General features: G+C 47.9%; 98 protein-coding genes (2 of these 98 cut by a window edge). 77 read left to right on the top strand and 21 right to left on the bottom strand.

From position 1 onward, the window contains the following. The 22 genes from EST55_RS04520 to EST55_RS04415 all read left to right on the top strand — a co-directional run. Nucleotides 1-145, top strand: partial view of an NAD-dependent epimerase/dehydratase family protein gene (locus EST55_RS04520; RefSeq protein ID WP_129496648.1) — the 3' end only. Its footprint begins 794 nt before the window's first position; only the last 145 of its 939 coding nucleotides appear in the window; its start codon lies beyond the left edge, outside the window; its stop codon occupies nucleotides 143-145. Between the two features lie 14 nt (nucleotides 146-159). After that, nucleotides 160-708: a sugar transferase gene (locus EST55_RS04515; RefSeq protein ID WP_129496647.1), complete on the top strand. Its 549-nt coding sequence runs from the start codon at nucleotides 160-162 to the stop codon at nucleotides 706-708. Next, a complete protein-coding gene (locus EST55_RS04510; protein WP_129496646.1) occupies nucleotides 705-1757 on the top strand; it encodes an NAD-dependent epimerase in 1053 nt (350 codons plus the stop codon). The genes EST55_RS04515 and EST55_RS04510 overlap by 4 nt, the downstream gene beginning before the upstream one ends. 34 nt (nucleotides 1758-1791) lie before the next feature. Continuing rightward, on the top strand, nucleotides 1792-2958 hold the full coding sequence (locus EST55_RS04505) for a nucleotide sugar dehydrogenase (protein WP_129496645.1): 1167 nt from the start codon (nucleotides 1792-1794) through the stop codon (nucleotides 2956-2958). A gap of 51 nt (nucleotides 2959-3009) precedes the next feature. Next, nucleotides 3010-3747, top strand: a complete 738-nt coding sequence (locus EST55_RS04500; protein WP_129496644.1) for a hypothetical protein — start codon at nucleotides 3010-3012, stop codon at nucleotides 3745-3747. Between the two features lie 126 nt (nucleotides 3748-3873). Then, on the top strand, nucleotides 3874-4401 hold the full coding sequence (locus EST55_RS04495; RefSeq protein WP_129496643.1) for a hypothetical protein: 528 nt from the start codon (nucleotides 3874-3876) through the stop codon (nucleotides 4399-4401). Nucleotides 4402-4494: 93 nt separating this feature from the next. After that, entirely contained in the window at nucleotides 4495-7236 is a 2742-nt protein-coding gene (locus tag EST55_RS04490) for an SLBB domain-containing protein (RefSeq protein WP_240665245.1), read from the top strand. A gap of 135 nt (nucleotides 7237-7371) precedes the next feature. Next, the gene (locus tag EST55_RS04485; protein ID WP_129496642.1) at nucleotides 7372-7665 is read left to right on the top strand and encodes a hypothetical protein; all 294 of its coding nucleotides are present in this window, start codon (nucleotides 7372-7374) and stop codon (nucleotides 7663-7665) included. A 118-nt stretch (nucleotides 7666-7783) separates the two neighbouring features. After that, nucleotides 7784-8467 carry a YjbF family lipoprotein gene (locus tag EST55_RS04480; protein ID WP_129496641.1) on the top strand — a complete coding sequence of 228 codons (684 nt, stop codon included), beginning with the start codon at nucleotides 7784-7786 and terminating at the stop codon, nucleotides 8465-8467. 8 nt (nucleotides 8468-8475) lie between these two features. Next, complete coding sequence (locus EST55_RS04475; RefSeq protein ID WP_129496640.1) at nucleotides 8476-11343, top strand: YjbH domain-containing protein; 2868 nt, start codon at nucleotides 8476-8478, stop codon at nucleotides 11341-11343. 51 nt (nucleotides 11344-11394) lie between these two features. Continuing rightward, on the top strand, nucleotides 11395-13305 hold the full coding sequence (locus EST55_RS04470; RefSeq protein WP_129496997.1) for a nucleoside-diphosphate sugar epimerase/dehydratase: 1911 nt from the start codon (nucleotides 11395-11397) through the stop codon (nucleotides 13303-13305). Nucleotides 13306-13454: 149 nt separating this feature from the next. Then, on the top strand, nucleotides 13455-14924 hold the full coding sequence (gene pgi, locus EST55_RS04465) for a glucose-6-phosphate isomerase (protein ID WP_129496639.1): 1470 nt from the start codon (nucleotides 13455-13457) through the stop codon (nucleotides 14922-14924). 189 nt (nucleotides 14925-15113) lie between these two features. After that, on the top strand, nucleotides 15114-15863 hold the full coding sequence (cysQ, locus tag EST55_RS04460; protein ID WP_129496638.1) for a 3'(2'),5'-bisphosphate nucleotidase CysQ: 750 nt from the start codon (nucleotides 15114-15116) through the stop codon (nucleotides 15861-15863). Nucleotides 15864-16159: 296 nt separating this feature from the next. Continuing rightward, entirely contained in the window at nucleotides 16160-18574 is a 2415-nt protein-coding gene (locus tag EST55_RS04455; RefSeq protein ID WP_129496637.1) for an Ig-like domain-containing protein, read from the top strand. Between the two features lie 243 nt (nucleotides 18575-18817). Then, nucleotides 18818-21016 (top strand): S8 family serine peptidase, encoded by a 2199-nt coding sequence (locus EST55_RS04450; protein ID WP_129496636.1) that lies wholly within the window; start codon nucleotides 18818-18820, stop codon nucleotides 21014-21016. Between the two features lie 15 nt (nucleotides 21017-21031). After that, nucleotides 21032-21517: a hypothetical protein gene (locus tag EST55_RS04445; RefSeq protein WP_129496635.1), complete on the top strand. Its 486-nt coding sequence runs from the start codon at nucleotides 21032-21034 to the stop codon at nucleotides 21515-21517. Nucleotides 21518-21685: 168 nt separating this feature from the next. After that, on the top strand, nucleotides 21686-24046 hold the full coding sequence (locus EST55_RS04440; protein WP_129496634.1) for a TonB-dependent receptor: 2361 nt from the start codon (nucleotides 21686-21688) through the stop codon (nucleotides 24044-24046). Nucleotides 24047-24104: 58 nt separating this feature from the next. After that, nucleotides 24105-25166 (top strand): alkaline phosphatase D family protein, encoded by a 1062-nt coding sequence (locus tag EST55_RS04435; RefSeq protein WP_129496633.1) that lies wholly within the window; start codon nucleotides 24105-24107, stop codon nucleotides 25164-25166. Nucleotides 25167-25173: 7 nt separating this feature from the next. Then, nucleotides 25174-25776: a transcriptional regulator BetI gene (betI, locus tag EST55_RS04430; RefSeq protein ID WP_129496632.1), complete on the top strand. Its 603-nt coding sequence runs from the start codon at nucleotides 25174-25176 to the stop codon at nucleotides 25774-25776. 20 nt (nucleotides 25777-25796) lie between these two features. After that, nucleotides 25797-27260, top strand: a complete 1464-nt coding sequence (gene betB, locus EST55_RS04425) for a betaine-aldehyde dehydrogenase (protein WP_129496631.1) — start codon at nucleotides 25797-25799, stop codon at nucleotides 27258-27260. Continuing rightward, nucleotides 27260-28951, top strand: coding sequence for a choline dehydrogenase (gene betA / locus EST55_RS04420; protein WP_129496630.1), 1692 nt, complete (start codon nucleotides 27260-27262; stop codon nucleotides 28949-28951). The genes betB and betA overlap by 1 nt, the downstream gene beginning before the upstream one ends. Next, nucleotides 28952-30133, top strand: a complete 1182-nt coding sequence (locus tag EST55_RS04415; RefSeq protein WP_129496629.1) for a BCCT family transporter — start codon at nucleotides 28952-28954, stop codon at nucleotides 30131-30133. A gap of 139 nt (nucleotides 30134-30272) precedes the next feature. Here the strand turns inward: EST55_RS04415 and EST55_RS04410 are convergent, their stop codons facing one another. Further along, nucleotides 30273-32030 (bottom strand): DUF5666 domain-containing protein, encoded by a 1758-nt coding sequence (locus tag EST55_RS04410; protein ID WP_129496628.1) that lies wholly within the window; start codon nucleotides 32028-32030, stop codon nucleotides 30273-30275. Nucleotides 32031-32221: 191 nt separating this feature from the next. Between EST55_RS04410 and EST55_RS04405 the strand changes: the two genes are divergently transcribed. The 7 genes from EST55_RS04405 to EST55_RS04375 all read left to right on the top strand — a co-directional run bounded on the left by EST55_RS04405 (nucleotide 32222) and on the right by EST55_RS04375 (nucleotide 39563). Next, entirely contained in the window at nucleotides 32222-33439 is a 1218-nt protein-coding gene (locus EST55_RS04405) for a hypothetical protein (RefSeq protein ID WP_129496627.1), read from the top strand. A 67-nt stretch (nucleotides 33440-33506) separates the two neighbouring features. Beyond that, a complete protein-coding gene (locus tag EST55_RS04400) occupies nucleotides 33507-33872 on the top strand; it encodes a hypothetical protein (RefSeq protein ID WP_129496626.1) in 366 nt (121 codons plus the stop codon). A 231-nt stretch (nucleotides 33873-34103) separates the two neighbouring features. After that, nucleotides 34104-35573, top strand: coding sequence for an IMP dehydrogenase (gene guaB, locus EST55_RS04395; protein ID WP_129496625.1), 1470 nt, complete (start codon nucleotides 34104-34106; stop codon nucleotides 35571-35573). Nucleotides 35574-35584: 11 nt separating this feature from the next. Beyond that, on the top strand, nucleotides 35585-37162 hold the full coding sequence (gene guaA, locus EST55_RS04390; RefSeq protein ID WP_088768771.1) for a glutamine-hydrolyzing GMP synthase: 1578 nt from the start codon (nucleotides 35585-35587) through the stop codon (nucleotides 37160-37162). Between the two features lie 318 nt (nucleotides 37163-37480). Further along, complete coding sequence (locus EST55_RS04385; protein WP_164976524.1) at nucleotides 37481-37732, top strand: helix-turn-helix transcriptional regulator; 252 nt, start codon at nucleotides 37481-37483, stop codon at nucleotides 37730-37732. Nucleotides 37733-37737: 5 nt separating this feature from the next. Then, nucleotides 37738-38949 (top strand): type II toxin-antitoxin system HipA family toxin, encoded by a 1212-nt coding sequence (locus EST55_RS04380; RefSeq protein WP_129496623.1) that lies wholly within the window; start codon nucleotides 37738-37740, stop codon nucleotides 38947-38949. A gap of 89 nt (nucleotides 38950-39038) precedes the next feature. Further along, the gene (locus EST55_RS04375; RefSeq protein WP_126752935.1) at nucleotides 39039-39563 is read left to right on the top strand and encodes a hypothetical protein; all 525 of its coding nucleotides are present in this window, start codon (nucleotides 39039-39041) and stop codon (nucleotides 39561-39563) included. A 137-nt stretch (nucleotides 39564-39700) separates the two neighbouring features. Here the strand turns inward: EST55_RS04375 and EST55_RS04370 are convergent, their stop codons facing one another. Then, nucleotides 39701-40450, bottom strand: coding sequence for a 3',5'-cyclic-nucleotide phosphodiesterase (locus tag EST55_RS04370; protein ID WP_129496622.1), 750 nt, complete (start codon nucleotides 40448-40450; stop codon nucleotides 39701-39703). A gap of 69 nt (nucleotides 40451-40519) precedes the next feature. On the opposite strand from EST55_RS04370, the gene EST55_RS04365 reads away from it, so the two are divergent. The 4 genes from EST55_RS04365 (at nucleotide 40520) to EST55_RS04350 (ending at nucleotide 46316) form a co-directional block, all read left to right on the top strand. Continuing rightward, entirely contained in the window at nucleotides 40520-41179 is a 660-nt protein-coding gene (locus EST55_RS04365) for a DUF998 domain-containing protein (RefSeq protein ID WP_129496621.1), read from the top strand. Continuing rightward, nucleotides 41172-43433 carry a heavy metal translocating P-type ATPase gene (locus tag EST55_RS04360; protein ID WP_129496620.1) on the top strand — a complete coding sequence of 754 codons (2262 nt, stop codon included), beginning with the start codon at nucleotides 41172-41174 and terminating at the stop codon, nucleotides 43431-43433. The genes EST55_RS04365 and EST55_RS04360 overlap by 8 nt, the downstream gene beginning before the upstream one ends. A 6-nt stretch (nucleotides 43434-43439) precedes the next feature. Then, a complete protein-coding gene (murI, locus tag EST55_RS04355; protein WP_129496619.1) occupies nucleotides 43440-44186 on the top strand; it encodes a glutamate racemase in 747 nt (248 codons plus the stop codon). Nucleotides 44187-44627: 441 nt separating this feature from the next. Further along, nucleotides 44628-46316 (top strand): NAD-dependent malic enzyme, encoded by a 1689-nt coding sequence (locus EST55_RS04350; protein WP_129496618.1) that lies wholly within the window; start codon nucleotides 44628-44630, stop codon nucleotides 46314-46316. Here the strand turns inward: EST55_RS04350 and EST55_RS04345 are convergent. Beyond that, complete coding sequence (locus EST55_RS04345; RefSeq protein ID WP_129496617.1) at nucleotides 46313-47464, bottom strand: aminotransferase class I/II-fold pyridoxal phosphate-dependent enzyme; 1152 nt, start codon at nucleotides 47462-47464, stop codon at nucleotides 46313-46315. The two genes, EST55_RS04350 and EST55_RS04345, sit on opposite strands and share 4 nt — an antisense overlap. 123 nt (nucleotides 47465-47587) lie before the next feature. Between EST55_RS04345 and azu the strand changes: the two genes are divergently transcribed. The 3 genes from azu to EST55_RS04330 all read left to right on the top strand — a co-directional run bounded on the left by azu (nucleotide 47588) and on the right by EST55_RS04330 (nucleotide 52272). Further along, nucleotides 47588-48034, top strand: coding sequence for an azurin (gene azu / locus EST55_RS04340; RefSeq protein ID WP_129496616.1), 447 nt, complete (start codon nucleotides 47588-47590; stop codon nucleotides 48032-48034). An 84-nt stretch (nucleotides 48035-48118) separates the two neighbouring features. After that, nucleotides 48119-49177, top strand: a complete 1059-nt coding sequence (locus EST55_RS04335; protein WP_129496615.1) for an efflux RND transporter periplasmic adaptor subunit — start codon at nucleotides 48119-48121, stop codon at nucleotides 49175-49177. Continuing rightward, a complete protein-coding gene (locus EST55_RS04330) occupies nucleotides 49177-52272 on the top strand; it encodes an efflux RND transporter permease subunit (protein ID WP_129496614.1) in 3096 nt (1031 codons plus the stop codon). Before EST55_RS04335 ends, EST55_RS04330 begins: the two co-directional genes overlap by 1 nt. A gap of 74 nt (nucleotides 52273-52346) precedes the next feature. On the opposite strand, the gene EST55_RS04325 is transcribed toward EST55_RS04330, so the two are convergent. Genes EST55_RS04325 through EST55_RS04315 form a run of 3 tightly spaced genes read right to left on the bottom strand, consistent with a single transcriptional unit; the run spans nucleotide 52347 to nucleotide 54907 of the window. Continuing rightward, nucleotides 52347-53075 carry a transporter substrate-binding domain-containing protein gene (locus EST55_RS04325; protein WP_129496613.1) on the bottom strand — a complete coding sequence of 243 codons (729 nt, stop codon included), beginning with the start codon at nucleotides 53073-53075 and terminating at the stop codon, nucleotides 52347-52349. Continuing rightward, complete coding sequence (locus EST55_RS04320) at nucleotides 53076-53531, bottom strand: TerB family tellurite resistance protein (protein WP_129496612.1); 456 nt, start codon at nucleotides 53529-53531, stop codon at nucleotides 53076-53078. It abuts the gene before it with no gap. 8 nt (nucleotides 53532-53539) lie between these two features. Continuing rightward, nucleotides 53540-54907 carry a GAF domain-containing sensor histidine kinase gene (locus tag EST55_RS04315; RefSeq protein ID WP_129496611.1) on the bottom strand — a complete coding sequence of 456 codons (1368 nt, stop codon included), beginning with the start codon at nucleotides 54905-54907 and terminating at the stop codon, nucleotides 53540-53542. A 149-nt stretch (nucleotides 54908-55056) separates the two neighbouring features. Here EST55_RS04315 and EST55_RS04310 point away from each other — a divergent pair, with 149 nt between their 5' ends. Further along, nucleotides 55057-58236, top strand: coding sequence for an amidohydrolase family protein (locus EST55_RS04310; RefSeq protein ID WP_129496610.1), 3180 nt, complete (start codon nucleotides 55057-55059; stop codon nucleotides 58234-58236). 13 nt (nucleotides 58237-58249) lie between these two features. Here EST55_RS04310 and EST55_RS04305 read toward each other — a convergent pair whose 3' ends face one another. Then, the gene (locus EST55_RS04305; protein ID WP_088768756.1) at nucleotides 58250-59185 is read right to left on the bottom strand and encodes a LysR family transcriptional regulator; all 936 of its coding nucleotides are present in this window, start codon (nucleotides 59183-59185) and stop codon (nucleotides 58250-58252) included. A 116-nt stretch (nucleotides 59186-59301) separates the two neighbouring features. On the opposite strand from EST55_RS04305, the gene aceK reads away from it, so the two are divergent. Next, nucleotides 59302-60996, top strand: a complete 1695-nt coding sequence (aceK, locus tag EST55_RS04300; protein WP_129496609.1) for a bifunctional isocitrate dehydrogenase kinase/phosphatase — start codon at nucleotides 59302-59304, stop codon at nucleotides 60994-60996. On the opposite strand, the gene aceA is transcribed toward aceK, so the two are convergent. Further along, nucleotides 60980-62317: an isocitrate lyase gene (aceA, locus tag EST55_RS04295; RefSeq protein WP_129496608.1), complete on the bottom strand. Its 1338-nt coding sequence runs from the start codon at nucleotides 62315-62317 to the stop codon at nucleotides 60980-60982. The two genes, aceK and aceA, sit on opposite strands and share 17 nt — an antisense overlap. A 43-nt stretch (nucleotides 62318-62360) precedes the next feature. Then, complete coding sequence (gene aceB / locus EST55_RS04290; RefSeq protein WP_129496607.1) at nucleotides 62361-63944, bottom strand: malate synthase A; 1584 nt, start codon at nucleotides 63942-63944, stop codon at nucleotides 62361-62363. Between the two features lie 324 nt (nucleotides 63945-64268). Here aceB and EST55_RS04285 point away from each other — a divergent pair, with 324 nt between their 5' ends. Both EST55_RS04285 and EST55_RS04280 read left to right on the top strand, forming a co-directional pair. Next, entirely contained in the window at nucleotides 64269-64541 is a 273-nt protein-coding gene (locus EST55_RS04285) for a helix-turn-helix domain-containing protein (RefSeq protein ID WP_129496606.1), read from the top strand. Next, entirely contained in the window at nucleotides 64528-65922 is a 1395-nt protein-coding gene (locus tag EST55_RS04280) for a HipA domain-containing protein (protein ID WP_240665244.1), read from the top strand. The genes EST55_RS04285 and EST55_RS04280 overlap by 14 nt, the downstream gene beginning before the upstream one ends. 37 nt (nucleotides 65923-65959) lie before the next feature. Here the strand turns inward: EST55_RS04280 and EST55_RS04275 are convergent, their stop codons facing one another. Next, complete coding sequence (locus EST55_RS04275) at nucleotides 65960-67585, bottom strand: methyl-accepting chemotaxis protein (RefSeq protein ID WP_129496604.1); 1626 nt, start codon at nucleotides 67583-67585, stop codon at nucleotides 65960-65962. Nucleotides 67586-67661: 76 nt separating this feature from the next. Continuing rightward, nucleotides 67662-68822, bottom strand: a complete 1161-nt coding sequence (argE, locus tag EST55_RS04270; protein ID WP_129496603.1) for an acetylornithine deacetylase — start codon at nucleotides 68820-68822, stop codon at nucleotides 67662-67664. 95 nt (nucleotides 68823-68917) lie between these two features. On the opposite strand from argE, the gene argC reads away from it, so the two are divergent. The 5 genes from argC to argH are packed head-to-tail and all read left to right on the top strand — an operon-like array spanning nucleotide 68918 to nucleotide 74710. After that, entirely contained in the window at nucleotides 68918-69943 is a 1026-nt protein-coding gene (argC, locus tag EST55_RS04265) for an N-acetyl-gamma-glutamyl-phosphate reductase (protein ID WP_100690663.1), read from the top strand. Beyond that, nucleotides 69940-70683: an acetylglutamate kinase gene (argB, locus tag EST55_RS04260; RefSeq protein ID WP_100690662.1), complete on the top strand. Its 744-nt coding sequence runs from the start codon at nucleotides 69940-69942 to the stop codon at nucleotides 70681-70683. The genes argC and argB overlap by 4 nt, the downstream gene beginning before the upstream one ends. Nucleotides 70684-70685: 2 nt before the next feature. Beyond that, nucleotides 70686-71636, top strand: coding sequence for an ornithine carbamoyltransferase (locus EST55_RS04255; protein ID WP_100690661.1), 951 nt, complete (start codon nucleotides 70686-70688; stop codon nucleotides 71634-71636). After that, the gene (locus EST55_RS04250) at nucleotides 71633-72844 is read left to right on the top strand and encodes an argininosuccinate synthase (protein ID WP_100690660.1); all 1212 of its coding nucleotides are present in this window, start codon (nucleotides 71633-71635) and stop codon (nucleotides 72842-72844) included. The genes EST55_RS04255 and EST55_RS04250 overlap by 4 nt, the downstream gene beginning before the upstream one ends. A gap of 3 nt (nucleotides 72845-72847) precedes the next feature. Further along, nucleotides 72848-74710 (top strand): argininosuccinate lyase, encoded by a 1863-nt coding sequence (gene argH, locus EST55_RS04245; RefSeq protein WP_129496602.1) that lies wholly within the window; start codon nucleotides 72848-72850, stop codon nucleotides 74708-74710. A 22-nt stretch (nucleotides 74711-74732) separates the two neighbouring features. Here argH and EST55_RS04240 read toward each other — a convergent pair whose 3' ends face one another. Then, entirely contained in the window at nucleotides 74733-75575 is an 843-nt protein-coding gene (locus EST55_RS04240) for an MBL fold metallo-hydrolase (protein WP_129496601.1), read from the bottom strand. A 196-nt stretch (nucleotides 75576-75771) separates the two neighbouring features. Here EST55_RS04240 and EST55_RS04235 point away from each other — a divergent pair, with 196 nt between their 5' ends. Next, a complete protein-coding gene (locus EST55_RS04235; protein WP_088768744.1) occupies nucleotides 75772-77352 on the top strand; it encodes a hypothetical protein in 1581 nt (526 codons plus the stop codon). 72 nt (nucleotides 77353-77424) lie between these two features. Continuing rightward, nucleotides 77425-80130, top strand: coding sequence for a TonB-dependent receptor (locus EST55_RS04230; RefSeq protein ID WP_129496600.1), 2706 nt, complete (start codon nucleotides 77425-77427; stop codon nucleotides 80128-80130). A gap of 73 nt (nucleotides 80131-80203) precedes the next feature. Here EST55_RS04230 and EST55_RS04225 read toward each other — a convergent pair whose 3' ends face one another. Beyond that, the gene (locus EST55_RS04225; protein ID WP_232709827.1) at nucleotides 80204-81097 is read right to left on the bottom strand and encodes a mechanosensitive ion channel domain-containing protein; all 894 of its coding nucleotides are present in this window, start codon (nucleotides 81095-81097) and stop codon (nucleotides 80204-80206) included. A 103-nt stretch (nucleotides 81098-81200) separates the two neighbouring features. Here EST55_RS04225 and EST55_RS04220 point away from each other — a divergent pair, with 103 nt between their 5' ends. After that, nucleotides 81201-82793 (top strand): ABC-F family ATPase, encoded by a 1593-nt coding sequence (locus EST55_RS04220; RefSeq protein ID WP_129496599.1) that lies wholly within the window; start codon nucleotides 81201-81203, stop codon nucleotides 82791-82793. Here the strand turns inward: EST55_RS04220 and EST55_RS04215 are convergent. Next, complete coding sequence (locus EST55_RS04215) at nucleotides 82790-83449, bottom strand: DUF1707 domain-containing protein (protein WP_100690653.1); 660 nt, start codon at nucleotides 83447-83449, stop codon at nucleotides 82790-82792. The two genes, EST55_RS04220 and EST55_RS04215, sit on opposite strands and share 4 nt — an antisense overlap. A 194-nt stretch (nucleotides 83450-83643) precedes the next feature. Between EST55_RS04215 and EST55_RS04210 the strand changes: the two genes are divergently transcribed. From EST55_RS04210 to EST55_RS04200, 3 genes are all read left to right on the top strand, one after another. Then, on the top strand, nucleotides 83644-84855 hold the full coding sequence (locus EST55_RS04210) for a Xaa-Pro peptidase family protein (protein WP_129496598.1): 1212 nt from the start codon (nucleotides 83644-83646) through the stop codon (nucleotides 84853-84855). A 287-nt stretch (nucleotides 84856-85142) separates the two neighbouring features. Further along, nucleotides 85143-85466 (top strand): GreA/GreB family elongation factor, encoded by a 324-nt coding sequence (locus EST55_RS04205; RefSeq protein ID WP_232709826.1) that lies wholly within the window; start codon nucleotides 85143-85145, stop codon nucleotides 85464-85466. A 227-nt stretch (nucleotides 85467-85693) separates the two neighbouring features. Continuing rightward, the gene (locus tag EST55_RS04200) at nucleotides 85694-86068 is read left to right on the top strand and encodes a GreA/GreB family elongation factor (RefSeq protein WP_129496597.1); all 375 of its coding nucleotides are present in this window, start codon (nucleotides 85694-85696) and stop codon (nucleotides 86066-86068) included. A gap of 499 nt (nucleotides 86069-86567) precedes the next feature. Here EST55_RS04200 and EST55_RS04195 read toward each other — a convergent pair whose 3' ends face one another. Further along, a complete protein-coding gene (locus EST55_RS04195; protein WP_006956255.1) occupies nucleotides 86568-86768 on the bottom strand; it encodes a hypothetical protein in 201 nt (66 codons plus the stop codon). A 75-nt stretch (nucleotides 86769-86843) separates the two neighbouring features. Here EST55_RS04195 and EST55_RS04190 point away from each other — a divergent pair, with 75 nt between their 5' ends. From EST55_RS04190 to EST55_RS04150, 9 genes are all read left to right on the top strand, one after another. Next, nucleotides 86844-87188, top strand: coding sequence for a hypothetical protein (locus tag EST55_RS04190; RefSeq protein ID WP_011234488.1), 345 nt, complete (start codon nucleotides 86844-86846; stop codon nucleotides 87186-87188). 66 nt (nucleotides 87189-87254) lie between these two features. After that, a complete protein-coding gene (locus tag EST55_RS04185) occupies nucleotides 87255-87746 on the top strand; it encodes a DUF411 domain-containing protein (protein ID WP_100690648.1) in 492 nt (163 codons plus the stop codon). Between the two features lie 2 nt (nucleotides 87747-87748). Continuing rightward, complete coding sequence (tatA, locus tag EST55_RS04180) at nucleotides 87749-87967, top strand: twin-arginine translocase TatA/TatE family subunit (RefSeq protein WP_053954069.1); 219 nt, start codon at nucleotides 87749-87751, stop codon at nucleotides 87965-87967. Continuing rightward, nucleotides 87957-89720, top strand: coding sequence for a copper resistance system multicopper oxidase (locus tag EST55_RS04175; protein ID WP_129496596.1), 1764 nt, complete (start codon nucleotides 87957-87959; stop codon nucleotides 89718-89720). The genes tatA and EST55_RS04175 overlap by 11 nt, the downstream gene beginning before the upstream one ends. 11 nt (nucleotides 89721-89731) lie before the next feature. Beyond that, entirely contained in the window at nucleotides 89732-90475 is a 744-nt protein-coding gene (locus EST55_RS04170; RefSeq protein ID WP_129496595.1) for a copper resistance protein B, read from the top strand. A 27-nt stretch (nucleotides 90476-90502) separates the two neighbouring features. Beyond that, complete coding sequence (locus EST55_RS04165; RefSeq protein ID WP_006956248.1) at nucleotides 90503-90853, top strand: copper resistance CopC family protein; 351 nt, start codon at nucleotides 90503-90505, stop codon at nucleotides 90851-90853. Continuing rightward, complete coding sequence (locus tag EST55_RS04160) at nucleotides 90850-91698, top strand: CopD family protein (protein WP_232709825.1); 849 nt, start codon at nucleotides 90850-90852, stop codon at nucleotides 91696-91698. The genes EST55_RS04165 and EST55_RS04160 overlap by 4 nt, the downstream gene beginning before the upstream one ends. A gap of 17 nt (nucleotides 91699-91715) precedes the next feature. Next, entirely contained in the window at nucleotides 91716-92150 is a 435-nt protein-coding gene (locus EST55_RS04155; RefSeq protein ID WP_008489764.1) for a nuclear transport factor 2 family protein, read from the top strand. A 21-nt stretch (nucleotides 92151-92171) separates the two neighbouring features. After that, a complete protein-coding gene (locus EST55_RS04150; RefSeq protein WP_100690645.1) occupies nucleotides 92172-93482 on the top strand; it encodes an APC family permease in 1311 nt (436 codons plus the stop codon). 26 nt (nucleotides 93483-93508) lie between these two features. Here EST55_RS04150 and EST55_RS04145 read toward each other — a convergent pair whose 3' ends face one another. Beyond that, the gene (locus EST55_RS04145; RefSeq protein ID WP_100690644.1) at nucleotides 93509-94255 is read right to left on the bottom strand and encodes a MauE/DoxX family redox-associated membrane protein; all 747 of its coding nucleotides are present in this window, start codon (nucleotides 94253-94255) and stop codon (nucleotides 93509-93511) included. Between the two features lie 387 nt (nucleotides 94256-94642). On the opposite strand from EST55_RS04145, the gene EST55_RS04140 reads away from it, so the two are divergent. The 16 genes from EST55_RS04140 (at nucleotide 94643) to EST55_RS12390 (ending at nucleotide 112151) form a co-directional block, all read left to right on the top strand. Next, nucleotides 94643-97348: a TonB-dependent receptor gene (locus tag EST55_RS04140; RefSeq protein WP_100690643.1), complete on the top strand. Its 2706-nt coding sequence runs from the start codon at nucleotides 94643-94645 to the stop codon at nucleotides 97346-97348. A 66-nt stretch (nucleotides 97349-97414) separates the two neighbouring features. Continuing rightward, complete coding sequence (locus EST55_RS04135) at nucleotides 97415-98146, top strand: membrane protein (protein WP_006956236.1); 732 nt, start codon at nucleotides 97415-97417, stop codon at nucleotides 98144-98146. Beyond that, nucleotides 98143-99789 (top strand): PepSY domain-containing protein, encoded by a 1647-nt coding sequence (locus EST55_RS04130; RefSeq protein WP_100690642.1) that lies wholly within the window; start codon nucleotides 98143-98145, stop codon nucleotides 99787-99789. Before EST55_RS04135 ends, EST55_RS04130 begins: the two co-directional genes overlap by 4 nt. Before the next feature lie 205 nt (nucleotides 99790-99994). Continuing rightward, nucleotides 99995-100279 (top strand): hypothetical protein, encoded by a 285-nt coding sequence (locus tag EST55_RS04125; RefSeq protein WP_240665243.1) that lies wholly within the window; start codon nucleotides 99995-99997, stop codon nucleotides 100277-100279. A gap of 169 nt (nucleotides 100280-100448) precedes the next feature. Continuing rightward, entirely contained in the window at nucleotides 100449-101738 is a 1290-nt protein-coding gene (locus tag EST55_RS04120; RefSeq protein ID WP_075610849.1) for a TolC family protein, read from the top strand. A 1-nt stretch (nucleotide 101739) separates the two neighbouring features. Continuing rightward, nucleotides 101740-103266 carry an efflux RND transporter periplasmic adaptor subunit gene (locus EST55_RS04115; protein WP_129496594.1) on the top strand — a complete coding sequence of 509 codons (1527 nt, stop codon included), beginning with the start codon at nucleotides 101740-101742 and terminating at the stop codon, nucleotides 103264-103266. Further along, complete coding sequence (locus EST55_RS04110; protein WP_129496593.1) at nucleotides 103259-106384, top strand: efflux RND transporter permease subunit; 3126 nt, start codon at nucleotides 103259-103261, stop codon at nucleotides 106382-106384. Before EST55_RS04115 ends, EST55_RS04110 begins: the two co-directional genes overlap by 8 nt. Before the next feature lie 99 nt (nucleotides 106385-106483). After that, nucleotides 106484-106861: a hypothetical protein gene (locus EST55_RS04105; RefSeq protein ID WP_129496592.1), complete on the top strand. Its 378-nt coding sequence runs from the start codon at nucleotides 106484-106486 to the stop codon at nucleotides 106859-106861. 93 nt (nucleotides 106862-106954) lie between these two features. After that, a complete protein-coding gene (locus EST55_RS04100) occupies nucleotides 106955-107293 on the top strand; it encodes a P-II family nitrogen regulator (RefSeq protein WP_034818190.1) in 339 nt (112 codons plus the stop codon). Between the two features lie 57 nt (nucleotides 107294-107350). Beyond that, nucleotides 107351-107722 (top strand): hypothetical protein, encoded by a 372-nt coding sequence (locus EST55_RS04095; protein ID WP_034818188.1) that lies wholly within the window; start codon nucleotides 107351-107353, stop codon nucleotides 107720-107722. A gap of 27 nt (nucleotides 107723-107749) precedes the next feature. Next, nucleotides 107750-108208 carry an ATPase gene (locus EST55_RS04090; protein WP_100690637.1) on the top strand — a complete coding sequence of 153 codons (459 nt, stop codon included), beginning with the start codon at nucleotides 107750-107752 and terminating at the stop codon, nucleotides 108206-108208. Between the two features lie 79 nt (nucleotides 108209-108287). Next, entirely contained in the window at nucleotides 108288-110549 is a 2262-nt protein-coding gene (locus tag EST55_RS04085) for a heavy metal translocating P-type ATPase (RefSeq protein ID WP_100690636.1), read from the top strand. Between the two features lie 37 nt (nucleotides 110550-110586). After that, nucleotides 110587-110940, top strand: coding sequence for a cupredoxin domain-containing protein (locus EST55_RS04080; RefSeq protein WP_100690635.1), 354 nt, complete (start codon nucleotides 110587-110589; stop codon nucleotides 110938-110940). A gap of 214 nt (nucleotides 110941-111154) precedes the next feature. Beyond that, nucleotides 111155-111595 (top strand): hypothetical protein, encoded by a 441-nt coding sequence (locus EST55_RS04075; protein WP_232709823.1) that lies wholly within the window; start codon nucleotides 111155-111157, stop codon nucleotides 111593-111595. Nucleotides 111596-111698: 103 nt separating this feature from the next. After that, nucleotides 111699-111965: a DUF5676 family membrane protein gene (locus EST55_RS04070; protein WP_129496591.1), complete on the top strand. Its 267-nt coding sequence runs from the start codon at nucleotides 111699-111701 to the stop codon at nucleotides 111963-111965. A gap of 45 nt (nucleotides 111966-112010) precedes the next feature. Further along, nucleotides 112011-112151, top strand: coding sequence for a cupredoxin domain-containing protein (locus tag EST55_RS12390; protein WP_153849795.1), 141 nt, complete (start codon nucleotides 112011-112013; stop codon nucleotides 112149-112151). A 142-nt stretch (nucleotides 112152-112293) separates the two neighbouring features. On the opposite strand, the gene merA is transcribed toward EST55_RS12390, so the two are convergent. The 3 genes from merA to merT are packed head-to-tail and all read right to left on the bottom strand — an operon-like array spanning nucleotide 112294 to nucleotide 114416. Next, a complete protein-coding gene (gene merA / locus EST55_RS04060) occupies nucleotides 112294-113736 on the bottom strand; it encodes a mercury(II) reductase (RefSeq protein ID WP_276318893.1) in 1443 nt (480 codons plus the stop codon). 16 nt (nucleotides 113737-113752) lie between these two features. Further along, nucleotides 113753-114052 (bottom strand): mercury resistance system periplasmic binding protein MerP, encoded by a 300-nt coding sequence (gene merP, locus EST55_RS04055; protein WP_034818174.1) that lies wholly within the window; start codon nucleotides 114050-114052, stop codon nucleotides 113753-113755. A gap of 13 nt (nucleotides 114053-114065) precedes the next feature. Continuing rightward, a complete protein-coding gene (gene merT / locus EST55_RS04050) occupies nucleotides 114066-114416 on the bottom strand; it encodes a mercuric ion transporter MerT (RefSeq protein ID WP_034734507.1) in 351 nt (116 codons plus the stop codon). Nucleotides 114417-114490: 74 nt separating this feature from the next. Here merT and merR point away from each other — a divergent pair, with 74 nt between their 5' ends. Next, nucleotides 114491-114934, top strand: coding sequence for an Hg(II)-responsive transcriptional regulator (gene merR, locus EST55_RS04045; protein ID WP_100690631.1), 444 nt, complete (start codon nucleotides 114491-114493; stop codon nucleotides 114932-114934). 51 nt (nucleotides 114935-114985) lie between these two features. Here merR and EST55_RS04040 read toward each other — a convergent pair whose 3' ends face one another. Together EST55_RS04040 and EST55_RS04035 are read right to left on the bottom strand one after the other, a co-directional pair. After that, on the bottom strand, nucleotides 114986-115321 hold the full coding sequence (locus tag EST55_RS04040; RefSeq protein WP_100690630.1) for a YnfA family protein: 336 nt from the start codon (nucleotides 115319-115321) through the stop codon (nucleotides 114986-114988). 2 nt (nucleotides 115322-115323) lie between these two features. After that, nucleotides 115324-115343, bottom strand: partial view of a cation diffusion facilitator family transporter gene (locus tag EST55_RS04035; RefSeq protein ID WP_092857844.1) — the final stretch only. Its footprint extends 868 nt past the window's final position; only the last 20 of its 888 coding nucleotides appear in the window; its start codon lies off the right edge, out of view — the gene reads right to left on this strand; its stop codon occupies nucleotides 115324-115326.

Here is a 115343-nt window from a genome sequence, read left to right as displayed (position 1 = left end):
AATGCTGGGCAAAAAAGCCATTGCAGATAGGCTGTTTGGTAACTTACAACTTGATATTAACCATACAAAGAAAGCTCTCAACTGGGAACCTCCGGTTACCTTTAACGACGCCATACAAAAATGCGTAAAAGCGGAAAATAACTAGCGGTAATTTATTCAATGATTAGATGTCTTGATTTTATATTTTCATTAATGGGCTTGGTTGCTGGGTTGCCTATACTCATTCTGCTGACTCTTATAGGCTTGTTCGACACAGGCTCTCCTATTTTCCGACAAGAACGAGTAGGTAAAAACAAAAAGCCCTTTGTTTTAGTTAAGTTCAGAACCATGAAAAAAGACACCGCTTCTGTAGCGAGCCACTTAGCTAGTAGCGCTTCTATTACAAAGTTTGGGCACTTTTTGCGTCGCACTAAACTGGATGAACTGCCGCAGCTTTGGAATGTTCTAAAGGGTGAAATGAGTTTAGTGGGTCCGCGCCCCGGGCTCTTTAATCAGGAAGAACTAACGGCGGCACGCGAGGCTAAAGGCGTATTTAATGTTCGCCCGGGTATTACCGGCTTAGCCCAGGTTAATGAAATAGACATGTCGACCCCGCAGCTACTGGCTGAAACCGACGCGAAGATGATTCAAACATTAAATTTAAAAACCTATTTTCAGTACATTTTTATGACGGTTACCGGTAAAGGCTCAGGGGATAGAGTAAAATGAAGGTTCTAGTAACAGGCACAGCAGGCTTTATTGGTTTTTACACTGCTTTAAAGTTGCTTAAGCGAGGCCATACCGTAGTCGGGCTGGATAGTATTAATGACTACTATGATGTGAACCTAAAGTATGGTCGCTTACAAGAAAGTGGCATAAAGCAAAGTAATATCGAATACGGTGTAACGGTTCAATCCGAGCTGCATTCGGGGTATTCGTTTATACAGTTAAAACTTGAAGACAAGCCCGCATTAGATGCCTTGTTTGAACAAGAACAATTTGACGCCGTCTGTAACCTAGCTGCCCAGGCCGGAGTGCGCTACTCGCTGGAAAACCCTAATGCTTATATCGATTCCAACATTGTTGGTTTTATGAATGTGCTGGAAGCTTGCCGCCATAACGGTGTTAAGAACTTAAGTTATGCGTCCAGCTCATCGGTATATGGTTTGAACGAACAAATGCCGTTCTCAGCCTCACACGGTGTAAATCACCCGGTTAGTTTGTATGCTGCCACGAAAAAGTCCAATGAACTAATGGCGCATACCTATGCTCACTTGTACGGTATACAGTGTACTGGTCTTCGCTTTTTTACCGTTTATGGGCCTTGGGGCAGGCCCGACATGGCGCCTTTTATTTTCACCAAGGCAGCATTGAACGGTGACACCATTAAAGTCTTTAATAATGGTAAAATGAAGCGTGACTTCACCTATATTGACGACATTGTCGAGGGTGTGGTGCGCGTTATTGAAAACCCATGCAAAGCCAATAATGAATGGAACGGTAAGCAACCGGACCCGTCCAGCTCCTCGGCGCCTTATAAAATTTACAATATAGGCAATAGCGAGCCTATAGAGCTTATGGCCTTTATTGAAGCCATTGAGAATGCTGCTGGCGTTGAAATACAAAAAGACTTTCAGCCTATTCAGCCTGGTGATGTTGTAGCCACTTATGCCGATGTGTCTGAGTTAGAAAACGATATGGGTTATAGACCGTCAACGCCAGTAACTGAAGGCATGAAACGTACGGTTGAGTGGTACAAGCAGTTTTATAATGTCTAAAAGTTCATAACAAGAACGAACAATTGGGTATTTTATGAAAATAGCAGTAGCAGGGACAGGGTACGTTGGTTTATCCAATGCGGTCCTTTTAGCGCAAAATAACGATGTGTATGCAGTCGACATTATCGAAGAAAAAGTAGATCTTATAAATAATAAAAAGTCGCCCATTGAAGATAATGAAATTTCTGACTTTCTTAATAAAAAAGAACTGCGCCTTAAAGCAACGTTGAGCCCAGAAGAGGCATACAGCGATGCGAACTATGTGATTATTGCGACACCGACCGACTACGACCCGGAAACCAATTACTTTAACACCAGCAGCGTAGAAGCGGTCATCGCACAGGTTAAACAAATCAATCCTGACGCCGTTATGGTCATCAAGTCGACCATTCCGGTAGGCTATACCCAAATGCTGAAAGAGAAAATGGTAACCGATAACATAATTTTCTCGCCTGAGTTTTTGCGTGAAGGCAAAGCCCTTTCCGATAACCTTTACCCTTCGCGTATTATAGTGGGGGAGCGCTCAAAGCGAGCTGAGGTATTTGCCAAGCTGTTGAAAGAAGGTGCGATTAAAAAAGATGTGCCGACGCTTTTTACCGATAGTACAGAAGCGGAAGCTATTAAACTTTTTGCGAATACCTATCTAGCTATGCGTGTTGCCTACTTTAATGAACTGGATACCTACGCTGAAGTTCATGGTTTAAGCACCCGGCAAATTATTGAAGGGATAGGGTTAGATCCCCGCATAGGTGACCACTATAACAATCCCAGCTTCGGTTATGGGGGTTATTGCTTACCAAAAGACACCAAGCAACTGCTAGCCAATTACCAGGACGTGCCGCAAAATATGATGCGAGCGGTGGTTGATGCTAACCGCACTCGTAAAGACTTTATTGCCGACAGTATTATTGCTCGTAAGCCAAAAGTTGTTGGTATTTATCGATTAGTGATGAAACAGGGCTCTGATAACTTCCGTGCCTCGGCCATACAAGGTGTGATGAAACGCATTAAGGCGAAAGGTATTGAAGTTATTGTTTATGAGCCGGTGTTAAAAAAAGACAAGTTCTATAACTCACGTGTTGTGAATGATTTTCAGGGTTTCAAAGCCGAAGCGGACGTAATTGTTTCAAACCGTATGGCGCCAGAGCTCCAGGACGTGGCTGACAAAGTGTATACGCGAGATTTGTTTGGGAATGACTAGTCGCTAGCGTCTAATGCGCAGGTGACTTTTAAAAAGAACAGGGTATAAGCAATGCAAACCATGACACTACAAAACTATACTGGTGCATCATTGCTTAACGCAAGACAGTTAAACCTGTCTATGAGCTTAATGCTTGGGGAGCAAACGCGCCCTAAGCAACTGACTAAGCAGCAGCTCATGCAATTGCTGAATGTGCTGGAATCTTTGGCTATGTCATCGAAGGTGTTGTTTGATGGCTCCATACAGCAAGATGATAAACAGCAACTTAAAGACCATAACCATCTCTACCGCGACCTTCTTAAAGAAACCAGTTTGGTTGCAACCGACCAATGGTTAGGCTGCTGCCAGCAGGCCGCTGCTCAGTCCGCATTACTTATTAAAGAATGGTTGGAAAGCCCCGAGCGCTGGTCAGAGCAATCTCCCGTTGCGCAAAGCGATGCCGAAAAGTTTAAACAAGCATTACTTGAAGGCTTTACCCAAAAGTTTACCGACAGACGCAAGCTGGCTAAAAGCACATTAACGGATAATAACTTTCGCGGTGCGAAATGTGTTGCCGGTTTATTGGTGACTGTTGCTGAGCAAGCCCCTTTTGACCAACCTACCGTTTCTGACTTTGCTCTTGCTTTTAACCAGGCAGCGCAAAGTGATGATGACACTTCTCACAAAACAGGCCAGTTAGTTTCCGGGCTTATAGACCGCTTTCGCGTCAACTTTGTGAATGAATTGGCTGCGCAGCACAATGCAGTTTATGTTGCCGCACCTGCCATTGAAGAGTTAAAAGCGCAATAAAGCGCGCTGCTCTGGCGCTACTTAGGTAACCAACTGCAACAGCAGTCGAGCCTGAATGAGTTACAAAGCCTGTCCCAAACTGAGTCTGAAGCGCTTCAAAGCTTTCCGTATGCCTACGCATTGCTGATGCAGAAGAAAGTCACCAGCCCTACAAAACTCCTCGATTTACTTTTCAAAGTTCGTGATGACGCTGTTATTGCTCAGCAAGCCAAAGAAGAGCAAAGCGGGAAACGGTTCGTGCATGAGTGGAGCTTAGAAGAGTTTCAGGACATGCACGCTGGCCTTTTCGGAGATACCTTTGCCGCAATAAACAATCACAAAGCTGCTTGGCACGAAAACTTATTAAACATTGGTCGCTCATGCCTACCAGCACTGCTGTCTGTAGGCTCCGCGGGCTCAGGTATCGTGATACCGGAAAGCGCTGTTGAAGGCACTGTCGCTGTAAGTATGGCATCTGCCGGTGTGGCGCTTGAAAATGCAAATCGGTTTAGTGGCAATAGCGCGAGCGATAATAAGAGCATAAAACTTTACCGCGATAACTACATGCGCTGGAATAAACTATTGGATAAGGCCGCAACACAGACCTCAAGAGGTATGTCTTTGCAGGGACGGGTAGAAGATATCTTTGGTGTGCCGGTGGTGAGCTCAGTTTAACCACACGCTATCGTAGCTTTTTTATGAGTTAGCTTATAAAATGCTGCGATTATCCGGGTGCAAATTAAGTAAAAAACATAAAGGGGAAGCGCTTTGATTTCTTGGAAGTCTATCTTGTCGAGTATGGTACTGCTCGTTGCTGTTGTGGCTTTAGGTAATTCAGTAACGGTACATGCGCAGTCTATGCCAAGTCAGGCTCAAATTGAGCAGTTAAAGAAACTGCCTCGTGCTCAGCAGGAAGCCCTTGCCAGGCAGTTTGGTATTGACCCCAGCATGTTGGATCAGTTAAACGGTTCTTCTTCAAGCTCAAGCAGCAAGAGCCAGCAACAAGAAGATGTCGTTTTCCCGCGAGGCACTCGTTTTGATAAAAATGGCGACCCGATAATTCCGGAAGATTTGGAAGCTCAGTTCACTCGAGACGACGATGAGTTAAAAGCATTCGGCTATGACTTGTTTTCCGGCGAGCCAAAAACCTTTGCACCCACCTCTTATGCACCAGTGCCTTCCAGTTACATTATGGGCGTTGGCGACACCATTAAAATTCAGCTTTTTGGTAAAGAAAACCGCACCTACGATTTAACCATTGACCGAGAAGGTAAAGTGGTTATTCCTGACCTGGGTGAGCTGACGGTTGCTGGTTTAAGCTACACCCTAATGCAGGAACTTATTCAGAATCAGGTAAAACAGCGGCTTATTGGCTTTAATGCAGCGGTTTCTATGGGTGAGCTGCGCTCTATTCAGGTGTTTATTGCGGGTGAAGCCTATAAGCCGGGCTCATACACGGTAAGCTCGTTGTCGACCATTAGCCAGGCGCTGTATGTTGCCGGTGGTGTGTCGGACATTGCGTCACTGCGTTCTATTCGGCTAATGCGCGCTGGCGAGGTCATTGCTGACTTCGACTTGTACGACTTGCTGCTAAAAGGTGATGCGTCCGACGACCGTATTTTGCAAAGTGGTGATGTTGTTTTCATTCCTGCGCGTGGTGACATGGTTACTGTTAAAGGCCAGGTTAAACGTCCGGCTTTATATGAGCTAAAAGGCGATGAAACTTTAGAAGACGCATTACATTTTGCTGGTGGTAGTGAAGACGACGCTTACTTAGCGTCGGCACAGCTCGAGCGTATTGTTCGAGGCCAGCGGGTTATTAGTACGGTTGACTTAACCTCAAATGCTGAGTTGGGCAAAGCGCTGAAAGGCGGTGATGTATTAACGCTTCGCCAGGTGTCAGAGTCGCTGAACAATAGCTTGTTGTTAGTCGGTGCGGTGACTCGTCCGGGGCATTACGAGTGGAAGCCGGGTATTCGCATCAATGATGTTTTACTCGACAGCCGTCAGGACTTATTAGAGCAAGCTGATTTAGGCTATGGTCTTGTTGTGCGTGAAACAGGGCCGAAGCGCGATTTGAGTTTGTATCAATTTAACGTGGCGGAGGCTATTTCTGGCGTTGAAGGTGAGAACTTACAACTGCAAGAGCGCGACCAAATTGTCATTTTCAGCCGCTACCAAACGAAAGAAGAAGAGGAGCAGAAGCTCTCTCGCTTTACTTTAACAAAGCAGGAGCGTCAGGCTGAAGAGCGTCAGGAGTTATTGAGCGATTATCGTCAGGCGTTTTTAGAAGACTTGGTAAAAGAAGCTAAAGCGTCCGAAGAGGAAGAGAGAGAAAAGCTAGCACAACAACAACGCTTAACGCCTTTATCTGAGTTGTTTGGCTCTCCGGACGAAGATGATGTTGAAGTTGCGGAGGAAGACTTGGCGTTGTACTCACGTGATAAAATGCTGGAACCCATAATGCAGCGCATTCAACGTCAGCGTACTCGCAACGGCAATACGCCACTGGTTTACGTGTCGGGTGAAGTTAACCACCCTGGGGTATACCCTTTAGTGGAAAATGCCAGTGTCAGTCGCTTAATTGATGCTGCGGGCGGTATTAAAGACTCGGCGTACTTAAAACGTGCTGAAATTACCCGTTTTGAGTTCAATAAAGACACCACTCAGACTGACTATGTCACAGTTGCATTGAATGATGTGCTGCAAGGTACTGTGGATGTTCCGCTGCAAGGGCGTGACCGTTTAAACGTGCTGAGTATTCCTGAATGGCAGAGTACCTATGAAGTGACCCTGCGGGGGGAAGTCCGCTTCCCGGGAACCTACGCCATTAAGCGGGGGGAAACTCTCACGCAGCTTATTGAACGGGCCGGTGGCTTTACAGAGCATGCTTTTATAAAAGGTGCTGTATTTACTCGTGAAGAGCTGCGAAAGCAAGAGCAAGAACGTAAGAAAATTTTAGCGCAAGAGCTTCAGCGCGAAGTTGCCGGTAACATGTTAACGGGCACGGGTGAAAGCCGAGTTTCATATGATGAAATGCGCACCTTGCTGGCAGATTTGCTTTCGGCAGAGCCGGTGGGTCGTTTAATTATGGACTTGCCGAAACTACTAAGTGCGAACGGTGCTAATGACATTCAGTTAAAAGACGGCGACACCTTACACGTTCCTTCCCGTAATGACTCGGTCAGTATTATGGGTGAAGTGCAGATGGCGACGTCGTACCGCTTTGACCCTGACGTGTCGGTAGAAGAATATATTGAACGCAGTGGTGGGACCAAAGAAAAGGCTGATGAAGATCGCATTTATATTGTTAAAGCCAACGGCGCCATTGAGCGGTACGAAGGCGGTAGCAGCTGGTTTAGCTTCAGCGAAAGCTCGCAGCTAGGTCCGGGTGACGCCATTATCGTTCCTATGGACACAACCTATACTGAAAACTTAGAATTGTGGTCTCAAGTAACCAGTATTTTGTATAACACCGCTGTAGCAGTGGCTGCTATTAACAGTATTTAATAAATTTTACTGAAAATTTGAAAATCCAGTTTGCAATTAATAGCGTATAAACATACTATGAAAGTTGCTGTTAACTGGAGAGTTTTCAGTCTACGGCGATACATGTATCAATATCTCGGGAGTGAGGTTAATATTATGAAAACTTTAGCATTATCAGTTATTGCTGCGTTAGGTTTAGCGACCGCACCAGCAATGGCACAAGAAGGTGCTGCTGGCGAAGAAGCGTCTGGTAGCGGTATCGGTGGCATGTCAACTCAAGCAATGATCTTTGCTGGTGTTGCAGCAGCGGCAACTGTAGCAGTTGTTTCTGACAGCTCATCAAACCCAGTAGTTGACGACAACCCTGAAGAACCAACAGATCCAGATCCAATTGTGACTGTAACTGGTACAGGTACTAACACCTACACTATTACTATTCCAGCTCAGTAATAGCTTATTGTGTTGGTTGCGAAGCGCTTCGCAGTGAACACTTTAAAAGAGCTGTGATAAAATACCGCCGTTTGGCGGTATTTTTTTATGCGCGATGGTTTAACTTGTGAGACTTCTTATGATTCGGAACGGATTCTTTGCCGGTTTCTTACTAATTTTGGTTGGCTGTACAGCCGTTACGGACGAAGTTCGTGAAACGGTTGAATTTGCGTTTAAAGACATTGAAGATGCAGAGCTCAGCGCCGAGGAAATAGATAACTTTCCTTACACTTCCTTGTATGCCCAGTGGCAGGGGAAAGCCCGAAGTCTGATTGTGCTAGGCTTTGTTAATAAACCAAATAAGTACCATTTTATTACCGCCGAGAAAGAGACCTTCGTTCTTGAGAATGGGCGGGTCACACGCACTCAAAGCCTCGATGATAACCTGTTAAGCGTGTCGAATTTAAAGAATGACCCGCTGCGTTGCATTGTAACAGCCCCTCAGTCTTGCAATAGCACCTGGCAGCGCGCCTATGACTACCAGTTCGACGGCGGCACCCGTGTTAGTCGCGACGTGAAGTCGACTTTCACTGTGAAGCAGCAGGAGCAACTGGCTATGCCTTATGGTCAGGCAACGGCGACACTAGTGGAAGAAGTGGGGGAGTTTGTTTTGACCGGCGAGCGCTTTGTGAATCGATTCTGGGTGGAGCCGGACGGTCATGTTATAAAAAGCGAGCAACGCATTATTCCCAATAAGCCGCTATTAAATCTTACCCAGGTCACCTGGATTGGTCGCACTAATAACTCAGAATCAGCCCAATGAGTGATGTTATGAAACGTATTTTTATTGCTTTATTCGCTATAGCCGTTTTGGCTGAGTCAGGCGTTGCAAGCGCAGAAACCAAACAGGTGCAATTTGAGGGGCCGGTTCGATTAAAGCAAGCATTGAATGCCATTGAAAAGCAAGGCCTTCTGGCGGACGTATATTGGCCGGCTGTGCGCTTGGTTAAAACCGATGAAGCTGCTGAGTTAGAGCAAAAAAAGCAGAAGGTCCTTTTGCAGCTGGCTGAACTGGAAGCTTATTGGCGCGGCCGCCGTGAAACCGACAAAGCCGATGCTGCGCTTATGCTGCAAGGTCAAATTAAGGGTTGGCAGTTGGGGCAACAATACTGGGGTCACATAAGCATTGAACAAGCGCGCCAAAACTTAGCGGACAACCCACTGCTACCAGAAGGAAGTTACTCGTTAGTGTTGCCTGAACGCCCAGAGCATATTTATGTGTATGGCTTAGTCAGTAAGCCGGGTAAGTACGCATTTCATACAGGCAAAACAGTCGCAAACTGGTTGAGTAGTATTGAAGAGCAGTCTGACTTGCTTAGCGGCTACAACAAAAGTGTCGCGACGGTAGTGTCTGTTGATGACGAACAACAAACTAACTGGGCGTACTATAAACAAAGTGACGCTGAGCTTATGCCGGGCAATATCCTTTGGTTAGGCTTTGAGCCGAATCAGCTACCGCCAAAATATAAATCGTTAAATGACGACATTCGTGGTTTGTTGAAGCATTTTGTGGCCGATACATCGGTTCGCTCAGCAACTAACGCGCCTGTGTACCAGGTGGGCGCAGCACCTACATCAGAATGGCATTGGTCGCGTCGTGATTTGTCACCCAGTTATAACGACTACGGCTCGGTAGGGTTATTGCAGAACCCAACAGCCCGTATGATGGAGGAGGGTGCTTTTGCGCTGAGCTATACCGATATGGATGAGTATCGCCGCTATACAGTGAGCCTGCAGTTGTTGCCGTGGTTAGAAACCACAGCGTTTTATACCGAATTTCCTAATCGTTTATACAGTGATGTGCCGGATTTCAGCGGCGATAATATTTATGCTGACAAAGGCTTCGACATAAAAGCCCGCTTATGGGAAGAAAGCTATTGGCTGCCTGAAGTAAGCGTGGGTTTTCGTGACTTTGCCGGTACTGGCTTGTTTGATGCCGAATACGTCGTCGCAAATAAACGCTTTGGTCCGGTGGATGTCAGCTTAGGTTTGGGCTTTGGACGTATGGGCACGCACGATGACTTAAATAACCCATTTTGTGAATTATCTGACGAGTACTGCCGTCGAGAGAGCGGCTATGGTGGTAATGGAGGAACCGTAGATGCAGAGCGCTGGTTTACCGGTCCTATGGCCGTATTCGGTGGCTTGGAATATCAAACGCCGTGGGAGCCACTTAGCCTGAAAGTAGAGTATGACGGTAACGACTACTCGACCGAACGTGCCGGCGTACCGATAAAACAAGACAGTCGCTGGAACTTTGGCGCGAATTACCAGATATCCGATTACTTCGATGTGCAACTGAGTTACGAGCGTGGCAATACGCTTATGTTCAACTTTAGCCTGCGCACCAACTTCAGTACCTTGAACCAGATAAAGGTGACGCCTGACAAGGTGGTACCCACAGAAGAAAAGCGCAAAGAGTCATTGGCTGACGTAGACTGGGCAGGAATGAACCGCACTATGCGTGAGCAAATGGCGTTTAGCGGAGCGCGCTTTGCCGCAGAAGATGATGAAGTGACCATGTATGCTTACCACTTCCGTTACCGTGACAGTGAAGAAGCTTATGACCGGGCGGCTCGCGTTATGGCGGCGGAGTTACCCGACAGTGTGAAAACCTACAATATGGTCGATATGGCGCTGTTCGACCCCAACGTGAACACCAAAATTGATGCCGAACGGTTTAAAGATAGGGTACTTAACCGGGAGCCGGGCAAAGACGTTGACGAAGTGGACGACTTGTTCGTTCGACTGGAGTCGCCGGATATGCCTGAGCGCGGCGACGATAGCTGGATGCTGAACCCTGAGAATAAGTTCACCAACCGCTATGGCCTGAAGCCTTTCCTGGACCAAAGCTTTGGTAACCCGGAAACCTTCTATACCTACCAGTTGGGTGTGTACGCCTTTGGTCGTCGTTGGCTGAATGACAATATTGAGTTGTTTGGTGAGGTGGGCTTTAACATTGCCACTAACTATGACGACTTCTTATTCTTAGGTGGCGGGAAGGATGCTTTACCGCCGGTGCGTACTGACATTCGTAAGTATGTACAAAACGATATTTGGTTAGACTCAGCGCAGGTAACGTACCACAAACGTTTAGGCAAGGACTGGTTTGCCATGGCTTATGCCGGCTACTTAGAGCGTATGTACGGTGGCTTGGGGGCCGAAGTGCTTTACAAGCCGGTAGACAGTCGGTGGGCCTTTGGTTTGAATGCTAACCGGGTTCGTAAACGTGACTTTGAAGGTGGCAGTGGTTTCTTAGATTACGAAGTGACCACCGGCTTTGCGAGTGTTTATTATCAAATTCCATGGCTGTCGGACTCGTTATTGCAGTTAGACTTTGGCCAGTTCCTGGCGAAAGACAAAGGCGTACAAGTGACCATGCAAAAACGCTTTGACAGCGGTGTGGTTGCCGGGGCGTATGCGGCCTTTACGGATGTGTCATCGGAAGAGTATGGTGAAGGTAGCTTTACCAAAGGCTTCTTTATTAGCATACCCTTCGACTTAATGAGTGTGCGTCCGACACGTGAGCGCGTTGGCTTTACCTGGGTGCCATTGTCACGAAATGGTGGACAACAGTTGCAACGTCGCGCCCGTTTGTATGACTATACAGATGACAGAGCGCCGTTTTATAACCGCTAATACACGGAAACGATAAAAAGGATAAATACCGTGAATCCATTGAAGTTGTTGATGCAGTTACCGAGAAACGTGAAGCGCGGAATAGGGCTTTTCGTTGATGTTGTGTCCATTACGGTAGCAATGGTAACGGCCTATTTACTTAGCTTTGATGCCATTATGCCGCTGAAATGGTCGCAGTGGATGATTCTTGGTGGCCTTGTTTTGTGCGCAACTTTATTGGCGTTTATTCGTTTTGGTTTGTACCGTGCGGTTGTCCGCTACGTTGGCTTTAAAGTTCTCAGCTTAGTTTTTGTCACCGTGATATTCAGTGGCGCGTTCTTAGTGATTGGCGCTTTGGTCATGGGTATTGCGCTGCCGGTGTCAGCGGTCGTGAATTATGTGTTGCTGGCATTTTTGTTAACCGGTGGCAGCCGTTTGATTGTTCGTGAAGGCTACCAGCGTGCTATGAGTCGTAAGAAGGATCGGGTGCTGATATACGGCGCCGGGTCTGCCGGTCGTCAGCTGGCGCAAGCCCTGAACAATGGTGGTGAGTTTCATCCGGTGATGTTTGCTGACGATGATCCGGGTCTGCAAGATACGTCGGTGCTTGGTATGAGCGTTATTAACCCGGGGCGTATTGAAAAAGCCGTGTACGACGCTGATATCCAACGTGTGCTTCTAGCCCTACCTAGTACTCCTCGTTCACGCCGCCGTGAAATTCTGGAGGCCTTAGAGTGTTTGCCCGTTAAAGTACAAACAGTGCCGGGCATGGCTGACATGGTGAACAATGAAATGTCCATTGACCAGTTACAGGATATTCGAGTTGAAGACCTTTTGGGGCGTGATCCGGTAACTCCTGACGCCCGTTTAATGGAAAAGCATATTACTGGTTTAACGGTTCTGGTGACCGGAGCCGGCGGTTCTATTGGCTCTGAGCTTTGTCGGCAGATATTGTTGCAGCGGCCCAAAATACTGTTGCTTTATGAGTTGTCTGAATTCGCTTTGTATAGCATTGAAAGAGAGCTGACTGATATATGTGAGCAACAGGGCATTGGCGCTGAAGTAATACCCGTTATTGGTACTGTACAAAGACGAAATCGTATTGAGACAGTACTGAAGAGCTTTAATGTCGACACGGTTTACCATGCTGCCGCTTATAAGCATGTGCCTTTGGTTGAATACAACATGGTTGAAGGTGTACGTAATAACGTTTTTGGCACCTGGCATACGGCGGAAGCGGCGATTTCGGCAGGCGTTAAACAGTTTGTGCTGATTTCTACCGACAAAGCAGTGCGCCCGACCAATGTGATGGGGACGACGAAACGCTTGTCGGAGCTAGTGTTGCAAGCATTAGCGTTACGTCAGTCGGAAACGCGTTTTTGCATGGTACGTTTTGGTAACGTTTTAGGCTCATCGGGTTCTGTCGTACCGCTGTTTAAGGAACAAATTGAACGTGGTGGGCCGGTAACGGTGACCCACCCCGATATTACCCGGTTCTTTATGACCATACCGGAGGCGGCTCAGCTAGTGATACAAGCTGGTACTATGGGGCATACGGGGTCGGTGTTTGTATTAGACATGGGCGAGTCGGTAAAAATAGTTGATTTGGCGCGCAAGATGATTCGCTTGTCTGGCCTTGAGGAAAAAACTGAGAAGAACCCGCACGGCGACATAGCTATTGAATTTACCGGCTTGCGGCCTGGTGAGAAGCTGTACGAAGAGTTACTCATTGGCGACAATGTGGAAGCCAGTGATCACGCTCGTATTCTGCGCGCGAATGAGCAGTCTCTGACCTGGGATGACATGAAACAGTTACTCGAAAAGCTTGATGATACGTGCCAGCGCTTTGCGATTGATGAGCTACGTGACGTGTTGCTAAATGCTCCAACAGGTTACAAGCCGACAGACGACCGTATTTGTGATGTGATTTGGAACAAACATAAAACCTGTGAAGATAAAAGCGACGACGCAGATGTAGCTTGATGCGCCCAGTCGTAGCCTGATGCTATTGCATCAGGTGCGATCTGCCCGCTTAAACCAGTACATAAATAATTAGGCAGTGGCGATATTTACAGCACCGTACCTGACGTAATAACGTCAGGCTACAAGGGAATAAAAAACGGAAGTAATTAATGATAAAAAACGGATCTTACCTGGCACTGGACACCAGCTACCAAAAGCTGGCAGTGAATGAACTGATTGAACAAACGGGAAAACGCTTACCTGAATCATTTAATGATGCTCGCCAGCAACTTAGCCGTGGTGAATACCTGAATGTCAGTGAAAACCGCCCGGTGACGCACACGTTAAGCCGTTCTATTCACGCGGTAGCTAAACAGACGAACCGTAAAACACGCTTTGTTGAGGTGGTTCAGAAGCTGCGCTCTGGCCGCTGGCTAGGGTCGACCGGCAAACCCATTACCGACGTTGTCAATATTGGCGTAGGCGGTTCTGACTTAGGCCCGCAAATGGGGGCGTTTGCATTAAAAGAGTTTGCCGATGATGCAGTTTTGCATGACTTACAAGTGCATTTTGTGTCATCGATGGACGGTGGTCAGTTATATGCCGTTCTGCCGATTGTCGACCCTGAAACCACGTTATTTATTATTTCTTCTAAGTCGTTTGGCACTATCGACACCTTTGCTAATGTCGATACTGTGCGCCGCTGGATAGAGCCTGCGTTAAGCCAGGAGCAGTGGTTGGACAAACACGTAATAGGTGTGTCGGCGAACGCCCAGGCAATGACCGACTATGGCATTCCACCGGCGCAGCAATTTACCTTTGGCGAAGGGGTGGGTGGACGTTTTTCGTTGTGGTCGGCTATTGGCTTGAGCATAGCGCTGACAACTGGTGTGCGACCATTTGAGCGTATGCTGGAAGGCGCGAAAGCCATGGACGAACACTTTTTTACGGCGCCGGTGGAGGACAACATTCCTATGCTACTGGCATTGTATGGCGTGTATAACCGTGAAGAGTTGGGCATTAATAACCTGGCTATTTTGCCGTACGACGGGCGCCTGCGTATGTTGCCGAACTACCTGCAGCAGCTGGACATGGAAAGTAACGGCAAACAGGCAACCGCAGACAATAAAGCGATTGATTACCCCACCGGCCCGATTATTTGGGGCGGTTTTGGGCCGAATGGGCAACACGCTTTTTTCCAACACTTGCACCAAGGCTATGATCAGTTTGCCGCTGATTTTGTGGCGGTGTTAAAGCGTGAGGCGCCGGGGTTCAAACCCGCAGTTCAGGAAGGTTTAGCTGAGCAGCAACGGTTGGCGGTTTCTAACTGCTTAGCACACAGGCGTTTGATGTGGGAAGGTAGCCCCAATACTGAGTCACCGCGTGATAACTATCCCGGCGGGCACCCGTCGAATCTACTGATAATGGATGAGCTAACGCCAGAAAGCTTTGGTGCACTGATTGCCGCGTACGAGCACAAAGTGTTTACTCAAGGCGTCATTTGGGGCTTAAACAGCTTTGACCAGCCGGGTGTTGAGAAAGGCAAAAAGATAGCAAAAGATGTGCTTCGAGTACTCGACGGCGAAAGTGATGAGTCCTTTGATGAAAGTACCGATGCCGTTATAAAACGGATGCGGTGATGTAGCCTGATGTGACAACACGTAGCCTGATGCTATTGCATCAGGTGCGATCCCTCCAATAACAACCAAAACATAAATAATTTACTTTGGTGGCAGTTTCGCCATCTCACCTGACGTAATAACGTCAGGCTACGCTCCTCCTATAATTTACGATACAATTCCGATATAACCTCCTAACCGAAAGTACCCATGCTTGAAGATGTAAAAAAAATAGCCCGTGACGCGGGCGCGGCGATTATGGATGTGTACGAAAGTGATGACTTTAACGTGCAACAAAAGGGCGATGACAGCCCGCTGACAAAAGCAGATTTAGCGGCTCACAAAGTGATTTGTGAAGGCTTACGCGCGTTGGAGACCCAGTATCCGATCATTTCGGAAGAGTCTTCAGATATAAGCTGGGAGCAGCGCAAACACTGGTGCCGCTACTGGTTGGTTGATCCGCTTGATGGCACCAAAGAGTTCATTAAACGCAACGGTGAGTTCACGGTGAACATTGCCTTGATAGAAAAAGGTGTGCCGGTAATGGGTGTGGTCTACGCGCCGGTACTGGATGCCATGTACACCGGCGAGCGTGATATGGGTGCGTGTTTGAATGATAAGCCGATAAAAGTAACGTTGAATGCCCCGGCCACTCTGCGTGTGGTTGGTTCGAGATCACACCCTTCTCAGGACACGACCGATTGGCTAGATGCCTTAGGTAAACCGTACGAAATGGTGCCGATGGGGAGCTCGTTGAAAATATGCCTCGTTGCTGAAGGCAAAGCGGACATCTACCCACGTTTAGGCCCAACCTGTGAGTGGGATACCGCCGCCGCCCACGCGGTGTTAAGTGCGGCTGGTGGTGAGATAACAACCATTACCGGCGACCCGCTGCTTTACAACCAAAAAGAAGACTATTTGAATCCGCACTTTATTGCCCAACCATTGTCCCCGACGTAATAACGTCAGGCTACATACGGTAGCCTGATGTTATTGCATCAGGTGCGATCTCTCCCATATAAACCAACGTTTAAATAACCCGGTAATGTTGATGTCGGCAACATCTCACCTGACGTAAATAACGTCAGGCTACCGCATCAGTCTTTTGTTTTGTGTCAATTGACGTCAACTTTTGTTTTGTAAAGAATTTGTAAATACACTTTTGACTTTTATCAACCCCTTTCCTAGTTATTAACGTTACGCGTCATTTTTACGCTGTTTTGGCGCAGAACAAAAACAACAGCTAGGAACATGCTATGAGATATTCATACCTTTTATTATTCGGCGTTGCACTGACCTTAACGGCGTGCGGCGGAAGTGACAGCAACAATGACACAGGCTCTGGTGGCGGTGACGGTGGTACCAGCAACACCGCACCAGAGGCAGTAAATGATGAGATAACTGCTGATACTGGCACAGAGTTTAGTATCGATGTACTTGCTAATGACGCTGATGCGGATGATGACACATTAGAGATTACTGATGTATCTGCTCCTGAGAATGGCACCGCCACTATTGATGGCTCGGTGATACTTTACACGTCAAATGACGGGTATACCGGCTCTGACTCATTTACTTATACGATAACTGACGGCGAAGACGAGGCTAGCGCAGATGTTACCGTAACGGTTCAGCAAACCGTTAGCGTCTCAGGCAAAATTGTCGACTCTCCAATAGCTAATGCAACAGTCACCGTTACTATTGGCGGTGAAACCTATACAGCGACAGCTGACGCAGAAGGAGCATACACGTTAGATATTACTTTCGTTGACGGTACTGAGCTATTGACTATTAATGCTCAGGGCTCAGCTGAGAATAACCAGGAGTACGTCGAGCTAGTCAGTGCACTGTCATCACTGGCTTCGTTAGCGGCAGCGGCCGGCGATGATGGCGTGTTGGATCGTTCCGAAGCAGCCGGCACGAATGTGACCAATGTCACTACAGCGAGCCATACGTTGATGATTGAAGCCAACGGAGGTGAAGCGCCGACTGATGAGGAAGCGCTAAGCGTTGCTCAGGAAGCGGTTGATCCTAACGAGCTACTTGAAGTGTCAGCGGTGATTAAACTGATTATTGATAATGAGAACTTTAGTCTGCCGGAAGGTACTGAGAGCGTATTAGACTTGGTACAGAATACCGAGTCGTATAACGCTTACGTTGCGGAAGTGGAAGCGACCGATCCTGATGCTTTAGATGCGGTTGTTGAGGAAATTATTAATGATCCTGAACTCGTTGAGCAAGAAGAAAGCCCAACTCCGCCCTCATTCTATTTGCCAACGTCGGCAACTCGTCCGGGGTTTGTGAGTCGCTCTTATGAAGCGCTTGTATTTGAAGCCGATGGTAGCGGTATGATTGTTTCTCCATTTTATGCAAACGGCAATAGCAGTTCAGCCTTTACATGGGAAGTTGGGGAAAGCAATTACTTTACGCTGACCTATGAAGAGCCAGTTCAGTTTGTGAGTTACCCGCAAGTGAGTTCGGTGACCGATGACCCTGATATTTTAGCGGCTTATGAAGCGGCCGGCGCTAGTCAGGTGGAAGCAACTTATACCGAAAATGGCAAACGGTTTAAAGTTATCACCAAAGGAAATAGACAGGACACGATTCGCCAAGAGTACACTCAGACGGTCACTTATGCGCCTTTGGAATGGAATGGTGAAACCTACCAAATTCCGTCGGCAGAAAATGAATACTCGTCTAATACCGTGTACTTGAACGGTGATAATTTAGAGCTTATTCCGGCAACGGAAGAGGATGTTATTGGCACTTGGGCTGTTAATGTCCTGGGGCAATTTGCGCCGGAAGACGGTTACGATCAGTTCGCGACGGATATGGTATCTTTCAACGCTGACGGCAGTTTTAGTGCGATGTATACCGGTATTGAGGGCACATGGGAGTTGTCTGAAGGCACCGTTGAGATGTTCTATGGTGATGTAGAGCAGACTGTAGAAATATTTAACCAAATTGGTGAGCTCTATGCGGCATTAATGGCTGCGGAAACCCCGGATGGTAATATTGTTGCAAGTTATAATCGGGTTGTTAAGCAAGATCCTGAAATAGCGGCTATTGAGGATGATGTGGTGACCGCAGCGGATCAGCTTTGGTTTGGCCATATAAACTCGTGGGTTAAAGATGCCTGGAGTGAAGAGTTGGATATTCCATTGGTCTCTTACTATTTCGGGTGGCAGTTTGAGCCAGGTACAACTGGCTACAATGTCAGTGTCGGGTGTGAACAGCCCAATGAAGATGGTTTATGTGTTCATGGAGAGTCAACTTTGACGCTTAATACCAACAGTATTAACTGGTATTTGTCTGAAAATGGTCAGGTGATTGATATTGAACGGGCGGCTATTTGCCAAAGTTGGGGCTTAACTGATGACTGTCGAGTTCGCCGCTGGCATATTCTTCATGAAACTGATGATGGTTGGGTGTATGTGATGGAGTTTGCGTTTGAGGACTTCCAGCGAGGCAACGGAGAAGTCAATGTATCCAGCACCTGGATTCAGCCACGGATAAACATGATGGAGTTGCGTGGTCTGCCTGGCGAGTTAAGCAACCCGGATATGGGGCAGAGCTCGGAAAGCACTGCAGCCGCTGTACGCTCAGTCGATAGTGTTAAGAGAATAAACTTCTTACCGAGGCACGAAACACTGTCTCTACCTCTGCAGTAAACTGAGAAAAAACTGTCAGAGTCTATTTATATCGCATCTGATGTGTTGGCATCGGATGCGATATATCCGTTTTAACTACCCTATAAATAAATCGTATATACCCCCGCACTTCGCTTCTCTGCTTTTTTTAGTTAATACTAGGTTATAAGTTTTAATAATTTGTTACATTTGAAATTTACATAATATTAACAGTGCCGCTATAGTGTTTGTCCTTTTTTAGGGGAAATACAAATAGAGGTAAAAATGCCAAAACAACAATTCAAATTAGCGGCATTGTCAGTTGCTGTTGTGATGGGTCTTGCGGCCTGTGGCGGTAGTGATGATAATTACGCACCAACCGTATCTGGTGACACAGCAGTGACCGTTGGCGAAGGTCAGACGATTGAAGGTCAGGTTCAGGCGACTGACCCTAATGGTGATACCATCACGTATTCTGCTCGTGCGCTTAACGCAGATGGCGAAGAAGCAAACGGTATTGTCACTATCGATTCTTCAGGTAACTTCAAATACGTTACTTTATCGGCGGAAGCGGTCACTATTGAAGTGACAGTCAGTGATGGTCAGGAAGAAACGGTTGAAACCATTGAAGTTGCAGCAGAACAAATTCCAAGTGACCCTATTGCGTATCAGCAGTGGCACTTAAACAACACAGGCCAAAAGACTTACACCCAGACTCAAGCTGCTCTGGACTTCTTGGTTAACAACTACGGTTGGACTGAAGAAGACGCGCGCGAAGCGTTTTTTGATGAAAGCATTTACGTACCAGGCGAAGACATGAACGTGTTGGAAGCCTATGCACAGGGTGCTTACGGTCAGGGAATGTTGGTTGGTGTTGTCGACTCTGGTTTGGAAGTAGGTCATCCTGACCTAAGCGCGAACGTTGCAGCGAATATGTCACTGAACTTTGACCCGAATGCGCTAGACCGAATGGATCCAACAAACCGTTTGTCGAACCGTGGTGACCATGGTACATCGGTTGCAGGCCTTATCGCTGCTGAAGCCGGTAATGGTTTAGGCGGCCGCGGTGTTGCACCTAAAGCGAAAGTATTTGGTGCGAACTACTTAGGTGGTAACGTTTCTCAGAACGAACTGAACTCTGCACTAAGCCACGGTTTACCGGGCAGTGGTGTACAGGTAAGTGACCCTCTGATTGCCTATAACCGAAGCTACGGTATTTCTTACCCGGCGGCGCTGTACACTTACCCTACCGATGAAGCCTTTGAGAAATACGTTGCTACTGATTTACGTAACGGCCTGGGTGCCTTAAACGTTAAATCTGCAGGTAACTCTTTTAACGGCGGCGCAACTGGTTTATGTGACGTTAATGGCTCAGTAAGTGAAGGCTTAACGTGCTTAAACGGTAACATGGACCCGTCGAATGCAAACTTCTACACCACAACTATTGCGGCGGTTAACTCCGATGGCGGACACACCAGCTACTCAACGGCGGGCTCTAACGTGTTCTTGTCAGCGCCGGCAGGGGAATACGGTGAGTTTGCTCCGGCAATGGTGACGACGGATCAGTCAACCTGTTTACAGGGTTACAGCAGCTTCCCATATCAGGATTACCTGGACGGTTTAGCAGGAGCTCCCGGTTATTACGAAGCATTCCGTAACTTTAACGCTCCGGGCCATGATGAAAACCCATCGTGTAACTTTACCAGCACCTTTAACGGTACCTCGTCAGCTGCGCCTAACGCGTCTGGTGTTGTTGCCTTGGTAGGTTCAGCAAACCCAGCACTGAGTGCTCGTGAAATTCGTCATATTTTGGCGAACACGGCAGACCAGGTGGATGCTGAAGACGAAGGCGTTGTTCTGACTGTTGGTGGTGGCGAATTTGTTGCTGACCCAGGTTGGATTGAAAACGCAGCCGGTTATACATTTAACCTGAAATACGGCTTTGGTCGTGTGAACGCCGGTGCGGCGGTCGCAATGGCGAAAGAAACCGAAGCGGGTTCTATGCCTGAGCTAGTTGAAACTGAGTGGATGGATGTTTCACCGGAAACAACCTTAGACATTCCGGATAACAACGCGGAAGGAACAAGCTATAGCTTCACGGTTGAAGATGACATGACGCTTGAAGGTCTGCAGTTATCACTGACTGTAAGCAATGCTGATTTCAACGGCTCAGGTTGTTCATTCTACAGCACAGCAGGTTCAGACCTGGCGGTTGAGTTAACCTCTCCTGCTGGTACAACGACTCAGCTGCTTTCTGGTCGTCAGGAAATTATCGTGGGTGCGGAAGGTCAGTGTAGCCCTTATATCCTGGAAGACACCGTACTTCTGGCAAATGCATTCTACGGTGAAAGCTTAGCGGGTGAATGGACTGTTCGTTTAGTCGATACTAATGGTGATGACCTGAACTTAAGTGGTTTCCCAGTATCAAACAACACAGTACCTTCAGTTCTTGAAGCTGTCAGCGTTCGTGCATTCGGTCATTAATAGGAGCAAAGAGATATGAGTTTAGTAAAAGCACTATTAGCAGTGGCCGTAAGCGGCGTGGTAGCAGTTTCGGCTACCGCACAAGAGCTTCCGGCTCCTCAACAAAAGCAAAAGCCGACTGTTGATTTACAGAAGAAGCTTGAAGCCAAAGCTGACTACAAACGTTACAGCTTTACCAAAGTACCTGAGTCTGCTGAGGCTACCGCTGAGAATGAAAATGTTCTTTTGGCGGGCACAGAGATGGTTGACCGTATTACGGGTGAAAAAGCGTATGTATCAGGCATTATTACCGTTTTAACCGAAAACACTGACGCTAACGAATTAGCGAACCAGTTTGGTTTAACGGTTGAGCGTGTGTATTCACGTTTGAACCTGGCTATGCTGAAAGCGCCTGAAGGCACCGATATGCTGAAATTGCGTGAGCAACTAAAAGGCGTTGAAGGTGTTAACAGCATTAAAGTTGAGGTTGTCGAGAATATTCGCAAGCCTCACGTGCTGTAATATTTGTTCAGTCATTGAAACCGCATCTGGTTTGCGCCAGGTGCGGTTTTTTTGTGTCTTTTTTCTGTCATTTGATTTTAATTGAACGGTCAATTAAAATAAACGCGACTGTAACATTCACTCACTAGTCTTAGATACGTCTCTAAAACTACAATAGGACTTAATGAAATGAAGTTATCTGTACCAATGAAACCCAGTTTACTGGCACTCTCCGTTTTTTCTGTGTTAAGCGCTCCTACGCTTGCTCAGCAGGAAGAACAAACGGCAAACGACGATAAGAAAAAAGCACAAGACATAGAGCAAATCCAGGTGACTGGGCGTAGCGTTTCTTACGCGAATAATGCCACTGCGGAAGAAATGAAGCTGCAGCAAACCTCAATGACCAGCGCATTGGCGGTTGTTGATAACCTACCGGGCGTATTAATCAACGAAGGTGACCCGTTCGGCTCTGATGAATGGTCAACCAGCATCTCGATGCGTGGCTTCTCAATTGACCTGAGCCAACAGCAAATTGGCATGACCGTTGACGGAATTTCTAACGGTAACTCAAACTACGGCGGCGGTACCAAAGCAAACCGCTTTATCGACACTGAAAACCTGCAGGGCGTCGACGTTTCTCAGGGTACCTCAGACATTAGCTCGCGCTCACACGAAGCGCTGGGCGGCACCTTGGACTTCCGTACCATTGACCCGGGCTTTGAAGAAAAAGCGGTCGTCAGTGCGACCTTAGGCGAAAACAACGCACAGAAAATTTACGCTCGCTATGAAACGGGTGAGCTGGCGCGCGACACCTACGGTTGGGTAAGCTTCTCAACGCAAGAAAACACCGACTGGATGGACGAAGTGGCAACCAACACGCGTGACCATTTTGCCGGTAAACTCATCAGCCGTCTGGGCGACGTAGACCTGGAAGGTTACGTGACCTATGACGATGCCCGCGAATACACGTATCAGCGTGTGTACGGCGTGAGCCAGTTTGAACAAAACAAACAGTGGGACGGTTTGGTACCAAACTGGACCGGCGTTCCATACCAGGATCAGGCATGGCGTAAAGGCTGGGTAACACACCGTGAAAACTTATTTGGCTACCTAAAAGCACAAACCATGATCAGCAACGTGACGTTAAAGGGTAATGTGTATTACCACCACAACGAAGGTCGCGGCGACTGGATCCCTTACTATGTTGTTGACGTGACTGACGATGGTGCTGGCAACCCGCACTCAGAGTTAGACCCAAGCACTACGGCAGAGGGCGGCTCTTCACTGGGGCAAATTTACTTTGTGAACCGTGATGGTCAGTCTTTACAGCCGCAAGCCGGTTGTGAAAGCTCAATTACTTACCCTTATGGCGGCGCAGGCGCTGCATTAGACCCGGACTGCTATGGCTCAGGCGCTATTCCAGTATCGTCGCATCGTCACACCAATTACAACAAAGACCGTTATGGCGTAAATGGTGATTTCATTTGGGACACCACCATTGCCGACATGCCAAACACCTTACGCGGTGGTTTCTGGTACGAAGATTACGAGCGTGAAGAATACCGTAGCTGGCACAAGCTGATTGACTCAGCAACCAGTGCACGTTGGGAAAACAACCCTTACTGGATTCAGTACAACCGCGAATTCCCGGTAGATACGTTAATGGCGTACGTTGAGAACGAACTGGACGCTGGCTTCGCGAAATTCCGTGTGGGCGCCAAGAAGTTCGATGTCGACGTTGCGAAAAATGACTTGTTTAACAGCGACAACAACTTAGACGTCGATTCAAGCTCTGACGTACTGCTCTCAGCCGGTTTTGTTGCACCGGTGCCGGGCGTTCGTGGTCTGGAAGTGTTCGGTGGCTACGCAGAAAACTTTGCGGCAATAAAAGATGCAGTACTTGAGCGTGACGACACTGACTTGAGTGTGGTTGAGCCAGAGCGTGCGGATAACATTGACTTAGGTCTGCGTTATTCGTCGCCGGGTTTGAACGCCAGCTTAACGTATTACGACATTACCTTTGATAACCGCATTACCTTTATCAGCAACGAAGATGTTGATGGCATCGACTTCTTAGAAGCGGCTGCCGGTGGTTATGTGAACGACGGTGGTGTTGAGTCGAACGGTATTGAAGCGTCGCTTGATTATCAGTTGAACGACAACTGGGGCGTTTACGTGTCGTACACCAAGAACGACTCGACTTACGTCGACAAAGCCGCGGCGGGTAACACCGTTATTGGCAGTGCCGAAGACATGGCTGCCATTAGCTTTGACTACAAGAGTGACGGTTATTTCGCTGGCTTCAGCACCAAATATGTGGGTGAGCGTTACATGGACCAAGCCAATACTCAAGTGGTTGACTCTTATACAACGAGCGACTTCTATCTGGGCACCGCGGTCTATAACGTTGGTAACGCTATCGACTCGATGGAGCTACGCTTTACCATCAACAATGTGTTTGACGAGCGTTACTTAGGTACGATTGCACCGGGCGCGGCCTGGATTGGTGCACCGCGTGTGGCTGCCTTGAACGCTAAGTTCACATTCTAAAAAACGCGTTAAGCGCAGGGGCTGGTTGTCAGCCCCTGATCACTTCATAGGTGAACCAATGAAGAAAACATTGATTTTTCTGGGATTGTTATCGGGCGCTGTCGTGTCCACGGCGGCGAATGCACAGCAAAGTGTGTCGCATATTGCCTTTGGCTCCTGCTCGCATCAGGATCATGACATGCCGATTCTGGACAGCGTTATTGCCGATAAACCGGATGCGTTTTTGTTCCTGGGCGACAATATTTATGGCGACACTGAAGATATGACGGTGCTGCGCAATAAATACGAAAAGCTGGGGTCGAAAGAACGTTTTCAGACGTTAGTGAATAACACGAACGTGATGGCGATTTGGGATGACCATGACTTTGGCGCGAATGATGCGGGCAAAGACTACCCGAAAAAAGAAGCCTCACGCCAGATTATGCTGGACTTCTGGGGTGCGGAGGAAGACTCACCTCGCCGCACACGTCCTGACGGCATTTACACCTCAAAGATGTATGGCGAAGGCGAACAGAGCATTCACGTGATTATGCCGGATTTGCGCTGGAACCGTGATGACATGAAACACGTGTCGCGGGAAGAATACGCCAATGAGCGTGCGCCAAATAACCTAGGTCCGTACATTGCTCACGACGATATGTCGAAGTCGATGCTGGGCGAGAAACAATGGCAGTGGCTGGAAGAAGAGTTGAAAAAACCGGCTCGCGTCAAAATTATTGCCTCCAGCTTACAGTTATTAGCCGACTTTACCGGTTGGGAAGCCTGGGCGAACTTTCCGGGCGACCGCCAGCGGTTGTTCGACTTAATTAAAAAACACCAAGTGAATGGTGTGATTTTAGTCAGTGGGGATACCCACTGGGGCGAAGTCAGCTATTACGATGAAAACCTGGATTATCCGCTGTGGGAAGTGACTAGCTCTGGCTTAACGCAAGAGTGGAAACAGGTCAGTCCGAACAAGCATCGTATTGGACAATACACGGCAAATGTTAATTACGGCAGTATAAACATTGATTGGAGTTTAGAAGATCCCTTAGTATCGCTCAGTCTGAAGAATGTTGACGGCGAAGTTGTGAATGAGCACCGCTTCCGCTTGTCGACGTTGGAGCCATACAAGGAGTAATAGCGCGATGCCCAAAATTGGCATGCAGCCGGTGCGCCGGCAACAGTTGATAGACGCAACCATAGAGGTGGTTGCCGAAGTGGGGTTGAAGTCAGCGACCATCAGTTTGATTGCGAAAAAAGCGGGGCTGTCGTCCGGCATTATCAGTCATTACTTTGGTGGTAAACAGGCGCTGATTGAAGCCACGGTCCGTTATTTGTTGTCGCGGCTGAAGTTAGAGCAGTCGCCGGCTGACCCTATTGAGCGGCTGATGAAAATTGTCGACTTAAACTTTGCGGACATTCAGCAGTCGTTGCCCAGCACCAAAACCTGGCTAAGCTTTTGGGGCGAGTCAATGCACGACGCCGACTTGTCGCGCTTGCAGGAAGTAAATAAGCGACGCTTATTGACCAACTTGCGTTACAGCTATCGTCAGTTATTGCCGCGTGAAGCGGCGCACGATGCCGCACAGATGACCGCAGCGCTGATTGATGGTTTTTGGCTGCGGAGCGCGCTGAGTTTGCGTGCTGATCGCGGCTTTGATGTCGCGAAAGATTACTGTAAGAACTTTATTTTGGATACGTTACGCCTGAATGGAGTGGATGCCGACTCCGGGGGCAGTAACCCGTAACTTGTTTTAAGGAGTGTACCTTGACCAACTTTTCGCTTAAAAACTTTATTGATGGGCACTACGTTAACGGCGACGAAAGCCGCAGTTTTGATGTGCGATACCCGGCAACCGGTGAGGTCATTTACCGGGTTGAACAGGCCGGTGAAGCGATGATGCTACAGGCAATAAAGAGTGCTAAGCAAGGTTTCGAAAAGTGGTCAAAGACGCCGGCGGTAGAGCGGGCCCGCATTCTGCAAAAAGCCGCGCGTTTATTGCGTGAGCGTAATGACGAGCTGGCGAAGTACGAAGTTCAGGATACCGGGAAACCGTGGCAGGAAGCGGTTGAGGTTGATGTGCAGACCGGCGCCGACTCGATTGAGTACTTTGCGAATTTAGCGCCGTCGATGATGGGCGCGCAACAACCGGTGGGTGATGATTTTTTCTATACTCGCCACGAGCCGCTAGGTGTGTGTTTTGGTATTGGTGCCTGGAACTACCCCATTCAAATAGCCTGCTGGAAGTCAGCGGCTGCGCTGGCGGCCGGTAACGCCATGATTTTTAAACCGTCAGAGGAAACCCCTCGCGGCGCGGCTAAGTTGGCGGAGATATTTACCGAAGCGGGTGTACCGGATGGTGTGTTTAATGTGGTGCAGGGGGATGCCGAGGTAGGTCGCTTTCTAACGGCGCATCCGGACATCGCCAAGGTGTCGTTAACCGGTGAAGTGGGTACCGGTAAAAAAGTCATGGCGGCGGCTGCCGGCACGCTTAAGCAAGTCACTATGGAGCTTGGCGGCAAGTCACCCTTAATTGTGTTTGACGATGCGGATGTTGAAGAAGCGGTCACTGGCGCCATGATGGCCAACTTTTACACGCAAGGTGAGGTGTGCACCAACGGTACGCGCGTTTTTGTGCATGAATCGGTGTATGACCGGTTTATGGAGCGCTTGGTGGAGCGGACACGCAAGAATATCGTGATTGGCGAACCGATGGATGCGAAAACCAACCTGGGCGCGTTGATATCCGAAAAACATCAACAACTGGTTTTGGATTACATTGAGAAAGGCAAGCAGGAAGGCGCTAAATTGGTTTACGGCGGTAATGCGGTGACGCCTGAGGGCTGTGAAAATGGCTACTTTGTTGAGCCCACTATTTTTGCTGAGTGCCATAACGACATGACCATTTGTCGCGAAGAAATTTTTGGTCCGGTGATGTCAGTCATGACTTTTACCGACGAAGACGATGTTGTGCGCCGCGCTAACGATACCGAATACGGTTTAGCGGCCGGTGTTTTTACCAAAGATATTCGCCGCGCACACCGTGTTATTGCACAAATGCAGGCGGGCATTTGCTGGATTAATGCCTGGGGCAATTCGCCGGCGGAAATGCCGGTGGGTGGCTATAAATTGTCAGGCATTGGCCGCGAAAACGGCGTTGAAACGCTGAAATCATACACACAGACCAAGTCGGTGTATGTGGGTATGGAGACGTTGCAGGGGCCATTTTAATGTCGGTTGAGCAGTACGATTACATTATTGTCGGGGCAGGCTCGGCCGGTTGTGTATTGGCAAATAGACTGACAGAAGACGCAGACAAAAGCGTGCTGTTGCTGGAAACCGGGGGCTCGGATAAAAGCATTTTTATTCAAATGCCGACGGCGTTGTCGATACCGATGAACACCAAAAAATACGCCTGGCAGTTTCATACCGAACCAGAGCCATATTTAGATAACCGCCGCATGCACTGTCCGCGCGGCAAGGTGCTGGGTGGCTCGTCATCGATTAACGGAATGGTGTATGTGCGCGGCCATGCGCGTGACTTTGACGAGTGGGCTGAGCATGGCGCCGAGGGCTGGGACTATCGGCACTGCCTGCCATACTTTAAAAAGGCCGATGACTGGGCCTTTGGGGAAGACAAATATCGCAGTGTTGGCGGACCGTTGTCGGTTAATAACGGCAATAACATGCAAAATCCACTTTATAGTGCGTTTGTTGAAGCGGGTGAGCAGGCCGGCTATTGGCACACCGATGACTATAACGGTGCGCAGCAGGAAGGTTTTGGCGCAATGCACATGACGGTTAAAAATGGCCGTCGTTGGTCGACCGCTAACGCGTATTTACGGCCTGCCATGGAACGCTCTAATTTGACGGTGAAAACCGGTGTGTTGGTTAAGCGTGTGCTTCTGGAAGGCAAACGTGCGGTCGGTGTCGAGCTACTGCAAAAAGGCAAGGTTAAGCGTTTTGACTGTCGCGATGAAGTCATTCTGAGCGCGGGCTCGGTCGGTTCGCCGCACTTGCTGCAACTGTCTGGTATTGGCCCGGCAAAGGTATTGAAAGACGCGGGTATTGAGCAGCAACATGAGCTGCCGGGCGTGGGGGAAAACCTGCAGGATCATCTAGAGTTTTACTTTCAGTACCAGTGTAAGCAGCCGGTCAGCTTGAATCGTAAGCTAGGGCCGTTGAGTAAACTGGCGATTGGCGTACGCTGGATTCTATTTAAAACCGGCCTGGGCGCGACCAACCATTTTGAGTCTTGCGGTTTTATTCGCTCGAAGAAGGGCATCGAATGGCCTGACTTGCAATACCACTTCTTGCCAGCGGCTATGCGTTATGACGGACGCAGTGCCTTTGACGGTGACGGCTTTCAGCTGCATATTGGCCACAATAAACCGAAGAGCCGTGGCTGGATACGCGCGGTGTCGGCAGACCCGACGGAAGCCCCAAAAATTCAGTTTAACTATTTGAAAGAACCTGAAGACGTTGAGGCGTTTCGCGCCTGTGTGCGATTGTCTCGGGAAATTATTGCTCAGCCGGCGATGGACAAGTATCGCGGGGAAGAAATTCAACCGGGCGCATCGGTTCAAACGGATGAAGAAATTGATGCCTTTGTTCGCGACGCGGTGGAAAGCGCGTATCACCCGTGCGGTACCTGCCGTATGGGCGCTGAAGATGACGAGCAAGCGGTCGTGGATCCGACGACCCGAGTACGAGGGCTGCAGGGACTCCGTGTTGTCGACTCGTCTCTATTCCCGACCATCCCAAACGGCAACCTGAACGCGCCGACCATTATGTTGGCGGAGCGCGCTGCTGACTTAATTCGCTTTGGCGAAGCCGCCGATGCAGCAAATGTGAAAGTGGTGATGGACGAACAATGGCAGCAACGTCAGCGTCAGGGTAAGCAACAACGAGAGGTGCGTTAAATGCTAACCTTAGTGGGCGCCGGAATGATCTTGTTCATGGCTTTAGTGCTGCTTATTCTGTGGCGCTGGGGGGCCATGCCGCTGCAGGGTAAAATCCCGGTATCAACGTTAGTGTTTGTCGCTATTTTATTTACCTCGGGGCTGGATGTGGGGCTTATCATGTTCCCGCTAACTGAGTTCCCGGTGTATGAAAACCTCAAAGAGAACAGTGAATACGCCTTTGCCAATCCGTTAGCCATAGAGTTTGGTTTTTGGGGCTTTATGGTTTGGGCGATTTACTTTGTCACCTGCTTCTATTTCTGCGCACTGGAACCCAAACTCCGCTTCTTTGAAATAACCTGGGTGAAGTGGGTGAACAACATTGTCATTATTGGCACTTGTGCGTTTACGGCGCACTTGCTGTTTGCCAATTTAAGTTGGTACTTGCCTGCGTTTGCGCCGGACTCGGGTTTTCCATGGCTGTTCGCCGGATTAGTGACGCTCACCATTTGTGCGGCGGTGTATTCGAGCACCGAACTGCGCTTTGTGAAGGTGCTGAGTGTGTCGTCCGGTGCGCTGTTTTTAGCGCTGATTGCAGGGCTTGGCAGTTACGTGGTGGCGCAGCCCAATGTGGAAGCTGCTGACTACCTGCAAACTCTGCCGTTACTGAGTGATTACTTTACGCATTTACAGCGGTTTGTTTTGCCCATTAACGACTACCACGCATTTTATCTGTTCTGGTGGTTTGCCTGGAGCATCATGATTGGCCAGTTTACCGCGCGCTTCGTGGGTAATATGAAGACGGTGACGTTGTTGGTGAATATGCTGGTCTGGCCGTCGCTGTCGCTGGGCTTGTGGTTCAGCGTGTTGTACTTGTTTCATACCAAAGGCATTGATACCTCCGGCTGGATAAACCGCATAATGGTGGGTGTTGGCGTGGTGTTTGTATTGAACTCCCTGGACTCACTGATTCGCCTGTATTCTGACAACTTAAACCTAACTGTCAGCCGCCTTGGTAAGCCGCGCTATTTCGCGCTGCACGCGTTTCTCATGGTTGGCTTAACGGTGCTGTTTAGCCTTGAGTTTATTCGCATTCAATGGGTGGGCGCGCTGGTCATTGGCATTGGTGTATGCTGCGTCATTTACGCTTTGGCTTTTAAAGATAAGCGCTCGAAATTGCCCGCAGCGGATAAGTTATTTTAAACTGATGTTGTCGTAGCCTGATGCTATTGCATCAGGTGAGATTTTTCCGGTGCAGCCGCACCACATTAAGTGATTCATTATGGTGGCTGTTTTGGCATCCCACCTGACGTAATAACGTCAGGCTACATATGCTTTACGGCTACTCTTCGCTGTCGTCCTCTTCGTTTTCGACTTCAGCTTCTTTTACCTCAATGTAAGTTTCATCAACCCAGACACCTTCTATTTCAATGACAGTGCCTACTTCGAGGGCTTCGATAAATGTCACAACATCAACTTCTTCGTCATTTAATTCAAGTTCGGCGTCTTCAGCAAAACGAAGCTCTTTTCCGTTCACAAAAACCGCATCACCTTCTATTGACTCTACAGCGCCTTTAAATTCGGCTTTGCCTGTGTTGTCAGGGCGGCCATTGTCATCGTCATCGCCTTCACCACTCACATTCTCTACCTCAACCTCAGTGGCCAGTAGCGAACCGTCAGCGTAGTCACCTTCCACCTCAACGATAACGGCATTACGACTGTCAACGAGAGCAATGAAGTCTTCGAGTGAAATAGTGCCGTCGTCGTCTTCGAACTCGGTGTTTTCGTCAAAGGTTACGTTGGCGTTTGCAACTGTCATGCCTTCAGTACTGACAGTAGAGACTCGTCCTTTCAGTTCGCCGTCGCGATCATCTTCCTCAATACGCTTCACTTTAAGCGCAATAGCATTACCTTCTTCGTCCTGGCGGGAAACCACTTTCAGCCAGTCGTTGGCTTCTATGTTGTCGAAGGTGAAACGACGTTCGTCTAAGTCTGACTCGTCTTCATATTGGGTTTCTGAGGTAACGGTGAAAGTTGTGTCGTTGAGCACAAAAGTCATAGCTTCTGCGTCAATGTCGGTCACTTGCCCTTCGACTTTGCTGCGTGCATCTCGTGCTTTGAATTCGACTTCCTCGGCCACCAATTGTTCGCCATCTAACGCTGCCTCAACTTTCACAATAATGCCGTTAGCTAGCGTGTCGGCGGTGCCGTCTTCAAATTCTGTGCTGTCGCTGACTACAAAGTCATATTGGTTCACGGAGAAAGTGCCGGCTTCGGCGTCGTAGTTTTTAACGATGCCCGCAATAGTGACTTCGTCGGTGTTTTCGTCAAGCTCATTATCTTCTTTATTCTCGACTTCATCCGCGGTAAGCGTCATAGTGTCGCTGTCGAAGGTTTCGCCTTCTACTTTCACAAATAACCCGTCAGCGAGATCGTCCATCGTCATGTCATCAAATTCAGCGGTTGAATAATTGATGGTCAACTCGCCTAATGTGAATGTTTGAGCGTCGGTGTCTAAATTAGCAACGTCACCTTTCAGTTTTACTTCCGTTTCGTCGTCTTCCAACTCAACTAATGTGGCGTAGAAATTGCCGTTTTCATTAACGTATCCGCTTATTTCAACAAAGTCGCCAACGGTTAAGGTAGTTAGGTCGGTTGCTTCAAATTCGGTTAAGTCATCATAAATAACGGTTTGACCAAGGACTTCAATTTGTTCAGCTTCTCGGTCAATAAACGCAACAGGACCCTGCAAACTCTCTTCATAGATAATTTGTTCCGCTTCCGGGTCTTCTCCATTGTCAGAGGCCGAAGCCGCAACAGTCACTACCATACCTACTCTCAGTTTTGCTTCGTCTGCAGCCGGTGAGTTACCAACGGCAATAGCTGCATTGTCAGAGCCATAACGCTGGCCGTTTACATACACACTACCAAAGCCCGTAATGACACCTTCGGTTACAACTGTGGTCGTGCTGCCGGTATTGTCACCACCGGTATTGTCACCGCCAGTGTTGCTGTCTGGAGTGGATGAGTCGCTTGAGCCGCCACAAGCAGACAGAGCGCCTGCAATGGCTAAAACTAAAAGAGAGTGCTTAAAACGCATTCGTATTACCTCATTTTTTTACGTTTGGTTAAGTAATACCCAATGTAGATGAAGTGCAGCGGCGATGTCATTGATAAATTTGAGTAACTACTACGTTATGCAAATGTTACAAAATGTTTCACCAAATTTTGCGCTTTTCTGAATTAGAGCCTATGTTCAAAAAGTGAACAGCACATACATGGAGAAAAATAATGAAGAATAAACTGGCTTTACTTTCGTTGGCGGCAGCTTTTGCGTTGTCTGGTTGTGGCTCAGACTCGAGCGATAATACGTCGGACAGCGGTGCAGATGATAATACGGGCGGCACAGTCCAGACTCAGACGGGTGTGTTTCTTGATGCCGAAGTGGGCAACGTCAGCTTTGAAACTGAAACTCAAAGTGGCGTGACCAATGATGCCGGCGAGTTTGAGTATCAGGAGGGGGAACAAGTCACCTTTTCTATAGGTGAGTTAGTGTTTCCGGCGACCGATGCTCAGGCAACGGTGACACCAGTGGAGATATTGGGAGCGAGCTCTATTGATGACGATGCCGTAGTTAATATGGTGCGTTTGTTATTGTCGCTGGACGTGGATCAAGATCCATCCAATGGTATTGGTATTTCTGAAACTGCGGCGGACGTCGCAACCAATGACATTGATTTTTATGTGACTGTGGAAGAATTCGCAAACAATGCGTCAGTACAAAGCTTTGTGACAAATGGCGGCCAAGATACGGCGGTCGATGGTTTGGTAACGGCTCAGGAAGCGGTGGCTCATTTGTCGGAAACCCTTGAAGAAGCGGGAGCGACGCCACCGTCGATTGTAGGAGCCTGGTATGAAACGGAACGAGACGAAGAGTATGAAGATGTTACCGATGTATTCTTAGCCTTCAGAGATGATGGCTACTATTACGAGATTGAAGTAGAGAATGTAGATACCGGAAGCGGTTATGAATACGGCTCTTATACTTATGAATTAAGGAAGCTTACAGGTGAGCTCATTGCTGACACTAACGGTGACGCGGGGCTGAGTGATGCCGGTGAGGTAACCGTTAATGTGGGTGAGTCTACCATGGTCATAGTGCCTTCAACGGATGGACTGGAGTCAACCTTTACTCGAATTGATAGCGCCTCGAGTATTGTGGGTGGCTGGCAACTGAATGATGGCTCTGGTGAAGAAGTGTTGTTTATTTTCCGTGAGGATGGTGTTTTCTCAGCGGTCCAAGCTACCGCCGAAGATGGCGGTGTGGGTATTGAATATGGTACCTACGAGTATTCTGCAGACAGCGGTACGTTGACTTTCGATATTTCTGTCGATACCAGTGGTGATACTCTCGCATCGACATTACCCATTGATAGTGTTGCTATTGACGGTGATACTATGACAATAACTATTACCGGCGAGGGCGATGTCGCCTTTACTCGCTTATAACATTCTTCTCTTGTAACCTGGGGCTATATGCCTCAGGTTTCAGGTTAAAAAACAGAAAGGGATATTCATGAAAATACTATTAATACTTTTAGTCGGTGTGTTTTCTATGGGCTGCAATAGCGCACAGTCGGCAAACGGCAGTGAGGTTGATGAGCCGGTCACTATGGCTGACATAAAAGCGATGATTGGCACGCCAAAGGCTAAAACGGTAGAAAGCTGTAAAGTATTGCCCGTTGGTAAGAAAGCCTGCGGTGGCCCGGAAGGCTATGTGGTGTACAGCAGCGAAACCATCACCAATGAACAAGCGCTGCTAGACGCTATTTATAAGTATAATGAGAAGGCTAAAGAAGACGCTAAAACAGGTATTTCCAACTGTCAGTTTATTCCAGAGCCTAAACCTCAACTAAAAGACGGCGTTTGTTGGATACCGTAACGCAGGAAAATGAGTGAATGCGATAAACGATGTAGCCTGACGTTATTACGTCAGGTGAGGTATTTATTAACACCGCCATGGTGTAATGGTTCATACGTTGGTTGATACACGGCGAGATCGCACCTGATGCAATAGCATCAGGCTACGACAACTGCTAATTTTCACTTGCGTCAATTGCGCAAAACGGGTAAAATCCACCCGCAACATGAATCCAGTCACGGAGTGTTGCACATGCTGCGAATTGCCCAAGAAGCCTTGACCTTTGACGACGTTCTGCTCGTTCCCGGTCATTCCGAAGTTCTCCCCCATACCGCTGATTTACGCACGCAATTAACGCGTGGAATTTCTATGAATATTCCAATGGTTTCGGCCGCCATGGATACGGTTACCGAATCAGCATTGGCAATTGCGCTGGCGCAAGAAGGTGGTATTGGTTTTATCCACAAAAACATGACGCCAGAGCAGCAGGCTGCACACGTCCGTAAAGTCAAAAAATACGAAAGTGGCATGGTTACAGACCCTGTTACTGTCCAACCGACAACAACTATTGGTGAAATTAAACAACTGACTGCCGAGCACGGTTTTCAGGGCTTTCCTGTGGTTGAGAAAAACGGTGATTTAGTCGGTATTGTGACTGGCCGTGATACCCGCTTTGAAGACGATGACGCGAAAGAGATTCGCCATGTCATGACCGGTAAAGATCGTCTGGTGACTGTGCATGAAACCGCGCAAAGCGAAGAAATTCTTCAGCTTATGCACAAACACCGCATTGAGAAGATTCTGGTTGTGGATGACGCTTTCAAGCTGAAGGGTATGATAACTCTGAAAGACTTTGAAAAAGCTGAAAACAAACCGAACGCCTGTAAAGACGAAAAGGGTTCTTTGCGCGTGGGTGCTGCGGTTGGCGTTGGTGCTGGCACGGAAGAGCGCATTAAACTGCTGGTGGAAGCGGGTGTAGATGTCCTGCTCATTGATACCTCGCACGGTCACTCACAAGGTGTGTTAGACCGCGTTAAGCAAACACGTAAAGACTACCCTGACTTACAAATTATTGCCGGCAACGTTGCGACAGCAGCAGGAGCAAAAGCCCTAGTTGAAGCCGGCGTCGATGCCGTGAAAGTAGGCATTGGTCCAGGCTCTATTTGTACAACGCGTATTGTTACGGGTTGTGGTGTGCCGCAAATCAGTGCCATCAGCGATGCTGTCGATGCATTAAAGGGCTCTGGAGTTCCTATTATTGCCGATGGTGGCATTCGCTTCTCTGGCGATATTGCGAAAGCACTGGCGGCTGGCGCGCACTGCGTTATGGTTGGCAGCATGCTGGCGGGTACTGAAGAGTCACCGGGTGAAGTTGAGCTTTACCAGGGGCGCTACTATAAATCTTACCGTGGCATGGGTAGCTTAGGCGCAATGAACCAGAGCAACGGCTCATCTGATCGTTACTTCCAGAAAAGTAATGAAGCAGACAAGTTGGTACCGGAAGGTATTGAAGGTCGCATTGCGTATAAAGGCCCAATTTCTGCGATTATTCATCAGCAAATGGGCGGCCTGCGCTCGGCAATGGGCTTAACCGGTTGCCCGACTATCGAAGACATGCGCACCAAGCCGCAGTTTGTAAAAGTGACCGCTGCCGGCATGGGCGAATCACACGTACACGATGTGCATATTACCAAAGAAGCACCGAACTACCGCAGCTCTTAACAGGATGACGAATGACTAGAGATATCCATGATCACCGAATATTGATTTTAGACTTTGGCTCGCAGTACACACAGCTGATAGCCCGCCGTATTCGTGAAATAGGCGTTTACTGTGAGCTGTGGGCGTGGGACGTTGACGAAGCCGATATTCGGGATTTTAATCCGAAGGGCATTATTCTTTCTGGTGGTCCGGAAAGCGTCGCTGAAGAAGGCTCACCGCGTGCACCAGACTATGTATTTGAAGCCGGCGTGCCTGTGTTTGGTATTTGCTATGGCATGCAAACCATGGCGCACCAGTTGGGCGGTTCAGTTCAATGCTCGTTAGAGCGTGAGTTCGGTTACGCGCAAATTGAGTTGGTGGATAAGAGCCCGTTGTTCGAAGCTATTGAAGACGCAGTGTCTGAGTCCGGCGCGCCGTTATTGGACGTTTGGATGAGTCATGGTGATAAAGTTGAAGCCATTCCTGAAGGCTTCCATACGGTGGCGAAAACCTCTTACTGCCCTTATGCGGCAATGGCGGACGAAGAGCGTCAATTCTATGGGGTTCAGTTTCACCCGGAAGTGACGCATACACGTCAGGGCATGCGTATGCTGGAGCACTTTGTCAGTGGTATTTGCGGCTGTGAAAAGCAATGGACGCCAGCGAAAATTATTGATGATGCGATAGAGCGTATTCGTGAACAAGTGGGTACCGACAAGGTGATTCTTGGCTTGTCTGGCGGTGTTGACTCGTCGGTAACTGCAATGCTGTTGCACCGTGCTATTGGCGACCAGCTGACCTGTATTTTTGTAGACAATGGTTTGCTGCGTTTGAATGAAGCGGAGCAAGTCATGGAAATGTTTGGTGACCATTATGGCCTGAATATTCTTCCTATTGCCGCTGAAGATCGCTTTTTAGATGCGCTTAAAGGCGAAAATGACCCAGAGAAAAAACGCAAAATTATCGGTAATACCTTCATTGAAATTTTTGATGAAGAAGCCGGTAAACTGACCGAAGTTGATTGGCTGGCACAGGGAACTATTTACCCTGACGTCATTGAGTCTGCTGGCTCGAAAACGGGTAAGGCGCACGTGATTAAGTCGCACCATAATGTGGGCGGCCTGCCTGAAGACATGCGCTTGAAGCTGGTTGAGCCATTGCGTGAATTGTTTAAAGACGAAGTGCGCAAAATTGGTTTGGAGCTGGGCCTGCCGTATAACATGCTGTATCGCCATCCGTTCCCTGGGCCAGGCTTAGGCGTTCGTGTATTGGGCGAAATTAAGAAAGAATACTGTGATCTGCTGCGTCGTGCTGATGCTATCTTCATTGAAGAGCTGCACAATGCAGACTGGTATCACAAAGTCAGCCAGGCATTTGCGGTATTCCTGCCGGTACGTTCAGTTGGCGTCATGGGCGACCAGCGTAAGTACGACTGGGTTATTGCCATTCGTGCCGTTGAGACCATCGACTTCATGACGGCACGTTGGGCGCACTTGCCTTACGAGCTGCTGGAGAAAGTCTCTAACCGCATTATTAATGAAGTTAACGGCATCTCCCGTGTGACTTACGACATCTCTGGTAAGCCTCCTGCAACGATAGAGTGGGAATAGCTATTGACTGGCTGTCGCAGGGAACCTTCCGAAAGACGCCCGCAAGTACATCCCTGTAGGGCTTGAGCAGCGCCATCCATGGCGCTGCACACTTTCTCCAGATTTTCCTGCGACAGCGTTACGTCAATAGCTGATACCTTCGACACTCTGGCATAACGTGCCTTAACACTCGTAACGCTTGCTAGCGCCTCAACTGCCTTTTGAGCTCTCCCCCGACAGTTCTTCATTACTAGCGAATAAGTTATTTTGACAGTTATTCTTGTCATTTCTGTGCTTTTTACTATTATGACAAATATATTTGTCAAAAAACTATTTGTTATGACTCCACGAAAAGAAATTGGTAAGCAGCTTCAGCAAGAGCGTAAGGCTCAAAAAATGTCACAAACGGAAGCTGCGGAGAAGATCAAAAGTAATCGTCAAACTATTTCAGCAATTGAGAGAGGTGTTTACCTGGGCTCGATTGCGACGTTTGAAAGGTACCTAATGCTCTTTGGCTATTCGCTGGCCATTACGAAAACAAAAATGCCGGCGTTTGAAGAGCTTGATGACTTATTCCCGATGGAGGACTGAATAAAATGGCTGATGAATTAGCTCAGTATCCATCGCGTATAAGAGAACTCGAGATATACCTGAACGACCAACTGGCGGGGCGGCTGGTTCATGGTGCTCAGTATAGCTTTAGCTACGAAAAAAACGCCTGTCCGGTGTCTCTTTCTATGCCCAACCGGCTGGATCCGTATTCGTCAGGAAAGTTACCACCAATTTTTACGATGAACTTGCCGGAAGGTTTTGTGCGTCGATATATTGAGGAGCGATTAAGGCGCTATGCGACTGTAAACGACATGTATCTGTTAGCGTTGCAGGGGGATAACGGAATTGGCGCTATTAATTATCGGAATAATGAGTTGCCGCAAAGACCTCTGGAGAAAACGTCTCTGCAAGATATTTTGTCTTGGGATAATTCAAAAGAGTTGTTATTTCCGCAGCTTCTTGAGCGTTACTATTTGCAAACAGCGATATCTGGAGTTCAACCAAAAGTTGTTGTTCCCTCAGAAAAAGCGACGTTAATTTATCCGGATTTGATCATTAAAAACTCCGATGAAGAATTTCCTAAACTTACTGCCAATGAGTTTATCTGTATGTCTGCCGCTAAGTTTTGTGGCTTAGAGACACCTGACTTTTGGTTGTCTGATGATAGGCAGAACTTTGTCATGAGACGCTTCGATATTAATGGTGATAAAAAATACGCAGTTGAGGATTTTTGTGTACTCACCAAAAGAGACTCGACTGACAAATATCGCTCAAGTTATGAGCAAGTTATGAAAGTGGTTAAATTATTTACGCAGAGCACAGAGCAGCTTAATAAGCTGTATCAGTACATTGTTTTTAATGTTCTGATTGGTAATGGGGATGCTCATCTTAAAAACTTTTCCATTTTTTACGATGTTGCGAATAACAACGATATTCGACTGACGCCTATTTACGATGTGACGCATACAATTATTTATCCGACCATAGATAACGATATGGCGCTTAAGTTGTATGGAAGCAAAGCCTTTCCATCGGCTTATTATTTAAGAAAGTTGGGTGAGGATTTTGGTATAGCGAAACCTCTTGAGCAAGTAGAAGTGATGGCGGATAAGTTATCCGACTTTATTAATGATTTTTCGGACTGGGCTATTTTCCCTGAGCTAAAAGAGTCACTGGAGCACCACCTATCTCGTGTAATGGTATCCCAGCCAACCATTAAAGGCTTCCGGCATCATAAAAGACGAAAATATACCTAACTTAGTTTTACCGAACTTTTACAGTGAGTGATCTGTTGAAATGCCTTTTAGGTGCGATAATAGAATTATTGTAACCAAGGAGGTAAGTCATGAAAAAGTTCGTATTATCAACAGCGCTAATTGCAAGTGGTTCGCTATTCTTCTCAGCAGCGAGCAATGCTGACAGTGTTAATTATATTAGCGGTGGTTTTAACGACTTTTACAACTCAGACTTTTATGTAGAAGGTTCAACGAGTATTGCCGACAACTGGGTTGGCGAAGTGCAATTTACCGACATGGGTGACTACTCACTTCGCGCTGGCGCTAAGTATTTTCTGGATATGGGCGCTGACCGCCAGTTCGATACGTTCTTGAAAGGTGGTGTTAGTCATTATGACTTTGGTAACAGCGACGACACCAGTGCTTATGCTGGCATCGGTGCTATGACCAAGCTAAGTCAGCAGACTACCGCAATTGTTGATGCGGGTTACGACTGGGGTTTAGACGGTTTTGCATCAGTGAGTGCACGCTTACGTTATGCGTTCACCGACCGCTTCTCAGCTGACGCGGGTTTCCGTGGTAACTTCAACAGCATCGACAACGAAGTTCACTTAGGTGTTACTTACAGCTTCTAAGCGTTGATACAAGCGTTGAAAGGTAGGGAAATCGCTTGTGAGCGCAAAGAGTATTAAGCCCTCATGGATGAGCTTGCTACGTCTCCGACATAAGGGGCTTTATGCTCAAGCGAAACAAGTGATTCTCCTACCTTGAATTAAAGCACCACCGTATTTTTATGCGGTGGTGTTTTTGTTAGTAACTCTCGCAGCTGTTCTTCGTAACTGGGTTTTAGATGAGTCACCCAAAGCTCTTTGGGCAGCTGCTTTAAACTGGCTAAAGCTTCCTGGAGCAAGCTTGGAGTCATGTGTTTGGTTTTCTGTGCGACGTCCATGAGCTCATCGGGAAAAGCGCATTCCAGCATTAATGTATCAATGTCACCGAGTGCGTTGAGCTGTTGGGTCAAAACGCTGCCGGCAATGGTATCCGCACAAAAGACAAAGTGTTGGCCGTTGTTTTTCACGCTGTAACCGACGGTTGGCACACTATGCTCTACTTCAAAAGCTTTAATGCTTATGTCATCGATATCCACGCAATGGCCGGGCTGAATTTCTTCAAATTTTAAAATGGCTCCGGCACCTTCGGTCATGCTGCTGAGCTCTGGCCATATGTCACCGTTAAAAATATTGTCACGCAGTTTTGCCAGGGTGTGTGGTAAGGCGTAAACGGTTACGGGTAAGTGCTCACTATCGTATTGGTTGCTTAAAAACGTAGGGAGTGCGGCAATGTGGTCCATATGTGAATGTGTCAAAAAGACATGACGTACTTGCCGCATTTGCGCGAGGCTCAACCGGTTTAATCCGGTGCCGGCGTCAATAACGATGTTCGAGCGCAGCTGAATGCAGGTGGAACCATTTTTATTGTCGCCGCTCAAACCACCGCTGCAACCTAACACTTGAATATTCACAAATGACACCCATCTTGGATTACACTGGGATGAAAGAGTATCATACTTAAAAACAGCCGAGGAGGCGTCATGCCCGAAGCCGACAACACACCTGCACAGCATAGCTCACCCATATTACCGCAACTTATTATTCTGACCGTCTTTTGGATTGGTTTACAGCTGGTTGCCAGTTGGGTTAAGCCGGATTTTTCGCATGTGAGTCAGTATATTAGCGAAATTAATGCCACCGGCACTCAGGCGGCAGGTGTTTTGGGTTGGGTCGGTTTTATTCCGCTGGGCATGATTGCGGCGGGTTTGCTGCTCACTGTACGCCCACACATACGAGTAAAAGGCGTTAGTCAGTTTGGTTGGTCATTATTGTTTTTCTATCCGCTGGCTTATATTGGCAGTGCGCTGGCGCCTTGCGACACCGGCTGTCCGGTAGACGGCTCAAGTTCGCAGGCGATACATAACGGTATTGCCGTTATCAGTTACTTTGGTTTTGCGTTGGGCACCTTGCTGTTGGCGTTGACACCGAAAACTACCTGGCCAGTCCGCGCTGCCTTCGTGTTGTTGGCGTTTATTGTTGCCTTAGGCTTTCTGCTCATGACATCGCCTGAGCTGGCTGAGATTCGGGGCGCAGTACAACGTTATGTTGAAGTGGCGCAATTAATTGTCTTCTGGCTGCTACTGTGGCTGAAAGATTCGCAGGCCAATGGCGGTCAAACAACGGGAGCGCAGCATGAATAAATCTGTTCGTTTAGGCATTCAGGGAATGAGTTGTGGGTCGTGCGCCGGTCGTGTGGACAAAGCGCTGAACGGATTAGAGGGTGTGGAAGCGTCGGTGAACCTGGCGTCGGACAGCGCCGAAGTGACCTATGCTGACAAGCTATCCGTGGATGACTTGATTAAAGCGGTGCAGGACGCAGGCTACGACGCCCTCGAAGTGGTTGATCGCGACAAACAAATGCGCGAACAGCGTGAGCAACAGGCAAAAGAAATGCGCACGTTAAAAGGCCAGTTATGGCTTTCTGCATTGCTGACGCTGCCGGTGTTTATACTGGCCATGGGCAACCATATGGTGCCGGTATTTTCCGAGTGGGTGCATAACTCACTGGGCTTACAGACCAGCTGGTGGATACAGTTAGTGCTTACTACGGTGGTACTGGCAGTTCCCGGTGCACGTTTTTATAAATTAGGTATTCCTGCGCTATTCCGTGGGGCGCCGGACATGAATTCTCTGGTGGCTCTGGGCGCTACCGCAGCCTGGGGCTACTCGGTAGTAGCCACGGTGTTTCCGTCCTGGCTACCAAGCGAGTCAGTGAATGTTTACTTCGAAGCTTCTGCGGTTATTGTCACGCTGATATTGGCGGGGCGCTTTATGGAAGCGCGTGCGAAAAGCCATACGTCCGATGCTATTCAGCGGCTCATGAGTCTGCAAAGCAAAACTGCACGAGTCGTACGGGACGGTGAGGTGACTGAAGTCGATATTGCTGAGCTGGGCGAAGGCGATGAAATTGAAGTGCGTCCGGGCGAGCGTATTGCGCTGGATGGCGAAGTGTCTTCCGGCGACAGCTACGTGAACGAAGCCATGATAACCGGAGAACCCGAGCCGGTGCATAAAGAGAAAGGCGACAAAGTGGTCGGCGGAACGCTTAATGAAAAAGGCACGCTGCGCTTTAAGGTCACAGCGACCGGCGAAGGAACCGTACTGGCTCAGATCATCCGTATGGTTGAGCAGGCTCAGGGCAGTAAATTGCCGATTCAGGATACCGTGAACCGTATTACATTATGGTTTGTGCCGGCGGTCATGCTGGTGGCGCTGCTGACCTTTGTGGTGTGGTACTTTGCGGCCAGTGAGTCGGCACTGACCTTTGCGCTGGTTAACGCGGTGGCGGTGCTAATTATTGCCTGCCCCTGCGCCATGGGGCTGGCAACGCCTACGTCTATTATGGTGGGTACAGGGCGTGGTGCAGAAATGGGCGTGCTGTTCCGGCAGGGCAGTGCTTTGCAGGCATTGCAGCAGTCGAAAGGCGTTATTTTTGATAAAACCGGTACGCTGACAGAAGGCAAACCGACCATTACCGACTGGCTTACCCTGAGTGACTTTGAGGAAAAAGAGGTACTGACCCTGGCAGCCTCGGTGGAAGCTAAGTCAGAGCACCCCACCGCAGAAGCTCTGGTCAACTACGCCAAAGAGCAGGACATTAAAGTGAGCGAACCCGACAGCTTTGAAGCCATTTCAGGTTTGGGGGCTACCGGGAAAGTGGATGGTAAAACGCTTTATATTGGTACCAGCGAGCTGATGCAGGACAACGGTATTGCGCTTGATAACGAACCTGATGACGCGAAAAGCTGGTCTGAAAGTGGCCGCACACCCATTTACGTGGCAGTGGATGGCAAGCTGGCAGCGGTATTCACTCAGGATGACCCAATTAAATCCAGTGCCAAAGAGTTGATTCAGCGCCTGCATGATGACGGTTTGAAGACGGCTATGGTGACAGGCGACGCCGAGTCTACTGCGAAGCGCATTGCCAAAGAATTAGGCATTGACGACGTGATTGCTAACGTCAAACCCGATGGCAAAGTCGATGCCGTAAAACGCCTGAAAAAAGAGTGGGGGCAGGTCATATTTGTCGGGGACGGTATTAACGACGCACCGGCATTAGCCTCTGCGGACGTAGGGTTTGCTATCGGTACGGGTACTGACGTAGCCATTGAATCGGCCGATGTGGTACTGATGTCAGACAACTTGACCGTGGTGCAGCAGTCCTTCGCCTTGTCGGAAGCAACCATGCGCAATATTCATCAGAATTTATTCTGGGCGTTTGCTTATAATACCGCGTTGATTCCGGTTGCAGCCGGGGTTCTGTACCCGTTTTTCGGCATTTTGCTGTCGCCGATGCTGGCGGCCGGTGCGATGGCGCTGTCCAGTGTCTTTGTGATAACCAATGCGCTGCGACTTAAAACAGTAAGCCTGGGCGCACAGGCGGAAAAGGAATAAACAGACATGAAAGTCGGCGTTTTTGATAGTGGTGTGGGTGGTTTAACCGTAGCTCGCTCATTGCAGCAAAGCGGTTGCTTTAGCGAGTTGCTGTATTACGGCGATACCGCACGGGTGCCTTACGGCAGTAAGGACAGCAATACGGTAACGCGCTATGCGTTAGAAGCCGTCGAGTTTTTTAACGGCGCCGATGTAGACTGTCTGGTGGTGGCCTGTAACACCGTCAGTGTGACTGCTTTAGAGCAAATGCAGAAGTTCTCTAACAAGCCAGTTTACGGGGTGCTGGAGCCAGGTGTTATGGCACTGCAGCAACTGCAGGGTATTGATACCAGCGCCCGGGTACTGGTTATCGCTACGCGGTCCACCATAAATTCCGAAGCCTATCAGCAGCAGATACAAGCGTTGGGCTATAGTCAGGTAGACGCCATGCCTACGCCGCTGTTTGTGCCTATTGTCGAAGAAGAGCTTTACGACGGGCCGATACTGCAGGAAACCTTTAAGCATTATTTCAGCAAGCTTGAAAAGCCTGATGTGGTGCTGCTGGGCTGTACGCATTTCCCGTTGATTGCCGAGAGTATTTCTGACTACTTCAACGGCGCCAAAACGATCCATTCCGGCGAGGCTATGCTGGCGTGGTTAAAGCAACATCTGGACCTAAGCGCCCAGTTCGAAACCACGCCCCTGCACATTATCGCTACCGAAAACGTCGATGCCGTCAAACGTACCGCCACCCGCTGGGGCCTGAAACTTTAATCCCAGGGGCAGGCTTCGTCGGCAATTCGGCTGAGAAAAGAACTCGTGGCTTGAGGAGACGCTGCAAGTTCATCCATGAACGCTTGACGAAGGCCATCCATGGCCTTCGACACTCCTCAAGCCACGAGTTCTTTCCTTTATCGCCTTTTGCCGCCAAAGCCTGCCCCTGGGATTAACTTCCTGGCTAAGACATTCGTGCCAAATGAAAAGGTGGGATAGCGAGTGCGCTAAAGGGTTAGCAGTGGGACTTTGGAGGTGTGCAGCGCCATGGATGGCGCTGCTCAAGCCCTACAGGGATGTATTCACGGGCGTCCTCCAAAGTCCCACTGATAACCTCAGCACTCGCGTTTTCCTCGGTATTCCAATCCAGCGAAACATGTGAATCGCAGCCGTGTTTTGCTATGATATTCGTATTACTTTGGCTTTCAGGAGTTTGTACTTATGCCGCAGACGCAGCGTCCGCTTTATATTCCCTATTCTGGTCCGAATTTGTTGGAAACCCCGCTGTTGAACAAAGGCAGTGCGTTCAGTAAGGAAGAGCGCGCGGCGTTTAACCTGACCGGTCTATTGCCGCCTCGCTACGAGAGTATTGAAGAGCAAGCTGAACGTGCGTACATGCAGTACAAAAGCTTTGAAACGCCCATTAACAAGCACATTTATCTGCGTGCTATTCAGGACAACAACGAGACCCTGTTCTACCGCCTGCTGACTGATCATCTGGAAGAGATGATGCCGATTATCTACACCCCAACCGTGGGGGATGCTTGTGAGAAATTCTCGGATATTTACCGCAGCTCACGTGGTTTGTTCATTTCGTATTCAGAGCGTGACCAGTTGGACGATATTCTGCGCAATGCCACTAAACAGAAGGTGAAGGTCATTGTCGTCACCGACGGCGAGCGCATTCTGGGCTTAGGTGACCAGGGTATTGGCGGCATGGGTATCCCGATTGGTAAGCTGTCGTTGTATACCGCCTGTGGTGGCATCAGCCCGGCTTATACGCTGCCAGTTATGTTGGATGTCGGCACCAACAATGAAAAATTATTAGAAGACCCCATGTACATGGGGGCGCGGCACAAGCGTATTGGTCAGGAAGAGTACGACGAGTTCCTCGACAAGTTCATCAAAGCGGTCACTAAGCGCTGGCCTGGCGTTATGCTCCAGTTTGAGGACTTTGCGCAGCCGAACGCAATGCCACTGCTGCGCCGTTATCGCGATGAAGTTTGCTGCTTTAACGACGACATTCAGGGTACGGCGTCAGTTACCGTCGGCACACTATTAGCAGCTTGCCGTCAAAAGGGTAAAAAGCTGAGCGAGCAGAAAGTCGTGTTCGTCGGTGCCGGTTCAGCAGGTTGTGGTATTGCTGAGCAGGTTATGATTCAGATGACGGCAGAGGGTTTAACCGAAGAGCAGGCGAAGAAGCAAATTTTCATGGTGGATCGTTACGGTCTGGTAGTGGACACCATGGACGGTCTGCGCGACTTCCAGCAGGCATTAGCGCAAAAAACTGCCGACCTGAAAGACTGGGAGTACAGTGGTGATTATCCGTCGTTGCTGGATGTGATGCATTGTGCTGAACCTGACATCTTGATTGGCGTGTCGGGGCAGGCGGGCTTGTTTACGGAACAAGTTATTGAGGCCATGGCGAAAAATGTCGAGCGGCCGATTATTTTTCCATTAAGTAATCCGTCGAAACATGTAGAAGCGCATCCGGCGGATGTTCTGAAATGGACGAAAGGCAAAGCGATTGTGGCGACCGGTAGCCCGTTTGGTCAGGTTGAGTACGACGGTAAGATCTACCCGATAGCGCAGTGCAATAACAGTTATATATTCCCCGGCATTGGGCTGGGTGTCTTATCGGTCAAAGCTAACCGTGTTAGTGATGAGATGCTTCGTGTTGCCAGCAAGACATTGGCTGCGGCATCACCGAGCGCCAACGGCAAAGGTGACGCCTTGTTACCGGCGTTCAACGACTTAACCCAACTCAGCAAAGACATTGCTTTTGCGGTGGGTAAAGTGGCTCAGCAGGAAGGCCTGGCACTTGAAATTGATGACGACACGCTGCGTGAGCGCATCGACAACAACTTCTGGAAACCTGAATATCGCTTCTACAAGCGCGTCAGCATTTAAGCGTGCGCTTTGTCGATGGCCTGTTGTAGATCAGCTAACAGGTCATCGGCACTTTCAATTCCCACGGATAAACGTAATAAATCAGAAGGTACCGGTGTATCCGACCCTTCAATGCTGGCGCGGTGCTCAATTAAGCTTTCGACGCCACCTAATGACGTGGCCCGATGCCACAGTTGAGTTTTTGCGGCAACGGCAATGGCCGCTTGCTCGCCACCTGCCAGGCGAATCGAAAGCATCCCACCAAAACCGCCGTGCATTTGTTTAACCGCAACCTCATGCCCGGCAAAGCTTTTCAGCCCAGGATAGAGCACCTTGGAGACTTGAGGATGCAGCTCCAACTGTTCCGCAATGTACAGCGCATTCTGACAACTCTCGCGAACTCGTAAAAATAAGGTCCGCATGCCGCGCAGCAGTTGCGACGCATCGTGAGGACTGGGAACCGCGCCACTTTGCGCACGAATAGCCACTAACCGCTGCCAGAATTCACTGTTTTCACGTGCTGCCAACGCACCAGAAATAACATCAGAATGGCCGTTTAAATATTTGGTGGCTGAATGCATCACTATATCAGCGCCCAAATCCAGTGGTTTGGTCAGTAACGGGGTGGCAACGGTTGAGTCTACCGCTAATAGCGCCCCGCAATTTCTTGCGATAGCCGAAACCGCTTCTATATCGGTGACTGTCCAAAGTGGGTTCCCGGGCGTTTCCAGCCATATTAAGGTTGGCGCTTTTTCATCGACCGCTTTTTGCAACTCTTCAAGGTTACTCGTGTCTACAAAGCGTATGTGTAGCCCGGCGTCCTGACCAAGGGTTTTCAGCCACTGGCGCAGCGCCCAGTACATCACCTGAGGTGCTATAATGGAGTCACCGGGTTTTAAGGCTTGAAAGACCGCTGTCGCCGCTGCCATACCAGAGGCGAACAAGCGAGCATCGGCTGCGTTTTCAAGCTCTGCCAACAATAATTCAGCAGGGCGATACGTCGGGTTGTCAGCTCTGGAATACACCAAACCGGAGCGGTACTGATTATCACTGTCGCGAAGATAGGTGGTTGATGTGTATACTGGTGGAATAATAGATACATCGTGAATGTGTTTATTGGATCCACCTTGTGCGAGCACAGACTGTGATGAAAAAAGTGTTTTTGTCATAGACTTCTCGTTACAGGTTCTCATAACAAAGAATACGGTAACTATCTCGTTTAAAGTAATCCTAATGCGAGATGTTGCGTATAAGGAAGTAGTTCGTTTCATCCTACATGAAGGAGTATTGTAATGCGTTATATTTTGTCTCTATTAGCAGGTTCATTGTTGTTTGTCGCAAACGCAGCACAGGCTAACGAATGTGAGCTGAGCATAGATGGTAACGACAACATGAGATTTGATAAAAAGGAACTGTCTGTCCCGGCAAGTTGCAGTGAAGTCACTTTAACCCTGACCCACTCGGGTAAGTTAGGTAAAAAAGTCATGGGTCACAACTGGGTATTAAGTGAAGCGAGTGACATGCAGTCGATTGTTCAGCAGGGTATGTCGGCTGGTTTAGAAAATAACTACGTACCAGAGTCTGATGCAGTAATTGCAGCAACAGACGTTATTGGTGGTGGTGAACAAACATCTGTAACTTTCTCGACAGACGGAATGAGCGCTGACGGCGAGTACAAATTCTATTGTACCTTCCCGGGTCACTCAGCGATTATGCAAGGTACATTCTCTATTAAGTAACTGTTAATAGCAGAATGACCCACACAATGAGATGATACAGCTGCAGCCACTGGGCTGCAGTTTTTTTGGAGTTAACCGAAGTTTATGAAGCATTTTTTGTCGATAGCTGTATTCAGTTTGTGTCTGGGGGCTTATGTAAGTGCAACGCCAGCGCAAGCTCAACAATTTGGTCCTCGTGAAACTTTGGTGATTGTCGAACCTGTTCAGTTTGAACAGGAAAAAAACCGAGTGGAAGTGGTAGGAACGGCTGAGGCGGCACGTTCTATCACTATTTATCCGGCGGTGGGTGACCGGGTGGTCGCAGTGCATTTTGAGCCAGGGGAAGTAGTGGAAGAAGGTGAGCTTTTAGTTGAGTTGGATGCAAGACGACAAAAAGTGGCACTTGAGCAAGCACAGATTAACCTGAGGGATGCGCAGCGCACCGTTGAGCGTTTACGCTCAAGCTTTGAGCGCGGGGCAGTGCCAGAGTCTGAACTCGATAACGCAATTTTACTCAGAGATTTGGCGCGTGTAGAGCTGGAAAATGCCAAAATAGAGTTAGAAGATCGCTTCATTCGCGCCCCCTTTGAAGGCGTTATTGGTATTACCGATGTTGAGGTTGGCGACCGCATCGATGAGCAAACCGCTATTGCAACGTTGGATGATCGTTCTTCGCTATTAATTGATTTTAAGATCCCGGAAGCGGCGGTATCGCTATTAGGTGAAGGCGCAGAGCTAAAGGTACAACCCTGGCGTTACTCAGGACAGCCTGTGACGGCAGAAATCGTCGAATTGGACTCCCGAATTGATCCGCAAACTCGCATGTATCGTGCGCGTGCACGAATTAATAATGAAAACGATGACTTTTTACCAGGCACCAGCTTCCGCACTTCTATTTCGCTGGCAGGACAGGAGTTTGCGTCTATTCCAGAGGCGGCACTGTCGTGGGGCGTGAACAGTCCGTTCGTATGGGTCGTTGACGGTAAAAATGCAAAACGTGTGGAAGTGCAAATTGAACAGCGCTTAGCGGGCAGAGTACTGGTTTCAGGCAATATTCAGCGAGACGACTTGTTGATTGTCGAGGGCGTGCAGAGCCTGCGTGAAGGACAACCCATTAAGTTTGACCGCACGACTCTCGATGGCACTGGGGAGTTAAGCGAATAATGTCTGACAAGCAACTCGATACGCATACCGATACGAACGATTTACCGTCGGTGTCTATTCGCCGGCCAGTACTGATTGTTGTTCTCAATATTCTGATTGCTATTGCTGGTGTGGCGGCACTGATGGGAGTGGAGGTTCGTGAGCTGCCCGATGTTGATCGTCCGGTGGTTGGCATTAGCGCGACCTTGCCTGGGGGCGCTCCGGAAACCGTCGATGCCGAAGTCACCAGTATTCTGGAAGGCGCTGCAGCGCGCGTGTCGGGCGTGGAAAACATTAACTCTCAGAGTGAAGAAAATAGCGCTCGTATATCGGTTGAGTTCAGTCCTGGTGTTGATCTGGACGTGGTGGCGGCAGAGGTGCGTGAAGCGGTCAATCAGGTGCGTCGGGAGCTTCCCGATGACGTTGAACAAATCAACGTGCGTAAGGCCGATAACGATGCGCGTTCTGTGTTAGATATTGCGGTGAGTAGTGATACGCTGAGTTTTGCTGAATTAACTCGACGTCTGGAAACCGATCTGTCACCAGAGTTCCTGGCAATAAACGGTGTCGCTGATGTGCGGTTAAATGGTAACCGCGAGCGTGTTATGCGTGTCGATTTGGATCCGTTAAAGCTGGTCAGCTTTGGTATTTCGGTGACCGATGTTGCCGATGCATTGCGACAAGCGCCCTTTGATGTGCCGGCAGGCAGTTTGAAATCGACCGATCAACGATTGATTATTCGTGCCGATGCAACCGCCATTAATGAAGAGCAGATTGAAAACATCATTATTCAGGATGACATTCGTGTTGGCGATGTCGCACAAGCCTATTTTGCTCCTTCTGATGCCGGCAGCTTTGTTCGGTTAGATGGTAAGCCCGTGGTTGGGTTGGGAGTTATCCGCCAGGCGGGCTCCAATACGATTGAAATATCTGACAAAGCCATTCAGGTATTGGAACGCCTACGGGATCGCTTCCCGGACATGGAAATGACTATCACCAATGACGATGCGCAGTTCATCCGTAAGTCGGTGGCAGAAGTGGTCACGACTTTAGCGATAACCATAGCGTTGGTGGTTGGCACTTTGTGGGTGTTCATTGGTTCGTTCCGAGCCACCATTATTCCTGCTTTATCGATACCCGTGGCGTTATTTGGTGCCGTTGCCGCTATTTGGTTGATGGGCTTTTCCGTGAATATACTGACATTGCTGGCCTTGGTGTTAGCAACTGGCTTAATTGTCGATGATGCGATTGTTGTGACGGAAAACATTCAACGTCGACGTAATATGGGGCTTGGCAGCCGGGCCGCTGCAGTCATTGCAACACGTGAGGTATTTTTCGCGGTGGTTGCCACAACTGCGGTTCTGGTGGCGGTATTTGTGCCCATTGCGTTCTTGCCGTCAACCGCAGGACGACTTTTCCGCGAGTTTGGTGGCGTGCTAGCGGCCGCAGTGGTGATTTCTTCATTTGTCGCTTTGTCGTTAGTACCGGCCTTTACCGCGCGTCTGCCAAAATCAGCAGGAAAAAGTAACGTTTTTGCCGGCATCGGTCACAAATTTAAAAGCTTTTACCGACGTACGCTGCATAAAGCATTAAATGCCAGCTGGGCCGTCGGTGTCGTGTCATTACTGGCCGCTGGCGGTGGTGTGGTGTTATTCGATCAAATTGACAGCGAGCTAATGCCTGACGAAGACCGTGGGGCTGTACGAGTCTTTGCTCGCGGACCAGACGGCGTTGGCGTCAAATTTATGGATAGACAAGCGCGTCAATTAGAAGAGATTTTATTGCAGTATAAAGAGACCGGCGACATAGAATCCATTTACACTGTCGTTGGGCAATGGGATCCAAACATTGTTTTCATCAGTGCCAACCTCAAGCCATGGGAAGAGCGCGACATTAGTCAGCAGGAAATTATTGAAAACTTGCGCGAGCCTCTGGGGCAGGTGCCTGGTGCGCCGGGTCGAGCCTTTGGCGACAACAGCTTAAACTTGCGTGGGCAAGGTGGTGGCATTGAAATGGCGATTACCGGTGAGAACTACGATGAGATTTTTAAAGTCGCGCGTGAGTTTACCGCAGAAGTTGAGCGGCAACTGCCGGAAATGGGAAACCTAAATGTCTCTTATCAGCCGACTCAGCCGCAGTTACGGGTGAAGATTGACCGGCGCCGGGCTGCCGAGCTGGGTGTGTCCTTGAGCGACATTTCCTCAACTCTGCGAGCCGCGATAGACGGCGATGACGTAGCAGACCTAAATGTGGGGGATCAGCAGATTCCGGTGATGTTGCGCACCCGCAATAACATCATCCAGTCGCCGCAGGACATGCAGAACCTATACGTGTCCTCAAGTGACGGCGGTTTAGTGCCCATTTCCAGTGTTTCGGAAATTGTTGAAGAGGGAGTGTCTGCGGAACTCGAACGGCAGGCGCAACGGCGTGCCATAGAAATAGACGGTGATTTGCCTGAAGAGCTGCCCATGTCAGAAGCGGTAGAGAAACTGCGTGCCGTCGCTCAGGAGGTTTTGCCAGATGGTATGGGACTCGTGTTTCTTGGTGAAGCGTCAACTTTTGAGGATACTTCTCAGGAAGTGGCAATGACGTACATTCTCGCGTTCTTGATCGTTCTGTTGGTATTGGCGGCTCAGTTCGAGTCGGTGAACAGTGCGGTAGTGGTGATGCTGACGGTACCTTTCGGTATTGCTGCTGCTATTTATGCGCTGTTCTTAACGGGCACGTCTATGAACATCTATTCTCAAATAGGCTTAGTCATGTTGATAGGACTGCTTGCTAAAAACTCGGTATTGCTGGTGGAGTTTGCGGACCAATTGCGAGATCGTGGGCTCAGCGTTCGCAAGGCCATAGAAGAAGCGGCGCTGATACGTCTGCGCCCTATTATGATGACTCTGGTGTCGACCATTTTAGGTGGCTTGCCGTTGATACTGTCAGCTGGCGCCGGTGCCGAGGCTCGTAATTCCATTGGTTGGGTGGTATTTGGCGGTTTAGGTTTGGCGACGTTGTTTACCCTTTATCTAACACCGGTACTTTACCTTTGGTTAGCTCGCTTCACTAAGCCGCGCGCTGACGAAGCCTCACGGCTGGAAAAAGAGATGCAGGAAGCCCGGTAGCCTGGCATCTCAACCTCGCTGTAGCCTGACGTTATCTACGTCAGGTACATCGCACCTGATGCAATAGCATCAGGCTACTGTATACCCCAACGGCGGCGAATGCGATCAAGTTCGCCGTTATTTTCTATCGCTTCCAGGCCTTCATTCAATTGCTCCAGTAACTCGTCATTGCCGGCTTTTACTGCAAAGCCAACAGGCACCTTAATTTCCGGCTGCCATAAAATACGTACATCAATGTCGAGTTGCTTTGCGAGATACCGACCGACCGCTTCAGGCATAATAACCGCTTCCACTTCGCCAACGGCTAACTGACTCATGGCTTCTGTTTTTGAGGACGCTTGGTTAATGCGAATCGCTGTATGTAGGCCAATGTCCTGCAAATGCGATTCCAACACCGAGTGCCTGTCACCACTAATGCGTTTGCCGACTAAGCCGCGTACCGACTCAGGGCTGCTTTCATTGTCTAAAACAAACAGTGTGGTGACGCGGTTATAATAGGGAGAGGAGAAATCAAAATATTGCCGTCGAATGGTGGTTTGCTCCATACCCATTGCGATATCAAGCTCACCGAAACGCAGCAGACTGACCACATTGTCCCAGTCGTATTGGTGCAGGGAGTAGTCTTTATCTAAATAGTGGAACACGGCTTTCGTGACATCCACATCAAACCCAACAATATCGCCGTTCTCAGAAAACTGATACGGCGGGTAGCCGGTGGCTAAACCAACGTCTTCAGCGTGACTAAACGCTGAAAAGCTCAGGCTTACAATGGCCGTTAAGGTGAGTGTGGAAAGTCGTTTCATTCAGTGTCCTGTTATGGAAAGTTTTGCCTTTATGTAATCCGCATGATTGATATACAACAGATCAGCAAGCTTGCGAAGCATTGCTTCCTCGTGCGGGTCAAGCTCATTGTCAGTGTAGGCAACGGCCCACAAAGTTTCCAATAATTGTACCTTTTCGGAATATTCCAACGCTTTTAAGGGGGCGGTAAAGTCATGCAATGAAGCGGCTTCTCTGACGGCATCAATGGCCTTCTCAATAGCATTCTCAGCAGCGTCCCCCTCTAGTTGATATTCGTTTTTCAAATCGGCTAACAAATAGTTTCGCTCTTCAGATGACAGCGTACCGTCTGCCAGACTAATTTCAGTCATTAAAATCAGTGATAAAAAGGCGTCATCACTCAGTCCTTCCGCATGAAATTGCTTGGTTTTCTCTACTGTTGGTGGAACATTAAAAAAACTCTGTAAGGCTTTAAGCATACAACATCCTACTTCTGTAAATTGGGTAAATAAAAGGAAAACTGGGTGCCTTCCCCCGGTGTCGATTGGACGCTTATTTCGCCCTTAAGTTTCTGAGTCACCAGGTTATAAACAATAGACAGGCCCAGACCTGAGCCACCATTGTGTCGCGAGGTTGTGAAAAACGGCTCAAAAATGTCTTTCAATGTATCGCTATCAATACCTTTTCCATTGTCGGAAAAGACAAACTGTACACCGTCTTTTTCCGGCTCCGCTGAAATCAGAATGCGATGCTCTTCGTCGGGCTCAACAAAAGCGTGCTCGTTAGTATTACTGATTAAATTGGTTACGATTTGCGCTAAAGCGCCTTGGTAAGTTCGTAAGGTGGTGGCTTCATCACAGCGAATATCAATACTGACTTTTTTCTTTTTTACCATCGGTTTCAAGCTTAAGGTGAGTGCATGCAAATAGTTTTTCAGCTCGCATTCCACCAGTTCAAAGCTGGACTGATCCACCGCTGTTTTCTTAAAGTTTTGGATGAGTGTGGCGGCGCGTTCCAGGTTATTATTGAGCAATGTGTAGGCTTCAAACGTATCGTCAATAAACTGATTCAACTGTTTTTTCGAAATTGAGCCTTCAGTAAAAGCCTGTTTAAGCTTTTTCAGCCGATGCTCACAATGCGTCACAGCCGTTACCGAAATACCCAAAGGCGTATTAACTTCGTGTGCAACGCCGGCCACAAGCTTACCTAACGCGGCCATTTTTTCTGTTTCAATGAGTCGTTCTTGTGCCTGTTTGAAATTATCGAGCGCTTTGGTTAACGACTCGGTGCGCTCTTCCACCATACTTTCAAGCTGTTCGTTCTGGCGAATCAACAATTGTTCAAACTTTTCCCGCTCAGCAGCGCTCACGGCGCGCCCGTAGATATCAGCCAAAATACCGACAAAGGCGACCTCATCCGGTGTCCAGGTACGGTTCTGTTTGCGGGTTTCGCAGCACATGACCCCAATCATTTCACCTTTGTGGCGCAGGGGGACATCTAGTAACCCGTAAATACCATACTCGGGCAAGTATTCAGGTGCGAGTTCGGCGGTAATCGAGTTATTGCGCGCATCGTTGGCGATAATGGTACGCTCTGTTTCAAGTACTTCAAAGTAAGACGGTAATTCAGACTTTCTCAGTACCGGCGTTTCAGTGTCTTTACGTAACGTATCAATCAAAGCGGTCGCAACCATGCTTTGCTTGTCAGGCTGTAACTCCCAAATACTGACCCGGGTAATATCCAGACCTTTTAAGGCAGAATCGAGAATAAACTGGGAGGCACGTGCCAGATTGCCGCCGTCTATTTCCGGCGAACGTGATACCTCCAGCAAGATATTTTCCAGTGACTCTTTCATTGTTTAGCCAATTGTTGAACACCCGTTAACTATAACGCAATCAAGCACTTTGTCTATTGAACGGAAAGAATGGGCATTTGGACGAGCCCGACTGGACTTTTTTTACAAAGGTTCATACAAAGGGAGTACGTTTTAAAAGAGGCAATACCATGAAAAAGACAACACTAACCTTGGCGGTTGCATCGCTATTGAGCATAGCACCGCTGAGCATGGCGGAAGAGCAAAACAACGGTTGGGACGTATCCAACCCACCGGGCGAGTTTAAAACCATTGATATTTCGGTCAATTCCGGAACCTGGATGAACGTCGATGTCAGCCCGAATGGCGAGTACATTGTGTTTGACTTGTTGGGTGACATTTACCGTATGCCGTTTGACGGCGGCGAAGCAGAAAAACTGATTGGCGGTATTGCCTGGCACATGCAGCCGGTGTATTCACCCGATGGTCGCTACATTGCCTTTACTTCCGATCAGGGCGGTGGTGACAATATCTGGCTGATGGATGCCGATGGTAGCAATGTGCGCCCGGTCACCGAAGAAACCTTTCGTTTGCTAAATAGCCCTGCCTGGAGCCCGGATGGCGAGTTTCTGGTGGCGCGCAAGCACTTTACTGCGAGTCGCTCTTTAGGAGCTGGTGAGGTCTGGATGTATCACCGCACGGGTGGCTCTGGCGTGCAGTTAACCGAACGTCCGAATGATCAAAAAGACCTGGGCGAGCCAGCCTTTTCACCTGACGGCAAATACATTTACTTTTCCCAGGACGACACACCAGGCAAAACGTTCCATTACAGTAAAGATTCATTGGAAGGCATTTATGAAATTAAGCGTTTTGAACGTGAAACCGGCGAAATTGAAACGCTGATTGCCGGTGCAGGGGGTGCAATACGCCCGACGCCATCACCGGATGGCCGTTACCTGGCTTACATTAAGCGAGAAGATTTCAGCAGTGTGTTGTACGTGCTTGACCTCAAGACCGGTGAACATAAACGCGTGTACGGTCAAATGGAACGCGACATGCAGGAGACCTGGGCGATTCATGGTGTGTACCCAACCATGGACTGGACCCCGGACAGCAAGCAACTGGTGTTCTGGGCCGGCGGGCATATTCAAAAGCTGACTATTGATGATGGCAATGCGCGCATTATTCCGTTCAAAGTAGAGACAGAGAAGAAAATTCAGCACGCCTTGAGAGCGAAGCAAAACGTCGAAGCCGATACCTTTGATGTGAAAATGCTGCGCATGGCGCAAGTCTCACCTGCTGGAGATGAAGTGGTGTATGAAGCGCTGGGGAATCTGTATCGCCGGGCGTTGCCGGATGGCAAGCCTCAGCGTTTAACCAACAGCGACGACTTTGAGCTATTCCCGGAATATTCCCGTGACGGTGAAAAACTGGTGTTTGTGCGCTGGGACGACCAGGAGCAAGCACAAGTGATCGTGCGTGACTTAAGCTCAGGTAACGAGCGGGTTTTAAACACGGGCAAGGGTAACTTCGTGGAGCCGACCTTCTCGCCTGACGGTCAACACGTGGTGTATCGTAAAATTCGTGGCGGTTACTTAATTTCGGACAAATACGGTTTAGAAACGGGTGTGTACCGTGTTGCAGTGAACGGTGAAAAAAGCCAGCCTCAGCAAATTGCCGAGCGTGGTCGTCAGCCGCAATTTGGTGCGCGTAATGACCGTGTTTATTTAATGACGCCAGCGGCAAAACCGACCTTGAGTGTGGTGAACCTGGATACGCTTGAGCAACGTGAGTTGTATCAGTCGGAGTTGGCGACTGAGTTCCGCGTCTCCCCAGACGGCAAACAACTGGCGTTTGCTGAGCGCTTCAAAGTGTTTGTCACGCCGTTGGTGGAGCGCGGCAGCGTGATCAACGTTGGTCCGGGAGACAAACAAATGCCGGTGCATCAGTTGTCAGTCCGTGCGGGTGAGAATATTTCCTGGACTGCGGATGGTCGCCAGCTTTACTGGACCTTAGGGCCAGAGCTTTATCATACGTCGGTGGCGAATGCGTTTGCGGACTTTACCGAAGCCGATTCGCTGAAAGTGGAAAACGGCCAGAATATTGGCTTTGAACAAAAAGCGATGGTGCCGGATACAACCGTTGCTTTTGTCGGCGGTCAGGTTATTACCATGAACGGCGACACGGTGTACGAACAAGGTACCGTGGTTGTGCGTAACAACAAAATTGTTGCGGTAGGCGCGGAAGCGGACGTTAATGTGCCAAGTGGCGCTGAAGTCATTGATACCAGTGGCAAAACGGTCATGCCGGGCTTGTTCGATGCACACGCCCATGGTGGCCAGGGGCAATCTGAAATTATTCCGGAGCAAAACTGGGGGCAGTATGCGAACCTGGCGTTTGGCGTGACCTCTATTCATGATCCGTCGAATGACACGACGGAGTTCTTTGCGGCTTCAGAGCTACAAAAAGCCGGTAAAATCGCCGCACCGCGCCTGTTCTCAACCGGAACGATTTTGTACGGTGCGAACGGGCCGGGCTATACCTCGCACGTGGACAGCCTGGAAGACGCGAAGTTTCATTTAGAGCGCCTGAAGAAAGTCGGTGCGTTTTCAGTGAAAAGTTATAACCAACCTCGCCGGAACCAGCGTCAACAGGTTGTGGAAGCCGGTCGCCAGTTAGACATGTTGGTTGTGCCGGAAGGTGGCTCGTTGTTGCAGCATAACCTAACCATGATCATGGACGGTCACACAACGGTAGAACACTCGCTGCCGGTGGCGAATATCTATGACGACATTCGTCAGTTGTGGGATGAAAGTGATGTGGCCTACACACCAACACTGGGTGTGGCTTACGGTGGTATTTGGGGTGAGAACTATTGGTATGCTGAAACCGATGTATGGAAGCACCCGAAACTGAGCAAATACGTGCCGCAGGAGCTTTTGGTGGGTAAAGCGATGCGACGTGAAAAAGCACCGCATAACCACTACAACCATTTCAACAACGCTGAAGTGGCAACCGAGCTGCAGGACTTGGGTGTTAAAGTCCTTTCTGGTGCCCACGGCCAGCGTGAAGGTTTAGCGCAACACTGGGAAATTTGGATGATGGCACAGGGCGGCATGACGCCGCTGGAAGCGTTGCGCACTTCAACCATCGATCCGGCAACTGTGTTTGGTATGGATCACGCACTGGGTTCTCTGGAAGAGGGTAAATTAGCGGATATTATCGTTATTGATGGTAACCCGCTAGAGAATATCCGGGACACTGACAAAGTGACTCATACCATGGTCAACGGTGTGCTTTATGACGCTAAAACCATGGACCGGATATTACCGGCGCCTCGTGAGCGAGACGCTTTCTTCTGGGAGGAGTAAACTGTAAAACGACTTAGGACGCCGCCGCGGTTTCAGAAACCACCTGACGGAACCAGCGGTGCCCTGCGTCGTGTTGTAATAACGGCGACCAAATCATCGTCAGCGTGAGCCCTGGTATATCAAAAGGCGGCGCTTTCATAACCAGTTGGTCGTCGTCTTTATAAAGCTCTGCTGCCTGAGTTGGCAGTGTGGCAACCAGCCCCTGGCGAGCCAGATACATAGCCACGTGATAATTACGTGTGAACACTTTGATGTGGCGGCGCTTACCAATTTGATCGAGCGCATCGTCAACCCAGCCTAACTTCTGAACATCGTGTGGATCCATTCCGACGCCCACCCCGAAACCAGTTTTACTGACCCAGACATGCTGTGCTTTCAGGTAATTATCGAGTGTATAATTATCAAGCAGTGGATGATCTTTTTGTATCAAGCAGGAAAACTCATCGGTCCATAAGATTTTCTGGTGAAACGACTGAGGTAACTGCTCAAAGCGGTTAATGGCTAAGTCGACTTTCCCGTTTTCAACGTCGTGAAAGCTGATATCACTGGGTGTCATAATATCCAGTGATACGTTTGGCGCCTGTTCATCGAGCTTTTCGAGCAGACGCGGCATGAGTGTTGAAGCCGCATAATCGGACGCCATAATACGGAAAACGCGGTCACTGGTCGGTGCGTCGAACTCACGCACGGGCTGTATCATTTCTTCCACTGAATAGAGTACCGTACGCAGCGACTCTTGCATATCCAACGCGCGCTGGGTTGGCTGCATGCCGTCGCTGGTGCGTACTAAAATAGGGTCATTCAGCAAGTTACGCAGTCGTTTCAAACCATTACTCATGGCTGGCTGGGTAATGTTCAACTGCGCTGCGGCACGGGTCACGTTCTTTTCACGCAGCAAAACATCCAGATAAACCAGCAGGTTCAGATCAATATCTTTAATCGTATTCATAACGGTCCAGAATCAGTGGAATATAAAAAATCTATCAGGATTATAAATAGGGTGAATGTATAACGCTAGCGTTGTTTCTGTCATTATTACCCCACAGATTTATTGGTAGAAGATAAATGAATATAACTTCAGAAACACTGGCACGTAGTATTCTCGATGGCTTTCATACCCATTACCGGCGCTTTCAGGCGCTAACGCAGGGAGCGCGGGAGCGCTTTTTGAAGCGTGACTGGACGGCGGTGGTGTCGGCGGCGGCTGAGCGTATTCATTACTACGACCATCAGGTGGGGCTTACCGCTAAAAAGGTGGAACGTCGTGTCGGCAAAGCGCTCGACGAAACGTTGTGGCAGGCAACGCGGCTACGATATCAGCAATTATTGCAGTTTCATCCGCAGGCGGAGCTTGCTGAAACCTTTTACAACTCGGTGTTTTGCCGGGTGTTTGACCGTGCTTATTTTCACAATGACTATATTTTCGTCGAGACCGTGCTGGCGAACCATATTCCGGTTCCGGTGGAAAATGAGTGCCACTCCTACTTTCCGGTAGTTGATGGTTTAGAAAAAACGCTCACCAGAGTGTTTGACGACATTGGTCTGGGCGGCGAGTTTGAGAATTTTGAAAACGACATTGAGCAGCTGCGGGACAAGTTCTTCGAGCGCGCGACCGAGACCGACATTGAAGCCCACAACTTACGCATTGATGTGTTAAAAGCGCCGTTTTATCGCAATAAAGCGGCCTATATTGTCGGACGGGTGGTGACGGAAAATAACCATTACCCGTTTATTGTGCCGGTGCTGATTAACTCCCAGGGCAAGCTTTACGTGGATGCGTTTATTACGCGCTCGGACAGAATGGCGACGATTTTTGGTTTTGCCCGCTCTTATTTTATGGTGGAAACCGAGTCGCCATCGGCGCTGGTTCGCTTTTTAAAAGACTTAATGCCGCATAAAACGCTGGCAGAGCTTTACTCGTCAGTGGGCTTTCACAAACAAGGCAAAACCGAGTTTTACCGGGAATTTTTGCACCATTTACGCCGTACCGACGACCAATTAGTGGCAGCTCCTGGTGTGAAAGGTATGGTTATGACGGTGTTTACGTTGCCGTCTTTTCCTTATGTGTTTAAGGTTATTAATGACCGCTTAGGCAACACCAAGGAATTTGGCCGACAGACGGTCATTGATCGGTATCGCATGGTTAAGCGGCACGATCGGGTAGGGCGTATGGCGGATACACTGGAATTTGTCGACGTGGCCTTACCGCTGGAGCGTATTTCGTCAGATTTACTGGAGGAGTTTAAACAGCGCATTGCCAATTCTATTTCTATTGAAGGCGATACGTTAGTCATTCATCAGTTGTTCGTCGAACGCCGCATGACGCCGCTGAATCTGTATTTAGAGTACGCCAATGACGCCGAAATTGATGCGGCGATGGATGAATACGGTTGGGCGCTAAAAGACATGATGGCAGCCAATATTTTCCCCGGCGACATGCTGCTGAAGAACTTCGGTGTGACCCGTCACAAACGGGTGGTGTTTTACGACTACGACGAAGTTCGCTATTTAACTGACATGAGCTTTCGAAAGCTGCCACAAAACGACTGGGAAGTGTCTATGGCGCCGGACGATGTGTTCCCTGAGCAGCTAGCGCAGTTCGCCGTACCTCAGGCGAAATACCGGGATCCACTACTGAAACGGCATCCGGAGCTGGTTGACCCAGCGTATTGGCGCCGTATACAAAAACACATCCGCGAGGGTGTCCTGACGGATGTGTTTCCTTATGAAGCTGAGCTGCGTTTTACGCGGAGGTTTTAAACTGCTCTTCTTCGGTTGAACCGGTCAGCGCGGTGACGGATGACACACCGCCCTGAATCACATTGGTAAGCTCGTCAAAGTATCCAGTGCCTACTTCCTGCTGGTGGGCCACAAAGGTGTAGCCTTTATCTGCGGCTTCAAACTCCTGTTGCTGCAGTTTCACGTACGCTGACATGTCGTTGCGCGCATAGTCGTGCGCCAGTTCGAACATGTGGTACCACATGTTGTGCACGCCCGCTAAGGTAATGAACTGGAATTTGTAACCCATAGCAGCCAATTCGCGCTGGAACTTGGCAATGGTGGCGTCGTCCAGGTTTCGTTTCCAGTTAAACGACGGCGAGCAGTTATAGGCTAACAGCTTACCTGGGTATTTTGCGTGAATGGCTTCGGCAAACTGACGGGCTTCATCTAAGTCTGGTTTGGCCGTTTCACACCAGATTAAATCAGCATATGGCGCATAGGCTAAGCCGCGTGAAATGGCTTGTTCAATGCCCGGTTTAACGCGATAGAAGCCTTCTGCGGTACGATCACCGGTAATGAATGGCTTGTCGTTCGGGTCAAAGTCGGAAGTCAGCAAGTCGGCGGCGTTAGCATCAGTACGTGCGACAATGAGCGTTGGTGTACCGGCGACATCAGCGGCTAAACGCGCGGCTGACAGTTTCTGCACGGCTTCTTGCGTTGGCACCAGTACCTTACCACCCATGTGACCACATTTTTTAACGGACGCTAACTGGTCTTCAAAGTGAACCCCGGCGGCACCAGCTTTGATCATGTTTTTCATCAGTTCGTAGGCGTTAAGTACACCGCCAAAACCGGCTTCGGCATCAGCCACAATTGGCGCAAAGTAGTCGACATAGTTGTCGTCTTCCGGTGTTACGCCTTTTGACCACTGAATTTGGTCAGCGCGGGCGAACGAGTTATTAATGCGCTCAACCACGGTAGGCACTGAGTCGACCGGGTACAGGGACTGGTCCGGGTACATGCTGCACGCCGAGTTGTTGTCGGCAGCAACCTGCCAGCCTGACAAGTAGATTGCTTGTAATCCGGCTTTCACTTGTTGCACCGCCTGACCGCCGGTTAATGCGCCCAATGCATTCACATAGTCTTTGCCGAATTTCTCCTGAGCTTTGCCGTGAATCAGTTGCCAGAGTTTGTTTGCACCATTTTTGGCATAGGTGTGTTCAGGTTGCACGGTGCCGCGTAAGCGAACGACTTCTTCGGCGCTGTACGGACGTTCAACGCCTTTCCAGCGTGGGTCGGTGTCCCACTGCTCTTGTAACTCTTTAACTTGCTGAGCGAATGATAAGTTTGTGTTTGTCATGATCGTATTCCTTGTTGTTCTTTAATAATGTTGTGAATTGAAATTAGTTGAGTTGTTCGTAGCCGGGCAGGGTCAAAAAGTCGACCAGCTCGTCGGCGGTGGTGATGTTTTCAAGCAGTGTCAACGCCTGTTCAAACGGCTCGTTACTCCAGCGCTCGCTACCCACTTCTTTTTTTACGACGTCGGCTTCTTCCTGCAGAAGTTGCGTGAATAAGGCTTTGGTGACCGGCGTGCCGTCCGAGAGCTTTTTGCCATGACGGATCCATTGCCAGATAGAGGTGCGGGAAATTTCTGCGGTGGCAGCGTCTTCCATCAGACCATAAATTGGTACGCAACCTTTGCCGTTTAACCAGGCTGCAATGTATTGCAGAGACACGCGAATGTTGGTGCGCATGCCTGTTTCGGTGCGCTCGCCGTCACATGGCTGAAGTAATAAGGCCTGGTCAATATCATTGTCGTCTTCGCGCAGTACATGCAGCTGATTGTCACCTTTAATACCATCAACAAAGATCTCGCGAACGGTATCGGCAAGACCGGGATGGGCTATCCAGGTGCCGTCGTGCCCGTTGTCTCGCTCCAGCATCTTATCGGCGTGGACTTTAGCGAGGATTTTTTCGTTCTCAGCTGGATCTTTGCTGGGAATAAAGGCCGCCATGCCGCCCATCGCCAATGCGCCCCGTTGATGGCAGGTTTTGACCAATAAGCGCGAATAAGCGTTTAAGAACGGTTTGTCCATGCTGACGACCTGACGGTCAGGTAATACACGATCGGCGTGCGCTTTCAGGGTTTTGATGTAGCTGAAAATGTAGTCCCAGCGACCACAGTTCAGTGCGGCAATGTGGTCTTTTAAGGCGTGCAGAATCTCGTGCATCTGAAATACCGCTGGCAGCGTTTCAATAAGCACGGTGGCTCGAATCGTGCTGGTTTTTAAATTAAATTTGCGCTCGGTGAAGTGGAAGACATCGGCCCACCATTTCGCTTCATCGCTGTGCTCGAGTTTCGGCAGGTAGTAATACACGCCAGAGCCCTGCTGCAGGCGTTGCTGATAGTTCATTAAAAAGTACAAAGCAAAATCCATCAAGGCGCCGGGAATCGCCTGACCATTGCGCTGTACGTGTTTCTCCGGTAGGTGCAACCCACGAACCCGGGCAATAAGCAGCGCCGGGTTCTCACCGACTTTATAATGTTTACCGCTGTTGGGATCGGTGTAAGTCATGCCGCCAAGGTTGGCGTCACGCAAGTTAATTTGGCCGTTCACCATGCCGTCCCAGGTGGGCGACTGTGAGTCTTCAAAGTCGGCCATGTAGCAGTCGACGTTTGCGTTTAGTGCATTAATGACCATTTTGCGGTCGACGGGGCCGGTAATTTCCAGGCGACGTTTTTTTAAGTCTTTTGGCAGTTCGGCAATTTTCCAATTGCCTTCGCGAATGTTCTGGGTGTTGGGGTCAAAGTCGGGCAGGGCACCGCTGTCGTAATGAGCTTGTCGCTGCTGGCGCTTTTCCAGTAGCTCGGTTAAGCGAGGCTGAAAAGTATCGACCAACTCGGCAAGAAATTCTTGATGCTCATCGCTGAATAACGTTTTCGCATTGTTATCAAGCGGCCGACTGAATTGAAATAGATTGTTCATTTTTGAATCCGTTGTTACTGAGTTGTTAACACGGATTCAGAATAGGCGCTGGTCGCACCATTAGTCTAATTTATGCAGTAAATTAACGGTATTCACAAAAGTTATTTTAAGGTTGGGATAGGCTATGTCTAAAATTCAAGCGGGGGTGAGTCTGAGCAGTATTTTAAAGTACTGTCATAATAGAATTAAATGGATTTTTTTAATCGCAAGTCTATAAAGTTCTATTTAAATTGACTTTTGAGGATTATTGTCTAATATTAACCTTAAATTCTATTTTAAAGGAACTTTAGAGTGACCAATGGTAAAAGTGTCAGGCCAACTCCTATGCCTGACTTAACACTACCTTTTTCAGCAGCACTGCTGGCTGAGGCTATTACCGCTAAACGTACGGCAATGCGTTTGCGCTTGGTAGATGTCGCTGAAACGCTGTCGTTATCAAGACAAACTCTGGTGAAAATTGAAAAGGGCGATCCTCGGGTTAATTTTGTCAATGTCCTGCGGGTTATGAACTACCTCGGGCTCTCCTTTCGCATAGTGACCGACACTCAACAGCATCAAGATAATGAGCTTAGGGAGCCAGACAGTGACTGGTTCTGACAAACACACGCTCGATGTTTATATCGGCACGCAGAAAAAAATTGCGGAGCTTAGCTTGGTTGCGGGAACTGAGCGAGAGCTGGCGTTGACTTATAATAGCGAATGGAAAGCTAATGGTTTTGCAATATCGCCACACTTATCTTTAAACGGGGACTTCGGGCAGCGTGACGTTCATAATTACCTTCAAAACCTGTTACCCGAAGGCAAGGGGTTAGATGAGCTGGTATTGAACACGACCATTTCGCGAAATAATACGTTTGGCCTGATTCGAGTAATTGGTCAGGAAACTTCAGGCGCTTTGTCATTCCGTCCCCCCGGGCAAGCCGTGGGTGAGACGCTACTGAGGTCTATTTCCAATAATGAACTTGCGGAAAAGCTCGAAAGAGCAAAGTCAACGGCTGAGCCTATTACCTATTGGGATGGTAAAACGCGCTTGTCCGTAGCAGGAGTGCAGGACAAACTGAATTTATTCGAAAGCGGACACGAACTCGGCTTTGCTGAAGGCGAGTTGGCCTCTAATCGTATTTTTAAATTTGAAACGGGCCGTGTGCCCTGTATTGCCGTGAATGAGTTTTTCACGATGACATTGGCGAAACTGTCCGGGCTCAACGTGCCAGAAGTCGATTTCCGGCGCTATGGTGAGACACCGACTTTGGTTGTTAACAGGTTTGACCGACATTTTGATGCTGAGCGTAGGCGTGTTCGCCGGCGGCATGTTATTGATGGTTGCCAGGCCCTTAACCTACCGCCGTCCTATAAGTACGAACGGCAATTTGGCGATACGGGTGACGGCATTTACATTCGTGACGGTGTGTCTTTTCCTAAATTGTTTTCAGTACGCACCAATAACGTGCTTGCTTACCAGACGGCGTTGGTCAAGTGGATGACCTTTAATTTATTGACGGCTAATTACGATGCTCACGGTAAAAATATCAGTTACTTCGTTGGTAAAAACGGATTGGAGCTTGCGCCTTTTTACGATTTAGTGAATGTCGAAGCCAGTATTCAAGAGCTTCAGGCCAGAAGAAAGGTGGGGCAGGCAGAAAGTATTTCGCCTGAAATTCCTCAGGTCTTCGCCATGTCTATAGGTGAATACGATGCCGGCAACGCAGGCAACTTTAGTAAGCCAATAACCGCTTATATGTTGGCTGATTTTGCAAAAACTGTAGGCTTGCCTGTACTGCGTTTGCAGTTGCTGATGAAGCAGACGCTTGAATCAGTGTTAGGGGCGTTGGATAGTGCAAAAGAGCGAGTATTTCAATATTCCGTAAACGAAGTAGAGAAGGGTCATACGGAGCGTTGCATTCGTGTTATCGCGAATGAGTCCAAATGGTTACAGGAAAGTATTTCAGGGTTACCCGAGATGGAAAACTATGTGTAAGAAAGGGCGTTAGCCCTCTCTTACATTATTGTAGTTGCTAAACTCGAAAACGTTTAACCAATTCGCTCAAATCAACTGCCAGGCGCGAGAGCTCGTCACTTGAGGCATTGGTCTGCTCGGCGCCCGATGCGGTTGAGTTAGACAGGTCGCGAATACTGACCAGGTTCTTATCAACGTCACGAGCCACATTGGCCTGCTCTTCAGCGGCGCTGGCAATGGAAGTGTTATGGTTGTTGATTTCGCTGACAGCGGTTGCAATAAGTTGCAATGCTTCGCCGGCTTCACGAGCCACATCAAGTGTGCGAGTCGCTCGTTCCATGCTTTTCTCCATGGTTGATACAGAGCGGTCGCTGGATTCATTAATGGCTTTTACCATGTCTTCAATTTCAACGGTCGACTGCTGAGTCTTGTGAGCCAGAGAGCGTACTTCGTCGGCAACCACCGCAAAGCCTCGACCCGATTCACCGGCGCGCGCGGCTTCAATGGCTGCGTTCAGTGCCAGTAAGTTGGTTTGTTCGGCAATACCACGAATAACTTCCAGTACCTTGGTAATGCTGGTGACTTTCTCTGCAAGTTCAGTAACGTTACTCGACGAGTCACCAATCTCTTGTGACAACTCTTCGATGGCTCTGACGGTTTGGCGAACTCTATCGTCACCTTGTTGTGCCTGACGGTTGGCTTCTTCAGACGCTTCCGATGCATTTTGTGCATCCTGAGCAACGGTTTCGACAGCGGTAGTCAACTCGTTAACGGCAGTCGCTGCCTGTTCGAGTTCTTCTGTTTGCTGCTGAATGGTGCGAGTTGAGTCTTGTGTCACCGAGCTTAATTCTTCAGAAGTTGACGCCAGCTGTTCGGAAGACTCAGAAATAGTACTGATGGATTCGCGCAATTCATCACGAGTTTTAATCAATTGTCTGAGTAATTGTGCCGGTTCATCGTTGCCGACAACGTCTATGGTTTGAGTTAAGTCGCGAGAAGCTATGACTTTTGCAAAATCCACAGCGGCGGATATTGGGCTGACGACACTTTTGGTCATCATAATAGCAAAGAAAATGAGTAACGAGACGACGGCAATAATCGCAATGATGACAGCGATGTTGGCACTTTTATACACACTGGTTGCATTATCACCGGCATCACTAATTAACGCCATTTCGCGCTGCTGAAGTTGGTTTAATTTCGCTGATATTTCTGTGCTTAGTGGAATTAATGAGTTTTCACGCAGTGATGCAATAACATCAGGAAGTTTTGCATTAACTAACTCTAAAAACTGCTTGTTGAGCTGCCAATATTTTTTATCAAGCGCTTTGTACTCGTTAAACAGTTTTCGTGCTTCAGGGTCTTCGATAAGAGAACTGTATTCTTCCTGGGCTTCTTTTAAACTGGCCGAAGCTGAATCTAATCTATCTAAGTAGCGTTGCAGACGGTCAGGGTCGTTTAAATAGGTGTAAACGTTAGCTGAGTATATGTTGACGTAAAGAAACTCGTTATTTAGTGCATTGACTTTCTCCACTGCAGGCACTTGCTTGTCGGTAATAACATGCATGCGATCGGCAATGGCGCCCATTCTATTGAGAGCAAACAGCCCAAGAATGATAACGAATACGCCGATTAGACCGAATGCCCCAATGGCTCTGGTACCTATAGAAAACTGTCGTAACATGTGATGATCCTTTTACTAACGTTTAAACGACCTGGCATTAATCTAAATCAATGATGCTGCTTGTTTGTATCGGCAGCTAGTTGGAAAAACAATAGCTTTTTAATAACTTTTTTAGCTTTTCCTGAGTGGGTTCAATGGTTTCGGTTAATAAGTACTCATCGGGTTGGTGAGCCTGCCTAATTGAACCGGGACCCATGACCAACGTTTCGCAACCTAACTCTTGCAGAAAAGGCGCCTCAGTGCAGTAGTTAACAGCCTGCGCTTGTGACCGGGAAATTTTTTCAGCGAGTTGCACCAGAGCTGAGTCGGACGCTTGCTCAAATGCCGGTACCGGGTGGTGTAGAGATATCAATTCGATTGAGCCAGGGTAGCGGTTTTGAATACTTTCCGTGGCTTTGTGTATATGCGCGTAGAGCTCGTCTACAGAAAGCCCGGGTAAAGGGCGCACGTCTAAATGCAATTCACAGCAGCCGCAAATTCGGTTAGCGTTATCGCCACCGTGAATATGCCCGAAGTTCATCGTTGGTTGTGGTACAGTGAAGCTTGAATTTGAATATTTATGCTTAAATTCTTCTTTTAATTTCATGAGTGAAGAAATGACTTCGTGCATCAGCTCTATCGCGTTAATACCTAATGACGGATCAGAGCTATGACCGGAGCGCCCGGTAATACGAATGACCTCACTCATGTGCCCTTTGTGTGCGTACACGGGGTGCATATCGGTGGGCTCGCCAATGATACAGTAATCGGGTTTTAGGTTAGAGAAACGGCTGACCTCACGGGCGCCGTTCATGGTGGTTTCCTCGTCAGCGGTAGCCAGAACCATAATGGGTCGGCTTTGTTTGCTAGCATCCAGGTCACTCAACACCTGTAAGACAAAAGCGAAGAAGCCTTTCATATCGATGCTGCCAAGGCCATACCAGCGGTTATCTTTTTCGGTTAACGTAAAGGGATCAAAGTTCCAACGGCTGGCGTCGTAAGGCACTGTGTCGGTGTGCCCTGACAACAATAATCCGCCACTACCGGCGCCGCGCCGCGCCAGTAAATTGTACTTTCCCTGCTGGCTTTTCAGTTCGCTAATTTCACACTCAAAGCCCAGTAATTCCAGCCATTCTGCCAATAAGTCAATGACCTTCTTGTTGCTGGTATCCCATTTAGGATCGGTCGCGCTAATGGATGGCAGCGCAATAAGCTGCTGATACATGGAAAAAAAAGACGGTAAAGCCTGAGCAGTCATAAACAGGATCCTCAATATAATTATTCAGTATTATTGCATAAATATATTTATTCGGTTATTGTGCATTTTTAATCAAAAACAGCAATGGTTTTTTAATGCAGTATCAAACATCTCATTCACAATCAGTCGCCATTATCGGGGCCAGTGGATATGTTGGCGCCGAACTCACTCGGCTGGTCAATCAGCACTCTGCGTTAGTGCTTATCGGCTGTTATGTGTCTGAGCATAGCAGCGATGCCGGCAAGTTGCTCGGTGATTTGCATCCGCAGTATGCGCATTGTTTGAGTATGCCGTTGCAGCCTTTATCGGGCGCTGCTAAAGCGGCGATTATTGAACAAGCGGACACGGTATTTTTATGCACGGATCACGCTGTGAGTGTCGCGTTAGCCCCAGAGTTTTTGCAGGCCGGCCTCAAGGTTATTGATTTGTCTGGTGGCTTTCGGCTGCACGACGTAAACCAGTATTCCGACTTCTACGGCTTTGATCATAAACACACGGACTGGCTAGGCAGAGCGGTGTATGGTCTGGCCGAATGGCACGCTGCGGATATTGCGACCGCACAGCTGGTTGCGGTGCCGGGCTGTTATCCAACCGCTGCATTAATGGCGTTGCTTCCGCTAAAACAAAAAGCCTTGCTGACCGACGAAAAAGTGATTGTAAATGCCGTTTCGGGTGTAACCGGTGCGGGCCGTAAAGCATCACTCAATACTCATGGTGCAGAGCTGTCATTGCAGGCTTACGGGCTATTCAATCATCGGCACACGCCAGAAATAGCTCAGCAGTTACAACAAAATGTGCTTTTTACACCGCACCTGGCGAACTTCCCCAGAGGCATACTGGCGACCGTCTATGCGAATCTTCACGAGCAAGTCACCGACACCGAAATAGAAGGCGCGTATCAGTGCTATGCCGGGCAACCGCTGGTGCGGGTAAAAGCGCAAAGTCGGCCAGCAATAAAAAACGTTGAGCATCAACCGTTTGTCGATATTGGTTGGCATCGACAGGGGAATCAACTGATTGTGCTGTCGGCGATTGATAACTTATTGAAGGGCGCGGCGAGCCAGGCCATTCAGTGCATCAACCTGCAACTGGGAGTGTCGGTTGAGGAGGGCTTGCTATGAAGGTGATTAAACTCGGTGGCAGCCTGCTGGAACAACCAGAAGATCTAAATGCGCTGTTTCAGTCGCTGAAACAAAGCGAGGATGAAATCGTGTTGGTTCACGGTGGCGGCTCGCTGGTCCAACAGTGGCTGAGCACCGCTGGTTTGCACAGTGAAAAACAAAGCGGCTTACGGGTCAGTCCGGAGCCGCACATGCCCTATATAGTGGGTGGCCTGGCAGGCGCGGCCAACAAAATCTTAATGAAACAGGCGATTGCCTCAGGCTTAAAACCGATTGGACTGACGCTTTATGAAGCGGGGGTTAACTGTGTTCGACAGTCTGAAAACTTAGGTCAGGTTGGTCTTTGCCAGGTTTCAAGTACGGAGCCGGTGCCTGCGTTGTTGGCCGACTTACTGATGCATGGTTACCTACCTATTATCAGCTCTATCGGCTTTGGCGAAAACGGCGAGTGGCTCAATGTCAATGCGGATGATGCCGCTGTGGCCGTCGCTGCCACCTACAATGCCGATTTGCTGTTAATAACCGACGTTGAAGCAGTTCTGGACGGCAGCGGAAGCCCTTTAAGCCATCTCAATTCAGAGTCTATTCAGCAACTGACCCAGGCGGGAGTGATTAAAGACGGCATGGAGGTAAAAGTGCGCGGGGCGCTGAGCGCCGCAAAACGCTTACGACGATGTGTGCGAATTGGCAGTTGGAATGTAATGAATAACCCCTTTTCAGGCACACAGATTAGTGAGTAAGTATGATGAAACATTGTTTATCCGGGCTGGAGCTTTCTCCGGCTGACACATTGCAATTATTGGCTTTAGCGCAAGCGCAAAAAGACCACCCCGAAAAATACCAACACGCACTGGCCGGTAAAAGCGTGGTCACCTTATTTGAAAAGCCTAGCCTTCGCACTCGCTTGTCCTTTGATATTGGTTTGCAAAAGCTGGGCGGTCATGCCGTCTACCTAAATGAGCAGGGGCAGGGCATGGGCGTGCGTGAAACGGTGGCGGATTACGCGCGCAACCTCTCTTGCTGGGCCGATGCCATTGTCGCCCGGGTGATGTCCCATCGTACCTTAGAAGAATTAGCGCAGCACGCTTCCGTTCCTGTGGTGAACAGTCTGTGCGACAAGTTTCATCCTTGTCAGGCGTTGGCGGACTTTTTGACGCTGCAGGAGCAGTACGGCAAGGTTAAAGGGCTAAAACTGGTGTATTTAGGTGACGGTAATAATGTCTCGCATTCACTGATGCTAACCGCTGCCACAGTAGGTGCCGACTGCACCGTTATTTGTCCGAAAGGCTATGAGCCCAATGCGGACCTTGTGAAAAAAGCCAAGGCTTTGGCGAAGAAGAGCGACGCCAATATTGTGGTGACGCACGACATTACTGCGGTGGCAGATGCCGATGCGCTCTACACCGACACTTGGGTGTCCATGGGAGATGACAAACCTCTGGATGCGGTCCATGAGATTTTCCACCCCTATCAAATTAACGCGCCGCTGGTTGAGCAAAGTGGCGCCACTTCGGTGTTGCACTGCCAGCCCGCGCATCGCGGCTATGAAATCACGTCCGATGTTATGGACGGTCCACTGTCTCGCTGTTTCCAGCAAGCTGAGAACCGGCTTTACGCACAAAATGCGTTATTAACCCTGTTATTAAACCCAATGGCAGCAGTACTGCCAGAATCTATGGAGAAAGCCTCATGAGTCACGTTAAAAAAGTCGTTTTGGCCTATTCTGGCGGTCTGGACACATCGGCCATTGTGCCCTGGTTAAAAGAAAATTATGGCTGCGAAGTTGTGGCGTTTGTGGCTGATGTGGGACAGGGAGCAGAGGAGCTGGAAGGCGTGGAAGAGAAATCCAAAGCGTCCGGTGCATCCGAATGCCACGTGGTTGATCTAAAAGATGAGTTTGTGAAGAGCTACGTGTACCCAACACTCAAGACCGGGGCCATTTACGAGGGCACTTACTTATTGGGCACGGCCATGGCGCGTCCGATTATCGCTAAAGCTCAGGTTGAAGTGGCTCGCAAAGTGGGTGCCGATGCGCTAGCGCACGGTTGTACCGGTAAAGGCAATGATCAGGTGCGTTTTGAGTCCTGCTACGCCGCATTAGCGCCTGATTTACAAGTGATTGCGCCGTGGCGGGAGTGGGAGCTGAGCAGCAGAGAGTCTCTGCTCGATTATTTGGCCGAGCGGAATATCCCGTGCTCGGCGTCGGCGACCAAAATCTACAGCCGGGACGCTAACGCATGGCACATTTCGCACGAAGGCGGGGAATTGGAAGACCCCTGGTGTGAGCCTACGGATAAAGTCTGGACCATGACGACATCGCCAGAGCAAGCGCCGGATAAACCGGAATATGTTTCCGTTACGGTCGAAAATGGCGACATCACGGCGGTGAATGACAAGGCACTGTCGCCTTTTGAATGCCTGAATGTGTTGAATGACATTGCCGCTAAGCATGGTGTCGGGCGGGTGGATATTGTCGAAAACCGTTTAGTGGGCATGAAAAGCCGTGGTTGTTACGAAACTCCCGGTGGTACGGTGATGATGGCTGCGTTACAGGCGATTGATGAGCTGGTACTGGATAAAACCAGCCGCAGCTGGAAAGCGCAACTGAGCGAGCAGTTTGCACAGCTGTTGTACGACGGCCGCTGGTTTACCCCATTGCAGCAGTCGGTCATGAGCGCGGCGCAGTCGCTGTGTTCGACCGCCAGCGGTGAGGTAGTACTGAAGCTCTATAAAGGCTCAGTCACTGCGGTGCAGAAGCGTTCTCCGAATAGCTTATACAGCGAAGACTTTGCGACTTTTGGTGCGGACGAAGTCTATAACCAGGCGCACGCCGAAGGCTTTATTCGGTTGTTCTCTCTTCCCAGCCGGATAGCGGCGCTACAGAAGCAGCAAAAGGGGTAGGTTATGGCGCTATGGGGTGGACGTTTTGCGGCAGGACCCGATGCCGCGTTTCAGCAGTTTAATGACTCGTTGCCGTTTGACTATGTGCTGGCTGAGCAGGACATTACCGGCTCGAAAGCGTGGGCGAATGCGCTGCACAAGGTTGGCGTGTTAAACCATGATGAATGTCTGCAGTTACAGCAGGCATTGAATGAATTGCTCAGTGAAGTGCGAGAAGACCCTGCGGCAGTGGCTGTTGGTGGCGACGAAGACATTCATTCTTTTGTGGAAGCAGCGCTGATAGCTAAGGTGGGTGACTTAGCCAAGAAACTGCACACCGGGCGCAGCCGTAATGATCAGGTTGCCACCGATTTACGCTTGTGGTGCCGGGAGCAGGCTGGTGTTCTGCAGCAGTCACTGAAGCAGACTCAGCAGGCATTACTGAACCTGGCGCAACGTGAAAAAGACACCGTGATACCGGGCTATACGCACCTCCAACGGGCGCAACCGGTATTGCTGGCACACTGGTGCTTAGCTTATGTAGAAATGCTGCAGCGCGATAGTGACCGCTTACAAGACGCCACTGATCGGCTCAATAAAAGCCCTTTAGGTTGCGGTGCGCTGGCAGGCACAGCCTATGCGGTCGACCGTGAAGCCATCGCCAGCGAGTTGGGTTTTAGTGAAGCAACGCGCAACAGTCTGGATTCAGTATCTGACCGTGACTTTGTGGTGGAGCTGTTAAGCACCGCGTCGTTGTCGATGCTGCATTTGTCGCGCTTAGCGGAAGACCTAATTTTCTATAACTCCGGGGAAGCTGGTTTTATTGAGCTGGCCGATAACGTGACGTCGGGATCGTCACTGATGCCGCAGAAGAAAAACCCGGACGCGCTGGAGTTGGTGCGCGGTAAAAGCGGCCGGGTGGTGGGTTCATTAACCGGCTTAATGATGACCTTAAAAGCACTGCCGCTGGCTTACAACAAAGACATGCAGGAAGACAAAGAGGGGCTGTTTGATGCCTTTACCACCTGGCAGGCATCACTGGCGATGGTGACCTCGACCCTGAATGGTCTGACGGTTAATCAGGAGGCTTGTCGTAAGTCTGCGCAAGGCGGTTATGCCAATGCGACTGAGCTCGCGGACTATATGGTATCCAAAGGCATTCCTTTTCGGCAGGCGCATCACAACGTTGGTGAACTGGTGCAACAAGCCATTCAGGCGAAAAAGCCATTGGAAGATATGTCACTGGAAGCCTTTCAGGCAGTGGCGCCGGTGATTGAGCAGGACGTTTATGACTGGCTGACGCTGGACGCGTTACTGGATAAACGTTGCGCCCTGGGTGGTACCTCGCCGCAGCGGGTGAATGAAGCGTTAAAAGCAGCGCAGCAGCAACAGCAAATTCAGGTGCGTGACGCGAACTTAAGTGATATTGGCGCGATTTTAGACTTAGTTCAGCACTGGGCTGGAGCCGGTGAGAACCTGCCACGGGCGAAAGACGATATCGTGCATTCTATTAACGAATTTGCGGTGACTGAAGTGAACGGTAAGGTAATGGGCTGTGCGTCATTGTATATCTACACCACAGGTTTAGCGGAAGTTCGCTCGTTAGGAGTCAACCCTAAAACCGAGGTGCGTGGTCAGGGGCGTATGCTGGTGGCTTACTTATTGAAAAAAGCCCGCCTGTTGCAGCTAAACCGAGTGATAGTGCTGACCCGGGTGCCGGACTTTTTTGAACAGCAAGGTTTTCGCTATTGCTCGAAAGACACCTTGCCGGAAAAAGTCATGAAGGACTGTGAGATTTGCCCAAGGTTGGCCAACTGCGACGAGCTGGCCATGGAGTATCACCTTGAGCAGCCGAACGAACAGTTAATTTTCCGTTCGGTTTGTTAGTCAGGTTACGGTTACTTAAAACTCAGTAGAGCGTTGCTATCCAGCGCTCTTCGTTAATAAATGACCAACTCCAGTCAGCCCACTTGTCACTAAGGCCTTTCGCCTGGACTTCTTCAAGGCTCATGCCATTCTGCTTCATGGCGTCAACTTCAGCTTTTGTTTCTTTCATCATGTTTAAAAAGCTTTCGTAATCGGCTTTATTGGCCAGTGGACCGTGGCCGGGAATAATCACCGTGTCGTCAGTAATACGGTTGAGTAACTGCTCGACATTGGCGATGTAACCGTCCACGTCGCCACCGCTTTTCAGATCAATAAACGGGAAGCGTTTATTGAAGAATAAGTCGCCCGGATGCAAAACATTCGCGTCTTCAAACCAGACGGCACTGTCACCGTCGGTATGTCCGGCAGGCAAGTGAAACACGTAAATGGTGTCGTCGTTAAAGTGAAACGTAGTGCCCGAGTCAAAAGTGATCGCCGGCAGACCCATTGCTTCGAAATTGTCGTCATTGCTTAGGCGCTCGCGCACATGATCGTGTGCGAAAATTGTCGAATCCTGATTACTGGCAAACCACATGTTCGAGCCGACATGGTCGCCGTGGAAGTGAGTGTTCAGAATGTATTTCACGTCTTCGCCGCTGAGTTCTTTGACCTTATCGGCGATGCGCTCTGACATTTGCGTATATTGGTCGTCGATCATAAACACGCCGTCACTGCCGGAAGACATCAGAATATTGCCGCCGGCACCGGTCAGCATATAGATATTGTCCGCCACTTCATTATGTTCAATGGTGACGTCTTCGAAACGATCGGCTGTGGCTGGCAGCGCAAACACCGCCAGTAAACCGCTTACTAAAAGCTTACGCATAACTTTTCCTCGTTGATGTGTCATTACTGATATAGGTTACTTATTCAACAAGTGCAAAGATCATCACCACGCGTTTTGGTTACCAAATCGTGAACATTTTGTGACACTTTTGTGTTGTCACAATCCTGTCATGCAAGCGTCCTAATCTGCTCCCGACTTAAATCACAACATGACACGAAGAAGTCGGGAGAACCCAATGAAATTCAATACCTTATTTAAGATATCTGCAGTGACCACAGCACTTCTATTAGCCGGTTGCGGCGGCGATATTAACGTGACGCCAACCGTGAATAATGGTGGTGGCTCGAATGCCGGCGGTGATACCGGGGGCGGTGACAGCGGTTCATCTAATCCATGTGCAACCTACGCAGACGTTCAGGGTGAATACGATGGTCAGGACTGCTCCTACGATACTGACTTTGCCAGTGCAACGATAGAAATTACGGAAGACATTACGTTTGATGAGTTGCCTGACGGCGGTGTACACGTGTTTGAAGGCGCTTTACAGATTGGTGAAGACTGTGACACCACGACGGGTTGTGAGATTAATCAAAACGGTCCGGTGATGACGGTTGAGCCGGGAGCGATTTTAGCATTCACTTCCGGCGAAGCCATTATTCAGATTGCCCGCGGTGCGCAACTGAATGCTATTGGTACGTTTGATAAGCCGATTAAATTTACCTCGGCCAATGAATTTGACCGTTTAAACGTTTCTGGCGATGCGCCACGTTACGCGGACTGGGGCGGTATCATCATTAACGGTAACGGCATTACCAATGAGTGTACGGATGCTGAACGTGATGGCGGTACTTGTAACCGTGAGTCGGAAGGTATTGTCAGCTTCTACGGCGGTAACGACAACACTGACGACAGCGGCTCAATGAAGTACGCACAAATTTGGTACGCAGGCTCAGGCCCTCGTGATGGCGGTGATGGCGACGACTTGAACTCACTAACGCTGAACGCAGTAGGTTCTGGCTCTTCTTACGAATTCATTCACATCCACCAGGGTTTCGATGACGGTATTGAGTTCTTCGGTGGCGCTGCTGACTTAAGAAACATTGTCGTAACGGATACTCAGGACGACTCTTTAGACATGGACGCCGGCTGGCAGGGACGTGCACAGTTTGTTTTCATTAAACATGGCACTGTGACGGTAGACGGCCAGACTAACTACATGGGCAACGGTGGCTTTGAAGCTGACGGTGAGAAAAACAATGGACCGGACTACTCGCAAGCACCGGCCTCTGCCCCAACCATTGCTAACGTGACCATTATTACCACTGACGGCACGTCTGTGCGCGACAACGACCCGTCAATTGCGACTAAATTTGACGACAACTTCCAGGGTCAAATGTACAACGTGCTGAAAATCAAAGAAAACGGTACGGCAGATGATGGCTGTGTCTTCTTTACGTCGGACGGTGAAGCTGGCGTGGATAACGGTGAACTGGACTTCTACAGCTCAGTATTAGCTTGTACCAATAACTTTGTTAGCACGGGTGACAATACCTTCGCTGATGGTGAAACCTACACTCAGTGGTACCAAAACGGCAGCGCGAATGAAATTCTGGACGGTTCAGCAACCGTACTGAACGATGACGGTATTTCAACTGACATGTCGTCATCTATCACAATTACGGCAAATGACTTAACCGGACTGAATGACGACTTCTTTACCGCGGTTGATTTCATCGGTGCATTGTCGAACGACGACACCAGCTCTGAATGGTATCAGTGGGTAGACAACGCAGTAACCGCCTCTGAGCAGGACTAAGTTGAGTTGCAGGTCAATGAATAGGCGCACACAGGTTGCGCCTATTTTCCGATTTTAGTGTAGGAGTTGGTTATGAAAAATCACTACAAACTCAAGCCTGTAGCACTGGCGGTTGGATTAGGTCTTGTCGCTACCAGTCCGGTAACCTTGGCTCAGCAAGCTGAAGACGCTGACATCGAGCGTGAATCGACCATTGAAGAAGTGGTGACTACCGGCAGTCGTTTGCAGGGAAGTGCCGCTGCGGTTGTTGAAGAACGTAAGAATCAGGCTTTCGTAGCGGATATTTTAGGTGCGGAGCAATTGTCCCGCTCAGGTGACAGCGACGCGGCTTCCGCTTTGCGTCGCGTCACCGGTTTGACGTTGGTTGACGGCAAATTCATCTATGTTCGCGGCTTAGGTGAACGCTATTCTAGTGCCCGTATTAACGGTGCCAGTATTCCCAGCCCGGACTTAACCCGCAATGTGGTGCCACTGGACATTATTCCGTCGACCATTATCGAAAGCATGGCGGTACAAAAGGTGTTTTCACCGTCAATGCCGGCTGCTTTTGGTGGCGGTAACATCGACATTCGCACACGCTCTCTGCCAAATGATTTTGTTTTTAGCGTAGAAGCGGGTGTGGGTTTCAACAGCAATGCCGACGAAGGTTACACCTATAACCGTAACGACTCGGGTATTCCCGAAGGTATTCAAAGCGCGATTGGTCTTTACGAAGGCGATTTTAGCTTGCGTAATATTATTAATACCGACGGATTAACCGGTAACGGCACCAGTGCCGGTGATCAGGCGCGTGCCATTAATGCGTCGTTAGCGAAGCAGTTGCCGCGTGACATGGTACTTAAAAAAGAGTCGTTAGACCCTAACTTTGATTTAAAAGCGACCTTGGGTAACAGCTTTGATGAGTCCTGGTTCGGCGGTACTTTCGGTGTGTTAGCTGCAGCGTCGTACGACAATGACTGGGATGCGTCAGCGCGTCGTAATGCCGTCATTAGTAATAACGCGGAAGCAGGCTGTTCAACCTCGCTTGAAACCGCCGAAGATGTGTCGAATTCTTGTTACAACACCTTGTCGGAAACCACTGTAACCACAGAAACGGAACGCTTGAACGGCTTCTTCACAGCGGGTTATCAGCTCGATACCCACAACGTCAGCTACACCAAAATTTATCTGGAAGACTCAGAGGATGAGTCCGAGTTCGGTATTAAGCAAAGCCCCAACGGCAGTAACTTAAAGACCATCGCCGGAACCGGCATTGCTAACCGAGAGCATGAATTCAAGTATGAAGAACGTGTTCTGGATGTAGACCAATTCCGTGGGCAACACACCTTCATGGACTACTGGGGTGTTGGCTTTGACTGGCAGTACACAGAGTCAAAAGCGGAAACGGATATTCCAACCGAGGTGTCGTATCGCTTTGATGATATTTATAATACCGACGGTACCTTCTCTGAGACTCGGGTCACCGGTGATGACAACCGGGCGATTTTCCAGTTCGTTGACATGGAAGACAACGTGAAGTCTTACGGCGGTAATTTCTCTCTGCCAATTATGTTGTCCGGTATTGAGCTGGAATTGAAAGCCGGTTACGACTTTATGGACAAGGCTCGCTATTACAGTACTAGTCGCTTTAGTCTGGATAACGCTTCGGGTTCACGCCTGTCGGTACTGGACGACTTAGATAATGTGTTGGGGGTGACTGGTTATTTGACGGATGAGGTCATCGACGAAAACGATTTTCGTATTACCTTCCGTGAGCCGGGGGCACCTAACGCTGATGACTATTTAGCGGCGCAGAAGATTGACGCGTACTACGGTGAATTTGATGTGATATTCGACAATACCTGGCGCGTCAGCGGCGGTCTTCGCTACGAAGACTTTAAACAGGTGTCTTTGGCGACCTCGAGCTTGATTTTTGATGAGCAGGACTTGAATAACTACTTCAATCCTCAGCGCGTTGTCGATAGTTCGATTTCGGAAGACGATGTTTATACCGCCTTGTCATTAACCTACATGGCGAACGACAATTATCAGCTTCGCTTTGGTTATGGTGAAACGGTTGTCCGCCCGGATCTGCGTGAAACCGTGCCGGTGGCTTACTACGACCCGGTGACTGACATTCGTACCTTTGGTACGGCTGGTCTGCAAAGCAGTGACTTAAAAAACTACGATGCACGCTTTGAATACTATGCAGATAACGGCGACAACTATACGGTGGCAGCGTTTTATAAGGACATTTCGAACCCGGTTGAGTCGGTACTTCGTGTCGGCGATGAAGACTACACCTTAACGTATGTGAACGGTGAGTCGGCGGAAGTGTACGGCGTTGAGTTTGAGTGGTTGCACGACTTAGGGTATTTGGCGAACGGCTTCTTCACCTCCGGTAACTTAACCTGGAGTGATTCCGAGGCGTCGATTGACCCGGCGTTGGCAGGTAACTTAACGAACCCAACAAAGCGCATGACCGGTCATTCAGAATACGTCGCGAACTTCCAGTTGAACTATGACTCAGCAAACGGCGAGCACTCAACCTCGTTGGTGTATAACGTCTTTGGTGAGCGCATTCTGGCTGCTGGTGTCGGTGGTCGTGATGACGCTTATGAACAACCGTTCCACTCCCTGGATTTGGTTTACAATTACTACCCGAACTTCAACTCAAAGATTGGCTTAAAAGTGAAAAACTTGCTGGGTGAAGATCAGGAAGTGAACCAATCGGGCATTTTAGTCCGTAGTAAAGAAGTAGGAACTGTCGTTAGCTTGAGTTACAGCTACGAGTTTTAAACGAAGTAATCCCTGGTTGTTATTGTTGTAGTTGTTGTAATTGTACGCCACCTCATCTGAGGTGGCGTTTTTTTTATGCGTCCGATTGGGTCATTTTGATTTCCAACGGCTTTAACGTATCCAAATGCACGTCGCGTTGTGGGAAGGCAATAACAATGTCGTTTGTATTTAACAAACCATTAATCTTAAATCGCACATCAGACTGAATACGACGAATATCCATAGGCTGGTGGACGCTGGTCCAAAAATAGACGTTAAAGACCAGGGAGCTCTCTCCAAAGTCTTCAAAAATGACCTCAACAGGGTAGTCTTTGGATACTTGCTCGTGCTCGCTTGCCGCTTGCAGCAATAGTTCACGCACTTTTTCAACGGGCGACCCATAAGCGACACCGACTGTCACAACAGAACGAATATCTGCGGAAACCAGTGTCCAGTTAACAACGCGTTGCTCCAAAAAGTAACTATTAGGAACCAACACGTGGACACCGTCGTAACGACGAATACGCACGCACCGATTACCTATTTCTTCTACCCGACCGCGCTCTTTTTCCAACTCGACAATGTCACCAATGCGAATAGGGCGCTCAGCGATTAAAATCATGCCCGAAATGAGGTTGTTGAGCAGGTTTTGTGCGCCGAAACCCACACCAATGGCTAATGCACCGCCAAGCACGGCAAATATGGTAATTGGAATGCCTGCAACGGGAAGGGCAATAAGAACGATAAGGACATAGGCAAGAACGGAAAATAATTTGCGAAACGCAAAAACGGTATTCTGCGATGCATTGCCGGAGCTAAGTGCTCGCTTGACGAGTCGGGAACCAACCCAGCGAATAACAATAACACCAACAATGATAAGCGTTAGCGCAATGACTACCTGACTGAGGTGAATTTGAGCTTCTCCAGACTTCCAAAGCTCGGTATTCCAAATTTTACCAATATTGTTAGAAAGGTCTGTCCAGGACATTTGCATCATCAATTACCTATTTGTGAATCTTTCTTTGTAATTTACGGGAAAAACACGTACATTGCGCGCTCATTTTTACTCCCTCATCCTGGATATAGATTACGTGATTTCTGCTGCAAATATCACCATGCAATTTGGTGCGAAGCCTCTTTTTGAAAATATCTCTGTTAAATTCGGCAATGGCAACCGTTATGGCCTTATTGGCGCTAACGGCTGTGGTAAGTCGACCTTTATGCGTATTTTAAGCGGCGAACAAGAGCCATCCGCCGGCAACGTGTCGTTAGAGCCCAACACCCGCATTGGTAAGCTGCGTCAGGACCAGTTTGCCTATGAAGACTACAGCGTGGTTGATGCCGTTATTATGGGGCATGAAGAACTGTGGGCGGTGAAAGAAGAGCGTGACCGTATTTACAGCAGCGGTGAGATGAGTGAAGAAGACGGCATGCGAGTTGCCGACTTAGAAACTGAATTTGCTGAAATGGACGGTTACACAGCCGAGTCTCGCGCCGGAGAACTGCTGTTAGGCTTAGGTATACCGGTCGAGCAGCACTTTGGCTTGATGTCGGCACTGGCGCCGGGTGTTAAAATTCGGGTGTTACTGGCGCAGGTGCTGTTTTCTGAGCCGGATATTATGCTGCTGGATGAGCCGACCAACAACCTGGACATTAACACCATTCGTTGGTTAGAAGAGGTGCTGGCGGAAAAGCAAAGCACCATGATCATTATCTCGCACGACCGTCACTTTCTGAACACGGTTTGTACGCACATGGCCGATATTGATTACGGCGAGCTACGTGTGTATCCGGGCAACTATGATGAATACATGTTTGCCGCCACTCAGGCGCGTGAACAGCTGATGAACGACAACGCCAAGAAGAAAGAGAAGATTGCGGAGCTGCAGAGCTTTGTGAGCCGCTTCTCGGCGAATGCCTCGAAGGCCAAGCAGGCGACCTCGCGTCAGCGCCAAATGGAAAAGATTCAGCTGGAAGAAGTGAAAGCATCAAGCCGAGTGAATCCGTATATTCGCTTTACCCAAGAGAAGAAGCTGTACCGGCTGGCGCTTGAAACCGAGAATGTGCGTAAAAGCTTTGACGAGCAGGCGGTATTGAAAGGCTTGAGTACCTCGGTAGAAGTGGGCGAAAAAGTCGCCATTATTGGTGCCAATGGTATTGGTAAAACGACTTTACTGAAGTGTCTGATGGGCGACTACACGCCGGAATCCGGCAGTATCAAATGGTCAGAAAATGCCAACATTGGTTATTACGCTCAGGATCACGCTCACCTGTTCAAACAGGAAATGACGGTGTACGAGTGGATGTATCAGTGGAAGCAACCGAGTGATGACGAGCAGTCGATACGCGGCGTGTTGGGACGTATGCTATTTTCTGCGGATGATATTCAAAAGCCAGTATCTATTTTGTCCGGTGGTGAGAAAGGCCGCATGATATTTGGCAAACTCATTTTGCAAAAGCCTAATATTCTGGTGATGGACGAACCAACGAACCATTTGGATATGGAATCTATTGAGTCTCTGAACCTGGCGCTGGAGCAGTTCGAGGGCACTTTGCTATTTGTCAGTCATGACCGCGAATTTGTGTCGTCATTGGCGACCCGTATTATTGAAATTACCGACAAAGGCTTACGTGACTTTGCCGGTAGTTACGACGAGTATTTGGCACAGCTGGCTGCTGCTTAGTAAAAGTTCTTTGAGTTAAAGGTTTCTTTCAGGCTGTTTGCAAAAGCCACGAACTTCTCTTTAATGGTGCGTTTGACTTTTACCTCAACCGAACCGAGCACGTGAAAGCCTTCAATTCGAATATGGGGAACTTGCTTCAGGTTTCCCATGGATGGGGCTTTGTTTTCAGTGGAACCAAGAATATTAAATACGTTGGTGCTTATCATGATTTCTTCAGGTACGTAAATTTCGAGACTTGAAAGCATCCCGACCACTTTGATCGTGACATCGGGGTGTTGGAATACGGCATCCGTAAAGTCGAGTTCGACAGAGCCCAGAAAATCATACACCGTTATTTCACGCGGAACGGTCCACACACCTGTTCGCTCATTGGATGACAAAATAGAGACGACATTTTCCGTTGGTTGGGCGCGTCCTTCACCATAGTGTGGCGAGAATTTTTGTTCTTTCATGCTGTCGTACGACGTGTCAGGCTTCAGCTCAAGGTCATCTACTAGTGCAGCAAGTTGACTATGTTCTGTTGCATCCATAGCCGCATCGAGACGGCGCTCAAACGCTTCTGAGGAAAGCTCCCCGTGACCGTAGTTCATGACCAGTTGGTCAATAGTTTCCTCACGAACCTTGTCTAAAGGTCGATCTTCGAATTTTATACTCATAATGCGTCCTTATTGTTCTTGTCTTTTTATTATGAGTCATAATGCAAGAGTTAAGCCAAAAAACAAAACCCATATAAATCAGTGTTTTAAAAATCAAAGCCTAAAGTTGACTATTATATTTCGCCATTATTTAGCAGAATCGGCCATCTATTTGAATCTTTTTGTTAGGACGAAATGACATTTTAGGAGGCAGAATGACCCACGGTGTAGGCATTACCGATGCAAAGACCGCCCTCGACGCATTAGAAGATATGACACTGAATGTTCAGCCCATTACATTAGAAGAGTATCAGGCGAGAGTCGACAAAGCCCAGACATTGATGCGAGCCAAAGGCATCGATGCGATGTATTTAAACGCGGGTACTAATTTAGAGTATTTTACCGGTTTGAAATGGTACCCAAGTGAACGTCTGGTAGGCGCAATTGTTCCTGTCGAAGGGCCGGTTACTTTAATTGCTCCTGCGTTTGAAATTGGGTCACTAACGCAAGCGATGAAACTGCCAATGAAGACCTTGCTGTGGGACGAACACGAATCACCCTACGACTATTTTATTGATTTTCTGAAAGAGAACGAATTGACCAGAGGTAAACTCGCGCTGGACGAGTCATCGTCTTATAGCATTGTTTCAAACCTTGAGGAGCGCTATCCGGCAGCGCAAATGTGCGACGCAAAAGTGATTACCGCTGAGTGTCGCATGCATAAGTCAAAAGCTGAACTTGCACTCATACAAACCGCGATGGATATGACCATGGCGGTGCATCGTGCGACCGGGGCAATGCTACAGGAAGGGGTAACGGCCTCAGAGGTGCGGGCGTTTATTGACGAGGCTCATCGCAAAGTGGGCGCAAGTGGCTCTTTCTTCTGTATTGTGTTGTTTGGTCAGGGCACCAGTTATCCGCATGGCGTCAGTCATGAGCAAAAATTGGAAAAAAATGACTGGGTATTAATTGATACCGGTTGTAAGTTACATGGCTACCATTCTGACATTACCCGCACGTACCCATTCGGTGAGGCTAACGCTGAACAAAAGACATTCTGGCAATATGAGCGACAGCTTCAGCAAGCGGCATTTGATGCCGCGCACAATGGAAGTACCTGCGAGTCGGTGGATGATGCCGTTCGAGAGGAACTCGCGAAGCTTGGCTTAAAAGCGGACTATCAGTTGCCGGGTGTACCTCATCGAACGGGTCACGGTATAGGCATGGACTTACATGAATGGCCTTATCTGGTGGGCGGTGATAAAACTGTATTGGCATCGGGAATGTGCTTTAGCAATGAGCCGATGGTCATTAAACCAGACGCTTTTGGCGTCCGTTTAGAAGACCACTTCTATATGACGGACGACGGCCCAGTGTGGTTTACCGAGCCGTCGCGTGCAATGGATGACCCGTTTAACCTTTTGTAAGCCTGGTTTTACCCGCTTGCTTTAAATTTTTAACGGGCTATGATGTTCTCAAGTTGTTTTGAGGACATTATGTTTAAGTATAACTATTCAATACAGAGTACTGCTCTCACCTTTCCAAATTAAGCCGAACGCAGCTCATGCGTTCGGCTGTTTCCCTATTGTTGTAATTCCACAGTTATTTATTCATTAGTTCGGTTGGAGATAAAGCCGTGCTTATGCGCATGTTTAGGCCCTGTAAGGGCTCGGTATGTTTAGGTAGTCCCATATTTCAAAATGCGGGACAAAGAATGTTAATGGACCCTATTGAGCTGAGTATATTGTTGGAACGGCTTGAATTTAGCCAAAAGAGTAGCTCACGGCTATTGGGGCGGGTAACAGTTGGCTCTTCTGTGACCATTAAAAACAGAGCGACTCGGGAAAAGGTGACGGTCACTTTGGTACCACCAGAGTTAGCAGATCCCGAAGAGAAGATGATTTCATTTATATCGCCATTAGGTTCTGCGTTGTTGGGGCTCAAATTAGGGGATGTTGCGGTGACTGAATTTGGCAGAAGAACCGACAAGTGGGACGTTATTTCTGTAAACCAAAGAAAAGTGATTACAGACCTTTAAACACTCACGCCTTAAGGAGGGTAGAGCCTTGGAGTAACTTAGTTGTGCAATAGTTTAAGTACTTTTTAGATATTGAACAGATAAGGTGAATCCAATGAGTAAAGAGAAAGAAAAGAAGAAACCTCAGATGACGTTAAAAGAGAAACGTAAACAAAAGAAGAAAAAGAAGCTTTCTGATGAGTAACTAGCAGGGGCTCTTCGGAGCCCCTTTTTAATGGAGAAGAAACATGGAAACAAAACCAAAAATAACGATATCGACTTTTGATTTGGCCGTCATTGAGCACAGCATGGAAGAAACGCGCTTGCCGCCGGAGTTTTTAGATGAACTGGAAGCTGAACTTGCTCGTGCTGAAGTGTTAGACCCCAAGGATATGCCGGAAAATGTGGCGAGTTTGAATAAGCAAGTCACTTTTAAGGTGTTAGAAACGGGTAAGGTATTCACTAAAACGCTGACAGCCCCCGATCAGGTCGACAAATATGAGGACAGCCTCTCAGTGTTTGCCCCATTAGGTGCTGCGCTCATTGGTTTGTCTGTTGGCCAGACAATTCAATGGAAGACTAACCGAGGGTTGCAGTCGGTTGAGATTATTCATGTGACTTAGTGTCGTAGCCTGATGCTATTGCATCAGGTGCGATGCTTAAAAATTCGTGAAGGTATTTCACACGAAGCAGTATAAAAGAATTATTTAAGCGTTATTTGAAACGAGTAGTCAGGACCTGACGTAATAACGTCAGGCTACTGAACTGTGTTACATCCGTTGCTCAGAAACGAAAAAGCCCCGCACTAAGTGCAGGGCTTTAGGAAGAAGTTGGTGCCGGAGGCGGAATCGGAGTGGCCTTGTAACTTGTTGTTTTATAGGGAATAAAAAGTGTTAATCTTCAATCGTGTTGCTTACCTTGTTACTAAATCTTCAGCTTTAGTTTTTTTGATTGAAAATTTTTCACAAATGAACCTTTTAACTTTTTGGCTATGCCCAATATTCGCTAACACGTTGAACATAGCTGAAGTGTCTGCAGCTTGTGAACGTATAGTGGCATATACATTCGTGCGCCTAATCAGAGATGAAAAGCTATGCTTGTCACTTTGGTTAAAGTGATTAGCTATTTATCAACATTTTTCCATGGGCCGAACGCTATAAAGTAAAGAAGAATGATATTTGCGATAGGGATAACAATCAGAAGACCCAATGGACCAGGGTAGCCAACTCGTTGGCAGATACGCCATGCGGGAACAATAAAAATAGCTCCCACAATCAGCATCCATAGAAAGCCCATACCTGCGAACATTTCGTGATTCATCATTATCTGCTCCTTATTTGACATGCGTTAAAATGACGTTAGACTGAAGTTTATTAAATTGCAAAAAGCAGGGTGCTCGTGCTAATTCGAATTCTGTTATTAATGACAGTGCTATTGGTGTCGATGTCGTTTTCGCAAACGGCAGAAGCTCACGCGTGTCATGATAACAGCCAAATGCAGCACAGCATGATGTACGAAGCCGACACAAACGATTGCGAGCATGAGACGCAAAAGCACAACTCGTGCTGTGCTGACATGACCATTCGGCATTGCTCCGGCGGCTCGGTTTTATTTGTCGGACAGTCTTCTTCGGTTAATGCCGCTGCAGTTAACCTCTCTGCCAAAGTCGATGCGCCCGTTGACACCTCCATTCGTGCTAAACACGCGTCTAATTTATTCCGTCCCCCAATAATTACCGCTTAATAAGTTACTAGAAATTTAACACACGCTCGGCGTGTTTCCTTAAAACTTATTAATCGGTGAATAATTATGTCTATCAAACGCAATATCGCTGTTTTGGCGATGCTGTTTTCCGTGTCTGTATCTGCAACCGATGTAGAAGAGCAGCAACTAACCGTTCTAAAAGATCCCAACTGCGGTTGCTGTGAAAAGTGGTTACAAGCTTTACCCGATAGCTTTAGTGTGTCCGTACAACATCCGAACAACCTGACCCAACGAAAACGTGACTCCGGTATTAGTGCCGAGGTCCAATCCTGTCATACCGCTATTTCTAGTAATGGCTATGTCTTTGAGGGGCACGTTCCTCCTACATTGGTTTCTCATTATTTAGCTGGGAAAAAGTCAGCCAATGGCATTGGATTAACTGTTCCTGGCATGCCGGTAGGGTCTGTTGGTATGGAAATGGGTACTCGGTTTCAACCGTATACGGTCTATGAAATCAAAGAGGACGGTTCAATTACACCTTATAAGCAGATAGCAAGTTTAGAGCAGCAGCAAGCACTCTCAAATGGAGGGCTTTAGCTATGGGATTTGGCGGCATGAGTATGGTTCAGTTAGGAGTTTTACTGGTTATTGTCATTCTTCTTTTTGGTAGTAAAAAGCTACGAACCCTGGGCTCCGATCTTGGTAGTGCGATTAAAGGGTTTAAATCATCGGTTTCTGATGAGCCGTCTGATAAGGAACAGGACGTTCAACGTTATCAAAATTTAACCTCAAAAGAGGAGCGTCATAATGAGCAATGAGTTTAACAAAGGGCGTCGAAAGTTTATTAAATCTGCATTCACTGTGGCGTCTGCTTTAGCAATCGCCAAAGTAGCCCCAACTTGGGCTGCTCCTCAGGGACGCAGTTTTAAAGATCAAATCCTGACAAACGATGAGATTGATCTGACCATTGCAAAGTCCCCACTGCTCGTGGGAAATAAAGTAGGAGCACCAATAACCATCAATGGCCAAATGCCGGGCCCTTTGATTCGTTTAAAAGAAGGGCAGCGAGCAAAGCTAAATGTGACTAACCGGTTGTCGGAAGACACGTCAATTCACTGGCACGGAATTATATTGCCGGAGAATATGGATGGCGTGCCTGGCGTATCTTTCGAAGGGATAAAGCCAGGACGAACGTTCAAATACCGCTACGATGTCGAGCAAAACGGAACTTATTGGTATCACAGCCATTCCGGTTTGCAGGAGCAATTGGGACACCTGGGGCCGTTAGTGATTGAACCGAAAGACGGAGACATTGGTGCTGATCGAGAACATACCATTATTCTCAGCGACTGGACATTCGAAGATCCGGATACCGTGTTTCGCAACTTGAAAGTTGCGGAGGGGTACTATAACTATCAAAAACGTACGATATTTGAGACCTTCGAGGACGTGCGACAGCAAGGGTTAGAGAAAACCTGGAAGCAACGAGAAATGTGGGGGCAAATGCGAATGAGCTCCCGTGATATTGCGGATGTGACGGGCAGTACTTATACCTACCTGATGAATGGCCGCGATTCACAGATGAACTGGTCAGCATTGTTTAAGCCTGGTGAAAAAGTACGCCTTCGTATCATTAACGGTTCGGCAATGAGTTTCTTCGACGTGAGAATCCCTGGGTTGGAGATGACGGTTGTGGCCGCTGACGGGCAGCCTGTGAAGCCAGTGCCAGTTGACGAGTTCCGCATCGGTGTGGCGGAAACCTACGATATAATTGTCCAGCCTAAGCAAAACAAGCCTTACACTATTTATGCTGAGAGCTTTGATCGAAGTGGTTATGTCAGAGGTACGTTAACGCCAGAAATTGGTCTTGAGGCTGAAGTGCCTGAACTACGGCAAGTTCCTGAGCGAGGCATGGCCGCTATGGGCATGGGAGCGATGGCGATGTCCGGTGATATGAAAGGCAATAGCATGAATATGAAGCATATGGGCGGCAATAACAGCCATATGACGCATAAAATGACACACAAAAAAGAGCTCCCGGTCGAAAACATTAAAATCAAACACCGTGAGTCCGGACATGGCGCCGGGGCGGCTATGATTGCTACAAACCCGGTAAGCCGTTTGCATGAACCCGGGATTGGATTGGAAGACGTTGATCATAAAGTCTTAGTGTATACCGACTTGGTCGGCGCGCATGAATGGCCGGATACGCGGGAGCCCGAACGACAGGTAGAGCTGCACTTAACGGGTAATATGGAGCGTTACATGTGGTCTTTCGACGGGAAGAAGTTTACCGAGGTGGATGGCCCGGTTCAGTTTCATCATGGAGAACGACTGAGGTTGGTGATGGTAAACGATACGATGATGGATCACCCCATACACTTACACGGTATGTGGATGGAACTTGAAAACGGACAGTACCCCCGTCCTCGTAAGCACACGATTAGCCTCAAACCCAGTGAAAAGGTGTCGTTATTGATAACGGCGGACGCGCCTGGAAGCTGGGCCTTCCACTGTCATCTGTTGTATCACATGAAAGCGGGTATGTTCCGTGTGGTCAATGTCGCATAAGGAGGACGATTATGTACGGTAAATCATTATTAATGAGTGCGGCGTTGTTGCCTAGTTTAGCAGTCGCCGGACATGCGAAAGAGGACTGGCCTGAACCCGTCAAAGAATATTACACCGGGCAAGTACTGTTCGATCGGTTGGAGTTAACGCGAACCAACGAGGAAGAGAACCTAGCCGTCTGGGACATGATGGCTTGGTATGGCGGTGACTATCACCGAGCTGTTTTCAAGAGTGAAGGGGAGAATGTTCAAGACGACGGTGAGCCCACTGACTTGGAAAGTGCCGAACTGCTGTATGGGTATCTGGTGTCTCCGTATTGGTCGTTTCAGGCCGGTATCGGTACGCGAGGCACCTTATCGTCGGATGCCTCGATGGAAAACTATGCGGTCTTAAGTTTTATGGGCTTGGCGCCGTACTGGTTTGAAATGGATAATTCTTTGATGATGAACGAAGAAGGCGATGTCCAATTTGTTAGCGAAACCGAGTACGAGTGGCAGTTAACACAAACCTCGTACTTACAACCTCGCATTGAGTTAACAGCCAACCTGACAGACTCAGACAAATATGAACGGCAAAGTGGCTTGAGCAACTTGCGTGTGGGGTTGCGTTATCGTCACGAAATCAGTCGTGAGTTTGCACCCTACATTGGTGTTTATTGGAACGGCGCGTTAGGCAACACGGCAGATGAAATGAAACGAATGGGTGAAGACACCACAGAAACAGGCGTGGTCCTTGGGGCCAGAGTTTGGTTTTAATTGATAATAAAACAAAGAGGAAACAACATGAAAAACGTACTTAAATTAGCCTTCGGTACCGCGTTATTTTTTAGTGCATGGGCCAGCGCTCACGTCGGGCTAACATCCAGTAGCCCGGAGGACGGTGCTACTTTGTCCGAGTCACCTACGGAAATTACGATGAATTTTTCCGGTGATGTTCGTCTGGCTAAAATTATGCTGCACTCAGATGACGGTAAAATGCATCCGCTGGACTTTTCGATGAGCATGACTCCCAAAGCAGCGTACGAAATTGCTGTTAAAAACAATTTGGCGTCAGGTGGTTATACGGTTTATTGGACGGCAATGGGTGGGGACAGTCATAAAATATCGGGTGATTTTAGCTTTGAGGTGAAATGATGACCCTTTGGAGTGTGGCCAGCGTTTTAACGTTGGCCTTTATATTCTGGCTTAACGCGGTGATGACCGCCTCGCCTTATATCGTTTATTTGTCCGGTTTAAAAAAGCAGTCTGAACGAAAGAATAGCCTTGTTGCGTTGCTTCTATTACTGGCAAGCCTTCTGTATTTTTTTCTGAAAGTCGGTAGTTTTGCTGCTGAAGGCTTTGCCGGAATGATTGACACGACCTACATGCAGTTTATATGGACCGGCCCTGTTGGGTTGTTCATCCAACTTCAGATAGCGGTTGCTATTGCTTGGATTGTTTACTCCGTTGTTAAGCTAAAACGTATAAAGTGGGTGCTATATGTTGCCGCCATTGGACTCATGGGATGGAGCTTTTTAAGTATTGGTCACGGCAGTGACGCCGTCTGGTGGGGAAAGCTAGCGCTTTTAACACACTTGTTAGTCGCTTGGGTTTGGTTCGGCAGTCTTAACTCATTGCGAAAGCTGGCAACGTCGGTACCGCTTGCTAAAGCGAAAGCCATTATGGAGCGTTTTGGTGTGCATATGTCTGCAGCGGTTCCAATACTCCTTATTGCGGGCTTGGTTATGTATCGTAGTGCAACAGGGCGATGGATGCCAGAGCTGCCGCTTACGTCGTATGACACGGTACTACTAGCGAAACTTGTGTTTGTGGCGCTGATTCTCCTTGTTGCCGCATTGCATAAATTAAAGTTCGTACCGCAATTAAATGATAACGCGGCCGCCAAGCGACTCAAAAACTCCATAACGGCGGAAATGGTATTGGCTGTCACTATTTTTACCCTGGCCTTTGCGCTAAGCAGCGCGTTTTCCCCCGGTTAATGTAAGGAATAAGAAGAATGAAATTACTTGTGAGTGTTTTTATGGTTTCGGTAATGTTTATTTCAGCGCCCAGTAGCGCCGAAAAACTATCTGAGCCGACCGCTGTGCTTGATGCATTTCGAACTGCTTTAACTGAAGGTGACACGGAGGTCGTTAAAGACGTGCTTTCCGATGATGTGCTTATCTTTGAAGGTGGTGGCGTTGAACGGTCCCTGGCTGAATACAGTGCTCATCATCTTAAGTCAGATATCAAATTTAGCCAGGCGGTTCCTTCCAAGCTGATTGAAAGAACACGATATGAAGTGGCTAGCCTTGCTGTGATCACTTCTCGATATAGTATTTCCGGGGCGTACAACGGGCGTGAGATTGATTTAACGATGAATGAAACTGTAACCGTTTCACATACCCCGGAGTCTGGCTGGAAAATTATCCGGATTCACTGGTCCAACTAACGTCAACCACAGGAGCTGATTATGGCGGAACACGATCACGAACACGGACATCAGGGTTATCAGAAAGGAAGCCTTAGTCTTTGGGGGGCGGTGTCGCTGGGGACTGGTGTCATGATTGGCGCTGGTATTTTTGCACTGACAGGACAAGTTGCTCAGCTAGCAAGAGAGTGGTTTGTACTGGCGTTTGTGTGCGGCGGTATCATTGCCGGTTTCAGCGCCTATTCGTATGTGAAACTGGCCAAAGCATACCCGTCAGCGGGGGGCATTGCGATGTTCCTCAGTAAAGCCTATGGGAAAGGAAGTGTGACGGCAATATTCGCACTCTTGATGTACTTTTCTATGGTGATTAATGAAAGTTTAGTCGCTCGGACATTTGCGTCCTATACCAGCCAATTAATTTCTTTTGAAGCGCAGTGGCTTGTCCCGTTGTTGGCGGTTGGATTGCTGGTCTTTGCGTTTTTTATCAATATTTTGAGTAATCAGTTTATTCAAACGTTCTCGTTTTTTATGGCCTTTGTTAAGGCTTTAGGATTGGTGATTTTAGCGGCTGGTGGTTTGTGGGCCTCAGGCATTCAGTTTGAATCGATATCGGCTATTCCAGAAGAAGCTACCGGCGGCGGTATTTTAGCGGGGATTGCTTTAAGCATACTTGCGTACAAAGGGTTTACAACAATAACCAATAGTGGCGGTGAAATTGTTGAGCCCAAGAAAAATGTCGGGCGTGCCATTATTATTTCGTTGATTATCTGCGCGTTAATATATGTTCTGGTCACTCTGGCGGTTGGCTCGAGCCTGTCCATAGATGAGATTGTGAAAGCGAAAGATTATGCGCTTGCTGAAGCTGCCAGACCCGTCTATGGCGAGACTGGACTTTGGGTGACGGTCGCTTTTGCAATTGTCGCAACGGTATCCGGTGTGATCGCGAGCGCGTTTGCCGTCTCGAGAATGTTGGCTATGTTGACCAATATGAAACTTGTGCCACACAGTCATTTTGGGATGCCAGGTTCCATTCAGAAGCACACACTGGTTTACACTATCGTGATGGCTATGGTCTTAGCTGCTTTTTTCGATTTGAACCGAATCGCTTCGCTTGGTGCTATTTTTTATATCGTTATGGACATTGCGATCCACTGGGGGGTATTGAGACATCTTAGACAAAAAGTGAATGCCAATATTTACATACTTGTCAGCGCAATCACGCTAGATGTCATCGTTTTAGCCGCTTTTATATGGGTGAAATGGACAAGCGATCCGCTGGTTATTTGGGCGTCTCTTATCGGTATGGCATTGATTGCCGCTGGTGAGATTTTGTTTTTACGTAAAAAGCGTTAAGAAAAAGAGCGCATAGCGCTCCTTTTCTAGTTCATTGTAAAAAACATCCAGATAGCCATAGCGACCATCATGAGGTTTTCAGTGAGCGAAATGAAGCCTAACGGCACATTACTTGAGCCACCGACACAGGCACATTTTAGCTCACGTTTGTCGACATAAACGGCTTTAAAAACGGAGACAGAACCCACGATGCCTATGAATAACGCAATAGGGATGGAAATGACATGAGCAAATTCCGCTGCCATTAACAGACCCGCCAAGCCTTCGGCGTAGGGGTAAACACGGCCATAAGGCACCCATTTTTTGGCGAGAAGATCGTAGTTGAGAAACATGGTAGAGAATTTCTCTACGTCCTGGAGTTTGAGCAAGGCCAGAACCACCATCGAGAAACTGATGAACCACTCGATGGTTTGTCCGGTAAATGCGCGACCAAAAGACAACCACGACGTGGCTACGGAGAGGAGCGCTGTCATAATAAATAATGCAATAACGGGTCGGTAACTGGTTGCGTCAGGGTCAGGAAGAGGTTTTCCAAGAAAGGCTCGAACCTCTTCGTACCCACCGATGCGTTCATCACCAATAAACACTTGTGGAGTGGTATCGACGTTGTGTTTTTCCTTGAATATGTCGGTTTCCTCGCGGCTTTCCAGTAGGTTGTCGTCCACATCGTAACCGTTGGCTTTAAGTAAGTGCCGGGTTTTTAAACCGAAAGGGCATTGGTGGTCAGGTGTCGACATTCTGTAAAGCGTGGCTTTTTTAGTTGATTGACTCATAGCCAAGTTCCTTACGTAAAAGTTATGTATTCGTGTACGCATTATAGTCGGCAAAAGATTAAAAGCATCAATAATCAGAAAGGGTAAAAATTCATTAAAAATGAAAAATTATTTTCATTTTGAAAAAAGTGGACAACTTTTTTTATAGCTTTCCTAGTCATCTTGAAGAGCTTACTTTAAAAGATTATTGATACATGAGGATAACTCTAAGTTGAATATACAACTGCTATAGACTTTGCTATTAAAGGGTTTTTTATACAACTTTAATCGTTTTTAGCTTGACTAAAATTCTGAGGTTTCTATTCTGAGAGTTGTATAAACAACTTAGATGGCAGTACGAAGTCTAATCGGAAAGTAAAATAATTATAATCTAATCGAGGTGACAAAATGCAAAAGTTACTTAAGTCTGCTGTCGCTATAGGCGTATCTGCGGCACTTTTTAATACAACAACAGTCTGGGCACAGTCAGGATCTGATAATACTCAAGCCGAAGACGTTGAGAAAATCACGGTGACTGGTTCGCGAATTCAGCGAATAGAAGCAGAAAGTGCTGCTCCTGTTCAGGTTTTCACGGCGGAAGATATAGAAGTATCGGGAATGACCTCGGTAGAAATGATTTTACAGAGAATGTCAGCCTCTGCTGGTTTTGCTGGCAGCCAGAGTAATGCCTACTGGACAGGTAACGGCTATGGCACCGCTCAAGTTAATTTGCGTGGGCTGGGGATTAACCGAACACTTGTACTGCTGAATGGCCGTCGTGTTGTTAACGGCGGTACCGGCGCAAACAGCTCTGTTGACTTAAATATGATACCGGTTGAAATGATCCAGCGTATCGAGGTTCTTAAAGATGGCGCTTCAGCGATATACGGTGCGGATGCCGTTGCGGGCGTGGTGAATATTATCACCCGTAAAAGTTACGATGGCTTTACTATCGAAGGGCGCTTAGGCTCGACAGATGATGGTGAGGGTCAAGATCGCAAAGTTAATATGATATTTGGCGCCAGCAATGATAAAGGTCGCGTAATGGCGACATTAGGCTATCGTTCTTCAGACGAAGTTAATATGGCTGATCAAGCGGGTTGTGCTTTGGGTGAATTAACGCCAGGCCAACTGGATTGCTTTGGAAGCTCAAGTACCATTGGGGGTAGGGCAACCATATTGACGGGTCCAAATGCTGGTGATCGTATTAATTTCAGTCAAGATGCTGATGGTAACGGTGATTTTTATGAGCCCTACAGCGCTGAGGAACATAACTTTGCATTTTTTCCTTATTTAAATTCGGTTAACCCAATTACAAACTGGAATTTCTCTGCTTTCGGGGATTATCAACTGTCTTCGGATGCGGCGGTTTTTGCTGAAGTTTTATACAACAACCGAACCTCCGATCAATTAGCAACGCCGGGAACATTAAGAGGTATTGAGTTTGATGCCAGCCACCCAACAAACCCAACGGGCGAAACAATTCGACTTGAAGGTCGTCGCTTATTAGAAGGTGGACCAAGAACGTTCTTTCAAGATGTTAATACGTTCAGAACGGTCGTCGGCATGAATGGTGTTATTGGCTCAGGTTGGAACTGGGAAGTTGCTTATAACTATGGCCGTAATACAGCCATTGACGGTATGACCAATATCGTCAATATGCAGCGTCTATCTGCGGGCCTAGACCCTAATACATGCGGCTCCAATGGCATTCCCTGTATCGACTTGTTGGGTTATGGGGATCTGTCTCAAGAGGCATTGGATTACATCATGTTTCGCACGACTGATAATGGGGGGAATGAACAACGTTCATTGACCGCAAACATTTCAGGCGACTTATTTGAAATGCCTGCTGGATGGGTGCCAGTCGCTTTTGGTGTTGAACATCGTAAAGAGAAAGGTTGGCGAAACCCGGATTCATCAATTGTTGCTGGCATTATGAATACCAATCAGGCGGACCCGATAGAAGGGAGCTATACAGTTGATGAAGTTTACGCTGAAACTTCGTTACCTTTGCTGGCGGACTTACCACTGATTCAGTCGTTGAATTTAGATTTAGCGTATCGTTACAGTGATTATGACACCTTTGGTAGTGATGGAAATTATAAAGCGAGCGTTCACTGGCGTGTATCGGATGCTTTGAAAGTGCGGGCGACTCAGTCAACTGCTTTTCGTATTCCAAACATACCTGAACTCTTCGGTGGTGTTGCTGAAGGAAATCTGACAACAACGGACCCGTGTGACGGATGGGATCAAGCCGGCGCTAACCCAACTGTGGCGGCAAACTGTCAAGCAGACGGCGTTCCTGCAGGGTATGAACAATTTGGTGCAACAGTGCTTACCACTGTTGGTGGGAACCCAGATTTAAAACCGGAAGACGCAGATACTTTCACTGCTGGTTTCGTATGGGATATCGGCTCGGCGGACAATTTACAATTGACGGTTGATTACTACGATATTGATATTGAGAATGCTATCCAAAGAATTCCCGGTTCAACGAAGCTGTCTGTCTGCTATAACTCAGAAAATCTATCGCACCCATTTTGCAGTCCGGAGCATTTCACCAGAGATTCTTTAACTGGCGATATTGACTTTTTGTCTGCTCAACCCACCAATGCAGCAACTGAAAATGTGTCGGGTATTGATACGGCTTTGTTTTATAACACCGAGCTGCTGGGTTGGAAAAGTGACTTCAGTTGGAATGTCAGTTACTTAAATGAGTATACATTTGCGCCTTTTGTTGGTGCGAATGAAATTGAATATGCCGGGTACATTACTGGTGGCAGAGGAAGCTATACGCACTGGCGTTCAAATGCTTCGGGAACCTTTATGAAGCAGGACTGGCGTGTACATTACTCCGTCCAGTACATTGGACCTGCCGATGACATTAATGCTGCTCCGGGAGATATTGGAGCCCGAGCACCCAGTGTTTTCTATCATAACGTGCAGGGAACTTATTTCGTAAATTCAAAACTGAGCGTGACTGGCGGTGTTAATAACCTTTTTGACAAAGAACCGCCTTATATTCAAAGTTGGACGGACGCCAATACTGACACTATGACATATGACTTGTTAGGCCGTCAGTTATATCTGAAGGTACGTTACAGCTTTTAAAGACTAGACTGGCTGTCGCTTTTCCCTGGGAGCGGCAGCTTTTTTTTATTAAATTTGAGGTAGGGTATGACTCAAAAGAAACGCTCCAGTAGCTGGCGAGTTTGGCATCGTTGGCTATCTTTGATTTTTGGCCTGCAAATGGTTATTTGGACAATCAGTGGCGCTTACATGGTGTTCTTCGATTTGGATTATATTCATGGTGATCACTTAGTTCAGGATATAAGCCAGCCAATACCGAAAGGTGTTGAAATATCAAGCTTAAATGACCTGTTGAGCCGCTATCCAGAAACACGAAAAACGTCGTTAAAAAGCGTATGGCTGAATCAGAAGTTACAGCCGGTGTATAAAATAGAGAGTAACGAGGGAGCGTTTTTAGTTAATGCGGAGTCGCTGCAGCGTATTGATATAACCGAACAACACATTAAAGAGTTAGCGAATCAATATTACACGAAGGATCCCGACGCTATTGAATCGGTCGTTTACATGACTGATAACCCACCAACAGAAGTGAGTGGTGCTTTGTTACCGATTTGGCAGGTAAATTATGACGATTTCGGTAATACCAGTCTGTATTTATCTGAAACGACCGGGGAGCTTTTGGTAAAGCGACATACGTTTTGGCGGGGGTTTGATATCGCCTGGATGTTACACATAATGGACTACGACGAGCGTGTGGATATCGAGACCTGGTGGTTAAAGGGCTTTATTATCGGTACGTTTATTTTAATGATAACGGGCACTGTCCTGCTTTTTTATACGATTACGTTTAAGAGAAAATCGACTGGGGGTGCTCAATGATAAGGTTTATGCAATGGCTTCATCGTTGGGTGAGTTTGGTTTTAGTGATTCAAGTCGCTTTGTGGCTAGTGAGTGGGTTATTTTTTAGCTTAACCGGACATCACGGAATGTCAGGCCACCAATATATGGTCTCAAAAAACTCTGAACCCCCACTTAAAAAAATAGCGCCTCAAATCGATGTTACTGAAATGCATCAACGATTCCCCTTAGCTCACTCCATTGAACTGGTCAGTGTTGCCGGGGTAGGTCAGTATCAGGTGTCTCTGCCAGATGGACGTTTGCTTTACTTCAACGCAGATACCGGTGAACGGTGGTCTACGGACCAAGCTTTGGCGACTCAGCTAGCGCTGAATAGCTACAATGGACCGGGCCAGGTTGAAAGGGTTGAAAGAGTCAAGGGAAGCGATGAAGTGAATGGCTGGAATGCCTCAGGATTCCGCATTGATATCGAGGATGATCTTAATACCCGAATATATATCGATGAAGCGTCATCCCGGGTTGTGGAACATCGTAATACGCCATGGACAATCGCTGACTGGGCGTTTCGTCTGCACTTTATGGATTACACGGGCGGTCGAAGTTTTAATCATCTATTGATATGGAGTGCTGGATTATTCGCTCTTTGGTTTTCATTATCCGGTTTAATTCTCTTAGGCCGAAATATTACTAACGGTGACTTTAATCCAAAACGTAAGAAAACGTGGTTAGAATATTTTCAGCAGAAAGGGCAACCAATTGCGAGTAATTGTGGCGGAGGCGGTACCTGTGGGTTATGTAAAGTGACACTGCAAGGCAGCAATATACCCAGCCCGAAAGCAGCTGATAAAGCGTTATTGAGCGCCAACGAATTAGAAGCAGGAACGCGCCTATCTTGTCAACACAGAACGTCATCCAATTATGACGTTAAGCTGCATAATGCCGGAGTCGATGATATTGCTTTAACACTTGATTCAAAGCGGCAACTCACTCCATCCATTATGGAGCTTACTTTTGTAAGTTCAGATCCCGTTAGTTATGAAGCCGGGCAATTTATGCAGTTCCGTATTCCACATATAAACGAAATATTGTCACGGCATTACTCGGTTGCTACGCGGCCTCACCCGACTCAGTTTGTATTTAACATAAGGCAGCTGCCATCGCCAAGTGAAGGGATTCCCCCGGGTATCGGCTCAAACTACCTATGTAATCTGGAGGCTGGTGCGCGTGTCGATGCTGTAGGACCATTTGGTGACTTTCAGCTGACGAAACAAAATAGTCACACGCAAGTCTTTATTGGAGGCGGCGCAGGTGTTGCACCGTTAAGATCGTTAATACAAAGTGAATTAGCAGCAGATTCTCCTCGTCGTTGCATATTCTTTTACGGTGCTCGATATGAAAAGGAACTCTGTTATAGAAACGAGTTTGAAAGAGAAGAGCGGTTAACTTATATACCTGTTCTTTCTGAGAGCGCCAAGTCGGATGACTGGACTGGACCAACTGGCTTTGTGCACGAAACCGCAATGAAGTGGTTGGCCGGCAAAAACAAAGAAACATTAGATATTTACGTGTGTGGTCCTCCGCCGATGCTAGAAGCAACGTTAAAGTCTCTTGCTGACTTTGGTATTCCGCGAGAACGCATAAAGTTCGATGACTTTGGTATTTAGACTTTAAAATCGCCTAAGTTAGTCGTAAATCTGGGTGGTGATATAGTAGTCGTATCGCCACCTGGATTGACTACCTCGCAATGAGTACCTCTTTTAATTGATTGATCCTTATCAGCAAAAAGATATATACTTCAAGCATGTTTTTACAGCAGAACTTCTCATGTATCGTTTAATCATTGCTCTATTGCTATTAGCAGTAACAACAATGTCATTTTCACAAACTATCAGTACGGAAGAGGCCTGTATGCACGATTCTACTGAGCAGGTTTGTGATCTTGCTGATTGCGAAGTGTCGCACTCTCTTACCGATAATTGTTGCTCTGATTCAATGATGCGACATTGTTACAGTCCGTCAATTACTGTCGTTTATTCTGAGCAATCGACGGTTCCGCCTGTTGATAAGCTGCTTTTTAACGCAACCTCATTCTTAGATACGAATATTAAAGAAAAACACTCACTCTCGCTTTTCCGCCCCCCAATCCACTCTTAAAAATACGGGATTTCTCGATCCTGGCGCGTCTATCGCTCAGGTAAAAGCACAGCTATAAGCTTTGGTTCGCTCATTGTTGTTACGACGCCGATCGTCGTCCTCGTTACGCTCTGATTCATAGCTTGGTCTGTGTTGAATCTAAAAATTCACAGTTTTTGAGAGTAACAATATGAAACTTTTAAGAAGAATGGCTTATTTAGGTGTTCTGACTGCAGTAGTGCCAAATGTTGTTAGTGCACAAGAGCCACTTTTGAATTTGCAAGAAGCAGTGAGTATCGCTGTACAAGAAGATCCTTGGTTAACGGCAAGTAAGCAAACCCAAGAGGCATTCGCGAGTGAAGCGATAGCCTCTTCCAGTTTGCCTGACCCTAAAATATCATTCACGGCTGCCAGTTTCCCTGTTGACAGTTTTAGTTCAAGACAGGAAGGGATGACCCAGTTAGTCGTCGGTGTTTCACAAGCATTTCCCAGAGGAGACACTTTATCGTTGTCTCGTAAGCAGAAAAACCAATTAGCTCAAAAACAACCGTTTTTGAGAGCGGATCGCATTGCTAAAGTCAAAACAACGGTCACTAAGTTGTGGTTAGATGTCTTTTTCTCTCAGCAAAGTATCCGCTTGATTGAATCGGATAGAGCGCTTTTTGAACAGTTAGTGTCAACCGCTAAGGCGAGTTATACCAGTACCGAGGGAAAAGCACGGCAGCAAGATGTTATTAGAGCCCAACTTGAACTTACACGCCTGGATGATCGGTTGACATTACTGCGACAAAAAGAGGAGCGACTTCAAAGCGAACTGTCGGAATGGATAGGTGTTATAGCGAAATCAAGGTTACCGGATGACCTTCCGAGTCTTACGCTGAAGAAGACATTGCTGTCACCTTCGACAATACCGAAACAAGCCTTGTACGAATTGATAAAAGAACACCCGGTTTTGCAAGCGACCGATCAAGACATTTTGGCGTCGGAGACGTCTGTCGAGCTCGCTCAGCAAGGTTATAAACCGCAATGGTCAGCCAATCTGAAATATGGCCATAGAAACGACGATCCAAGCGGCAATGACCGTGCCAACTTGCTGTCAGCCGGGGTTACGTTCGATGTCCCTTTATTTACTGATAACAAACAGGATAAGCAGGTACGCTCAGCAAAGTTTAAAACGGAAGCAAAAAAAACTGAGAAGTTATTGGTTGCCAGGCAGTTAATAGCCAATTTACGCAGTACGTTTTTACAACTGAACCGTTTGAATGAACGTGCTGCCCTATATCACGAAGAGCTACTTCCACAAATGTCCGCCCAGTCTGAAGCCGCATTGACTGCCTACAACAATGATGATGGCGACTTTGCCGAGGCGGTACGGTCACAGATTGCGGAAGTCAACGCAAAAATTGATGCATTAGCAATCGCCATCAACCGCCAAAAATTGATTGCCGAAGCAAACTACTTATTACTTTCAGGAGTGTAAAATGAAAACAGTCACCAAATCTCTTATAAGTTTAGCTGTAGGCTTTGCAGTTGGCGCTGGCGCTATTGGCTATGTAATGCAATCGACTGAAGTGTCTGAGCGTTCATCGGGCAATGCAGAAAAAGAGCCGTTATATTGGGTGGCTCCGATGGATCCCAATTATCGTCGAGACAAACCAGGAAAGTCTCCAATGGGGATGGACCTTATTCCTTACTATGGCGATGATGCAGAAGAGAGTTCACCTGGTACGGTGAGAATTGATCCCGACGTTATTAATAACCTTGGGGTTACAACTGCAACCGTCACGTCCTCGAGACTCAACCTAGATATCGAAACAGTTGGCTATGTTCAGTTTGATGAGGACCGAGTATTAACAGTAAGTCCTCGTGTTGAAGGTTGGATTGAAAACCTTTTTGTAAAAGCGGTCGGTAACTCTGTTAAAGCAGGCCAACCGTTATACAGTATTTACTCACCGGAAATGGTTAATGCTCAAGAGGAGCTTGTACTAGCCTCGCAGCGAGGTAATCAGGTTCTACTAGATGCTGCTGAAGAACGCTTAAGAGCTCTGCAAGTCTCTGAATCTGAGATTAAGAAGTTAAAAGAAACTCGTAAAATTCAGAAAACAATCACGGTAAAAGCAAAGCAGTCCGGGGTATTGGATAGACTGACTGTGCGTGAAGGTGCGTTTGTAACGCCGAGTATGAATTTAATGACCATTGCTCAACTGGATAAAATTTGGGTTATTGCAGAAGTCTTTGAGCGGCAATTGAACCAGGTTGAGGTAGGCAATGACGTTCAAATGAACCTTGAGTATGCTCCAGGTAAAGAGTGGCAAGGAAAGGTTGATTATGTCTATCCGTCACTTAACCCTAAAACTCGGACGGGACAAGTTCGAATTCACTTCGACAACCCAGATGGTTTTTTAAAACCGGGCATGTTTGCGAATCTTAACATTAAGGCTGGTTTAGGCGACAAAAACTTAATCATCCCTAAAGAAGCGCTTATCCGAATGGGTGGTTCGAACCGAGTTGTACTGGCACTGGGTGATGGGAAATTTAAATCAGTTAATGTTGACGTTGGGCGGTTAGGGAGCTCGCGAGTTGAAATTTTATCGGGTCTTATGGCAGGTGATGACATCGTTACTTCAGCTCAGTTTTTGATTGATTCTGAGTCCAGTAAATCCTCTGACTTTAAGCGCATGCAACATGACACTGATGCTGATAACGAGAGCCATGGCAGTATGTCAAGTGACGCAGCAGCTCAAGCTGTCTGGGTTGAAGCAACCGTTAAAAATGTTATGCCTCAGCACTCGATGGTTACGCTGGAGCACGGTGAGATTTCTGAATGGGACTGGCCTGCAATGACGATGGACTTCGATGTTGCTTCGGATGTTGAACTTTCTCAGCTTAGCACGGGGTTATCCTTGCATGCGGAAATAACGCAAGTCGGGAAGCAACAGTACCAGCTCACATCGATTCATATTCCTGAGCAAAAACAAGTGACAGAGCAGGAGCATAACCATGATTAAGTCAGTCATTCGATGGTCAGTGAGTAACCGTTTTTTCGTTCTTTTGGCGACATTAATCCTCGTGGGTGTTGGTGCTTTTGCGGTCAAGAATACGCCCGTAGACGCACTGCCGGACTTGTCGGATGTCCAGGTGATCATTAAAACCAGCTATCCGGGTCAAGCGCCGCAGGTGGTAGAAGATCAAGTAACCTATCCATTAACAACCGCTATGCTGTCTGTCCCCGGCGCTAAAACCGTTCGTGGATATTCGTTTTTCGGCGACTCCTATGTGTATGTCATTTTTGACGAAGATACAGACGCTTACTGGGCGCGTTCGCGAGTACTGGAATATTTGTCTCAGGTTGCTCCGACACTGCCTTCTAATGCAAGACCGCAATTAGGCCCTGATGCAACAGGGGTTGGTTGGGTGTATTTGTATGCCTTGGTTGATCGCACGGGTAACCACAATTTGAGTGAGTTACGCAGTATGCAGGATTGGTTTTTAAAGTATGAACTGCAAACGGTCGAGGGGGTTTCAGAAGTTGCCGCCCTGGGCGGGATGGTAAAGCAGTACCAGGTGAAAGTGGATCCGGAGAAGCTGCGCGCATTCGATATTCCTCTTGCTCACATACAAAATGCTATCCAGCGAGGCAATCAGGAAGTGGGGGCGTCGGTGGTTGAAATGGCGGAAGCTGAGTATATGGTCCGGGCCTCAGGCTATATTGATAGTGTGTCAGACTTAGAGAGTATCCCGCTTGGCGTTGATGAAAATGGCACGCCATTATTGCTTAAAGACGTTGCTGATGTGGGTGTGGGCCCCCAAATGAGACGCGGTATCGCCGAACTCAACGGTGAGGGAGAAGCCGTGGGTGGTATTGTGGTAATGCGTTTCGGAGAAAATGCCCAAAAAACGATTGATGGCGTTAAACAAAAGTTGGAAGAATTAAAGTCTGGGCTACCAGAAGGTGTCGATATAGTCACTGTCTATGATCGTTCGGGGCTTATCTCGGATGCTGTGGAAAGTCTCTGGAAAAGTTTAATAGAAGAACTCGCGATTGTCGCGTTTATCTGTGTCATCTTTCTCTTCCATGTGCGCTCCTCGCTGGTTGCCGTTATCAGCTTGCCTTTGGGTATTTTAACCGCGTTTATTGTCATGTATTGGCAAGGAATTAACGCGAATATTATGTCACTTGGAGGGATCGCAATAGCTATTGGCGCTATGCTCGATGGTGCCATCGTCATGATTGAAAATATGCATAAGCATATGGAAAAAACGCCACTGACAGCAGAGAACCGCTGGCGGGTGGTTGCCGCCTCTGCTTCAGAGGTGGGCCCTGCTCTTTTCTTTAGCTTGCTCATTATTACCGTCAGCTTTATGCCGGTATTTACCTTAGAAGCCCAGGAAGGGCGGATGTTTTCTCCGCTTGCTTTCACGAAAACTTACGCAATGGCAGCCAGTGCAGCCTTAGCGGTTACCGTTATCCCTGTGTTGATGGGATATTTTATCAGAGGAAAGGTAACACCTGAGGGGAAAAACCCGCTTAACCGGTTATTGATCGCCGGGTATAAACCGCTTTTAAAAGGCATTTTGAAATACCCCAAGACAGCAGTTGTCGGAGCGCTTGTTATCCTGGCCGTTGGTGTCTGGCCGATTGACAAAATTGGTAGTGAATTTATTCCAGATTTGGATGAGGGCGATTTGATGTATATGCCCACTACCTATCCCGGATTATCAATTGGTAAAGCAAGGGAGCTGTTGCAGCAAACCGACAAGCTTATAAAAACAGTACCAGAAGTGAAGACGGTTTTTGGCAAAATTGGTCGAGCGGATACCGCCACTGATCCGGCACCCCTAACGATGATTGAAACCTTTATTCAACTGAAACCGAAAGATCAGTGGAGAGACGGTATGACCACTGAGAAGTTGAAAAAAGAACTGGATGCGCTTGTAAAGTTTCCGGGGCTGACCAATGCGTGGGTTTACCCCATTAAAACTCGCATTGATATGCTATCGACAGGTATCAAAACGCCGGTAGGTATAAAAGTTGCCGGAGCCGATCTTAATGAAATTCAGACGATAGGGCAGCAGCTTGAAGCAATACTTGATGATGTCGATGGTACGGCTTCTGTTTATTCAGAGCGAGTGGCAGGTGGACGCTATGTCAAAGTTGACATAGAAAGAGAGCAGGCTGCACGTTACGGCTTGAACATTGAGGATGTGCAGCAGGTCGTTGCCACGGCTATTGGTGGAATGAATGTTTCAGAGACCATTGAAGGGCTTGAACGTTACCCAATAAACTTGCGCTACCCTCAAGATTACCGTGATTCGCCGGAAGAATTAAAGAAGCTACCTTTAGTTACGCCAAACGGGCAGCGTATTAGTTTGGCGGATGTGGCTGATGTCTACGTTGAACTTGGACCGCCGGCAATTAAAAGCGAAAACGCAAGACTTAATGGCTGGACTTTTGTCGACATTGAGGGAGTTGATGTCGGCACTTATGTTGAAAAAGCAATGAAGGTTGTAGAACAAGAACTCGAGTTGCCAGCAGGGTATTCAGTTACCTGGTCCGGGCAGTACGAATATATGGAAAGGGCAAAGGAAAAACTGACTTACGTGATTCCGTTAACGCTCGCGATTATTATCGTTCTTTTATATATGAACTTTCGAAACGCTACAGAAATAGCCATTATATTGGGAACTTTGCCTCTCGCATTGGTGGGGTCAATCTGGCTAATGTATCTTTTAGATTATAATTTCTCAGTTGCTGTAGCGGTTGGTTTTATAGCTCTAGCAGGTGTCACTGTAGAAATAGGAATACTAATGCTGACTTACCTAAACCAGTCCTATAATGAATATGAAAAAAGTCAGTTAGAGCATGGTAAAGCATTAACGAAAGACGGTCTCTCTCTTGCCGTAATGGAAGGGGCTGGACTTCGTGTTCGCCCCGTCATGATGACGGCCGTTTCTACAATTGCTGGTTTATTGCCTATAATGTTTAGTACAGGGACTGGGGCTGAGGTGGTTAGTAGAATAGCGGCGCCAATGGTTGGAGGAATGATCAGCGCTGTTATCTTAACCTTGCTCGTATTACCTGCTGTTTACTACTTGTGGCGTGGGCAAAAGGTTAAGCGTGTATAAGACCAATTATTTTAGTTAAGAGACGCACATCATTGATCTTGATCAATGATGTGCGCTAACAAGTATGCTAGGTTAAAATTCGGGATTGGGGACACACATATGGCTCAAACAAAATTTTTAGTTGTGCTTATGCTAGGAATAGTGATTCAACTATCCTTCCCAGCTGCTCCTGTCCATAATACTGCCTCCAGCGCAGAGCACGTAATCAACGTTAATCAGGCAGATGTTGCAAACGAGAGAAAAAGCAACATTCATTGTGATGACGACGAACAACCTGCCAGTAAAACGTGCTGTTATTGTTTAACTGACTCTGCTGATACATGTTTAATGGATGCGGAGTGCAACTCTGCAAGCTCACCTTTAGTATTAATTCCGTTCAATTTACCAATAAAGTCAATTGGTTACTTGCAGCATCCTCTTTCATATGAAGGGAATGTTAAGCAAATGTCTTTTGATATTTTTTATCCTCCGAAATAGCTCCTGCTGAATTTCAATTAAAACTTTTTTCGAAATTTAATCATGCTAGATAGAGCTCTTAAGTTAAGTGACTTAAGGCTTGTAGGAGAATATATGAACCTATCTAAAATCACCGCTATTTTTGATCAACTTCGGCAAGACGCAGTGGAGGAGACTCTGGTTGGGTGTGGCGTTAGCGGCTTTACATTGTTTCCTGTTCGAGGTCGAGGCTATTACTTCGATAGTTATAACGATGATCACTTAGTTGAGCACGTACAGCTCGAAGTTTATGTGAACAGTGATGACGCGCGTGACGTTGCGTTTTTGGTAGTTGAAGCGGCCCATACCGGGGTATCTAACGAGGGCTTAGTCTGTATCTCGCCAATAGATGAATTGCTTTGGGTTCACGACAAACGAGCAGCGACTGATAAAGAACTCTCGTTACAACGTTAATATCGCGGCAACGTCGACTGAAGCATATTGGTAGTTTTAATAAATAGGACAGTACTGATGTCAACTAACGATCATAGAGCCGGAGTGCGGGAAATTAACTTAGTCAATCGCACGTTAAAGCTAAACACTGAGAGTGTGAAAAAAGTTCGCGAAGCGATTAACGAAATCGATCGCTTGGTTGGTCTTGATAGCGTTGCCTACGACTCTGACCAGAACTTGTTATCGGTCGCTTATGATGCCTCTAAAGTCGATCTGACTATGATAGAGGAAAAGCTCGGAATATTTGGTGTTGAAATAAATAGTGGCTGGTGGACTCACTTGAAAGAGGAATACTACAAATTTATTGATCAAAATATTAAAGATAATGCAGAGCATACACCGTGGAGTTGCCACAGAAGCCCGCCACGTACCAAAAGCAAACGAAAGTAACAATTGATTATAGGTAAGGAGTAAAAAATGCAAATAGAAACAATCAAAGATGTACTGAGTTGGACCGTTGATTTCCACAAAAACCTGAAGGAGTGTGTGACTCACTGCTCTAAACAAAACCAAGATGAACGAGCTCGGATGATTCTAAGCTACGTGTCGGGTCATGAAGCTAGCTTAGAGCGAATGGTTGAAGGTTTTTTGAATACAGCCAACCTAAATGCATTAGACACTTGGTGTTATGACTATATTGGGAAACATCCCATCGTTGAGCATGGGCACTGCGATTCGCCTTTTAAAGAGTTAGATACCGATCACATTATGGAGAAGGTTGTAAACCATCATGAGCAAGTCATAGAACTGTATGAACACCTATATTCCCGTGTTGATATAGACAGCGCAAAAGAGCTGTTAGAAACGGTAAAGAGCGTTGAAGAAAATGAAATTAAACGAATGGTGCAAACTGCGAACCGATTTTCGGATATGTAGTGAGTGACGGTTTTATCGTTGGTACTTTACGGGAAATAGCTGTTGCTTGGCTCGTTTCCCGTCAATAAGGAGCACTGGTATGGGTGTAAAAACTGAGGACGTTCGTAGTCGTTCCATTGAGGAACTCATTATCGAGGGAGCCGGTTGCGCGAGTTGTGTTGGCAAAATCGAAAATGCATTAAAGTCTGTATCCGGCGTGGAAAATGCAGAGATGAACTTTGCCCAGCGAACGGTCAGTGTGACTGGAACAGCAAATCCGAGCGCTTTAGTGAAAGCAGTAGAGAGGGCGGGGTATAGCGCTAAAGTAGCCACGTCCGAAAGTGACGGTGATGCGTTGGCAGAAAAAGAGCAAGCCGACTGGGCTTATTACAAGCGGCTGATGCGGGAGATGACCGTTGCGCTGTCGTTAGGTGTCCCCCTAATGATTTATAGCCTTTTTGTTGGTGAAATGACGGTGACCACTGCCACAGAGCGTGTGACATGGTTAGTCGTAGGTATTCTAACGTTAGGTGTACTTTACTTTTCGGGCAAACACTTCTTCGTCGGTGCCTGGCAATCTTTGAAAAATCATTCCGCTAATATGGATACGCTGATCGCACTTGGTACTGGTACCGCCTGGTTGTATTCCATGGTGGTTGTATTGGTTCCGCACCTGGTTCCGGAAATGGCGCGTCACGTATACTTTGAAGCGACCGCAATGATTATCGGTTTGATCAATTTGGGGCTGGCACTTGAACTGAAAGCTCGTGGGCGCACGTCCGAAGCCATAAAACGTCTCATTGGTTTGCAGGCGAAAACCGCAAGGGTGATTCGTGCCGATAAACAATTGGATATCGCTATCGAAGACGTACTCGAGGAGGACGTAGTACGTGTTCGTCCCGGAGAAAAAATCCCTGTTGATGGAAAAGTTATAGAGGGAAGTACCACCGTTGATGAATCTATGCTAACGGGTGAACCCATGCCCGTGGAAAAATCAGTTGGTGATGACGTTGTGGCGGGCACGATAAATAAAAGTGGTTCCTTTTTGTTTCAAGCGACAAGAGTCGGAAAAGATACAGCACTTGCTCAAATTATTAACATGGTGAAACGGGCGCAAAACTCTAAGCCCCCAATCGGTCGTCTTGCCGATATTATTTCAGCTTACTTTGTGCCAGTCGTTATGATTATCGCTGTTATCAGTGCTCTAGCTTGGCTTAACTTTGGGCCTGAGCCGGCACTGGCCTTTGCTGTGGTATCAGCGACCACTGTCTTGATTATTGCTTGCCCTTGCGCATTAGGCCTGGCGACGCCTATGTCGGTAATGGTGGGTGTAGGAAAAGCCGCAGAGGCAGGTGTGCTGATTCGCAATGGCGAAGCATTGCAAACAGCGTCGAAAGTATCGGCTATGATCCTGGATAAAACGGGCACCATTACACTTGGTTCTCCTAAAGTCACCGACGTATTAGTAGCGAGTGAGTACGATGAGCAAACCGTACTGCAACTTGCAGCGACACTTGAGTCTGGCTCTGAACATCCGCTAGCACAGGCGATAGTTGAGTCAGCCAGGGAAAGAGGGATTAAGACAAGTAAGGTCTCGAACTTCAACGCCATCGCTGGTCATGGCGTGGAGGCAGAAGTTGACGGGAAGTCCCTCCTTTTCGGTAATGAAAAGCTGTTGCGTGAACGTCAAGTTGAGCTCGGTAACTTTGTTGAAAAAGCCCAAGGCTTAGCTGCTGAAGCTAAGACGCCTATGTACTTTGCCGTTGATAATGAGTTAGCTGCAATTATTGCAGTTGCCGACCCGATAAAAGACGACTCCGTAGCCGCCATTAAACGTTTGCAAGATAACGGTGTGCGAGTAGTGATGCTTACTGGTGATAATCGCGCGACAGCAGAAGCAGTTGCTGAAAAAGTAGGAATTAAAGAATTTTTCGCTGAAGTTCTGCCGGAAGAAAAATCAAAAAAGGTTCAGGAGCTGCAGATGGAAGGCGAAATCGTTGGCATGACGGGAGATGGTATTAATGATGCGCCAGCACTAGCTATTGCCAATGTAGGTTTCGCTATTGGCACTGGGACGGACGTTGCTATTGAAAGTGCCGATATTACATTGATGCGTGGGTCGTTGCACGGGCTTGCCGATGCGGTTGCGGTGAGCAAGGCGACACTGCGCAATATTAAGCAAAACTTATTTGGTGCTTTTATTTACAACGTAGCAGGTATTCCTTTTGCCGCAGGCGTTCTGTATCCGTTTTTTGGAATGCTGTTGAGCCCGGTTATTGCGGGCGCCGCCATGGCTTTTTCTTCGCTTACGGTAGTGAGCAACGCGAATCGGTTGCGCTTTTTCAAAGCCAAGAAACATTAATGCACCTTCTAACACTGGCGCTTTCAGGAGAATAAACATGTTATTTATTAATATTGCTGGTATTGCTTTGATAGCACTGATCATCTGGTGGTTTTGGCTTTACACGCCCCAGCAGATGAAGCTGGGAGAAGGAGATTTGGTGATTGTCGTCGAAAACGGTACCTACTCACCTTCGAGAATAAAAATACCTGAAGGTAAACCGGTTGAACTTAAGTTCCTGCGGAAGGATCAATCGCCTTGTTCTGAAACTTTGCTCATTCCGAAGCTGGAAATCAGTGAAACGCTACCTTCTAACAAATTAAAGCTAATTCAAATACCAGCACTAGAACCCGGAGAGTACGACTTTCACTGCCAGATGCAAATGTATCGGGGAAAAATTGTTGCTGGTTAAATTGCTCAAAACGGGCAGGTCACAATGAGAATTTTAAAAGTTTTCCGCTAGATTCAATGAAATTCAATTTCATCGAAGGCATTGAAGAATTCGGCGATGAATACTGCCGTTATATGGGATCTACGTCAGCGTGGGTTCCAAGATTTAACTATAGTGAAATAACGTCAAATTAATGAAACCAATACAATTTGGTCATAATCAAGAGGGTAATAGAATGAAAAAAGTACTTTCAGCTTTAACTATCACAGCTTTAATGGCCTCTCCTGTCTTTGCTGATGCTCAGCATAAACATGCCGATGATAAAAAAGGTTCAATGAGTGGAATGATGCACCATGAAAAAATGACATCAATGCATGAGCACATGCAGGAAATGCGCGATGCTATGAAAGAAATAAAAAGCGAATCTGACCCCAAGAAGCGTAAAGAACTCATGCAAAAACATATGAAGTCAATGCAGAAGGGCATGCAAATGATGAACCATGGGATGGATAAGGGTATGAACAAGGGAGAACATACAAAGGGAGAGCAAGCAGAGTCAATGGGCAAAGAGCATATGATGAATAAAATGAAAATGATGGAACATCGAATGGATATGATGCAAATGATGATGGAGCAGATGATGGAACATCAGAGTGAAGAAAAAAAGGAAATGTAGTAGAGATTAAGCTCTCCGTTGGAAATGCCGCTACTTGCAGTGTGCAAGTAGCGGTACTTTTTCAATATATCTAATTTACAACGGTATTTTTAAGGAGGAAGTTATGAAACTTAATGCAAAGAAATTTGGCTTAGCAGCTGGCGGTGCTTTCGCAGTTTTATCGGGAGTTTGTAGCTTGCTAGTGCTTATTATGCCCTCTAGCATGATGGCTTTAACAGAAGGCATGGTTCACGGAAAACTCTCTGGTTTCGAGTGGCATTTGAGTTTTAGTGGATTTGTTACGGGATTATTCGGGTGGTCCTTGGGAGCTATGATTACTGGCTGGCTAATTGTAACGTTATATAATAAACAAATGAAAACGGCTAAATGAGATTGTTGTCAAACTGGAAGCCTTTAAATCTGTTGCTCTGAAACTTTGCTTATTCCTGATCTGGGGATCAGCGATACTTTACCGACCAATAAGTTAAAGTTGATCGAATTGCCAGTATTAAAGACCGGAGAATACGATTTTCATTGTCAGATGCAAAGGTATCTAGGAAAACTTATTGTCAAATAAGTGAGACAAATAAGAGCTAATATGAATGAAAAAAAAGTGCTTATAACAACTATTATCACTCCTGAACTAGCTTAACCTATCACCAACCAGCAGCTAAACCCGAAATATTGGTAACTGTCCAGTGAAGTTAAGCTAGGTTATCTCACCCAGCGCAGCAAGATAATTGGCTAACATCTTTAGTAAACGTTTGAGCGCATAATTTTAAGCCTTCTACCATCGTAAGGTATGGGAAGAGCTCATCAGCCAACTCATTGACTGTCATTCCTGCTCTTATCGCCATTACAGCAGCTTGAATCAACTCACCGGCTTCTCCTGCGACGACTTGAACACCGAGCAGTCGGCCGCTGCCACTCTCTGCGACAATTTTTATAAACCCTTGGGTATTGAAGTTAACCAATGCCCGTGGGACATTTTCAAGGCCCAACGTGCGGCTTTCGGTGACGTAACCACCAGTTTTAGCATCAGCTTCTGATAAACCCACCGTGGCGACTTGTGGATCAGTAAAGATAACCTTGGGCATTGCACTGAGATCAAGATGCGCATCACCGCCCGTCATGTTAATAGCGGCTCGGCTGCCGCCTGCGGCGGCGACATAGACAAACTGCGGCTGATTCGTACAGTCGCCTGCCGCATATACTCTTGAGTTAGAGGTTTGCATGCGCTCGTTAATCGTTATTGTACCGCGTTCAGTTTGTACACCGATGGTTTTTAAATCGAGGTTTTCCGTATTGGGCGTACGGCCTGTGGCCACGAGCAGTTGTTCTGCTTTTAATGTTCCGGCATTGGTTTTGAGAATGAAGTGTTGTCCGTCGTAACGCACTTCGCTGGCTTCTGTATGCTCAAGCACATTGATGCCTTCGCGATCAAAAACAGTCGCTATTGCTTCACCAATGGCAGGCTCGTCTTGGGATAACACCCGATTGCGGGCCAAAACAGTAACTTCACTACCGAGACGCGCGAAGGCTTGTGCTAACTCAAGAGCAACGACCGAGGCTCCAATAATAAGGAGGCGCTTAGGAATGTCATTTAGCTCTAATGCGCTTGTCGAAGTAAGGTAAGGGGTTTCAGCTAAGCCGGGGATGGGGGGGTGTGCGGGTCGGGCCCCGGTGCCGATAAAAGCACGGTCAAAGTAAACCGTTTGCTCACCGCCATCGCGAAGTGATACGGAAAGAGTTTCATCGTTTATAAAGCGGGCTTCGCCGTTAATAACGGTAATGGCGGAATTCTCTCTAAGAATACTCTGGTATTTGGATTCACGGAGTTCTTCTACCCGAGCCTGTTGTTGCTCGAGGAGAGCTGATCGATTTACCTTAAGAGTATGAGTACTTAAGCCTTTATCAAAAGAGCTTTCTCGCCGCAGTTGGGCGATATGAGCCGCTCGGATCATGATTTTAGACGGGACACAGCCAATATTGACACAAGTTCCGCCAATAGTACCTCTCTCAATGAGCGTCACTCGGGCACCTCCCTCGGTCGCTTTGAGTGCCGCAGCCATCGCACTGCCGCCGCTACCAATGACAGCAATGTGTAAATTGTTACTACTCATAACGGTTACTCCTTGGTCTTTCAGTTTTACAGCAGCTATAAGGCATTGTGATGTTTCATGACTGATTTTTTGGTGCCGTTGCTTTCAGTGTTGATGGGTATCCTGCATTTGTCGTTGCTTCAGTGAGCTGCTTAACTGACGTTTTTTCGTCGTCGAATGTCACGGTTGCATCCCGCTCTTCAAAACGGACATCGACGGCGCTCACACCTGCAACTTGGCCAAGTGCAGCTTTGACAGTAATTGGGCAGGTGACGCATGTCATACCGGGTACTGATAGCGTAACCGTTTTCTCAACCGCCAATGCGGGCATGCTAAACAGTAAAAATAAAATGGTTGTTATCATTGTTTTTTTCATCGTGTATTGCCTCCTAGTAAAAGAAAGGAACAACATAGGGGTAAGCCAATGCTGTTAAAGTAAGCACCGCAACGAGCCAAAACATCACTTTGTAGCTCTTACGAGCATTTGGCGTTGCGCAGGTGTTATCAGGGTTGCAGTCATCAGCACGCCGGTATATTCGACGCCAGGCAAAGAATATGGCAATCAATGCAATGGCAATAAAAATGGGTCGATAAGGCTCAAGTGCTGTGAGGCTCCCAATCCAGGCCCCGGATACACCGAGTGCAAGTAATATGAGGGGACCCAGACAACACGCAGATGCCAGAGTCGCTGCGATCCCTCCCGCGAGAAGAGAGCCCCGACCAGATTTTGAATTTGACATAAGAGTAACTCCTTCGGGCATTTTGCTTTAATGTGTTAATCTTAGACCCGTACCTCACTACGGAAGCAATAGCTATGTTAAAAAAACGCAACGTAATGACAATTGGCACGCTGGCCAAAACAGCCGGCGTGGGCGTGGAAACGGTGCGCTATTATCAGCGCCGAGGGCTAATGAGCGAGCCGGAGAAGCCGTATGGGGGAATCCGACATTACGACGAACAAGCGCTTGCTCGGCTTCATTTTATTCGCGCGTCTCAATGGCTCGGATTTAGTCTGGATGAAATTGGTGAGCTATTAACTCTGCAAGATGGCGCTCATTGCGATGAAGCACGGGAGCTTGGAGAGCAAAAGCTCACCAGTGTTCGTCGAAAGATATCGCGCTTACAGCAAATTGAACGAGCGTTGAATGAGCTGGTGCAAAAATGCAGCTCCAGACACGGAGATGTCTATTGTCCACTGATGGCCTCGCTTAATGACGGGGTTGAGGACGCTACCACGGACAAACATAAGGTGCGTTAGTCTGTGTAGTAAAACTTTTGAGCGGAGTTCTTTAACTGAATTGCTTTATAGCTAACGCCAGCCATACACAAGAATCCCCATACCGGTTAGCACAAACGCCGTCCCAATCAAGTCGAAGCTGGATAAAGGCGATTTATCGATAATTCGCAGCCACACTATGGCGGTTAACACGTAAATACCGCCGTAGGCTGCGTAAACGCGTCCGCTTTCCGCCGGATGAAGTGTTAATAAGTAAGCAAATAAGGCTAAACTTATTGCTGCCGGAATGAGCAACCAAACGGAATGACCCTCTTTGAGCCATAGGTAGGGTAAATAGCAACCGACAATTTCAGCAATTGCGGTGGCGATAAATAAGCCCAGTGTTTTCATTAAAAATAATGCACTCATTATCAGTTGTCTCTACAGGCTT

Origin of the sequence: Idiomarina sp. 29L (genome assembly GCF_004123135.1) — a bacterium.
GTDB lineage: Bacteria > Pseudomonadota > Gammaproteobacteria > Enterobacterales > Alteromonadaceae > Idiomarina.
This window is presented reverse-complemented; position numbering and strand designations above follow the sequence as displayed.

What these genes read in the sequence shown, in the direction of transcription:
- EST55_RS04515 (WP_129496647.1), top strand. Translation starts at nt 160, where the DNA reads ATGATTAGATGTCTTGATTTTATATTTTCATTAATGGGCTTGGTTGCT.
- EST55_RS04510 (WP_129496646.1), top strand. Translation starts at nt 705, where the DNA reads ATGAAGGTTCTAGTAACAGGCACAGCAGGCTTTATTGGTTTTTACACT.
- EST55_RS04505 (WP_129496645.1), top strand. Translation starts at nt 1,792, where the DNA reads ATGAAAATAGCAGTAGCAGGGACAGGGTACGTTGGTTTATCCAATGCG.
- EST55_RS04500 (WP_129496644.1), top strand. Translation starts at nt 3,010, where the DNA reads ATGCAAACCATGACACTACAAAACTATACTGGTGCATCATTGCTTAAC.
- EST55_RS04495 (WP_129496643.1), top strand. Translation starts at nt 3,874, where the DNA reads ATGCAGAAGAAAGTCACCAGCCCTACAAAACTCCTCGATTTACTTTTC.
- EST55_RS04485 (WP_129496642.1), top strand. Translation starts at nt 7,372, where the DNA reads ATGAAAACTTTAGCATTATCAGTTATTGCTGCGTTAGGTTTAGCGACC.
- EST55_RS04480 (WP_129496641.1), top strand. Translation starts at nt 7,784, where the DNA reads ATGATTCGGAACGGATTCTTTGCCGGTTTCTTACTAATTTTGGTTGGC.
- EST55_RS04475 (WP_129496640.1), top strand. Translation starts at nt 8,476, where the DNA reads ATGAAACGTATTTTTATTGCTTTATTCGCTATAGCCGTTTTGGCTGAG.
- EST55_RS04470 (WP_129496997.1), top strand. Translation starts at nt 11,395, where the DNA reads ATGCAGTTACCGAGAAACGTGAAGCGCGGAATAGGGCTTTTCGTTGAT.
- pgi (WP_129496639.1), top strand. Translation starts at nt 13,455, where the DNA reads ATGATAAAAAACGGATCTTACCTGGCACTGGACACCAGCTACCAAAAG.
- cysQ (WP_129496638.1), top strand. Translation starts at nt 15,114, where the DNA reads ATGCTTGAAGATGTAAAAAAAATAGCCCGTGACGCGGGCGCGGCGATT.
- EST55_RS04455 (WP_129496637.1), top strand. Translation starts at nt 16,160, where the DNA reads ATGAGATATTCATACCTTTTATTATTCGGCGTTGCACTGACCTTAACG.
- EST55_RS04450 (WP_129496636.1), top strand. Translation starts at nt 18,818, where the DNA reads ATGCCAAAACAACAATTCAAATTAGCGGCATTGTCAGTTGCTGTTGTG.
- EST55_RS04445 (WP_129496635.1), top strand. Translation starts at nt 21,032, where the DNA reads ATGAGTTTAGTAAAAGCACTATTAGCAGTGGCCGTAAGCGGCGTGGTA.
- EST55_RS04440 (WP_129496634.1), top strand. Translation starts at nt 21,686, where the DNA reads ATGAAGTTATCTGTACCAATGAAACCCAGTTTACTGGCACTCTCCGTT.
- EST55_RS04435 (WP_129496633.1), top strand. Translation starts at nt 24,105, where the DNA reads ATGAAGAAAACATTGATTTTTCTGGGATTGTTATCGGGCGCTGTCGTG.
- betI (WP_129496632.1), top strand. Translation starts at nt 25,174, where the DNA reads ATGCCCAAAATTGGCATGCAGCCGGTGCGCCGGCAACAGTTGATAGAC.
- betA (WP_129496630.1), top strand. Translation starts at nt 27,260, where the DNA reads ATGTCGGTTGAGCAGTACGATTACATTATTGTCGGGGCAGGCTCGGCC.
- EST55_RS04415 (WP_129496629.1), top strand. Translation starts at nt 28,952, where the DNA reads ATGCTAACCTTAGTGGGCGCCGGAATGATCTTGTTCATGGCTTTAGTG.
- EST55_RS04410 (WP_129496628.1), bottom strand. Translation starts at nt 32,030, where the DNA reads ATGCGTTTTAAGCACTCTCTTTTAGTTTTAGCCATTGCAGGCGCTCTG.
- EST55_RS04405 (WP_129496627.1), top strand. Translation starts at nt 32,222, where the DNA reads ATGAAGAATAAACTGGCTTTACTTTCGTTGGCGGCAGCTTTTGCGTTG.
- EST55_RS04400 (WP_129496626.1), top strand. Translation starts at nt 33,507, where the DNA reads ATGAAAATACTATTAATACTTTTAGTCGGTGTGTTTTCTATGGGCTGC.
- guaB (WP_129496625.1), top strand. Translation starts at nt 34,104, where the DNA reads ATGCTGCGAATTGCCCAAGAAGCCTTGACCTTTGACGACGTTCTGCTC.
- guaA (WP_088768771.1), top strand. Translation starts at nt 35,585, where the DNA reads ATGACTAGAGATATCCATGATCACCGAATATTGATTTTAGACTTTGGC.
- EST55_RS04385 (WP_164976524.1), top strand. Translation starts at nt 37,481, where the DNA reads ATGACTCCACGAAAAGAAATTGGTAAGCAGCTTCAGCAAGAGCGTAAG.
- EST55_RS04380 (WP_129496623.1), top strand. Translation starts at nt 37,738, where the DNA reads ATGGCTGATGAATTAGCTCAGTATCCATCGCGTATAAGAGAACTCGAG.
- EST55_RS04375 (WP_126752935.1), top strand. Translation starts at nt 39,039, where the DNA reads ATGAAAAAGTTCGTATTATCAACAGCGCTAATTGCAAGTGGTTCGCTA.
- EST55_RS04365 (WP_129496621.1), top strand. Translation starts at nt 40,520, where the DNA reads ATGCCCGAAGCCGACAACACACCTGCACAGCATAGCTCACCCATATTA.
- EST55_RS04360 (WP_129496620.1), top strand. Translation starts at nt 41,172, where the DNA reads ATGAATAAATCTGTTCGTTTAGGCATTCAGGGAATGAGTTGTGGGTCG.
- murI (WP_129496619.1), top strand. Translation starts at nt 43,440, where the DNA reads ATGAAAGTCGGCGTTTTTGATAGTGGTGTGGGTGGTTTAACCGTAGCT.
- EST55_RS04350 (WP_129496618.1), top strand. Translation starts at nt 44,628, where the DNA reads ATGCCGCAGACGCAGCGTCCGCTTTATATTCCCTATTCTGGTCCGAAT.
- EST55_RS04345 (WP_129496617.1), bottom strand. Translation starts at nt 47,464, where the DNA reads ATGACAAAAACACTTTTTTCATCACAGTCTGTGCTCGCACAAGGTGGA.
- azu (WP_129496616.1), top strand. Translation starts at nt 47,588, where the DNA reads ATGCGTTATATTTTGTCTCTATTAGCAGGTTCATTGTTGTTTGTCGCA.
- EST55_RS04335 (WP_129496615.1), top strand. Translation starts at nt 48,119, where the DNA reads ATGAAGCATTTTTTGTCGATAGCTGTATTCAGTTTGTGTCTGGGGGCT.
- EST55_RS04330 (WP_129496614.1), top strand. Translation starts at nt 49,177, where the DNA reads ATGTCTGACAAGCAACTCGATACGCATACCGATACGAACGATTTACCG.
- EST55_RS04325 (WP_129496613.1), bottom strand. Translation starts at nt 53,075, where the DNA reads ATGAAACGACTTTCCACACTCACCTTAACGGCCATTGTAAGCCTGAGC.
- EST55_RS04320 (WP_129496612.1), bottom strand. Translation starts at nt 53,531, where the DNA reads ATGCTTAAAGCCTTACAGAGTTTTTTTAATGTTCCACCAACAGTAGAG.
- EST55_RS04315 (WP_129496611.1), bottom strand. Translation starts at nt 54,907, where the DNA reads ATGAAAGAGTCACTGGAAAATATCTTGCTGGAGGTATCACGTTCGCCG.
- EST55_RS04310 (WP_129496610.1), top strand. Translation starts at nt 55,057, where the DNA reads ATGAAAAAGACAACACTAACCTTGGCGGTTGCATCGCTATTGAGCATA.
- EST55_RS04305 (WP_088768756.1), bottom strand. Translation starts at nt 59,185, where the DNA reads ATGAATACGATTAAAGATATTGATCTGAACCTGCTGGTTTATCTGGAT.
- aceK (WP_129496609.1), top strand. Translation starts at nt 59,302, where the DNA reads ATGAATATAACTTCAGAAACACTGGCACGTAGTATTCTCGATGGCTTT.
- aceA (WP_129496608.1), bottom strand. Translation starts at nt 62,317, where the DNA reads ATGACAAACACAAACTTATCATTCGCTCAGCAAGTTAAAGAGTTACAA.
- aceB (WP_129496607.1), bottom strand. Translation starts at nt 63,944, where the DNA reads ATGAACAATCTATTTCAATTCAGTCGGCCGCTTGATAACAATGCGAAA.
- EST55_RS04285 (WP_129496606.1), top strand. Translation starts at nt 64,269, where the DNA reads ATGCCTGACTTAACACTACCTTTTTCAGCAGCACTGCTGGCTGAGGCT.
- EST55_RS04275 (WP_129496604.1), bottom strand. Translation starts at nt 67,585, where the DNA reads ATGTTACGACAGTTTTCTATAGGTACCAGAGCCATTGGGGCATTCGGT.
- argE (WP_129496603.1), bottom strand. Translation starts at nt 68,822, where the DNA reads ATGACTGCTCAGGCTTTACCGTCTTTTTTTTCCATGTATCAGCAGCTT.
- argC (WP_100690663.1), top strand. Translation starts at nt 68,918, where the DNA reads ATGCAGTATCAAACATCTCATTCACAATCAGTCGCCATTATCGGGGCC.
- argB (WP_100690662.1), top strand. Translation starts at nt 69,940, where the DNA reads ATGAAGGTGATTAAACTCGGTGGCAGCCTGCTGGAACAACCAGAAGAT.
- EST55_RS04255 (WP_100690661.1), top strand. Translation starts at nt 70,686, where the DNA reads ATGATGAAACATTGTTTATCCGGGCTGGAGCTTTCTCCGGCTGACACA.
- EST55_RS04250 (WP_100690660.1), top strand. Translation starts at nt 71,633, where the DNA reads ATGAGTCACGTTAAAAAAGTCGTTTTGGCCTATTCTGGCGGTCTGGAC.
- argH (WP_129496602.1), top strand. Translation starts at nt 72,848, where the DNA reads ATGGCGCTATGGGGTGGACGTTTTGCGGCAGGACCCGATGCCGCGTTT.
- EST55_RS04240 (WP_129496601.1), bottom strand. Translation starts at nt 75,575, where the DNA reads ATGCGTAAGCTTTTAGTAAGCGGTTTACTGGCGGTGTTTGCGCTGCCA.
- EST55_RS04235 (WP_088768744.1), top strand. Translation starts at nt 75,772, where the DNA reads ATGAAATTCAATACCTTATTTAAGATATCTGCAGTGACCACAGCACTT.
- EST55_RS04230 (WP_129496600.1), top strand. Translation starts at nt 77,425, where the DNA reads ATGAAAAATCACTACAAACTCAAGCCTGTAGCACTGGCGGTTGGATTA.
- EST55_RS04225 (WP_232709827.1), bottom strand. Translation starts at nt 81,097, where the DNA reads ATGTCCTGGACAGACCTTTCTAACAATATTGGTAAAATTTGGAATACC.
- EST55_RS04215 (WP_100690653.1), bottom strand. Translation starts at nt 83,449, where the DNA reads ATGAGTATAAAATTCGAAGATCGACCTTTAGACAAGGTTCGTGAGGAA.
- EST55_RS04210 (WP_129496598.1), top strand. Translation starts at nt 83,644, where the DNA reads ATGACCCACGGTGTAGGCATTACCGATGCAAAGACCGCCCTCGACGCA.
- EST55_RS04205 (WP_232709826.1), top strand. Translation starts at nt 85,143, where the DNA reads ATGTTAATGGACCCTATTGAGCTGAGTATATTGTTGGAACGGCTTGAA.
- EST55_RS04200 (WP_129496597.1), top strand. Translation starts at nt 85,694, where the DNA reads ATGGAAACAAAACCAAAAATAACGATATCGACTTTTGATTTGGCCGTC.
- EST55_RS04195 (WP_006956255.1), bottom strand. Translation starts at nt 86,768, where the DNA reads ATGATGAATCACGAAATGTTCGCAGGTATGGGCTTTCTATGGATGCTG.
- EST55_RS04185 (WP_100690648.1), top strand. Translation starts at nt 87,255, where the DNA reads ATGTCTATCAAACGCAATATCGCTGTTTTGGCGATGCTGTTTTCCGTG.
- tatA (WP_053954069.1), top strand. Translation starts at nt 87,749, where the DNA reads ATGGGATTTGGCGGCATGAGTATGGTTCAGTTAGGAGTTTTACTGGTT.
- EST55_RS04175 (WP_129496596.1), top strand. Translation starts at nt 87,957, where the DNA reads ATGAGCAATGAGTTTAACAAAGGGCGTCGAAAGTTTATTAAATCTGCA.
- EST55_RS04170 (WP_129496595.1), top strand. Translation starts at nt 89,732, where the DNA reads ATGTACGGTAAATCATTATTAATGAGTGCGGCGTTGTTGCCTAGTTTA.
- EST55_RS04165 (WP_006956248.1), top strand. Translation starts at nt 90,503, where the DNA reads ATGAAAAACGTACTTAAATTAGCCTTCGGTACCGCGTTATTTTTTAGT.
- EST55_RS04160 (WP_232709825.1), top strand. Translation starts at nt 90,850, where the DNA reads ATGATGACCCTTTGGAGTGTGGCCAGCGTTTTAACGTTGGCCTTTATA.
- EST55_RS04155 (WP_008489764.1), top strand. Translation starts at nt 91,716, where the DNA reads ATGAAATTACTTGTGAGTGTTTTTATGGTTTCGGTAATGTTTATTTCA.
- EST55_RS04150 (WP_100690645.1), top strand. Translation starts at nt 92,172, where the DNA reads ATGGCGGAACACGATCACGAACACGGACATCAGGGTTATCAGAAAGGA.
- EST55_RS04145 (WP_100690644.1), bottom strand. Translation starts at nt 94,255, where the DNA reads ATGAGTCAATCAACTAAAAAAGCCACGCTTTACAGAATGTCGACACCT.
- EST55_RS04140 (WP_100690643.1), top strand. Translation starts at nt 94,643, where the DNA reads ATGCAAAAGTTACTTAAGTCTGCTGTCGCTATAGGCGTATCTGCGGCA.
- EST55_RS04135 (WP_006956236.1), top strand. Translation starts at nt 97,415, where the DNA reads ATGACTCAAAAGAAACGCTCCAGTAGCTGGCGAGTTTGGCATCGTTGG.
- EST55_RS04130 (WP_100690642.1), top strand. Translation starts at nt 98,143, where the DNA reads ATGATAAGGTTTATGCAATGGCTTCATCGTTGGGTGAGTTTGGTTTTA.
- EST55_RS04125 (WP_240665243.1), top strand. Translation starts at nt 99,995, where the DNA reads ATGTCATTTTCACAAACTATCAGTACGGAAGAGGCCTGTATGCACGAT.
- EST55_RS04120 (WP_075610849.1), top strand. Translation starts at nt 100,449, where the DNA reads ATGAAACTTTTAAGAAGAATGGCTTATTTAGGTGTTCTGACTGCAGTA.
- EST55_RS04115 (WP_129496594.1), top strand. Translation starts at nt 101,740, where the DNA reads ATGAAAACAGTCACCAAATCTCTTATAAGTTTAGCTGTAGGCTTTGCA.
- EST55_RS04110 (WP_129496593.1), top strand. Translation starts at nt 103,259, where the DNA reads ATGATTAAGTCAGTCATTCGATGGTCAGTGAGTAACCGTTTTTTCGTT.
- EST55_RS04105 (WP_129496592.1), top strand. Translation starts at nt 106,484, where the DNA reads ATGGCTCAAACAAAATTTTTAGTTGTGCTTATGCTAGGAATAGTGATT.
- EST55_RS04100 (WP_034818190.1), top strand. Translation starts at nt 106,955, where the DNA reads ATGAACCTATCTAAAATCACCGCTATTTTTGATCAACTTCGGCAAGAC.
- EST55_RS04095 (WP_034818188.1), top strand. Translation starts at nt 107,351, where the DNA reads ATGTCAACTAACGATCATAGAGCCGGAGTGCGGGAAATTAACTTAGTC.
- EST55_RS04090 (WP_100690637.1), top strand. Translation starts at nt 107,750, where the DNA reads ATGCAAATAGAAACAATCAAAGATGTACTGAGTTGGACCGTTGATTTC.
- EST55_RS04085 (WP_100690636.1), top strand. Translation starts at nt 108,288, where the DNA reads ATGGGTGTAAAAACTGAGGACGTTCGTAGTCGTTCCATTGAGGAACTC.
- EST55_RS04080 (WP_100690635.1), top strand. Translation starts at nt 110,587, where the DNA reads ATGTTATTTATTAATATTGCTGGTATTGCTTTGATAGCACTGATCATC.
- EST55_RS04075 (WP_232709823.1), top strand. Translation starts at nt 111,155, where the DNA reads ATGAAAAAAGTACTTTCAGCTTTAACTATCACAGCTTTAATGGCCTCT.
- EST55_RS04070 (WP_129496591.1), top strand. Translation starts at nt 111,699, where the DNA reads ATGAAACTTAATGCAAAGAAATTTGGCTTAGCAGCTGGCGGTGCTTTC.
- merP (WP_034818174.1), bottom strand. Translation starts at nt 114,052, where the DNA reads ATGAAAAAAACAATGATAACAACCATTTTATTTTTACTGTTTAGCATG.
- merT (WP_034734507.1), bottom strand. Translation starts at nt 114,416, where the DNA reads ATGTCAAATTCAAAATCTGGTCGGGGCTCTCTTCTCGCGGGAGGGATC.
- merR (WP_100690631.1), top strand. Translation starts at nt 114,491, where the DNA reads ATGTTAAAAAAACGCAACGTAATGACAATTGGCACGCTGGCCAAAACA.
- EST55_RS04040 (WP_100690630.1), bottom strand. Translation starts at nt 115,321, where the DNA reads ATGAGTGCATTATTTTTAATGAAAACACTGGGCTTATTTATCGCCACC.